The sequence below is a fragment of the Chelatococcus sp. KU-N122 genome, assembly GCF_055391085.1.
The window spans coordinates 5735369-5849739 of the sequence record NZ_AP043981.1 but is presented as its reverse complement, the minus strand read 5'-3'; the positions used below and the strand labels follow the sequence as shown (position 1 = coordinate 5849739).

The following is a 114371-nucleotide window of genomic DNA, read 5'->3' as shown; positions in this document are numbered from 1 at the left end:
CCGACCCGGGTGACCCAGGTCATGCAGCAAGCCGTGCAGAAGCAGGTCATCAGCCGCGTGCTCGGCAGCAACGGACCGCTCAAGCCGCCGTTCGCGATGACGCTGTTCAACCGCTTTCCAATGCTGCGACAGCTGCCCGCCCGGCTCATCGGCGTCGGCGTGCGCCCGGAGCACGTGCGCACCCCGGACGCTTTCCTGCTGCCGCAGCTCGACGCCGGCATCTGAGGCCGGGGGGGCGACACGGCCGCGCTCCCGCCTGGATCCACCGCGCTCGGGCCGATCAGTGCGGCGGCCTCAGAATGACCATCCGCGGCGTGCCCCGACAGTTCGAGCGGGGCTTGGTCGTCGCATCGTCCGCGCCGCCGCTCACGGCCGTCATCCCTTGGCGTACGATGGCGAACCAAACGAATAGCCGGCGAATATATGGCGCCCGACCCGTGATGATCGCATCGGCCAGGCTCCCCCATTCGTGACCGAGCGCGCAATCGCGGTCATCGCCCGAAAAAGCTCGATATTCCGCCCCGCAATCATTAAGATTGACGACGCCAGCCTGGGGTGGCGTTTGTAGCCAGGGATCGCTACCGAACGCAACGGAAGGTCGACGACGCTGACGAACGGAATCTCGATTCAGCACGCGGGTGCAGAAGCATCACCACACCGTACTTTGCCCGGCGGCAGGCCATCCTTGGAGATGCCAGCGGTGAGGCTAAGCTCGGTCGTGGTTTTCGCCGCCGCAGCGGCGGGCGTTCTGGCCGGCTTGGCGCTTAGCGACAACTCGGCGAGCTTTGGAACCGTGAGACCGGCCGAGACGGCGATCGCATCGGCTCCGGTCGAGTCGAGGCTCGCCAACCAGCTGGCGGCGCTGCACTGGACCTTGAGCATCCGGCCAGACCAGGAGACCGCGTGGCATCGGTTCAGCCTCGAAATGTTGGAGTTCGAGCAGGCCACGCGCGACTACGAGCGGCGGCTGGCCGCCGGCGACAAGCTCGACGAGACCGCCGAGCGGACCCGGCACACCTTGATCTTCGGAGCGGCCATGGCCGACATCGGCCACGTGCTCAGCCCGGAGCAGTTTGCCAGCATGCAGCGGATCACCGACGCATTGGCCAACAAGGTGGTGTGCCGAGGCCTCGCCGGTAACTAGAGCGGGATGATTTATCTTCGAATCATCACCCCGCTCTCAATCTTTGTTTTGAGCATGATCTTCCCCAAAAAGCCGGTGTCCACTTTTGGGGATCATGCTCTAGAGCATTTCGTCATTGGATGGGATCATCCAATGACAGAGAAATGCTCATAACCTTTTGAATCTGGAGCGCTTCTTTTGCGATTGGGTGATTCCACCCAATCGCAAGGCGCTCTCTAGCATCGGCCTCAAGAAGGCGGCGGCCGTTCGGCCTACGCCCGCGGGTTGGCGCGCTGACGGAACGACCGGCGACCGCTGCGCGCGAAGGCGTGATCACGTCCCGCCGTCCACGATCGCGAACGACTTGAAGCTCAGCGCGAGCGTCCGGCAATCGTTGCTCGCCCCGATCTTGCAGGGTGCCACGGCGTCCGGCAGCACGAGCTCGATGGCTGCAATCTCTCCGCGCTTGAGAAGGCCAGGCGGAATCTCGATCACGCGCGTCGCGGAGCTCGTCGTCCGGAAGGCCCACGTGCCGAGCTCGGAGCCGTTCACCTTGACGATCGCGCGTTGCAAGGGATGGCTTTCGTTCACCAGGGCGTGACCGACGTCGACCTCGAGACGCAGCCGGCCCGCCGCAGTGAGGTCCGGCCGCATGTAGATGCGGACCTGGCCGCTGGTGGACCACCGGACGGGAGACGTCCCCGCCTCCAGACCGGACAGGATGGCATCCGTCACTGCCCCGGCGACGGCGACGCTCGTTCCGACCGCGTATCTGGGGACCATGGATTTCAGATCCTCGCGAGCGCGGGCGGCAGGACCGGGATCGAATGTGCACAGATTGAAGCCGTCGACCTTGCGGCAATGATGCCGGTTGCCGGCCCGCAGTGCGATCATCAGGGTGTTGGCGTCGTCAGCCACGACCGCGCTGTCGTTGGAGGGGCCCTCGACGCTCAGCGCCTCCGGCATCGCTCGACAATATTGCCAAGCCGCGTCGGGCGACATCCGGGCGGAGTAGAAGCTGTTGACGGTCATGTCGCCGCGGGCCGCCAGGAGAGCGAACCAGTACCAGGCCTCCGATCCGCCCGGCGCCCCCTGCGGGCCGCATTGCCAGGCGGGCAGGACCACGAGGTGCCGATGCGTCTGGGGCAGCCGCGCCCAATCCGCCGATTGAAGCGGGCTCCTCCGGCTGATGTTTGTCGCGGCGGATACCTCGCGCCGCAGGGGCATGATGTCGACGATCTGAAGCGCGAGCGCGGCCACGAGCACGGCACGCATGCCCCACCTGTTCGTGATCGCCAGACAGACGCCCACGATGGCGAGCAGGACGATGAGGTAGTGCGCGATCCAGAACAGCCGTCCCGATGCGCGGAAGATCGCGAGCGCCGCGACGATCTTGCCGGGCAGCGGAAGCTCGGCCAGCACCTGCTGCCCGGCCGTGATCTTCGTCGACAGCGCAAGCGCCGTGAACACGCAGCAAACCAGCACCAAGGGCAGGATGGACGGCTTCACGAGGCCTGCGGCGGCGGCGCGCGGCTTCAGCACGAGCGCGGCCATCAGAAGGGCGATGATGCCGGGCCCGAGATAGTTGTAGCCCTCATACTGAAACGGAAAGGTCGGCGCCGGAGGGAGGCCGATGGCGGAGAAGCGGTCCGGATTGAGCGGGGCGAGCAGGTTCATCGAAAAGTCGCCGTACCCGCCGCCGACGAGCTCGCCCGCCCCGTCGACAGACAGAAAGCCGACGACGTAGAAAGCAAGCAGCGCGGCGCCGGACACGACGGCGGCGCCGCCGATCGTGGCGACGAGCGAGATCTTACGTTCGAGAAAACAACGCAGGATCGCGGCCCCCGCGATGGCGATCGCGAACAGGGCGATATAGGGGTGGATCGCACCGGCGACGACGCACAGCACGACCAGCGGCCGCATATAGGCCGTGTATCCCGAGCCGACGGCCGGGCTGAAATAATAGAACAGACCGGCCAGGATCAGCCACTGGCTGCACAGGGAGTAATGCCCGAGCAGCCGCCATGTCAGGACCGGCGCCACCAGGAAGAAGAGGCTGCCCACGACGGCGACCAGGCGATCGTCGGTGAAGCGGGCAACCAGCTTGAAGCCGAAGAAGGCCTGCAGCGCGTGGCACGCGACGGCGTACAGGCCAAGGTATTGGAACCCCGTCGGCAGCCACGTCGACACGAGGCGCAGGGGAACGGCGACGATCGGAATGACGTCCAGATAGGCCGCGGCCTCGCCCAGCGGATAGCCGAGATCGCTCACCCACGTCAGCGGCAGGGTCCAGGACCGGTCGCGGCGCAGGAACTCCCAGGAATCTGATATTGTGCCGGGTCTCCTTGCAGCCACGTCAGGTTGAGGGGATCGATCCTGTCAATGCCGATGATCAACGTCACATTGGCGAAGCCTGCGGCGCAGGCGAACAAAGCGATCAAGATATTTGATTGGAGTTCACCTAAATTCGACCTGAATGTACCGACATGCGAATAACTCAAATCACTCATTTACAGCACCTCGAGCTGCAAATCGCCAACGTTGTTATGCTATTGGCCATTTCAGTGGAGCGGCCGACCGCAACTCGCCGCTCGAACAACCAACAGAAGTCGTTCGATCAACGGGCTTAAGCTCGCTCCTCGAGAGCGAGCCGATTGCGCTTGTCGCGATTGCCGGATTGCGGGACGCCATGGCGGATCGGGTTGCTCTATCCGCTTGTCCACGCGCGAGTAGAGCAACCATCGCTCGTTATCAGCTTAACGAGCTTCGCAGAGGATTACCGGAGCGTCATCTGTTACCTTGCTAAATTTAGAATCGTTCCGAAGTTACCTTCAGGCCTTTCCTGCTATGCCAAATAATATGATTGTATTACAGCATTAAGATCTGATGCTATTAATGATTTTAGCTATATTTCGATAAATCGATCACCTTCTGGTAAGCAGCAGCGGATTGCTTCAGCAATCACTCAACCCAAGCGACGAGCGGCGCGGCCGCTGTTCTCCGGCAGCGGCCGCGTTCTATCAGGTTCCACGGCGCATGCCCTCGCTGCTCGCCCGGGGGCTGGCGCATCGGGCGAAAGCAGGTTCAGGCGAGGTGACGCGGTGGACTCGCTCGCCGTCGATGCCATCGTCGACACCGCATCAGCGATAGCAACATCGGCAAGACGCTCTTTGCCGTCTCGGAGTTCGGGCGTCAGCCGGCGGCCTCCGGGCGCCGGCGCTCGCCGCAACCGCCGAAGCGTCGCGCCCACCCCCACGCCTTTGCCGCGCCAACGCTTCGCGTGCTACGGTCGCGGAAAGACGCGGAGCCAAGCCGGCCATGGCCCAGCAAATGGGAGTCAGGGGGGTCCCAATGCTCGGGGAGATCGCCCAAATCATCTGGATTGCCGGCTGGCAGGGCAGCGCCCGTCTGCTGCGCAACTCCAGGCAGCTGAGGACCCATGCGAGGGGCTTCGCCTTGATGCACGCCTTGTTGGCCTTGGAGACATGCAACTTGAATGGATTGCTATTGTCGGAAGCCGGCCTCGACATAGCGGACCGTCAGGATCTCGATACGACGACTCTTGAAACAATTTGCGAGTATATGTACGAGCTCAACATTTTGGCGCGGCCGTCCAAGACTGTTTACAGAGCCAAAAATCGCAAGCAGTTCGAATCACTGCTTGCAGCCATGTACGCCTGCGGCGCCTACCAGGCCCCCGCCGAGAACCTGCACAAATTGCTGCGCCGGCAGTCCGTCTATGGCCGGGAACTGGCCAGAGACGACCGATATGATGCCATCGCGAGCGCCGAGCTCACCTCGACCTTCTCATACGGACTGTCCCATCGGGTGCTGCAGCGGGCCGGCGCGCACGACCTCATCGACGTCGGCTGCGGAACGGGCGAGTACCTGTTCTTTCTCGCCAAGCATGGCTTCCCCGGCAAATTGTATGGCATGGACCATTCAGTGGCCGCCATCGAAGAGGGAAGAGCGCGGGGCTTCGAGCGCGACGAGGTGGCGCTGGTCGTCGGAGATATCTTTGATCTGGCCAGTGTCGACCAAAGGCTTGATAGGCGTTCCATCGACGTTGTTTCGTTCATGTTCGTGCTTCACGAATTCGACAAGGCACAGATCAAAAGCATCCTCGAAAATGTGCGACAGGCGTTTCCCCGCGCACGAATTATGCTGACCGACCTGATGGGAAAATCCAGCGACGAGGTCCGGCGCCAGCGGCATACGCCGATTCCGGAATTGAAGTTTGTCCATGGGCTGTCGCTTCAGACCATCCGTACGCCGGCGGAGTGGAAGGGATTGTTTGCGGGGGAAGGCTTTATCGTGGCGGAAGAAGCCACCAACGCGCTCGCAAACCAAATGTGCTTCCTCTTCGCGCCGGCCTGACGACAACGCATGGTCGTCATCAAACGGAGCATCGAGATCGACGGCAGCCGCGAACGTGTGTGGAATCGGGCGGTCGATTTCGGACGGATGCCGGAATGGTTCTACGGAGAGAAACGTGTTGCCGTCCAAGCCCAGCGGCCGGGCGTGGGCACGGAGCAGATCGTCACCATCCTCACCGGCCAGTCCTATCGCGAGAGGTTCGTGGAATGGATCGACAACGAGAGGTATTCGCTCTACGTCCTCGACCCTCCCTGGTTCATCAAGGCCTGGAACGCCACCGTCACGGTCCGCCCCGCCTCCGGCGACCGGGTGTGGCTCGACTGGGACATCCGGATAGCGGTCCGCTACGGGATAGCGGGAAAGATCTTCGGCGCCTGTCTCCTCAGGCCGTTCATCACGGCGGTTCTCTCGTTGAGCTTGCGACGGCTGAAAGCCAAGATCGAGCGCTCGTGAAGGGCCGGCTCATCGCACGAGCCCAGCCGGCGGCAGGTTAGTCTTCGTCGGACGTCAGGTTGAGGCCGCCATCGGGCGTGACCAGGCAGGTGTCCTCGTAGGCGATGGCGTGGCTGGCGATCGGCCACTGGTACTCGCAACAGGCGATCATGCCCTCGCGCAGTTGCTCGTCTGAGCGGCTCGTGAAGGTGAGGTGTGCCAGGTTGTTCTTGCCGAGCAGATGGCCGACATCGCGGTCATAGGCGCCGACCGGATCCGCCAGATCGACGAAGAGCGGGTTGCCGACGGGCTTGCCTTCGCCCCAGAGCGCCGAAACGCCGGCCGCGTGGATCTCGGCGCCGGTCCGGCGAGCCGCGCAGGCAGGCACCATGACCTCGCGCACCCCCCGCTCGAAGCGGTCGTAAAGCTCCCGCCCCCCGTCTGAGAAGGCCAGCGTGCGGGCAATATCGGAGCAGCCCAGCAGCACGCCGCCCGGATCGAACAGCAGGCAGCCGGCATCGATCTTCAGGGTATTGGCGGCGGCCGTCACGGGGAACGCGGCCGGCATCGCCGGAAAGATGGTGCGCGCGCCGCTATGGAAATTGGTCAGGGTCCGCGCGACCCGCAGCTCCGGCAGCAGCGCGGCCACGGTCGCGTGCAGCGTGTCGAGATAGACTTGGTAGGCGTCCATCTCGGTGATGGCGCGGCCGGCGGTCACCGCTTCGTCGGCGAAGGCGAGCGCCCGCTCGATGGCGCGCGCCGAGGCGCGGGTGGCGATGACGTAGAAGGCGAGATCCGGTTGCGTGCCGTGATCGCGCCAGCGCCGCAGCAAGGTGTCGGCGGCCACCGTTTCGCGCGTGTCGAGGGCAAGCGCGGTGAACAGGCCAAGCCCGATGTCGTCCATTTCGCAGGCGAAGCGCCCGCCGCCTGCGACCGCGTCGAGCGCGGCACGTGCGCTCGGGAAGCTGCGCCCGTCCGCCGCCGTGCCGGCCTCGACCACCCGGATGTGGCCGCCCGGCCGATAGAACGCCGCGAGCGGCCGTGACTTGGCGCGCATCGGCACGCCGGCGACTTCCTGGATGTTCAGGGCCGTGGTCAGGACCAGGGTGTCGATGCCCGCCACCTGCAAGGTGGCGTCGAGGCGGACGAACCGATCATCCGGGTGCGGATCAAGGTAGGGAGCCAGCCGCTCGCGCACCGGCGAGCGCTCGAGCAACTGCCGGGCGGCACCGGCCGCCGCCGGCCGCCACGCCGCCAGGGCGGCCGTCACCTCGCCGGGCGCCACCTCGCGTACCGTGACCGGGCCGGGCTCGGCGAAGGCCTCGTGGCAGACGTCGAATGAGCGGGCCAACTCGGCACCGACGGCCACCGGCAGCTCGGCGTCGAGCTTCAGGGCGCGTCGCCCCTGGGCCAGGTCCTTCAGCGCATCGGTCAAGGTGGCGTAGACCGCCGGAGGACCCTCGCCGTCGACGAAGCTGAAGTAGGGACGGTAGAAGGCGCGGCCGATGGCCGGCGACAGCATCGCCGCCTCGGCGTTGCCCTTCTCGACGTGCACGAACAGCGCCGTGCGGCGAAGGCCGTCCTCGAGCAGGAACGGCGCCACCGCCTTGGCGTTGTCGAACGAGCGCACCGGCATCAGAAAGCGATCGCGCAGGCCGCAGCCGAGCTCCTGCTCGAGATAGCGCCAGTCCGCGTGCAGGGTCATCATGCAGGCGGCTCCGTCAGTTCCGGAGGATGTGGATCTGATTCAACGCCGGTCTCCATCGTATTGTGGAACCTGGTCTTTCCGGCAGTTGCCAGCCACATCCTCGTCGTCGTCGAAGCTGAAGCGGGCGTCGCGCGCCATGCTGAGATCGATCACCGTGTCCGAAACGAGCAGGTCACGGCGAACCGGTTCGATCACCATGCCGTCGGCGACCGGGACGACGCAGGCCGTCTCGATGCGGCCGTTGACCCGCACGACGCAGCAGGCGCACATGCCGCGCCGGCACGAGAGATAGTAGCCGACGCTCGCATCCATGTGCCGAGCGACGTATTGCAGCGCGCTGCTGATGCTGGTCGGCCCCAGGTCCGGCAGGTCGAAGCTGTCGCGGCGTGCTTCGGCCGCCTCCGGCCGGTGGCGCACGATTGTGATCCTCATCGGCCGGCTCCGGCGGATTGGCGCGCCGCGGCGCCGGGCACGGGCTGCAGCGCATAGGCCGGCGCGCCGTCGGCGAGCGACAGCACGCCGTTGCCGACGAACCGCTCGTCCCGGCCCGGATGATCGGCGCGGAAGTGGGCGCCGCGGCTCTCGCGCCGCTCGTGGGCGGACAGCGCGATGGCTTCGGCGGTGAGCACCGCGCTGCGGGCTTCCAATGCGTCGATCCAGCCCCGGTTGTAGCGCCGATCGTCGTCCGGGCAGCTGAGCTCCGGCAGTTCCTGCGTGCGGATCGCGCGGATGTCGGTCAAGGCCTGCTCCAGGTCCTCGCCGGTGCGGACCACGTTGAGGGCCTGGCGGGCGATCGCCTGCACCCGCTCCATCACCTCATGGGCGGGGAGGCCCTGATGCTTGTGCAGCGGTTGCTCGATGCGCGCCACGGCATCTTGCCAGCGCTCGCCGGGAACCCTGCCCTCCCGCTCGCGGGCACCGAGCGCCGCGGCCCGGCCGGTGCGGCGGCCCTGCACCAGGAACTGGCTGCACGCGTTGCCGGACAGACGGTTGGCCCCATGGACGCCGCCGGCCACCTCGCCACAGGCATAGAGGCCGGCGACCCGCGTCGCGCCGACCGGATCGATGCGGATGCCGCCCATGTGGAAATGGCTGGCAGGGGCGACCTCGACCGCATAGCCCTGGCGAATGCGCTCGACCAGCGGGCCGAAATCGAAGCCCTCCCAGTGCCAGTCGGCGCGCAGCAGCGGCTTGCCGTACCATTGCGGCAGGAAGTCCAGGATGTCGCGCGGCAGGTGGGCCCACGACATGAACACGCCCCCGCCCGGCCCGCCCCGCCCCTCGTTGGCCTCGCGCACGCAGGCGATGGAGATGATGTCACGCGTCGACATCTCCATCCGCTCCGGGTCGTAGCGGGCCATGAAGCGCTCGCCGTAGCGGTTGAGCAGCCACGCGCGCGTGCCGCTCTGCGGGCCGATGATCCAGGGAAACTGGATGCCGCGCCACAGCGGCGGATCGACAAGGCAGCACGGCAGGAACTGCACCATCTCCATGTCGATCAGCTCGGCGCCGGCCTCGATCGCCATGCGGTAGCCGTCGCCGACCAGCTCCTCCGGCGCCGTGCGGATTGGATAGGCCATGGCGCCGCCGCCGGTGGCGATGACGACGGACGCGGCCGCGACGCCGGCGCAGCGGCCGGTGCGCAGGTCGACCCCGGCGACGCCGGCGGCCGCCCCGGCTTCGTCGAGCAGGATGTCGCTGGCGTAGAATTCGTCTCGGAACAGCACGCCGGCCTTGATCGCCTGCCGGGTCATGATCTGCAGCATCTGCATGCCCGACACCAGGACGCCGCGCGGGTGACGGTGGCCCGGCGCGTGGCCGATGCCGACCACCTTGAGCCCGGCCTGCATCAGGAGGGCGACCTCGGCGCCCACCTCCTCGACCATGGCCCTGGCAAGTGCCGGATCGTTGAGCTCCGCACCACCGGCGATGGTGTCGTCGTAGAAGGCCTCGACGCTGTCCGTCGCATCGCCCGCCAAGCCCAGGCGCTTGATGGTGGCGCCGTCCACCGAGATGTCGCCGGTGATCGTCGCGGTCGCTCCCGAGCGGCCGACCTGGCCCTTGCTCAGCACCACGACGCGCGCACCGTTGAGCGCCGCTTCGGTGGCGGCGAGCAATCCGGCCGCGCCGCTGCCGATCACGGCGACGTCGACGCTCTTGAGGGCGCTGGTGGCGCTCATGGGACAGCTCCCGCGAACAGATCGCGCACCTGCGACACGCGCTCGAGATCACGCAGGCGCTCGAGCAGCCCGATCCCGTCGTCGCAGCCGAGCGCTTCGTCGGCGCAGGCGATGAACTTGCGGTCGAGATCGGCGTCGCTGATCGGCGCATCCGGCATGCCGCGGGCCGCCCCGACAAAACGGCGCAGCGTCCGTCCGTCGGCGAGCGTCATCATGACCTCGGCCGCCTCAGGCCAACGCTCGCGATCGGCCGAGCCGACGAGACCATCGTCGCGGAGCATCTCGACCTTGGCCATCTGGGCCGCGAGGCCAGCGTCGTCGAGGACGCCGTCGGCGAGCTCGCGCGGCCCGAAGGCGCCGAAGCGCAGCTGGCAGCCGATGGCGAACGGCAGGCTGAACTGGGCCTCGGTCAGCGACGCCGGCCGCGGATAGCGCAGGTTTTCCGCGACCAGCGGCGTGACGCGGCAGTGCACGCGCGCCACGGCGGCGGCGGACAGGCCATGCTCGGCGATCAGCTCGCCCACCGCCTGCACCGCTGCCTGCGTGCCCGAACAGGCCGGATAGGCCTTGAAGGCGATGGCGTCGCGGGCGAGCGCATAGTCATGACCCAGCGTATCGAAGGCCGCCGCATCGACCGCCCCGCGGTTGAACATCCGCGCGATGCCGAGATCCCCTTCGAACGTCGCCACTGGCCCCCGCAGCCCCTTGGCCGCGAACAGCGCCGCGCGCGCGCCGGCCTCGGCCGCATAGCCGGCCCCGACGGCCGTCGCGTCGGTGCCGAGCAGCGTCCTCAGGCCGAAGGTGAAGCAGGAGGCGATGGCCATGGCGTGCGTCGTCCGCTCCGCATCGAGCCCGAGCGTGCGCGCCGCGCCGGCCGCCGCGCCGACGGCGCCGAGCAGCGAGGTGGTCCACCAGCCCTGCCAGAAGATGCCCGGCAGTGCCCGGCCCAGGACGTAGGTGATCTCGGATCCGGCCACGAAGCCGGCCAGCAGGTCGCCGCCCGTGGCGTCCTGCTCCTCGGCGCAGGCGAGCACGGCGGGCAGGATCACGCAGGAGGCGTGGACGATGCCGTCATAACAGGTGTCGTCGAAGTCGAGGGCGTGGCAGGCGGTGCCGTTGATCAGCGCCGCCCCCAGCGGACGCAGCCTGAGCGACGTGCCGAGCACCGTCGACCGCCCCAGTGCCGCCTCCGCAGCAATCGTCTCGATCACCGCGCGCGTGACCGGTCGGCTCGCGCCGGCAAGCCCGACGCCCACCGTGTCGAGGATCGACCGCGTCGCCGCGTGGACCACCACCTCCGGCAGGTCGGCCGCCGCAAGGCCCGCAGCCCAGGCGCCGAGCCGCGCCAGCACCGGTCCGGCGGTCATCGGCTGTCCCCCGCGCGGGCGCCGGCAGCATAGGCGGCGATGCGATCGCGCAGCCCGGGCAACGCCGCCGAGCGGACCAGCGCCGCGAGATCCGCATCGCGGCCGTCGGTGCGGCTGGCGGCGTGGAGGGCGTCGACGACCCGGGGCACGATGCGCGGCGGCGTCAGGCGCTCCGCGATCCAGGCCGCGCAGGCGTCCGCCGCGACGATGTCGGTGACCAGCCCCGCGTCCCGCGCCTCGGGCGCCACGACCTCCGCCGACGCGAGCAGCCAGCGCCGGGCGGTGTCCTCGCCGACGCGGGCCGCGAGCCGCCGCGTGCCGAGGACGATGCCGAAGCCGGCGCCGGGAAAGCGGAAGCGGGTCTCGGCAGCGGCGATGCGCACGTCGCACGCGGCGAAGAGGTCGGCGCCTGCCCCCCAAGTGCGCCCTGCCGCGACCGCCGCCGTGCGCACCGGCGCGTGCCAGACCGCCTGCAGCAGTTGCTCGACGCGCACGAAGCGCAGCAGCAGGTCGCCGTCGCTCGCCCGGTCGAGGTCGCCCAGATCGAAGCCGGTGCAGAAGTGACGCCCCTCGCCGCGCAGCAGCACGGTGTGGACGGCCGCGTCGCTCCAGGCACGCGGCAGCGTCTCCAGCATCTGCTCCACCAGCTCGGCCGACAGCGCATTGCCGCGCGCCGCGCGCTTCAGCGTGATGGTGGCCAGTCCGTCGGCGATCTCGAGATCCAGCATGGCCGCCTCACCCCCTGCCCGGCAGGACGGCGGCCGCCGCGTCCAGGTCGGCGATCAGGTCGGCCACGTCCTCCAGGCCCGCATGAAAACGCACGACGGGCCCGGCGGGCGCCGGCGAGACGCTGCGCAGGGAGGCGGCATGCTCCAGGCGCGCCAGACTCTCGAAGCCACCCCAGGACGAGCCGAGCCCGAAAAGCGTCAGCCGGTCGAGGAAGCCCGCGACCGCGGCTTCGTCGACACCGCCGAACTCCACGGACAGCAGGCCGCAGGCACCGGAGAAGTCGCGCCGCCACAGAGCGTGGCCGGCATGGTCGGTGTCCGGCGGAAAGAACACGCGGCTGACCCAGGGCTTGCCTGCGAACCAGCCGGCCAGGACGCGGGCACTGCGCTCGTGCTCGGCCATGCGGACGGCGAGCGTGCGCAGCCCGCGCAGCACCAGGTAGGCATCCTCGGGCGAGGCGGCGGCACCGGTGAGATCGGCCATGGCGTCGAGCGCCGGCCAGGCTGCAGCATTGGCGACGACGGCGCCCAGGTGCACGTCCGAGTGGCCTGCCAGATACTTGGTCGCCGACAGGATCGAGACGTCGGCGCCAAGCGCGAGCGGATGATAGGTCCAGCCCGAGCCCCAGGTGCTGTCGACGGCAACGATGGCGCCGTGGCCGTGGGCCAGCTCGGCGAGGCGCGGCAGGTCGAGCACCTCGAACAGCACCGAGCCCGGACATTCGGCGTAGACGAGACGCGTCTGCGGCCTGAGCACGTCGGCGGCGTCGGAGCCATCCGCGGCGAAATAGTCGTAGGCGACGCCGAGCCCCGGCAGGACGCGGTCGACGAAGCGCCGCACCGGCCCGTAGACTCCGTCCGACACGGCGACATGATCGCCCGCCTTGAGGAAGGCCGTGAACACCAGCACGTTGGCGGCAAGACCGGAGGCGGTCAGCCGCGCACCCTCGCCTCCTTCGAGCGCGATCAGCGCGTCCTCCAGGGCGTAGCCGGTGTCCGTGCCCCGCCGCCCGTAGGTCTGCACCCGCTGCCCGGCGGCCCGTGCCGCCTCGGCCTGGCGCACCTCCTCGACCGAGCCGTGCAGGATGGTGCTGGCCCGGACGATCGGCGGATTGACCGGCCCGCCCGATTGCGGCCGGCCACTGTGGATCAGGCGGGACTTCGGCCGCAGCGGGGTGGGTCGGTCGGACACGACGGGATCGCCTCAGCGTGCCGCCACGGCGCCCCGGCGGGCGCCGTCGAGCTCGGCCAGCACCTCGTCCGTGTGCTCGCCCAGGGCCGGGGGCCGGCGATAGACGCCAAAGCCCTCGCCGTCGATGCTGACCGGCAGCGTGAAGGCCCGCGTCGCCGCGCCGCCCGGCAGCGTCATCGGCTGGATCCAGCCGTAGTGGGCCACCTGGGGATCGGCGAGCGCCTGCGAATAGGTGTTGATCGGTGCGCAGGGCACGCCGGAGGCATTCATGCGCTCGAGGCACACCTCGGCCGTCATGGTCGCGAAGGTGGTCTCCAGCAGGTCCTTGAGCTCGACCTGATGCTTGGCCCGCAGCGTCGGGGTCGCAAAGCGCGGGTCGTCGATCAGCTCGGTGCGGCCGATGGCCTCGCACGCCCGCCGGTACAGGTCGTTGTTGCCGGCGGCCATGACGAAATAGCCGTCGGCGCAGCGGAAGGCCTGGTAGGGCGCGTTGCGCGGGTGCGCCGAGCCGAGCTTTTTCGGGTCGGTGCCGTTGCCGAAATACTCGCTCACCTGCAGCGCCGCGATGCCGAGCGTGGTGCCGAGCATGGGCACGTCGATGTGGCACCCGCCCTCCCCGCCGGCGACGCGCCGCAGCGCGCAGACGATGGCATAGGCGGCATAGAGGCCGGCGGCGAAATCGCTGACCGGCACGCCGCACTTCACCGGCTCGCCGTCGGGGACGCCGGTGACGCTCATGACCCCGCCGATCGCCTGGATGGTGACGTCGAAGCCGCCCTCCTGGGCGCGCGGGCCGCTCTGGCCGAAAGCGGAGATCGAGCAATAGACGAGCCCGGGCGCTGCGGCCTTCAGTTGCTCGAATCCAAGGCCCAGGCGTTTCATCACGCCGGGCCGGAAGTTCTCGATCACCACGTCGGCGCCGAGGCAGAGGGCGCGGGCGCGGGCCAGTTGCTCGGGATCCTTGAGGTCGAGGACGACGGAGCGCTTGTTGCGGTTGAGCGAGGCGAAATTCTCGGAGTAGCCGCCGCTCTGCGGCGGCCATTGGCGCATGCCGTCGCCGTCGCGCGCTTCGACCTTGACGACGTCGGCGCCCATGTCGGCCAGCAGCATGCCGGCGAACGGGCCGGCGGCGATCTGGCAGAACTCGACGACGCGGATATCTGAGAGTGCTTGCATCGACACAACTGTCACCGGTTGGAGAACAAGGCGAGAGACGGGGCCGCTGGTCAGCCCTGCTGCTCCATGGTGAGGTGGGAGACCTCGGGCACGCCGGCAGTGCGGCCGCCGTCGACGGGAAGGGCGACGCCGGTGATGTACTTCGCCTCGTCCGAGGCCAGGAACAGCGTCGCATAGGCGATGTCGTCGGCGGCACCGATTCGCCCGAGCGGGATCACCATCGCCGTCCGCCGCCAGTTCTGGTCGAAGTTGCCGGACGAGGCGAGCGCCCCGCGCAGCATCGGGGTGTCGATGGAGCCCGGGCAGATGCAGTTGACTCGGATGTTGTCGCGGGCGTGCGCCAGCGCCATCGACTTGGTCAACGAGACGATGCCGGCCTTGGTCGCGCCGTAGAACGGCTGCCAGGGACGGCCGACGATGCCGGCATTGGAGGCGTCGTGGACGATGGCCCCGCCTCCCGCCGCCGCCATGTGCGGGATCACCGCCTGGCTGGCCAGCACGAGCCCCTTCAGGTTGACGCCGACGAGGAAGTCGACGTCGGCCATGGTGGTCTCCATGAACGGCCGCGTCAGCGTCACCCCGGCGTTGTTGACGAGCACCGTCACCGGGCCGAAGCGCGCTACGGTCTCGTCGACGACCTGCTTGATGGCCGCAGCATCGGTGACATCGCCGGCCAGGCCGTGCACCTTGGCGCCTGTGGCAGCGAGCCGATCGGCCAGCTTGGCCAGCCCTTCGGCGTCCTTGTCGATGAGGCCGAGGGCGGCGCCCTCCCCGGCGAAAAGCTCGGCGGTGGCGGCACCGATGCCGTTGGCCGCGCCGGTGATCAGGGCGACCTTGCCGCTCAGGCGTGCGGAGTGACTCATGGGCGTTCCCATCGGGATTGGGCGGCCGGGCGCAGGCGGCGAGCCGCCCTGGCGCGGGGCCTTGGCTATGATCAGGTGTCGTAGATCTCGGCGGGGGCCGGACCCGCTGGCTCGAACTGGTCGAGCCGCGAGATGCCGAGCGCGATGGTCAGCGGCCACGCCTCGATCTGCAGGATGCGGGCCGGCTTGTGCCGGTCGCGGTTGATGTGCCGGTGCGGCACGTTGGGCGGCAGGTAGAAGGTGTCGCCCACATCCCAGTCGAAGGCCTCATCGCCGACGATCTCGCGGCCGCGGCCTTCCAGAACGTAGGCCGCCGCCTCGAACGTGTGCTGGTGCAGACCCGACTGACCGCCCGGCGCGATCTCGGTGATGATGGTGCCGAACGACCGCGCCTCCATGCCGGTCGAGGCATCGACGACGACGGCGTTACGCCCCTGCGGGCTGGTATGCCACTGCACGTCCTTGGCGCGGATGATCAGCTTGCCCTTGTAGGTGTAGGTCTCCGCCTGCCGGCGCATGAGGCCTTCGTAGAACGTCTCGTCGCTCATCGCCCGTCCTCCTCAATCGTCACAAAGCGCGATCGCCTCGATCTCCACGAGGAAGCCGCCGAGCAGGCCGGCCTGCATGGTGGTGCGCGCCGGATACGCGGGGCCGGGAAAGAACTCCTTGAAGGCCTCGTTGAAGCCGATGTAGTCGGTCGGAAAGTTCGGCAGGATGCAGGTGAGCTTCATGATCCGGTCGAGCGAGCTGCCCGAGGCCTCCAGCACGGCGATGAGGTTCTTCATCACCAGCCGGGTCTGCTCCTTGATGTCGCCGATCTGCGGCTTGCCGGCGACGCCGTCGTAGGCCACCTGGCCGGCCACGTAGACGATGCCGCCGTGCTTGACCGCCTGGGAGAAGGGCCCCGGCGGCATCGTCGGAATCTCGGTCTTGATGACCTGCATGGTCCGTTCTCCCATTCAATCGAAGCTGCTGTGATCGGCGCGACTTGGAGCGGGACGATCTCGTCGTGAGTCATCATTTCGCTCCAAGTCGTTGTTTTCGGGCATGATCTTATCCAAGGGGCCGCACCGCCCGCGGGCGATCATGCTCTAGAGCCCGGCGCCCAGTTCATGCCCGCGCTTGCGGTTGCGCCCTTTCATCAGCGCCCGCTCGGCGAACTCGACGGCGTAGTAGAAGGCGAAGCCCATGGCGATGAGCCAGAAGATGGCGGCGAACACCGTCACCATGGCGAGGTTGGCCCGGGCCTCCACGAGCACGTAGCCGAGGCCGGAATCGGAGGCGACGAACTCGGCGACGATGGCGCCGACGACGGCGAAGGTCATGCCCACCTTGAGGCCCGCGAACATGCTCGGCAGCGCCGTCGGCAGGCGCACCTTCCAGAACGACTGCCAGCGGTTGCCGCCCATGGAGCGGATCAGCATCAGGCTCTCCGGGCGCACCGCCATCAGCCCGGTCAGCGTGTCGATGACGATCGGGAAGAAGGCGATCAGGAAGGTCATGATCACCTTGGGCAGCAGGCCGAAGCCGAACCAGACGATGAACAGCGGCGCCAGCGCCACCTTCGGCAGCACCTGGGCGGTGATCACCACCGGCTGGATCGCCTCGCTGAAGGTCTTGGAATAGACCATCAGCGTCGCCATCGGCACGCCCACGATCACGGCCAGCGCAAAGCCCAGGATGATGGCCCACGCGGTGGCGATGGCGTGCTTGAGGAAGAAGGCGTGCTGGGCCACGACCTCGTGCAGGATGGCGCTCGGCGGCGGCAGCATGAACACGGGAATGCTGAACGCCCGCACCGCGCCCTCCCAGACGAGCAGCAGCGCCAACACCGTGGCGAGCGGTACGAGCCGGCGCAGCAGGCTTTTCCCGTCGCGCACCGCGGCCTCCGCCGGCTGGGCTCGGATGCTGGCGTCAGTCATTGCCGAAGACCCCGAGCTGCTTGAAGATGTGGCGGATCTGGCCGGTGTAGGCGTTGAATTCGGGGCTATCGCGGATCTCCAGCGGCCGCGGGCGCGGCAGATCGATGGTGATGTCCTCGGCGATGGTGCCGGGCCGGGCGCTCATCACGATGACGCGGTCCGACATGAACACCGCCTCGGCGATGCTGTGCGTCACCAGGATGGCGGTTTTCCGCCTCTCCAGCCACAGCCGCTGCAGGTCCGCGTTCATCTGATCGCGCGTCATGGCGTCGAGGGCGCCGAACGGCTCGTCCATCAGCAGGATGTCCGGATCGTGCACCAGGGCCCGGCACAGGGCGACGCGCTGCTTCATGCCGCCCGACAATTCGTCCGGATATTTCTGCTCAAAGTCCTTCAGCCCGACATTGGCCAGCAACTGCCGGGCCTGCGCCAGATAATCCCTGACCGGCAGCCTGCGGATCTCGATCTGCAGCAGGATGTTCTGCAGGGCGGTGCGCCAATCGAGCAGCTCAGCGTTCTGGAAGATGATGCCGAGATCGGTGAACGGGCCGTCGACGCGTCGGCCGCCGATGCGGACCTCGCCCTGGGATGGCGCGGCCAGGCCGGCGACGATCATCATCAGCGTGGTCTTGCCGCAGCCGCTGGGGCCGAGCAGCGAGACGAACTCCCCTTCCTCGATGCGCATCGACACGCTGGACAGCGCCTGGACGCCGCCGCCGTCGGCCGATCCGTACCGCTTGGTCACGGAGCGGATGTCGATGAAGGGCGCGGCAGCGTTCATCCATGGGCCTCGTTGCGACGGAGAGCCGTCCGACCCCTCACTTGGTGAGGTACTGGTTGGAAAAGATGGCGTCCGGCTTGACGGAATCCTTGGGCAGCCCCTGGTATTCGACCAGGAGATCGATGGTCTTCTGCCAATCGCCGGTGTCCATCACCCCGGTTGGCTTGCCCTTGGTGGCGTCCGTGGCGAGCAGCTTGACGGTTTCTTCCCACTGCTTGGTGATCACGGCGCGGCTGATCTGGGTGCCCTTGGCGTAGTCGAAGAAGGCGTCGATCGCCTTCTCCGGGCTCGCCTTGGCAGCGTCGATCGCCTCGGCGGTCGCCTGGGCGAAGCGCTTCACCACATCCGGGTTCTCGGACGCATACTTGGTGCTGACGATGATGCCGTTGCTGACCAGGTTCAGGCCGTACTTCGGATAAGCCAGGACGTTGAGCTTGCAGGCGCATTTCTCTTCCATCAGGGGAAGCTGCGTCACCGTGTAGCCGAAGCTGAAATCGGTCTGCTTCTGCAGGAACAGGCTGTCGCGGGTCGGGATGTCGACACCGACGCGCTGGATGCCGCTGCCGTCCACGCCCGTCACCTTCAGGAAGGCGGCGAACAGCTGCTCGGGCGCCGAGCCGTTGCCGAAGCCGCCCTTGCGGCCGGCCAGGTCCTTCGGCTCCTTGATGCCGCTGTCGGGCATGGCCAGGATCACCGCCGGGCTGGTCTGCAGCATGCCGACGATCTGCTTGGCCGCCAGCCCCTGGGCCGCGAACTTCACCAGCGTGCCGCCGTCGGCGAAGCCGAACTGGTCGGTGCCGGCGGCCACGGTCTGGATCGTCGTCGCCGAGCCGCGTCCGGTCTGGGCGGTCACGTCGAGGCCGTGCTTCTTATAGATGCCGTCGACGATGCCGTAGAGGATCGGCACGTGCGAGCCGTAGAAGAAGACGTCGACGCGGATCGTCACCGGCGTCGGCGCCTGGGCCGCCGCCGGCCCCAGGCCGAGCGCCGCAAGGGACAGCGCCAGCAGCGCGCGGCGCCCGAGAACGGCCGCGGGCTTGCGCGTCCATGCCGCTGCGGTTCGGACGACGACGTTGCTCATGGGACGGATCTCCGGGACGTGGGTTGGCTGAGGGGCAAGGTTGCGTGCGGCGGGCCAGGGCGGTCCCTAGCGTCGGGCGCCGCCGCGCGGGTGCTGCGCCGCAGGCGGGCCGCATGCCGGCGACGGCCCTGGCGCAGGGCGCGGGCGAGCTCTCCGTAGTAGCGGACACTGTCTTCCTGGAGGCTGTGGCGCATGCTCGGGCCGAACTCGTCAGCCACCCAGCGCCGCTTGGCCGCGATGTCGGCCCGCATCTCGTCCGCATCGGGCAGCGCGACGCCGCCCCGCTCGATCTCGGCGATCCATTGCGCCTGCCGTTCGCAGGCGTAGTTGATCGGCGTGTCCAGGGCGATCATGCCGACGAAATAAAGCCCCGGCCGGTCCGGCGGCACGATGCGCTTGTAGAGCTCGAGCCGATGGCCGGGCGTCGGGACCACGTCCTGGGGCAGGAACGGGAACTCGCTCACGAAGCCGGTCGCCGCGATCAGGCAGTCGTACGTCTCGCTGGTGCCGTCGACGAAGGTGACGCGCTGGCCGTCGATGCCGGCGATGCCCTGCTTCACCCCCACCCGCTCGAACAGGATGTCCTGGACGATGGTGGAGCTGATGGTCGGATGCACCCGGTGCATCGCCGGCTTGAACCCGTGCGACGTCATGCGGCCGTGCACGGCGCGCACCAGCCAGCCGAGCACCCGGCGGCCGAACGCCGCCGGCAGCAGGCGGTGCTGCAGGTAGCGCGCCTTGATGTCGCCGATGGACAGGCCGAACACCGTGTGCGGCATGATGAACACCGGCGACCGCGCCACCAGCACGGTGCGCGCCGCCGTGGCGCAGACGTCGCTGGCGATGTCGACGCCGCTGTTGCCCGCGCCAACGATGCAGATGCGCTTGCCGACGAACGGCTCCGGCGCCCGGTAGGCCGACGCGTGCAGGTAGGTGCCGGTGAAGCCGCCGCTCAGCTCCTCCGCGTGTGCGGGACGGGAGAACGGACCGGTGCAGACCACCGCGACATGGAAATTTTCTTCTCCGCCATCCCCGGTCGCAACCGTCCAGCCCGAGCCGCTCGCGCCGCCGGCGGCCGGCCGCAGCGCGGTGACCTCGGCGTGAAAGCGAACGAGCGCCCTTAAGCCGAAGTGATCGGCGTAGGCCGCCAGATAGCGCGCCATATCGCGATGGTCGGGGATGCGCTGGGTGGCATCGTCGAACGGCAGCCCCTGGAAGGCGGTCAGTGTCCGCGACGTATTGATGTGCAAGCTGCGGTAGAGATAGTTCCTGCCGTTATCGTTGTCGTAGACCCAGGTTCCGCCGACCGCAGAACCCTTCTCGAAGATCGTGACGGCGAAACCTTCGTCTTTCAGGATCTTTGCGGTGACCAGACCAGCCGGACCAGCGCCGATGACGGCGGCGCGTCGTTGGTTCAGCTGTCCGGCGCTCGACGACATCTTGGCGGGGGCCTCATCGCAATACCCCCTGATGCTAGCAACCCCTTGCAGTGCAGCAAGACAGTTTTACAACGAGAATGGTTCAACAAAATTTATGTGTCATGCCGATGCTAGACCTCGAAGCCCTGCGCACGTTCGTCACTGTCGTCGACCAGGGCTCGTTTGCGGCGGCGGCCGGGCGCGTCTATCGCAGCCAGCCCGCCATCACCCAGCGCATCCAGAGGCTGGAGGCGAGCATCGGCCGGCCGCTGTTCCGCAAGGAGGGTCGCGCCAAGAAGCTGACCGAGGACGGCATCAAACTGCTGGACTACGCCCGCCGCATCCTCGCCCTGCACGACGAGGCCTTCGCCTCGCTGGTGGCCACGGCGGTGACGGGTGAAATCCGCCTCGGCGCGCCGGACGATGCGACCGAGACCATCCTGCCCGGGCTGCTGCGCCGCTTCTCGACCATGTACCCCGGGGTGCGCGTCGTCATTCACATCGCGCGCAGCGCCTTCCTGATGCAGTCGATGCGCCAGGGCGAGATCGACATGGCGATCTCGACACGTGACGAAGCCGGCCACCCGCGCCTGCGGCTGCGCACCGCGCCGGCCGTCTGGCTCGCGGCTGCCGACTTCAAGCTGCTGCGGCACGAGCCCGTGCCGCTGGTGCTGCACGACGAGCCGAGCCTGTTCCGCAATATCGCGCTGGAGGCGCTGGAAGCGGCCGGCGTGCCGCTGCGCATCACCCACATCTCGGGCTCGCTCTCCGGCATCAAGGCGGCGGTGCGGGCCGGCGTCGGCGTCACCACCCGCTCCATCGAGACGCTCGAGCCGGCGTTCCGCGTGCTCGGCGGCGCCGACGGCCTGCCGCCGCTGCCGGACGTGAGCTTCTATCTCTACCTGGCGAGCCTGAACGCCCACCCGACGGCGCACCGGCTGTTCGACAGCCTGAAGGATTCCTACGGCGACAAGGCTTAGGGCGCACTGCAACGTGCGGGGCGGCTTGTTACCCTCCGTGCAACCGCCTAAGGCCGAGCTCGGACGCGGTGCGCCCGGCGCAGGCGCGAGCGACAACACGCCGCTCGCCTCGATCGGCGGATCGCGCCATAAAGGCGAGGTTGCGCTTCGCAAGCAGGACCTTGCCCGCCCTCCCCACAGGCCCGCCACGGATTTCTCAAGGTGACCGAACGACTACTGGCAGGCGACGAGCCGGCACCGGTGACGGTGCGCAATCCGGACGGCGCTTCGCCCCTGCTGCTCGTCGCGGATCATGCGGACAAGGCGTTTCCCAAGGCGCTCGGCCGCCTCGGCCTTCCGGAGCACGAATGGGAGCGTCACATCGGCTGGGACATCGGCATCGCCGGCGTCTGCCGCCACATGGCGGACGCGCTCGATGCCACGCTGATCCAGCAGAACTATTCGCGACTGATCGTCGACTGCAACCGCCCGCCGGACGCCGAGACGTCGATGCCGGCCGTCAGCGAGACGACGCCCGTCCCCGGCAATACCCGCATCGGCGCGAGCGAGCAGGCCGCTCGCGTGCGCGAGATCTTCCAGCCCTATCACGATCGGATTGCCGCCGAGCTCGACGCGCGACAGCAAGCAGACAGGCCGGTCGCGCTGATCGCCATGCACAGCTTCACCCCGGTGTTCAAGGGGATCACCCGGCCCTGGCACGCCGGCCTGCTCTATAATCGCGACCGGCGCTTCGCCGCCCCGCTGATGGCGCTGCTCGAGCGCGAGGACGGCCTGGTCGTGGGCGACAACGAGCCTTACAGCGTCAGCGACGCGTCCGACTACACCATCCCGGTCCACGGCGAGCGCCGCGGCCTGCATCACATCGCCATCGAGATTCGCCAGGACCTGATCGCCGACGACGACGGCCAGCGCGCCTGGGCGGCACGCTTCGTGCGCTTGTTGACTTTGGCGTACGGCGAGCTGGCGGCTGCCGTGCAGCCAAGCTAGCCGGCCGCGGCCCGGCCGACGGCTGAGCGGACGTCTATCGCGATATCCCCAATCTCGGGGCCGTCACGGGGCGGCGCCAGGTGGCGCCCGCCAAGGTGGCGGCGACGCAGATGGCGGCGGCGCCGACGGCCGCCGCAGCGATGACCAGGAACAGCGTCGCCAGCCCGGCGCCGAGCTGGGCGACCGCGTACCAGCCGACGCCGGCAGCGACCAGCAGGCGCAAGGTGCCACCGAGGAACGGCCAGATCGGCCGGCCGCCGCCTTGCGAGGCGAAGCCGAGCAGGAAGGTCGCGCCGATGGCGCCGTAGAACGGCCCGACCAGCCGCAGATAGAGCGCCCCCGGCTCCAGCACCGCCGCATCGTGACTGAACAGGCCGAGCCACGCGTTCGGAAACAGCGCCACCGCGATGCCGACCGCCTGGGTGAAGCCCACCGCGACGAAGGTACCGGCCCAGGCGATGCGGCTGGCGCGCTCGACGTTGCCGGCGCCGATATTGGTGCCGACCATGGTCAGCACCGCCGTGCCGAGGCCGAACAGCAGCGGGATGAGCAGATAATCGAGCCGCGACGCGAGGCCGTAGCCGGCCAGCGCATCGGTGCCGAAGCGGCCGACGGCGCCGGTGACGAGGATGACGGTCAGATTGAGCTGCACGGCGCTCAGCGCCGAAATGATGCCGACGCCCAGGATGTCGCGGAACAACCGCACTTCGAGGCGCCCGCGCCGGAGCGTCAGGCCCGACCTGCCGCGCCGCATGTAGGCGAGCAGCACGACGGCGGCGACGGTGTAATAGGCCGTCACCGCCAGACCGGCACCAGCGACGCCGAAGCCCGGCAGGGGCCCGAGGCCGAAGATCAGCACCGGCGACAAAGGGACCAGCGCCGCGGCGCCGAGCAGTACGACCAGGGCCGGGACGCGCACGTTGCCGGCGCCACGGAGCGCCGCGCACAGCAGATTGACGATCCACGCCGGCACCGAGCCGACGAAGACGTAAGCCGAATAGAGCAATGCGGCGTCGAGCGCCGCGCCGTGCCCACCGAGCGCGCGGTAGAGCGCCGGCCCGGCAAGCAGGATAGCGGCCGTGAAGGCGAGGCCGAAGACCACCGCCAGGACCAGGGTGTGCCACACCAGCGCGTCGGCATCGTGCTGCCGCCCGGCGCCGACGGCGCGCGCCACCGCGGAGGCGACGCCGCCGCCAATACCGCCGTTCGACATCATCGCCATGAGCATGGCGATGGGAAAGACCAGGGCGACGCCGACCAGCGCATCGGTGCCGAGGAAGCCGACATAGAAGGTCTCGGCGATGCCGACGAACGTCTGCGCCACCAGGACCACGATCGTCGGCAAGCCGAGCTTCAGCATGGTCGGCAGGATCGGTCCGGTCAGCATGGCCTGGCGCATGGCGGCCTTGGGATCGCCGCTCGGCGTCGCCGCCGGCTCGGCAAGGGGAGTGGGATCGGCCTGGACGTAGGCGCCTGCGGGCATTGTCATCGATGAGCGCAAGGCCAATGCGCCGCTGGCGTCCGGGCTGCTGGTCACGGTAGTCTCCTTGCAGGCGGTCGCATGTTCGGCTTCCGCCCGGACGGCCTCGCTTGCGCACATTAATGTACGAGCATATGCTTCTAAATCGGGAAGAGAGCATATGCTCCTAAATTTCGCAAGCTCTTTTCGGCGACGCACAATGGAGTGGGGTGACGTTTGAGGTGCCTACGGTGACCGAACGCCCACCAGGGATAAGCCAATGCTACGCTGGCGCGTTGCGGCGCGCCGCGCGGCGCATGTCCCAGTTCTACGACCGCAAGCTGGCGACGACCGGCTTACGGTCGACCCAATACTCGATCCTCGCCCTGCTGCGGCATCTCGACGAGATGCCGATCAACGAGCTGGCGCGGCGCATGGAGCTCGATCGGACGACCGCCGGCAAGAACTTGCGCCCTCTCGAACGAGCCGGCCTCGTCGTCGTCTCACCGTCCAGGACCGACGGGCGTAGTCGTACGATCATGCTGACGTCCGCAGGCGCCGCGGCGTTGGCCGCCGCCGTCCCCTTATGGCAGGAAGCCCAGCGTGAGTTCGAGGAGAGCAACGGCGCCGACGCGGCCGCGGCTCTGCGCAGCACGTTGACGGGGCTCCGGATCGGCACCGGAACGCCGTCGCGCGAACGCATGTCGCAACCGGAATGAGATCCGCCGACGGCAAAAACATGCTCCGCGCAGCGCGCTCAGTCCATCACGACATCGAACCGATCGGCGAATGCGCGGCGTCCTGAGGGCGTGAACAGGATCACCCTCCCCTCGCTGCGCCGCGCCCATCGCTGCTCGATCATACGTGCCAGCAACCTGGCACCGAGCAGGCCGCCGAGGTGGCTCCTCCGCTCGCTCCAATCCAGGCAGCGGCGGCAGAGGGGGCGCCGGGCCGAAACCTGGTTTTCGGCATCGATACCCAGGCCGGCGAAGAAGGTTCGGCCCTCGGGGGTGACCTCGGGCTCCGGGGCATCGGTCAGCCGGCCATGACGGATCAGGCTGTCCATGAGCGCCACCGCATGCTCCCCGGCCAGATGATCGTAGCAGACACGCGCCGTCCGCATGGCCGCATCGCGTGGGCCGGTCCGCACCCGCACCGCGCCGGTGCGCTGCGCCAGGCCCATCAGGCCCTCGAGCACCGCGGCGATGTCGGCACCGGACAGGCGGAAATAGCGATGCCGGCCCTGCCGCTCAGCCGACAGCAATCGCGCCGCATCGAGCTTGGCCAGATGGCCGCTCGCCGTCTGGATGGTGACACCGGCGGCCTGGGCGAGCTCGGACACGGTGAGCGCGCGCCCATCCATCAGCGCAGCGAGCATGTTCGCACGCGCGGGATCGCCGATCAGCGCGGCGACGGTGGCGATCGACGGCCCATCCTTCATTCTCGGCGCCTCCACTGACACTTCGAGCTTAGCCGAACTGTTGGCGCCGCTCAATCGACTATGTTTGAGCCGTGACGAGGACGCTCACGATCAACAGGAGGCCCCGATGATCACCTGCTTCATCCGCTACGAGATCGACCCCTTCCGGGTCGACGCCTTCGAGCATTACGCCCGCGCCTGGGGCCAGGCGATCCCGCGCTGCGGCGCCGATCTGATCGGCTACTTCGCCCCGCACGAGGGCTCTGCAACCACCGCCTACGGCGTCTACAGCATCGAGAGCCTGGCCGCGTACGAGGCCTACCGGGCGCGCCTGCGGGATGACGCGCAAGGGCGCGAGAACTACGCCTTTGCCAAGCGCGAGAGCTTCATTCGCCGCGAGGACCGTGTCTTTCTGCGGCTTGCTTCGGCCCCGCACGCCCCGATCGTCCGGCCATGATCGCGGTGATCTTCGAGATGGTGCCGCGCGACGGCGAGCGCGCCCACGATCTCGATCTGGCCGCGGCGCTGCGACCGGAGCTAGAGCGCTTTGCGATTGGGTGGCCTCACCCAATCGCGAGAAAGCGCTCCAGATTCAAAAGACTATGAGCATTTCTCTGCCATTGGATGGGTCCATCCAATGGCGAAATGCTCTAGCCAACGAGGCTCATGCCTCGGGCAGCCCCAGCTTGCGCAGCCGCGCCAGCATGTCCTCGGCCATGGCATCGAAGGCCGGCGAGCCGCCCGTCGCCTCCTTCTGCTTGGCGATGGTCCAATCGGGACGGACCTGGGCGTGGCGCTTCATCATCTGCATGGCCTCCGCCGTGCGGCCCATGCGGTCGAGCGCGACCGCCGCGTAAAGGTAGGGCGGCGGATGGTTGGGGTTAAGCGCGATGGCGCGCTCGGCCGCCTCGAGCGCCGCCTTGTCGTCGCCGGTCAGGCTCGCGGCGAGCGCGCTCACCGACAGCCAGATCGGCGCCAGCGGATCACGCGGGCTGATCGCCCTTGCCTTGTCGATCCAGGCCTGTGCTTCCTCCGGACGGCCGGCGAGTACCAGGGCGAAGCCGTAGTTGGCGAACGCCGGCGCGTGGTTTGGATTGAGCTCCTGGGCGCGCTTGTAGAGGTACAGGCTGCGATCGAGATTGCCCTGGATGGCGCTGGCGAAGGCGAGCACGAAGAACGCGTCGGCGTCTCGCGGATCGAGCGCAATGGCCCGCTCGCCGGCAGCGATGGCCGCGGCGGCCAGGGCCTGCGTCTCCCCGGGCAGCCAGCCGTAGCGCGCAGCGCGGGCGAGCGCGTAGCACTTGGAGGCGAGCGCGTCGGCATTGTCGGGATCGAGGGCCAGCGCCTTGTCGACGAAGCCGAGCGCGGCATCGTTGGTGGCCTTGCTCTGCGGCTTGGTCCACAGCTCCGCCCAGGCGCGCAGCGCGTAATCCTGTGCGTCGAGGTCGGACGGCTTGCCGCGCAGCACGCGCCGGCTCGCCGCGTCCTTCAGCTCCAGGTTGAGCGTGCGCGCGATCTGGCCGGTGAGCTGCTGCTGGAGGGCATAGACGTCGGCGCGGGTGCGATCGTAGCGCTCCGACCACAGGACGCCGCCGGTCCGCGCATCGATCAGGCTCGCTGCGACGCGGACGGCATCGCCTTCGCGCCGCACCGTGCCCGAGAGGGCGTAGGCCACGCCGAGCTGGCGCGCCACCTCCTCGGCCGACCCCGGCTTGCCCTTGAATGTCAGGCTCGTCGACGGCGAGATCACGAAGGCGTCGGAGATGCGGGACAGATCGGAGATCAGGTCCTCGGTCAGGGCGTCGGCGAAGACGTCCTCGTCGGCGTTGCCGGACACGTTGACGAAGGGCAGCACCACGATCGACAGGCGCGACACGGCTGCCGCCCGGCTTGGCGCCGGTGACGACGACAGCCCGCCGCGATAGGCCCACAGCCCAGCCCCCGACGTCGCGAGCATCAGCGCAACGGCTGCAACCCACGCCGCGCGGGCGCGCAGCGGGCGCGGCCCGGTGGGACCCGGGCGCAGCAGCCAAAGGTGCAGCGGCTCCACGATATTCTTGAGCCGCTGCTGGCCCAGGTCCTCGAACGAACCTTCGATCTTGCCGAGGAGATGCTGGCGGGTGGCCTCGTCGAGGCACACCGCTCCGGGCGTCGCACGCTGCTCCAGGCGCGCGGCAATGTTGACGCCGTCGCCGAACACGTCGGCGCCGCCGCCTTCACCGCCGACGATGACGTCGCCCAGGTGCAGGCCGACGCGCACGCCGATGCGCCGCGCCGGCTCGACGGAAGTCTCTGCGGCATCGATCTCGGCGAGCCAGGCCAAAGCGGCGCGCCCCGCTGCCACGACGCTTGGAAACGCGGCGACGAAGCCGTCGCCGGTGGTCTTGACCAGCTGGCCGCCCTGCTCTGCGATCAGCACCAGCGCCCGCTGAAGATATGGCTGCCAGCGCCGGTGCGTGCCCTCCTCGTCGAGCTGCATCAGGCGGCTGTAGCCGGCCACGTCGGCAATCAGCACGGCGGCGAGCCGACGTTGAAGCTGGCTGGCAGTTTGTTGCATCGATGCCTTGCACCCGAGATCCGCGAGCGGCGCCGGTCCGACCATCCCCCTGCTGGTGGTGCGACCATATCCGCAAGGCCGGTTGCGAGGAAGCAGACGCGGCATCGGCAGTCGCGGCGCCCATCGCCGGCTGCGACGTGTCCGCATGCCTCGCCTGCGCCAACAGCGGCAACTTACTCCTATGACATAACGTATCTTATGTTACGATCCCGGCAGGGAGGAGGCCGGCCGACCATACGCCGGTTCTCGACGCGCGAGGGCACGATGCAAGGTACGACTTTGACAGCGCTTCTGGGCAGCCGCTACCCGATCGTGCAGGCGCCCATGGGACTCATCGCTACGGCCGATTTCGCCTCCCGCGTGTCCAACGCCGGCGGCTTCGGGCTGGTCGGCGTCGGCCTCGGCACCGCCGCCCAGATCGAGGCGGAGCTGATCAAGATGCGCACGCTCACCGACAAGCCGTTCGGCGTCAATGTCGCGCTGGCGTTCCTGCGCGATCCGGACGCGATCCGCGTCATCCGCGAATACGGGGTCAAGTTCGTCACCACGTCGGCCGGCGACCCGGCGAAGCTGACGCCGCTGTTCAAGGAAGCCGGCATCACCGTCTTCCACGTGGTGCCGAACCTCAAGGCCGCCCAGAAGGCGCTCGAGGCAGGCGTCGACGGCCTCGTCGTCGAAGGCGGCGAAGGCGGTGGCTTCAAGAATCCGGACCTGGTGTCGACCATGGTGCTGGTGCCCTTGATCCGCGACCATACCGATCGGCCTATTGTCGCGGCCGGCGGCATCTGCGACGGCCGCGGCATGGCCGCCGCCTTCGCGCTCGGTGCCGACGGCATCCAGATGGGCACGCGCTTCGTCTGCTCGCTGGAGGCCCCCGTGCACGACAACTGGAAGCAGGCTATCGTTACGTCGACCGATACCGACACGGTGGTGCTCAAGCCCAACGCCCGCCAGGCGGTGCGCACCATGAAGACCGGCCGGACCCGGGCGCTCGTCGCCAAGGGCGAGTTCGACCTGGCGGACGAGCTCGGTCACGCCAAAGACCTGTATTTCGGCGGCGACATGGAAGCGGGCATCGCCCTCTCCGGCCAGGTGGGCGGCCGCATCGGCGACGTGAAGAGCATCGCCGCCATCATCGACGACATCGTGGCGGAGTACGCCGCCGCCATCGCGCGCCTTGCGCCCCTCGCGAGCCCCACGCCGAGCCGCTTCGCCTCCTGACGATTATTTTACCCGGGTTTAATCGACAGCTCGATTCCATCGGAATAAAACCTCCCGACGACTTGCGACGCGGGCAAGAGGAGGTTTGCCATGGACGACGTGACGGTGACGGCCTTTGCCGGCGAGCGTTGGCTGGCGGCGGGGACCCGCGCCGAGGTGGCCATCGCGGTCAAGCACGCGCTTGCGCTAGGTGCGGGCGGTCCAATCGCCGTCTTCGACGACGCGACGGGCGGTGCGGTCGATTTCGATTTGCGCGGCAGCGACGACGACGTTCGCGCCCGGCTCACGCCGCCGACCGCTCCGCGCCCGCCCGGCCGACCCAGGCTGGGCGTGGTCGCCCGCGAGGTCACGCTGCTGCCGCGCCACTGGGAATGGCTGGCGGCGCAGCCGGGCGGCATCTCCGTCACGCTGCGCAAGCTGGTCGACGGCGCCCGCGCCGTGGACGGCGATACGGCGCGGGTACGGCAGGCTCAGCAAGCGGCAGACCGTTTCATGAGCGCCATGCTGGGCAACCAGCCCGGTTACGAAGAGGCCTCGCGCGCCCTGTACGCCGGCGATGGCGAGCGCTTCAGCGCCCTGATGGCCGGCTGGCCCGAGGATCTGAGGGCCCACGCGGAACGCCTCGCCGCGCCCGCCTTCATACCGGCGGGGTGAGCGGACATGTGCGCAACGCGGCCGGCGCAGCGCATTTGAAGTTGCGGCGGGCCGATGCAATGGGAAGGATAGGACGTGCGAGTCCGTGCCGTTAGGCTGGTCGCGTTTGCGGCCAGCCCTGTCCCCGAGTCGATCCGTTCATGCCCCATTCCGCCCTCGTCTCGACCGAGCAGCTCTTCGAGCAGCTGACTGCGCCCGACCTCGTCGTGGTCGACGGCTCCTGGTACCTGCCGGCCCAGAACCGCGATCCCCAGGCCGAATATCTCGCCGCCCACATCCCCGGTGCAGTGCGCTTCGATATCGAGCTCATCAAGGATCCGACCTCTCCCCTGCCGCACATGATGCCGCGGCCGGACGCCTTCGCCGCGACCGTGGGTCAGCTCGGCATCGGCGACGGCAAGCGCATCGTCGTCTATGACGGCATGGGCCTGTTCTCAGCGCCGCGGGTCTGGTGGATGCTGCGCGCGATGGGCGCGGAGGACGTGGCGATCCTCGACGGCGGGCTGCCGAAATGGACGGCCGAGGGTCGCCCGGTCGAAGATGGCCCGGTGTACCGGGCGCCGCGCACCTTCACCGCGCGCTTCGACCACGGCGCCGTGGCCAAGATCGGCGACGTCGGGCGCGCCCTGGAGACGGGCGAGGTCCAGGTCGTCGACGCCCGCGCCGCCGACCGCTTCACCGGCGCGGCTCCCGAGCCCCGGGTCGGCCTGTCGTCGGGCCATATGCCCGGCGCGCTCAATGTCCCGTCGAGCACGCTGATCGACAACGGCCGCCTGCGCTCGCGCGAGGCGATCACAGTGATCTTCCAGGAAGCCGGCGTCGACCTGGCCCGCCCGATCCTGACCACCTGCGGCTCCGGCGTCTCGGCCGCCATTCTCACATTAGGCCTGCACGAGATCGGCCGGCGCGGGCTGCCGCTCTACGACGGCTCATGGACCGAATGGGCGGGCACGCCGGGCGCGCCGATCGCGACCGGCCCGGCGCAACCGAAGCGGTAGCGCCGGCGGAACCGCGTCCCGGGCGGCCGTCCGCCGAAAAGCACGTCGACCCCGGCGAGCTGGAGTTCGTTCGCGCCGATGGATGGCGCTCACGCCAGGATCTGGCCGAGGAACAGCTTCGTGCGCTCATGCTGGGGGTGGGTGAAGAACGCCTCGGGTGCGTTCTCCTCGACGATCTGCCCCCCGTCCATGAAGATGACGCGGTCGGCGATCTGGCGGGCGAAGCCCATCTCGTGGGTCACGCACAGCATGGTCATGCCCTCCTTGGCCAGGCTGACCATGGTGTCCAGCACCTCCTTGACCATCTCCGGGTCGAGCGCCGACGTCGGCTCGTCGAACAGCATGATCTTGGGGCTCATGCACAGCGAGCGGGCGATGGCCACGCGCTGCTGCTGGCCGCCCGACAGCTGGCCTGGATATTTGTGCGCCTGCTCGGGAATGCGCACCCGCGCGAGCAGGCGCAGCGCCAGCTCCTCGGCCTGGCGGCGCGGCATCTTACGCACCCAGATCGGCGCGAGCGTGCAGTTCTCCAGCACCGTCAGATGCGGGAACAGGTTGAACTGCTGGAACACCATGCCGACCTCGCGGCGGATCTGCTCGATCCGCTTGAGATCCTTGGTGAGCTCGATGCCGTCGACGACGATGCGCCCCCGCTGATGCTCCTCGAGGCGGTTGATGCAGCGGATCAGCGTCGACTTGCCCGATCCCGAGGGCCCGCAGATGACGATGCGCTCGCCGCGCCTCACGGTGAGGTTGATGTCCTGCAGGACGTGGAAGGCGCCGTACCACTTGTGCACGCCGCTCATCACCACGGCCTCGTCGGCGACCGCAGCGGTGGCGCCTGGACTGGCAGTGTCGCTCATCAGCGGGTCCCCGTGGCCAGCCGCCGCTCCATGGCCAGCGAGTAGCGGGACATGGCGAAGCAGCAGGCGAAATAGAAGATGGCAGCGAAGGCGTAGCCGGTCACCGAGGTCACCGGCGAGGACCATTGCGGCACGTTGGCGCTGACCTCCACGGCGGTGAGGAAATCGAAGATGCCGACGATGGTGACCAGCGTCGTGTCCTTGAACAGGCTGATGAAGGTGTTGACGATGCCGGGGATCACCAGCTTCAGCGCCTGGGGCAGGATGATCAGCAGCATCATCGGCCAATAGCCGAGGCCGAGGGACTGCGCCGCCTCGTACTGGCCCTTGGGCAGCGCCTGCAGCCCGCCGCGGATCACCTCGGCCATGGAGGCCGAGGCGAACAGGCAGACCCCGACGATGACGCGCAGCAGCGAATCCGGCTGCATGCCCTGGGACAGGAACAACGGCAGCATGCGGTTGGCCATGAACAACAGGGCGATCAGCGGCACGCCGCGGATGACCTCGATCAGCACGACGCAGACCACGCGCACGATCGGCATCGACGAGCGCCGCCCCAGCGCCAGCACCGTGCCCAGCGGTAACGACACCACCATGCCGAGCAGCGAGATGGTCATGGTGACGAGGACGCCGCCCCACAGGTGCGTCGGCACCGGCGCCAGGCCGAGCGCGGTCGAGCCAGTCAGCAGCAGGAAGGCGATGATCGGGAACGGCACGAAGAACAGGAGCACGGCAAGGCCCCGCCGGGGCAGCGACGGCGCCAGCGCCCAGGCGATCAGCACCACGGCCATCACGGCCGTGACGTTGACGCGCCAGCGCTCCTCGATCGGATACTGGCCGTAGATGAAAAAGCCGATGCGATTGAAGACGAAGGGCCAGCATGCGCCGACCGGGCGTCCCACGGTCTGGGCAAGGCAGGCCTCGCGGTCCGATCCGGCCCAGACCGCGTCGATCACCAGGAACCTCACCGCCGGCGCGAACAAGGCATAGATGATCGCTAGGCCGACGAGCGTCAGCAGGACGTTCGTGGGCGACGAGACCAGCGACGCGAGCTGCGCCGCCACGCGCGAACGTTCGAGCGGTGGCGGCTTCAGCTCCGCGGCCTCGCCCGCGTGGGTACCGGCAGCGTGGCTCATGGCGTCAGCGCTCCACCAGGGCAATGTGCCGGTTGTAGAGGTTCATGGCGAGCGACGTGACCAGGCTGATGATGAGATAGACCAGCATGATGAGCGAGATCACCTCGAGCGCCTGGCCGGTATTCTGCAGCACGGGCCCGGCGCCGACCTGCACCAGCTCGGGATAGCCGATGGCCACCGCCAGCGACGAGTTCTTGGTGAGGTTGAGGTATTGGCCGGTGAGCGGCGGGATGATCAGCCTGAGCGCCTGCGGCACGATCACCAGCCGGGTGACGAGCCCGCGGCGCAGGCCGAGCGCCTCGGCCGCCTCGGTCTGCCCCTTCGACACCGAGGCGATGCCGGCGCGGACGATCTCGGCGATGAAGGCCGCCGTATAGAGCACCAGGCCCAGGAGCAGCGCCACGAACTCCGGCAGCAGCGTCACGCCGCCGGCGACGTTGAAGCCCTTGAGCACGGGATAATTGATGGAGACGGGGCCGCCGAAGAGGGCGAGCGCCAACGCCGGCCCGGCGACGAGCAGGGCAACGGCGACGGGCAGGACGGGCACGGAGCGCCCGGTCGCGTCGACGCGGCGCCGGTTCCAGAGCGCCAGGACGACGCAGGCGAGGACGGCGACGCCAAAGCCCGCGAGCACCGCGGTGCCACCCGCCGGCGCATTGATGGTCGGTAGGAACAGGCCGCGGTTGTTGAGCAGCGCACCGGCGCCGAGCTCCAGCGATTGGCGCGGGCCGGGCAGCGGCTTGAGCACGGCGTTGTACCAGAACAGCAATTGCAGCAGCAGCGGCACGTTGCGCAGCAGCTCCACGTAGACCTGCGCCAGCCTGGCGACCAAGGCGTTCTTCGACAGCCGGGCGATGCCGACGACGAAGCCGAGCAAGGTCGCCAGCACGATGCCGATGGCGGAGACCAGCAGGGTATTGAGCAGGCCGACCAGCAGCGCACGGCCGTAGCTCATGCTGGCGTTGTAGGAGATCAGGCTCTGGGTGATGTCGAAATTGGCCGGATCCCAGAGGAAGCCGAAGCCCGTCGCGATGTTGGCGGCGCGGAGGTTGTCGGCGACGTTGCGAGCCGCCCACCACCCGAGCGCGACGATCGCGACGACGAGCAGGGTCTGGAAAAAGGCGGAGCGGACCGCGGGGTTGCCGGTGAGCGACCCCTTGGGTGGTCCGGCGCCATCGCCGGTCACGGGAGCGTCCCGTCCAGCGGCCTCTTCGCTCAGCGAATCGGCGGTGCGTACTGCACGCCGCCCTTCGACCACAGTGAGTTGAGCCCGCGCTTGATCTTGAGCCGCGAGCCGTCGCCGAGATTGCGGTCGAAGATCTCACCGTAATTGCCGCCGGCCTTGATGATGCGGACCACCCAATCGTTGGTCAGCCCGATGCCCTCGCCGAACTTGCTCTCGACGCCCAGCAGGCGGCGGATCTCGGGGCTCTCCGATTTCGTCATCTCGTCGACGTTGGCCTGGGTGATGCCGAGTTCCTCGGCGCCCACCAGCGCAAAGCCGACCCAGCGGACCAGATCGAACCATTGCTCGTCGCCCTTGCGCACCGCCGGGGCGAACGGCTCCTTCGAGATGATCTCCGGCAGGATGACGTGCTCGTCGGGATTGGTGAGGCGCAGGCGCTCGGCATACAGCGCCGAAGTATCTGTGGTGAACGCGTCGCAGCGGCCGGAATCGTAGGCGCGCACCGTTTCCGCGTTGGTGGCGAACGAGACGATCTCGTACTTCATCTTGTTGCTGCGGAAGAAATCGGCCAGGTTGAGCTCGGTGGTCGTGCCCTGCTGCACACAGACCGTCGCCCCGTTCAGCTCGAGCGCGGACGACACGCCGAGCTTCTTGCGCACCATGAAGGCTTGGCCGTCGTAGAAGTTGGTGGCGGTGAAGGACACGCCGAGCGCCGTGTCGCGCGACATCGTCCAGGTCGAGTTGCGGACCAGGACGTCGATCTCGCCGGTCTGCAGCGCCGTGAAGCGGTCCTTGGCGGACAGCGGCACGAATTTCACCTTGGTCGGATCATTGAAGATCGCCGCTGCGACGGCACGACAATAGTCGACGTCGAAGCCGACCCATTGCCCCTTGTCGTCGGGCACGCCGAAGCCCGCCAGACCCGGATTGGAGCCGCAGGCCAGCTGACCGCGCTGCTTCACCTGATCGAGGGTGCCCGCCATTGGCGCGCCGGCGGCCAGGAGGGTGGTGGTCAGCGCAAGCGAAGCGAAAAGCCATTTCATAATCGATATCCCCTTGCCGATTGCCTCGGTCTCGGTGCCCCCGGACGGATCCCAGCGCCCCTCCGAGAATTCGTAACGGCTCCAGATCAGCACGCATGTCCGACCTGCGCCCCGGGGGGCGCATGCGCACGTTGGCGAAGCGCGTCCATGGCCATGGCCCGCCTCTCGCGCCGCACCAACACAAGCCGTATAAGGCCGGCCGGTCAAGCCTCCGGAGCAGGCCCAGAACGCACCCCGCGCTTGACGGCCAGCCGCGCGCGGATGGAAAGCTGGGCGGACGAAGGATGGAATGCATGCGCAAGCTCTCGGCTGCCGATCGATCGACGCTCTCCACACGCACCAAGCTGGTTCTGGGCGGACGAACGCCGGAAGAGCAGTTCGGCTTCGTCAACACGCCGATCTATCGCGGCTCGACGGTGCTCTCCCCGGACGTGGCGACGCTGCAGAGCCGCAGCGCGCGCTTCACCTACGGCACCAAGGGCACGCCGACCACCGAGGCGCTGGAGCAGGCCTGGAGCGAACTGGCGGGCGCCGCCGGAACGGTGCTGGCGCCGTCGGGGCTGGCCGCCGTCACGCTGGCCCTGCTCTCGTGCGTCAAGGCGGGCGACCATATCCTGGTCACCGATTCCGCCTATCGACCGACCCGCAACTTCTGCAACACCATGCTGGCCAGGCTCGGCGTCGAGACCACCTACTACGACCCCTTGATCGGCGCCGACATCGCCCGCCTGATGCGCCCGAACACCGCCGCCGTGCTCACCGAAGCGCCGGGGTCGCAGAGCTTCGAGATGCAGGACATCCCGGCCATCGCCGAGGTGGTCCACGCGGCCGGTGCCCTCGTCCTGATGGACAACACCTGGGCGACGCCGATCTTCTTCCCGCCGCACGAGCGTGGCGTCGACCTCGCCATCGAGGCCGGCACCAAGTACCTGGGCGGCCATTCCGACCTGCTCCTCGGCCTCGTGTCGGCCAACGAGCGGGCGCTGCCGGCGCTGCGCCAGACCTCGGACCTCATCGCCATGTGCCCGGGCGCCGAGGACGTGTACCTGGCGCTGCGCGGACTGCGCACCATGGAGCTGCGCCTGAAGGAGGCCGAGCGGCAGGGACTGGCCCTCGCCCGCTGGCTCGAGCGGCGTCGCGAGGTGCACCAGGTGCTGCATCCGGCGCTCGAATCGTGCCCCGGACATCACCTGTGGGCGCGCGACTTCAGCGGCTCTTCGGGCCTGTTCTCGGTGATCCTGAAGCCGGTGCCGCACGAGGCGGTGGCGGCCCTGCTCGATTCGCTCGCCCTGTTCGGCCTCGGCTATTCCTGGGGCGGCTACGAGAGCCTCGTTATCCCCTTCGACTGCGCTCCCTATCGCAGCGCGACGACATGGAACCCGATCGGGCCGGCGCTGCGTTTCCAGGTGGGGCTCGAAAGCATCGACGACCTCAAGGCCGACCTGGAGCAGGGTTTCGACAAGATGCGCCACGCCGCCGAAGGGGCATGAGCATGATCGCGCGCCGCTCCCCGCCACGGTGGCGGACGGCGACGCCGGCCGCCGTCGCCATGCTGGCCGCGCTGCCGACCGCGCGCGCCAACGATTCGTCGGCGGAGCTCGCCATCGGCGGGCTGATCTTCACCGTCTCGCCCGACGTCGCGATGCGGGAGGAGAGCCTGTTCATCAGCCCGACCGACGTGCGGCTGAGGTACGTCTTCCTGAACAGATCGCAGCGGCAGGTGGCGACCCTTGTCGCCTTTCCCCTGCCCGACCTCGACGCCCGGGCCGAGAATTTCGACTATTCCGTCATTCCTGTCGACGACGAGGCCAACTTCGTCGGCTTCACGGCGAAGGTCGACGGCCGGCCGGTGGCCGCCCAGCTCGAGCAGACCATCTTCGGGGTGGGCCTGGAGCGGACCTCGATGCTGAAGGACGCCGGCGTCCCGCTCAATCCCGCCTTGCAGGCGACCTGGACGGCGCTCAAGTCCCTCGGCCCCGACGCCCGCAACAGCCTGCGCACCGCCGGCCTGATCGATCTGCAGGAGGCTTTCCCCGGCGACGGCCGCCCCGATCAGCTGGAGCCCAAGGCCCGCTGGCTGCTCAAGACGACCTTCTTCTGGCATCAGATTTTTCCGCCGGGCCGCGAGGTCGTGATCGAGCACGCCTACAAGCCGTCGGTCGGCATTTCCGCCGGCTCGCCCCTGGGGGACGGCGCCAAGGGCGTGGAGCTGGCGCACTACCAGCAGCGCTTCTGCGTCGACGAAGCCTTCGTCAAGGCCGCCGTCGCCCTGAAGAAGAAGCTCGGCCCCGACGCCTGGCTGATGGAGAAGCGCATCGACTACACGCTGACGACCGGCGCCAATTGGGCGGCACCGATCGGCGCGTTCACGGCGGTGATCGACAAGGGCAGCCCGGACGCTCTGGTGAGCTTCTGCGCCGAGGACGTGAAGAAGATCACGCCCACCCAGCTCGAGGTGCGCAAGCTCAACTACACCCCGAGCGGCAATCTCTCGATTCTCATTCTGGACAAGCCGGACGGGACCTCCAACACGGCCGTCCCGGCCGACGAACCGCCGCCCCCCGCGAGCCCGCAGGAACGCCTTCCGCGCCACTGACGGCGCGGCCGTCTGCCTCCCCCCACGAACGGCATGCGGAGGGCTCTCAGCCGGTCTCCGCGACGTCGGTGGCCTGCCGGTTGCGGCGGATCAGCGCCAGATTGCGCAGATAGATGAACAGGCTCAGACCCTGGCCGAGGATGATCACCGGCTCGCGCCGATAGAGGCCGTAGACCAGCGTGATCAGGCCGCCGCCGATGGAGAAGAACCAGAAGGCGACCGGAACGACGCTGCGGCCGGCCCGCTCGCTGGCGATCCATTGAACGAGGAAGCGCATCCCGAACAGGAGCTGGCCGATGATGCCCAGCAGCAGCCATAGGTCGAAGCGGGCGATGAACACGTCATAGAGGTAGCCGCCGACGTCGTGGGACAAGCGGATCAGCATCAGTCGAGTTCCCGGACTTGCGGCGGCTTGCGGCGCCGATTGATGAGCCACCACACGCCAGCCAGATCGACGATGCCGACCCACAGCCGGTCGAAGAAGCCGTACTTTGACTGGCCGGCGAGCCGCGGCCGGTCAATCACGTCGACCAGGACGACGCCGTAGCCCTCGCGCCGCACCAGCGCCGGCACGAAACGATGCAGGGCATCGAAGTAAGGCAGCCGCAGGTACACCTCGCGACGGATCGCCTTGAGGCCGCAGCCGGTATCGCGGGTGCCGTCCTTCAGCACGGTCTTGCGCACCGCGTTGGCGACGCGTGATTGAAAGCGCTTGAAGCCCGTGTCCTTGCGGCCGACGCGCTGGCCCGCCGCCAGCGCGATGGACGGGCCGCCGGCGTCCAGGGCCCGGACGAGATCGGGGATGAAGGCGGGGTCGTTCTGCCCGTCGCCGTCGATGCTCACGACAATGGCCGCGCGCGCCGCCAGCGCGCCGCTGCGGATGGCAGCGCTCTGCCCACATGAATAGTCGTGGCTGAGCCGCCGCAGCCACGGCTTCACCGCCGCCTGCTCACTCAGCACGGCCGCCGTCGCATCGGTCGAGCCGTCGTCGACGTAGATCACCTCGAAGGGGCCCAGCGCCGCGCACGCGGCCTCGATCTCCACCATCAAGGGAGCGACGTTATCCGCTTCGTTCTTGACGGGCACCACGACGCTCAGGCGCGGGACGATATCGACGGGCTGGCTCGCCACTGATCACCTTGCTCGAAACGGCGCGCACCCTGCGTCAGACGGCCCATCGGCGCAAGGAAACCGGCATCCACGTTTTGGGATCATGCTCTAAGGCCTGCGATAGACGCCCACGTCAAGCCGCTTGCCGCTGTTGATGTTGAAGCCCACCACGCGCGTCACCAGCGCCGGCGTCAGGCCGAGCGCCCGCAGCCGGGCGGTGAAGGCAGGCTCCTCCCGGGCGGCAACGAGCGCCACCCGGCACCCCTCCTGGGCCAGGAAATTGGCCGCCCCCGCGCCGTCCGCCATGACCAGCCCCGTGCCCACCAGGAACACCAGGCTGGGCTCGCGGTAGCCCGCCGTCACCGTCTGCGGCGATCCGCACGGCACCCCGTTCACCGCGGCGGCCAGCCGCGGCGACAGCTTGAGCCCGGTCAGCAGTGCCTGCGCCGATCCGAACAGGCCGACGGCGAAGATGGCCGCCGCGGCGATCGACAACAGCGCCGTGCGCCATACCTGGTCGGCGCGGAACGCCAGCCAGGCGACCGCTGCCAGCGCCGTCGACAAGGCGAAGACGGGCACTGCCGCATAGGGCACCGTGCCATCCAATTGGAGACCGACGACCGGCAGGGCGACGAGCGCCGCCAGCGGGATCAGCACCAGCAGGGCTGCGCCTGCCAGCGCTCCCCAGCGCCGGGGCGTGACGTCGCCGGCGGCGATGCCACGCACCGCCAGCAGGGCCAGGGCCGGATAGAGCGGCAGCACGTAGTGCGGCAGCTTGGTCGGCACGGCCTCGAATACGAGCCACGCCGGGATGACCCAGGCCAGGGCGAAGGCCACGACGTCGTCGCGGCGCTCCCGCCACCAGCTCTGGCTGGCGATGGCGACGAAAGGCGCCAGCGGCCAGGCGGTGCCGAAGAAGACGAGCAGATAGGTGCCCGGGGGCGCCCAGTGCCGCTCCTGGCCGGCGCCGACCTTGCCCAGCAGGTCCTTGCCGAGGGCCTCGGCAAAGAAATCGCCCCCCGTCTCGATGGTGATGGCGATGAACCAGGGCAGCACCAGCAGCAGCACGGCGACGAGGCCGAGCAGCGGCTTCAGCGCCAGCAACCACCGGCCCGACCGCTCTCGCAGGGCCAGCGCGAGCGCGGGCAGCCCGACGATCATCGGGCCGACCGGCCCCTTGACCAGGATCGACAGGGCGAGACCGCCCCAGAACAGCACGAGCGTGCCGCGTGACAGGGGTGTCTGGCGCAGATGGGCGCGCAACAGCCCCCCCATCATGGCCACACAGCAGGCGGTCAGCACCGCATCGGTCTTGGCAAAACGGGCCTCGACGCCCAGCAGCACGGTCGCCGCCATGAAGGCGGCCGCCAGCAGCGCTTCGCGACGGCCCACGGCCGCCAGCAGAGCCCAATAGGTCAGCAGCACCGCGGCGATGGCGCCGAGGAGCGAGGGCAGACGATAAACCGCGATCGTGGTGCGGGCGTCCGGGAGGCCGAGCGCCTCCGCCGCGGCGACCGATGCCGCCTGCAGCCAGTAGATGCCGACGGGCTTCTTGTTGCGGGCCTCGTCCTGGAAGCGAATGGCGACATAGTCGCCGGTCTCCAGCATCTGCTTGGTGGCCTGGGCGAAGCGCGGCTCGTCGCGGTCCATCGGCTGCAAGGATACGAAGCCCGGTAGAAAGCAGACGAGCGACAGCAGCACGAGCGCCGCCACGGCGCGCAGGTGTGAGGCGCTGAGCGTGGCCAGCGTCGCCTCCGCCCACGACCGGACGCGGCCGGCGGGCGCAATCGCGACCTTCGCAATGGCGTCAGATGGACCGGATATCATGCGGTCAATGGCTCCTGCACAACCGCGCCATTTTCGTGATCGGCGCCGGCACCGTGCCCTCAGCAGGATTTCCGAACCCGTCCAACCGGGGGGCTCGGAGAATCCTGCCGCGTTTGAAAAGTCTTAGCTGAAATTTGCGAACCGTCTTCCGGTCCGCAAATGTCTGTCTAGGGCATGTGATCGATCCAAGGTGGGATCTCGATGCCGATGCACCCTCACCCCCCGACCGACCACGGCCGCGGCGCCGCAGGCGTACGGCCTGCCGGGTTGCCGGGCCTCTTAGCGTGGGCGGCGCCCCAACTCAACGGGCGCGATTCGTTCCCGGCCGGACCGCGAATGGCGGAATACAGCCGTCCAGAGTTGTGCAAGGCCGCTCGACTTGATTTCCTGTCGGCGTCAGTCACACCTGATTCTCCGCCGTCGCGTCGATGCTCGAGCCGACAATCATCGCCCTCCTCACGGCCCTCTTCGCGGGCGGTGCCGGCGTCGGCGTGTGGCTCAATCGCCGCAGGGCGCTCCCGTCGGCGGCGCGCCCGACGGTTCCCAGCCGCGAGGAGCGGCGCTCGTCGGCCGAGGCCCTGGTGCTACGGGCCGGTCTGGAAGACACGCTGTGTTATCTGGTGGAGATCTACGGCATCGACTACCTCGACTCCTTCCTGGAGCGGCGCATTCGCCGCAACGTGCAGCCCTTCCGCCAGAGGAGCGGCCGTAGGACAATTTCGCCACACTCCGGCAATCTATGGATGCAGCACGCCCAGGACGCCGAGAACATCCTGACCCAGACCATCGACGCCGTCCGGCGCGATCCATCTCCCCCCGCCTAGAATTCGGGCGGCCGGGGTGGCGCGCTCCGGGCATCGACGATACACACCGAACTGCGAACAAGTGGGGGCCGAACATGCTCAAGTTGCTTAGCGCGTGCGCCGTTTTGACACTTTTGACCGCCTGCCAGTCCGCGTCCACCGGCGGACGTCAGCTGGCAGGGCTCACGCCGGCCCAGATCAAGGCTGCGCAGGCGCAGGACGCTGCCACCGCCAAGGCCGAGTTCGCCCGCTGCGACGCGAGCAGCACCTCGGTCCTCGAGGTGACCAAGTGCAAGGCAGCGGTGCGCGAGCAGTACATTATTCCCTACGCCAGTCCGCAGGAGCAGCGAATCTCGCGCATCCTGGTCGCGCAGAACATTGCGCTGGCCGAGAAAATCGCCCGCGGCGAGATCAGCGAGGAGCAGGCCCGCAGCCAATATGCCGCGATCGTCCGTACGGTCATGGCCCAGGAGGGGCAGCGCTAGGCCTCCGGCCATTCCCCCCTGGCTCGGAACGGTCTAGAGCGCTTCGCAATTGGGTGATCTCATCCAATGGCGAAATGGTCCAGGAGCAGCAGGGTCCGGCGTGCGCGCCGCGATCGACGGGAGTTCATGATGCGTAGCCAGTTGATCGCCATCTCCATGATCGCCTTTACCGCCGCCATCGGGCCGGCCGCTGCGGAACCGCGGGCTGTCACGGCCAAGGTCGAGGCCGGCCGGCTCACACGCATCGCCATGCATGCGGACGTGGGGCCTGGCTGCACGCTGGGGCCTGCACCTGAGATCAGGATCACCCGGAAGCCCCGGTACGGCGCGCTGCGGATCCAGAAGGCGCGCGTCGTCTCCAAGACCGGCGCCTGCGCCGGCAAGGAGATCCCGGTCCAGGACATCCTGTACAAGGCCCGGCCCGGCAGCCGGACCGACGCCGTCGGCTACGACGTGGTCGACGGCAAGAGCGACCGCAGCGTCGAGGTGCGGATCAGCATCGCGCCGACCGGGGCCGGCACGGTCCGCTGACGGCACGTGCCGGGCTCGCGGGGGATCGGGCGGGGTTGCATCGGGCCTGCGAAAGCCCTAGGACCATCGTTCTTCGAATGTCGGGGCATAGCGCAGCCCGGTAGCGCATCTGCTTTGGGAGCAGAGGGTCGCAGGTTCGAATCCTGCTGCCCCGACCAAACAATCCATTGAAATTATTCACTATTTTTTCAACCCGTTTGGACGTCGCCGCGGGAGCGGGTGCCCGCGAGCCTCCAGAGCCGGATTTTCGGAGACTCAGATGCAGCGACTTCTCCTGCTCCTTTGTTTGGCGGTCGCGCCCGTATCCAGCCTGCATGCCGACGAATGCGCCAATGCGACGAGCCAGGGAGCAATGGACGAATGCGCCGGCAAGTCGTTCAAGGCGTCGGATACCGAGCTGAATGCGCTGTACAAGCATATCGAGCACCGTTTGAAGGACGATGCCGAAACGACCAAGCTGCTGGTCACCGCGCAGCGTGCGTGGGTGGCGTTCCGTGATGCCGAGTGCACGTTCTCGTCATCGGGCTCGGCCGGCGGCTCCGTATATCCGATGATCCATGCGATGTGCCTGGACAAGCTGACGAAAGCACGGACGAGCGACCTGAAGGGCTATCTGAAATGCGAGGAAGGGGACATGAGCTGTCCCGTTCCCGCTGGCAAGTAAGCGTCCCGGGCGAGACGCGCTTCAGATGAAAGGGCTTGGAGCACGTCTACCCCACCAGACGAGGCCATCTGATCGAGACTTGCTCTAGCGAAGCTCGGCCTCGGCGGTCGTCGCCGCGAGCCGCGGCGGTGCGTCGGCCTCCTCCCCATCGATCGGCGGCCCTTCCCTCCGTGCCGGCCGCGGACCGCCCACGTTACGCGGGCGGTCCGTGAGCTTGCGGCCGAGGCTCACCAGCGGCCGCTCGACAACCATGTGGCTCGCCAGCCCGACGACGATACTGACGGCCACCACCGCGGGACGACCGCGATCTGGGGTATGGTTCCGACGAAGGTGGACTTGAGGAGCCACCCGTACGCGATCATCACGAAAGCGTGGGTGAGGTAGAGGGAGTAGGAGGCGTCGCCCCAGAACACCGCCGTGCGGGCCACGGCCGATCGAGGGGCCGCGACGGAAATGAAGGCCGCGACGATCAGCACGGCCGGCAGTCCCCAGGCGAGGACGCGGGCGGCGTCCGACAGGCCGTTGGTGCTGGAATGGGGAACGAAGGCCGGAGCTGCGGCCAGCACCACGAATCCGACGACGCTGAGGCGTAGCGGCACGCGGAGGCCTCCGCGCATCACGAGGAGCGCGAGAACCAGCCCGAAGCAGAATTCCAGGGCGATCGGGTTGCCGATGAAATCACTGAAGGTCGACGCCGGCAGGAAACGGCCGAGAACCATCCCTGCCACGATGGCGGCGATGACCGCCAGCGAAGATGCATAGACATCCGCCAGCAGAAGGCAGACGGAAAATACGATATAGAAATACATTTCGCACGACAGCGTCCATGCCATCGAACTAATCTTCCGCCCTGGCAATAATATTACAGAATTAATGACCGCCGTCAGATCATACATTTGGTTCTTCAGGAACCCGGCGGCAACAATTAGCAAGACCAATGCCGTGCAGAGCCAATACAACGGGTAGATCCGCACGACCCGCTTGACCAGGAAGGCTCGCGGCAGCTCCGGCCGGCGATCGGGCGGAAAGCTCACGTACACCATGATGAAGCCGCTGATGACGAAGAAGATGTCGACGCCAGCGGCGCCGCATGTCGTCAGCCAATCCGGAGTGAAAGGCCCTCGCGCAGCCCCCTGCGACATCTCGAGGCTATGGTGCACGACCACGGCCAACGCCGCGACGGCGCGGAGAATCTGAAGCCCGTACAGCTCGCCGCTGCGTCCACTCATGGCCGGTTCCAGCTTCGACGGTGCAAGCTAACGTAAGGTCAACAGAGCCTACGCCCAGCTACCGCGTTGGGCGGTGCGCATCCGTCTTGTGGAGAGACCCATAGAGCATGATCCCCAAAAGTGGACCCCGGTTTTTGGATGAGATCATGCTCAAAACAAAGATTGAGAGCAGGATGATGATTCGAAGATAAATCATCCCGCCCTAGCCGAACGTCCGATGGGGCGGGGCCTGGAACGGATCGGGCGCAAGCGCCGGACAGGCGTGGCTCAGCTTGCGCCGTCGCCCGCCGGCCCCTTATGCGCGCCTTATGTCTTCGGCCTCGACCGCGTCTCGATCCTTGATGCGCCCCACCGCATCTTGTCGCTGCGGCCCCCATTCCGGCCGCGATATCGAGTGAGCAAGACGATGACGATCCAGCTTCACCGCCGCAACGACGCCGAGCCTCCCTCGCGCGGCATCTCCTTCGTCGTGGGACGAGACCACGACGGACATTGGATCGCCGCCGAGACCCATGGCCGGGCCGGCGGCCTGTTCAGCGACCGGGAGGCGGCGTTGCGTTATGCCGCCTTCGAGACCGACCACCGCAACGGCGCGGTGGCCCTCGTCAGCGAGCCCGTCAAGCTGCGGCTATAGCCTGCCGGATGACGGCGCCATCGCCCGCAATTGCGCAATGGCGAGCACGACGGCAGCCGCCGACAGCGCGGTGCAGAGGCCGAACAGCGGCCCATAGCCCAAGGCGTCGGCAATGCGGCCGGACAGCATCGATCCGATCAGATAGACCACCAACTGGGCACAGGCGAGGATGGTGAAATCCGTCCCCGGCTGATCGCTGGAGGTCACCGTCATGAACAGGCTGTAGAGCGCCACGATCTCCATGTAGCGGATGAGCGTCTGGAAGAACGCGGCGCCGAAGAGCGGCCAATGGCCGGTGAGCGCGCCATAGGCGTGCAGGGCGAACAAGGCGAAGCACAGCGTCCGGAGCCCGCCGAGCAGGCCGAGCACCGTGGGTACGCCCGAGCGGCGGATGAGCCAGGCCGCGAGCGCTGCGCCGACCAGCCCGACGGTGGTGGCCGCCAGGCCCGAGATGAGGCCGATCACGTCGAGAGGCACCCCGGCATCGACGAGGTAGGGCCCCTCCATGGCCTTCACCAGCCCCTCGCTCGCCCGATAGGTGAGCGCAATCCACAGGATCTGGCGCGCCTCCGGGCGCGCCAGAAAGGCGCGAAGCGATGGCCGCGCCGCGGCCGGTGAAGCAGCGTCGCCCTCCCGCATCGCCAGCGCCGCAATGAGCGGCACGACGGAAAAGCCGGCGACGGTCAGGATCATCAAGGTCCAGCCGACATGATGGTAGAGCACAAGGCCCAGGGTGCCGCCGATGATCACGCCGAAGGCAACCGCCGCGCCCTGGATGGCATTGCCGATCGCCCGGTCCTCGGGCGGCAGGTACTTCGCCGCATAACCGTCGGTCGCGATGTCCTGGGTCGAGATCAGCAGGGAGGCGCAGGAGCCGACGGCGATGATGGCCAGCACATTGGTGGGTTCGACCGCGAGCAAGGCGAGGATGGCCAGGATGACGCCGGCCTGGGTGATGCACACCCAGCTCGCCCGGTGCGCGCGCGCCACCGGGCGCACCCGGTCGACCATAGGCGCCCACAGGAACTTGAGCACCAGCGGCAGCATGAGGATGCTGAGATAGCCGATCGCCGTGCGCGATACCCCCTGCTCGCGCATGATCGGCGGAATGGCGGCGACGAAGAGATAGGACGGGATCGACTGGGCCATGTAGAGCCCGCCGAGGACGCCGAAGAGCCGCAGCCGCCCGCGGCCGCCCGCGGCCTGGCCGACGGCACCCGTCCCTCCCCTCTCGTGACTGACCAGCGGCGCGGACATCGGCAACGTCAGAACGTGGTGCGGAAGCCGACCGTCACGGTCCGGCCCCAGGAATAGACCGGCAGGTTGCGCACCGACGTCGCGGTCGGGTTCTGGTAGGTCGCGTCCAGCAGGTTGTTGGCGGAGATGTAGAGCTCGCCCTTCTCGATCGGGTAGGTCACCAGCGCGTTGGCAGTCACCCCGGGCTTGATCTCGTAGCGGGTGCCGGAGAGGTCGATGCGCTCGTTGCGGCCGGAGAAGGCCTCGCCCTCGAGGCGGATCATCAGCCCGTTGTCGAAGCGATAGGCGCCGAACAGCGTGCCGCGGTAGGGGCTGGCGATGCGGTTGTTGGGCAGGGCGCTATCGAGGCGGCCGTCCTTGTTGCTGTCGTAGCGGCCATCGCGGTAGGTGGCGTTGGTGCCGAGCGTGAGGTTGTCGTTGACTGCCCACTCGCCGATGAACTCCAGGCCCCAGATCCGCTCCTTCTGCTGGGAGATCTGGTTGGTCAGTGGATCGAAGGTGACGCCCTCGTTCGACGTGCTGATGTAGCCGGCGAGGCTCGCCTTGACCGGCCCAACGCTGCCGCGGACGCCGATCTCGTAGTTGTTGACGATCTGCGCCTCCGGGCCGATCGAGGCATAGCTGATGCTGGTCCCCGGGCGCAGGCAGTTCGGCCGCGCCACCGTGCAGGCGTAGGCGGTGGAGAGGCCCGCCCGGCGCGTGAAGGCGCCCACGTCCGGCAGGGCGTAGCCCTGCGAGAAGCCGCCGTAGATCTCCGACCGCTCGGTCAGCTTGAAGGTGGCGCCGGCGTTGAAGGTGGGCGCCGAATAGTCGAAGTTGCCGCCGGTCACGTTGAGGGCGGGCAGCACGTAGGTCTGGTAGCCCAGCGGGGTGCGCGCCGCGATGCCGGTATAGGCGGCCGGGCGGACGAAATTGTCGACGTTGAGGTCGAAGTACTCGTAGCGGACGCCGCCGCGCAGCACCAGCCGCTCGCCGACGGGCACCTGCAGGAGGCCGAAGCCGGCATAGGTGGTCTGGCCCAGCGGCGTGAACACGTCCTGACCGTTGGTCAGCGTCTGGTGGGTGTTCTCGCGGATGAGGTCGGCGCCCCAGGTGAGCTTGGCGCCGGGCCAGATCGTGTCGAGCGGCGTATCGATGGTGAGGTTCAGGCCGCCGCGTTGGGAGTACAGGGTGGTCTGATTGTAGGGGCTGGTGGGGCTGCTCGGCAGGAAGGAGTAGTAGACCAGGCTGTTGTACGGGTACGAGAACGTCGAGAAATTGAAGCGCTTCTCGATGTTGTTGTAGTAGCCGAGGATGCTCAGGCTTCCGAGCGCAAAGTCCTTGTCGGTGTAGCGGGCCGAGAGGCTTTGCGTATTTTCGAGGACGTTCTCGCCGGTGTAGGGATTGCCGAAGTCAGGCCGGGCGAAGGGTGGCGAATAGAGCGTCATCCACTGCGGGCTTTGATCGAAATAGACCAGATTGCCGGATACCTCGAAACGCTTGCTGGCGTCGAAGTCATAGCCGAGCTTGGCGAGCAGGTTGCCTTGCTGGAAGCGGTCGCCGCCCCCCTGCCCCAGCATGGCGTCGGACGGCAGCTCGCGGCCGGAGCCGTCGTAGGTGCGGCCCGCGGCGCGTCCGCTGCCGATGACCAGATAGTCGAAGCCGCCGACCTTGCCGCTCAGCGAGCCGGAGAGCTCCGGCGCCAGCGAAGGCCCGACGTTGGCGGTGAAGGCTCGGACGGCGGCGTTGACGCCAACAGTCGGGGCACCGTCGGTGGCCTTGCGCGTGATGAAGTTCACCGTGCCGCCCGTCGCGCCGGCGCCATAGAGGCTGGAGGCGCCGGCCACCACCTCGATGCGCTCGACACTGTTGAGGTCGATCAGGCCGAGGATGCGCGACACGTCGCGCAGGGGCGAGTTCATCGGCACGCCGTCGACCATCACCAGGAGATCACGGCCGCGGAACGTTTCCGACGCGCTCGACACCGTCTGGGTCGACGCCGAATAGCCGGGCACCAGGCGCGACAGGGCGCCGGCGGCACTGGGGCTCAACGCCAGCTGCTTCTCGATCTCCGTGCGGTCGATCACCTGGACCGTCTGCGGAATGTCCTCGACGGGCCGAGCCGCGCGCGCCGCGGTGACGGTGATCTCGTCGAGCGTGACGTTATTGGCGGCCGGCGCGGCCGCGTCCTGCGCATGCACCGGGCCGGTCAGCGTGCCTGCCAGCAGGATGCAACCGGCACCGGCGGCATAGTTGGCAATCACCTTGCGACGGCCGGCCAGCTTAGTCGTGATCATCTTGTCCCCCACGGTTCTACGTGGGAGTAACGCTCATCAGTGCAGGGTCAACATGGCCGGGACTTGCGCTTCGACTAGAAGCAATACAAACAAACGCTCAATCGTCTGATTTAGAATGTCGTTTATAAAGACTTTAGAATGGATCTTATTTTTGCGGCGGCATACGTTGGAGCGCGCCAGTTGCGAGAAAATCACACATCTATTCGCGTGAGTCCAACACTTATTCGCGCCAGTCCGATTTTTCGCCGCGAAGGCCGGGAGCCGTCCACCGCCAGGGTCCCGAGCCGCGGTGGACCCGATTCAGCGCAGAAGGTGGTCGCGCTCCGGTGAAACGGATCAGCGCCCGCGCTGGTGTTTGTCACGAACCCGCGGCGGTGCTAGGTGGATTGGAACGGCTACAAGGTTCCCGCCGGGCCGCCCAGCGGGGCCGAGCCGCCCGATCGACGGCCAATCGAGGTTGACGACCATGACCGCGCGCATTCTGAGGCCGGCCCGCACGGCGATGCAATCCGGCACCGCCAAGACCAAGCGCTGGATGCTGATCTTCGATCCGGAGACGCCGCGCGAGGTGGAGCCCCTGATGGGCTGGACCAGCTCGGCCGACACGCGCCAGCAGCTCCGCCTCAGCTTCGACACCAAGGAGGAAGCGATCGCCTATGCGGAGCGCAACGGCATCGCCTACCGGGTGGAGGAGCCCAAGGAGGTGCACCACCGGACGATGTCCTACTCCGACAATTTCAAGTTCAACCGCATCGGCCAATGGACCCACTGAGCGGTCCGGTATAGGTGAAGGGCGCGCGGGGTGGACAGCTCCACCTCGCACCGCGAACGCCAGGCCCCGTAGCTCAGCTGGATAGAGCGTCGGCCTTCTAAGCCGAATGTCGCAGGTTCGAGCCCTGCCGGGGTCGCCACTTCGCGGCCGCGACTGCCCGACTGAAAGGCTGGGACAGGCGGCAGCCAACAGCCGCCCTGACCATGAAGACTTGCGACACGGCTACGCGGCGGCAAGCTTGCGCCCGATCGCATGCCGAGCTTCCGCGAACGGGGGGCGCTCAGCTCGCGATGGCGGTCGGCGGCAGCACACCACGATCACCCTGTCATCCCTGGTGGAGCTGGGCGTCCACGGCGACCTCATTCTGCAGCCGCATCTGAAGGCCGGTGTCTGCTTCCTCACCAACGACACTCGGTCGGCGGCGATGCGCTTGGAGGGCGCTCCGCTGGCGGCCGGCGACGTCGCGGACGCTCAACTGCGCTCCAAATTCAAAGACTTGGAACATTTCTAACCGATCAGATGATTCCATCTGATCGACGCTCCTAGTGTCCTGGCTCGGCCGATCCGAGCGCCGGCCGGAATAGCAGGGGCAGCGGGACGGCGTACCGGTCAATCTCCTCCCGGCTGAGTGTTCTCGCGATCCGTTGTTCGGCTTCGGCGAGCAGATCGCCTGTCTCGACGGTGAACTGCCGCACCGTGCCGTCGGACGATGAGGTCAGCAGTCGCTTGCCATTGCCGCTGAACTGCAAACTGTTGATTTCGCTCGAATGCCCCCTCAACGTCGTCAGCAGCCGTCCACCGTCGTCCAAGCTCCACACCTGGATATCGGTTCCGTAAGAACCGATGGCGACCTTCGTCCCCGTGGGGTCGAACGCAAACACGCGGATCGACTTGTCGAGCGCCGTTGCCAGGCGCGCGACGGGTTTCCCGTCAAGATCGACAACGTGGAGCGTGCGATCGTTCGGGTAGGCGAAGACAGGCGCCGCCGGGGCAAACACGAGGCGGTCGGCATCCACCGCCCCCTCGGTCGGAACAGCTGCTATGAACCGTCCACTCGAGTCCCACAGCCGCAGGTCCGGATAGGCAGCCTCTCCGATGGTGAGCAGGCGGCCGCCGTCGGGGCTGAAGAGACCGCGCCTGACCTTGTTCGTTCGACAGCGCAGCGTCGCGACATGCTCGAGCGTCGAATCCCACAGATCGGCCTGGCCCCTGATGGTCGTGAGCAGTGGCCATCCTCGTGGGGACAGGTCGATGCTGAACAGATTGTCGCGCGCGGAACTGCCGTCGATCAGGCGCGCACGGACCAGCTCGCCGGTCCGACGCCAGAGCCAGAGCGAGCCGTTGATCGATGCCGTGACGACGTGCACGCGATCGCTGCTGAAAGCAGCGAAATCGACGCTCGGTGCCTCGCGCGCATTGCAGTTCGGGCCATCCAGCATCGTCGCGCCTGCGTCGCCGACGGTGTACAGCCGCGCGGTGCGTCTCCGCAGGACCAAGGCGCCCTCCCCGTCAGGCGAAGGAAGCAGCGCGCGCAGGCTGTCGTCTGCATCCGCCGCTTCGTCCACAAACGTCGCCTGCGAGACGAAATCGCCGTCGTCGTGGGCGATGCACCGGACGTGAACACGGTTCTCGTCGTGATCTTGTTCAACGGTCCATAACCGGTTTGCCGCGATCGTGACGCGGTCTGCACCGACCCACCAGGCGGACCGTCCCGGCAGCGTCGCGGCCGTCATGCCGTCGCCGGCTCGCGAGACGATCGTCGCTCGTTCGGCCATGGACGTAACGACCAGCGTGTCGCTCAGCCAATAGGCTGCTGCGTAAACGATGCCGTCATCCTTCACCAGGAGGTTCGGGCTTGCCGTGGCCAGCCGCCACAATCGCGCCTCGCCGTCCCGCGCCAAGCTCAGCACGCGCGTGCCGGTCGGATCCAATGAGACTGACTCGATCGGCTCGACATGCCCGTGCAAGAGCGCCAGGCAGGTCCCGTCCAATGTCCAGACTCTGATCGTGCAGTCCCGTGAGCCCGATACGAGGAGCCGGCCATCCAGGCTGAACGTCAGCGCACTGATGTAGTCGGTATGGCCCGTCAGCGCGTGCAGAAAGTGCCCATCCCGGTCCCAGACGCGGATGGCGCCATCGTGGATCCCGCCGCCATCGACGGCCGTCGCCAGCACGTTTCCGTCCGGACTGAAGACAACGCGAGCGACGTCGGCGCCGTGACCCTCCAGTTGTGCGATGAGCCCACCGTCTCGGTGCCAAAGCCAAGCGGCCTTGTCCATGCTGCCCGCCGCCAGCCGAGCGCCGTCCGGTGGTGAGAAGGCAACCGATATCAGCCCTGTTCCTTTAGCATCAGCGAATGTCTTGATGTGGCGTCCCACACGATCCCACAACTGGACGGTGCCGTCCTCGGACGCCGTTGCGATCACCTGGCCATCGGGGCTGAGCGCCGCATCGAAGACGCGCCTGATATGGCCCTCGTCGTGCAGCCGATCCATCTGTTCACGGAATGCTGCAACCTGCTCGTCGGTGTGCTCTTTGTTCGCGTCGAATTGCGATAGCAGCGCGTTAAAGGACTCGCGATTGCTCCAGGGAGCGGTGACGTCGTGTGTCCCGAGCGTCCAAAACCAGGCGCCGCTGCTATCCGCACAAAGGGCATGGCGCCCATCGGAACTCCATTCGACGGTCGGTCGGCTGTAGCGATCGACCTCTTTCCACGCTGGCAGCGCGGCAACCTTCTCGCCCGTTGTCCTGTAGAGCTGTGCCGTGCCATCGGCGGCAACGGCTAGATACGCTCGCCCGTCCGGGCTGAGTGAGCCGCAGACGATGGAGCTGTGTTCGATCTGAAAGTCGAAGGACAGGCGGCCGTGGACATCAAATTGGCGCACGCGACCGGCGCGAGAGAGGGTGAAGATCCGCCCCTCGGCGTCGAAGCAGGCCGCAATGACGGGCTGCTCGCGTGTGCTCAAGCTCGCGACCTGAGCCTGGGTCAATTCCAGGGTTTCGCGGAGGACTTCGTCACTGACGGGGTTCCAGTCGTGGCGCATCGCTTCGCCTGCCAGCAACAGCGCCGTCTCGGGCGCCGTGCCGATCACCGTTCGCGCGGCAATGGCAAGGCGCAGGGATTGCGAAACGGCGAGATGTCGCTCCCGCTCGATCTCCGTTTGTCGCCTCGCCTCGTGTTCGGCGTCCACGCGCCGTTGAAGGTCCGCGCTCGCCTGGAGGAAGGCGACCTCGTCGGCGCTGCAGTCGCCCTGTCGGCTCTCGAGCCATCCAAGGGCGTGGGCGAGCATGCGACCGCGAAGGAGCGGTGCATCGTCGTTGCGATCCGCCGACCAGAGCCGAACGGCCGGCCCGACCTGACGCAGCCAGGACTGGAAATCCCTGTCGTCCTCGATCCACTTCACCAGCCTCGGCCAATGGCGGACCAAGGCCTCGTGGGCCAGTTCGACGGTCTCCTCCTCGGCCTGGGACGAGTTGGTCACGACGAGGCGGTTTTCCTCTCCGGCCAGGTCTTGAGCCAGCTTCCAGGCCCGATCGCCGAGCTCGTGGCGGCGCGCGACACGGCGCGTGTCCTGTTGACCCTCGCCGGCGTTCACCAGGCGCGTGAACAGCCGCCGAAACGTTTCGATCGCCGCCTGATCGGTCTGATTATCCGTCTTGAGGTCGAAGATCTGCTCGGCGCGTTTCGTCAGGGCGCCTCTCACGCCTTCGATCGACCAATGGGCGGCGTAGGTGATCTGGCGATTGACCTGAAGGCTCCATATTTCGCGGAGCGCGAACTCGAGCAGCGGGAGCAGGCCCGCCTGGCTTTCCACCTCGGAGAGCAACGTGTCCGCGAGGCCGGGAGCCAACGATACGCCGCGCAATTGGGCCGGCTTCTCGATACAGGCGCGAAGCTCCTCGCGCGTCATCGGTCCCAAGTTCTCGACGCAGTCTTGCAGGACATCGGAGAGCGACGGCCCATCCGCCGATCCAGGCTGGTGGCGCAGCGCGGAGCCGTAAAAATCTGCGCGCAGCGTCAGCATCAAGGACACGGGCGGCCGCTCCGACGACGCTGGGAAGCCGGACAGGAGCACGTCGATGAACCGATTTCGCCGAGCCTCGTCGTCGACGAGCGTAAACACCTCTTCGAACTGATCGGCGATCAGCAGTATTCGTTTGCCGGGATTGGCCTTGCGGCAATCGGCGAGGACGTCGCGCAGCGCGCGCTCCCCGCCTTCCAGATTGCGGGCAAGCCCTTGCGGATCGGCGAACGGTTCGGCACCGAGGGCGGTCAGGGCGCGCGCCAGTGCCGCGAACGGATCCTTGCCGGGATCGGCGCCAATGCGAAAGCTGCTGAACTGCCAGCTTCCCTTGCCCCCTTGATGAAGTCGCGGCGCGAGCCCGGCCAGCACCACGGAGGACTTTCCGCTTCCCGACGGGCCGACGAGCGCTGTCAGACTGCGCCCGTTGACCGCGGCCACCAGCCTGTCGACGGCTCGCTCCCGGCCGAAGAACACGGGCGCATCATTCGACGTGAAGTGGGTGAGGCCCGGATAGGGGCACTCCGGGATACCGCCCTCCGGTGCCACGGGCGCCGGCCGATCGGCCACAGGCTTGGTCAAGCCTGACGCCGTCCAGAACGCCTCGAACTCGGACGGCTCCGCGATATCCGCCAGCAGGCTGACGCCCAGACCGCTATTTTGCGCCGATGGCTTGCTCGTCGACACGATGCCCAGCAGTCGGTGCCATTCGTCGAACAGCGCAGCACCCGACAACCCCTGCCACTCGTCGCCGGCCGGCGGGGTCGCACCATCAATCGTCAAGCCCTGAAGGGACTGGATTCGGCCCGCCGCCGGCTCAACCCGCCCTCTGACTGGCGCGATCTCGGTTAACGTGACCTCGTCTGAGATCTTGAGGCGGTTCCAGCTTGCAAAGCCGCAGCCGCGACAGCGGACCTCGTCAATCGGCCACGCGCACGGCATGGGCGATGCCCGCAGCGTCGCCAGAGCCTCCTCGCCAGCTGCTGCCTCAAGCACGGCGAATTCGAAGCGAGGGATCTCGGAGGCGGGCTCCGGCCACAGAAGCTTGGCCGGACGCCACAAATAATCGCCGTTGGCTTTGGCCTTGAGCCGCTCGAACCCTCGGTCGCGCAGCACGTCGCGGGTGTCGCCAAAGCGCCGCCGAAAGTCCCCCAGCGCACGCACCAGGATCTGCGGTGGCTGTGCGATCAAGGTATCCGCGCGCATCGCATCGCGCCCAACGACGACGTGCAACGCGGTCAGGATGCGGGTTGGCGCGACGACGAAGCCGGTTCCCAGCCGCTCCTTGCCACCCGCCAGCGGCACCTTGACCTCGACGACGCGGTCGTCGATCGGCGTCCACTTATGGTCGGCCACGGCGCTTGCGCCTAGCCTGCGGTCGCGTCGCCCTCCTCGCTGATGAAGAAGTCCGGCGCACGTTTGCCCTTGTAGACGGGAACCAGCGACAGCTTGAGCGTCTGCGTGTTCTTGGCTGCGACTTTGCCGTCCGCGCCGACGCTCGCGTCGAACACGAAGAAGCGAAACTTGGCTTCGCCCTTGCCGCCGGCGTTCTGTTCGACGGAAACCGCGACCTCGAGGTCGATTTTTTCCGTGACAAATCGTAGATCGCGGCCCTCGCCGCTCTCAATCGCGCGCTGAAATTCGTTGCGCAGGCCCTCGATGTAGTCGCTGAGCTCGATCGTGGCCATGTGGCCCCCCTTGCATCGGTGCGCCTTCCAAAACGATGGTGCCGCTCTTGAACTGGATTGTAAATCAGCTCCCCGCCGAGCACGGTGCGGCCGTCGTGCGGCGCGCGTGGGCTGCGTGAGGCCGTCGGCGCGTCGCCGCTGGGGCGCCCCGCCGTCGATCTGTGCGGCTGGTTCTACTTGAATGCGGGCATCACCTTCTCGGCGAAAAGGCGGATCGATTTTTCGAAGTCGGCCGTTGGAACGCCGGGCAGTTGCATGCGCAGGTTGATCTCGGTCGGCTTCAATTCGCTGATCAGTTTGGCAATACCGGCCTTGGCCACCTCGGGATCGCCGATGACGTAGCGCGAGGCGAAGGTGCGGAAGTCCACGTCCGCCGCGTCCGTGATCAGCTCTCCGCGGTCGTTGCGGAGCTCGCGCTGCCCCTCGGCCGACTTCTTGCCGTAGAGGCTGAACAGGTGCGTCACGGCAGGGCCGGCGATCCGCTCCGCTTCCTCGGTCGTTGCCGCGACGAAACATTCACGGATCACCGGGCGCTCTGCGGGGACATAGCCGTGCTCCGCAGCAACCGCCGTGTAGCGCTCGAACTGGCCCTTCAGCTCGTCGATGGTGTGACGTGGGGAGGCCGTGACCGGCACCTTGCGCTTGGCCGCTCGCACGAGGAGCTTCGGCCCGGATACGCCGTACCAGATGGGCAGAACCGGCTGCACCGGCCGGGGCATGATCGCGCCGCTCGGAACGGTGAAGAATTTGCCGGAGAAGCCGATGTCGTCCGGGTTGGCCCAGGCGTGCTGGAGAAAATCCATCGTCTCTTCGAAGAGCGCGAAGCGGCGGTCGTAGTCCACCTGGAAGGCGTCGAACTCTTCCTTGGCGTAGCCCGGCGAGACGCCGAGGGTCAGCCGCCCGTCACTGAGGTTGTCGAGCGTGACGAGGTCCGACAGCAAACGCAGCGGCTCGTAGAAGACCGGCAGCATGACATCGGTCACGAGCCGCATCCTCTTGGTGAGGCCTGCCGCCTTGGCCAGCACCATCAGCGGGCTCGGCGCCCAGCCGTTGAACTGAAAATGGTGTTCAGTCGTATGAAAGGCGTCGTAGCCGAGCTCTTCGATGAGAGGAAGCAAGCGATCGAGCTCGCGGAACGTGTCGAGATGTGTCGACGCGGCGTCCGGCGGGTTGACGAAGCTGAACATGATCGAGAACTTCATTCCGCATTCTCCTTGGTGCGTCCGGCGATCGTCCCTTCAGCGGCGATGTTCGAAGCACGATGTCGATTTCCGACAAGCTCATTCGTCATCATGTAGCGCCAGAACCGTCGGCTCAAGTTAGGAAAGGGACGCGATGATCCCCACCATTACTGCCTTTGAACGGTCACCCGATGGCGGCAAAGGGTTGGCACGTGATACGCGCGTTCGCTGGGCGCTCGAAGAAGTGGGCCAGCCTTACGACGTTCGCCTCGTCTCGCTCCAAGGAATGAAGGAATCCGAGCATCTGGCGCTGCATCCCTTCGGTCAAATTCCGACCTATGAGGAAAGTGGTCTCGTTGTGTTCGAAACAGGGGCGATCGTCTTTCACATCGCGCAGCAGCATGAGGGCCTGCTGCCGAAGGATGCAGGTGCCCGGGCGCGGGCGGTCACATGGATGTTTGCAGCACTCAACACGCTGGAGCCGCCAATCCTCGATCTCACAATCGCTAGGATGATCGAGGGCGATAGGCCGTGGGCGCAGAAACGCCTACCGCTGGTCATGGACCGCGCCCGCGTCCGGCTGGGGCAATTGTCCATCCGCCTGGGAGATGCCGAGTGGCTCGACGGAGCGTTCAGCGCAGGCGACCTCATGATGGTGTCGGTGCTGCTACGCTTCCGCATGCCGGGTCTCCTGGACGAGTACCCGAACCTGGCCGACTATGTCGCCCGCGGCGAGGCACGGCCAGCCTACCGGCGGGCATTCGCCGCGCAATTGGCGATCAACGCCCCGGCCAGCTAAATTCGCCCTCGCGAGCGCTTTGCGGCCGGTGCTCTGATCCTATCGCGAAGCAGCCCGGAGGCAAAGAGTTGGGGCATGGCCCCGTAGCTCAACTGGCTAAGGCGTCGGCCTTCTAAGCAGAATGCCGCAGGTTCGCGCCCTGCCGGGGGTCGCCAGCTTCGCTCCCCGCCCACGGCCGCCGAAAGGCGCCGCCTTCCAACGGTGCGGGGGCCAAGCGGGGCCGGCATCGTACCGGCTTCCGCCCCGGCCCGGGAAAAACGGTGCAACGCCGACCATTGTGCCGGATGCAGCTCGTCGGCCATACGAGACTATTGGCGTCGCCGCAGAACTAACAAATCCTGATGCAGTCCCATAAAAGGAACAATGTCCACGATATCTAGATATACTTTCCAATTATCATAGAGATATGCTCTCGAATGATACACATTTACATAATAATTTTCGACATCATCACCCAATCTAATCTGATCATTTTCGTCTGCTACAACAAAACCCTCGCGCCGAATGTTCTCTATAGCAGCAGCACTACCTCCGTGTAGAGCAACCAGCCCCTCGGACATGACGGTGACCATTGCGAAACCGCCGGGCTTTAACACGCGCGCCAACTCTTCGAGCCACGCAAACTGTGTTTGCTCGCGCAGATGAGTGAAAATTGAAACGCCAATTATCAATTCAAAATGAGCATCTGGAAAAGGTAACGGCGGCTGAAGATCAATTGCTTTAACAGCAACTCCGGTTAGATTTTCTGCGCACCACGCAGCATTTTTGTCATCGACATCCACACCGTGGAGATCCTGGCAACCAAGTTTCTTAAGGTACCGGCTAACACGGCCACATCCACAGCCCCAATCGAGTATCGGGCCCATATCAGCAAGGGCGCGGTCATGTACCTGTTTCAGATAATTCGCTATGCGGTTGGCGGTGGTAGCCCCTCCTAATCTAAAAATAAGTGTGTCCCGACTAGCGATAACCCGATAAATATTGTCGCCTCCGGGCAAGGGATCGTCTTCTCGCGCCGGGTTCAAAAGATACCAAGCGCTCACATCGACGGCGCGATCATCCATTTTCCCCGATGGCAAAAACTTAAGTGACAGAAAAAGTTGATCGTCGGACACAGGATGATCAACCTGAAATCGAAAGGCCACATCCCGCGGCAATTCAGGTATCAAGACCCGAAGAGCCTCTTCACCGGGAAAAAAGGAACTCGCTGCGACTATATCCCGATCATTGACAAGAAATCTGGCGGCTTCTGCCGGATAGAAAGGGGATAAAAACCATCCCCTTACTGTCATGTGCCCATCTGCAACAACAAATTCATCCACCATCCAACGAAGCGATTGCGCCATGGCGAGCTGAGCTGAGAAGGCTGGTTTTCGCCAATCGGCTTCCTTGAGCTGCATCACGTCATGCAGCTCTCCTTGTTCCGTTGTCATGTTGTCCGACCCGACCACGCCGCCCTGCTAGCGACGGCGCCGACCTACTCTGGCTCGACCGCGAGCAGCAACCGAAAATGGCGATCCGCCTGCTGCACTCGTCCCGACCAAGCTGCCGACGGCGGCCACCGTGGCCGGTCCGGCCGATCACGGCCGGAAGCCGAGCGGGCGCGGGGCGAGACGTTCCGGCGATGCCGCCTGGCGGGCGGCGTCCGCCACCCATTCGCAGATCCAGGCGCGGGTGTCGCGCGGGTCGATCATCTCCTCCATCTGGAAGCGGTTGAGCGGGCCGATGGGGCCGCGCACGCTCTCGATACGCGCCTCGATCTCGGCCCGCAGCGCCACGGGATCGGCGGCTTCCGCCAGCTGGCGCTTGTAGGCCGCCTCGATGCCGCCTTCCGGCGGGATGCCGCCGACATCGGCCGACGGCCACACCACGCGGGCCGAGGCGCTGCTGCGCGGCGTCGCATAGTTGTTGCCGGCGACGCCGAAGCTGCGGCGCATGATCACCGTGAAGATCGGCACCGCAACTTGAGCGAAGGCGATCATCCATTCGCCGCCCTTGCGGATGGTGCCGGCGATCTCATGCTCGCGGCCGACGGCGAAGCCCGGGTTGTCCACCAGGTTGACGATCGGCAGGTGGAACAGGTCGCACAGATCGTGATGCCGCCTGAGCTTGTCGCAGCCGTCCGCGGTCAGCGCGCCGCCGTTCTCGTGGCGGCTGTCCGAGGCGATGACGCCAACCGGATAGCCAGCGAAACGTGCGAACCCGGTGACCTGGTCCGGGCCCCAGTGCGGACCGATCTCGAAGAACGAGCCCTGGTCCGCCATCAGGCGGATGGCGCGGCGGACGTCGAAGGTGGCGTTGCGCTTGCGCGGCACCAGGCTGAACAGCTGCTCCTCGCGCCGCGAGGCCGGGTCGCCAATTGCCACCACCGGCGGCGCCTCGAAGACGCTGGGCGGCAAGTAGGACAGGAAGCGCCTGGCCATGTCCACGGCCTCGGCCTCGGTCTCGGCCAGGTTGTCGACGGAGCCGTTACGGCAGTGGATGCGCCAGTCGCCCAGGTCCTCCTTGGTGATCTCATAGCCCATGGCGTGGGCCACCACCGGCGGCCCCGCGACGAAGAGCTGCGCGATGTCGCGCACCATCACCGAGAAGTGCCCGAGCACGGCCTTGGCGGCGCCGATGCCCACGACGCTGCCCAGCAGCAGGTTGACGACTGGAACCGTCTTGAGCTGTTCGGCGTAGAGCGAGCTGCCGAGATGGCCCGGGAGGAAGGAGCCGCCGCCGCCCTCGACGCGCGGCCGGCCAGCGGTGATGGCGCCCGAGCTCTCGCGCGCGCCGCTCTCGCCTTCGCTGGCCTGCTTCGGCACCATGGCAGCGACGCTGCCGCCACCGGACGAGCCGTCGAGCATGCGCACGGAGGGGCAGCGCAGCTCCAGCGCGAGCTCGTCGAGATAGCGGCTCTTCTGGCCGATGGCGCCATCCGCATGGCCGCCGCGCGAGGTGAAGTCGTCCGCGCAGACGACGGTGCGGCGGCCTTCGACCCGGCCCCAGCCGCCCACGTGGTTGGCCGGCGTGAAGCCTGCGACCCTCCCGGCCTCGTCGTAGCTGGCGAAGCCCGCGAGGCTTCCCACCTCACGGAACGAGCCGTCGTCGAGCAGCAGGTCGATGCGCTCGCGGCAGGTCAGCTTGCCGCGGCTGCGCTGGCGCACCACCCCCGGATCGGTGGATCCGCCCGCGAGCCGTCCGTGGGCGATGGCATGCAGGGCGGCGACGTCGGCCAGCATCGGCGCCCAGCCTTCGGTCGCGGTGGCGGCGTGGGCCGCCCGGGTCGCGGCGTCCTCGGACGGGGCGATCAGCGCCACCACCTCGCCTGCCGAAACCGCCGCCCCCATGGACGGCGCCAGCGCCGTAACGACGCCGGCGCAGGGCGCCGCCACGGTGGTCTCCATCTTCATGGCGCTCACGACCATCAGGGTCTGGCCGGCCTCGACGATGGCGCCCACCGCCGCCGACACATCGACGACGGTGCCGGCCATGGGAGCCTCGACCCCTTCTTCGCCGTCGGGCACCGGCAGGCCGGGCGAGGCCAGCCCGGCCGTATCGACGCGGCCGCGGCTGTCGCCGCCGCGCTCCTTGAGCAGAGCCAGCGCCGCCGTCGGCTTGGCGCCGCGCCCCTGCGGCGCCAAGAGGTCCGGCTGCTCCGCCAGCAGCGTCGTCCGCGCATCGCCGGCGCGCACATCAGGCGTGGCGAGGATCGCCTGCAGCTGGCCCAGGTTGGTGGGCAGGCCGGCGATGTAGAACTCGCCCAGCGCCTGCGCCGTGCGCTCGACGGCCGACACCAGGGTGCCGGTGGAATTCGAGCGTCCGATCACCTTGGCGAACATCGGGTCGAACTGAGGCGGCGGAGCGAGCCCGAGGTAGCCGCACGAATCGACGCGCACGCCGGGGCCGCCGGGCTCGCGGTAGCCGCTCAGCACGCCGGCGCCGGCCGCGGTCACCCGCGCCTGGATCGCGTAGCCGCGCAGCGCCAGCGGCTCGCTCAGCCCCAGATCCGCCAGCGTCTCGCCGGCCGCGATGCGGAACTGCGCCTCCACCAGATCGACGCCCGTCACCTCCTCGGTGACGGTGTGCTCCACCTGGATGCGCGGATTGCATTCGATGAAATAGTGCTCCTGCCGGTCCGGATCGACGAGGAATTCCACCGTGCCGGCGTTCGCATAGCTGCCGGCGCGTGCGAGCTTCACGGCATCGTCGAGGATGCGGCCGCGCAACGCCGGATCAAGACCGGGCGCCGGCGCGATCTCCACGACCTTCTGGTTGCGCAGTTGCACGGAGCAGTCCCGCTCCCACAGATGCGTGGTGTGGCCGGCGGTGTCGGCCAGCACCTGCACCTCGATGTGGCGCGGACGCTCGACCAGCTTCTCGAGGAACACCGAGCCGTCGCCGAACGCTGCCTCGGCTTCGCTGCGGCAGCGGGCGAAGGCGTCGGGCAGGTCGTCCGGCCGGTCGACCCGGCGCATGCCGCGGCCGCCGCCGCCGGCGGAGGCTTTCAGCATGACAGGGAAGCCGACGGTGGCCGCCGCATCCTGAGCCGCCCCCACCGTCTCCAGCGCCTTGGTGCTGCCGGGCACGGTCGGCAGCCCGAGCGAGCGCGCCAGCGTGCGCGCCTGCACCTTGTCGCCGAACAGGCTCAGCGCCTCGGGCGAGGGGCCGACGAACACTAGTCCAGCGTCACCGCACCGGCGGGCAAAGGCTGCATTCTCGGAGAGGAAGCCATAGCCGGGGTGAACGCAGTCGCAGTCGCTCGCACGCGCCGCGTCGATCAGGGCATCGATGTCGAGGTACGCCTGCACCGGATCGGCGTATTGCGCGCCGATCGCCATGGTACGGCTACTGACCCGCGTGTGCAGGCCGAGCGCGTCCGCAGGCGCATGAACACTTACCGTGTCGATGCCCAACGCCGACGCCGCCCGGGCGATGCGGATCGCGATCTCGCCACGGTTGGCGATCAGCACACGCTTCAACATTCGTCTTCCTCCCGCGTTTGCCGAGGCCGGCACGATCCTGCCCGGCTGTTGTTGTCGAACACTGTTTGACTGGTCGCTGCACAATGAGGTGGTGCCGGCCGATTCAACTCGCCAGGTGCCACGCGCGTCGGTTGAGTGTAGTGTCGCATCAAGCGCATGGCCCTGGGCCCCGCGCGACGCAACGACCGTGGTTGAGCTCGTTGGCCCCTCGCTTTTCTGGTGGATGACCCATGTTCAAATCACTGAAGGGCTTGATTGGAAAACCGTCCGCTCCGGATGCCGGCGCCCCGTCCGACGGAAGCCCTCCGGCCGATGTCCTGGCGCGAGCGGAGGCTGGCGATGCCGAGGCCGCGAACGAAGTGGGTCTCTGGTACGCGAGCAACCGGCCCGACGCGCCGGAGCTCGGAGTGTGGTTCAGGCGCGCTGCGGACGCGGGACTGGCCCGAGCGCAGCACAACATGGGCGTGCTCGCGATGCGATCCGGTGACCGCGCTCAATCGATCGCATGGTTGAGGCGCGCGGTGGCCGGTGGTTGGCGCCCGTCGGCCTTCGCGCTGGGCGCGGTGCTCGAAGAGCAGGGGGACAAGGCTGGCGCGAGCGAAGCCTTCGAGACCGGCGCGCAGCAGGACTGCCCGCTGTGCCAGGACGCGCTCGGACGGTTGGCGTTCGACGAAGAGACCGACGCCGGCTTCAAGATTGCCCGCTACTGGTCCGAAAAATCGGCTCAACAGGGCCATGTACCCGCACAGGCGCGCCTTGGAGGCATCTACCACGAGGGGCTGGGCATCGCGCGAGATCCGCGGCAGGCCGCATGGTGGTGGTGGCAAGCCGCCCAGGCCGGGCACCCGGGCGCGCAAATGCTGATCGGCATCGCCTGCCACATGGGCATCGGGGTCGAAGCCGACCGGGTGAGTGCGGCGTGCTGGCTCGCCGCAAGCGCCGCCCAAGGCAACGAGATTGCCGCGGCCTACCTGCCAAGGGTCGAGACCGAGCTCACCCCTCACGAGCGGTCCCAGGTCGAACGCGAGAAGATGAGGTTGGCTGCGGGCTGAGCACCGCAGCCCTTCTTCCGGTGACGATCACCCCGCCGCATGGGTGAGCTCCAGCCCGGGCAGGCTGCCGTCGCGCCGCCAGCGGTCGAGGATGCGGATGAAGGCCACCGGCCCGCGCCAGTACTGGTTGTTCTTGGCGATGCGCAGGTCGAGCTCCCCACCCTCGTTGTTGTAATAGCCCGGCGTGCACTCCTGAAGGTACGGCTGGCGGGCGACCGCCTGCTTGACCACGGTTGCGACCCATTCGCCCTCGGCGGCGGCCGTCGGCTCGAGCGTCCTGATACCCCGCGCCCTCACCTCGCCGAGGATATGGGCGATGTGCTGGGTCTGCTCGTCCAGCATGTGCTGGAAGTTGGCGCTCTGGCCCGATTGCAGCGGCGCGACGATGAAGCAGTTGGGAAAGCCGCGGCTGAACAGGCCGTGCAGGGTTTCGGCGCCGTTCTTCCACTTCTCGGTAAGGGTTTGGCCGTTGCGGCCATGCACCTCGAAGCCGATCCTGCGCGTATAGTCCGTGCCCACCTCGAAGCCGGTGGCGAAGATCAGGCAGTCGAGCGCGTATTCGCGCCCGTCCACGACCACGCCGCGCTCGGTGATGCGCTCGACGCCCTGGCCCCTGGTGTCGACCAGCCGGACGTTCGGCCGGTTGAAGGTCTGAAGGTATTCGTCGTGGAAGCACGGCCGCTTGCAGAACTGGTTGTACCAGGGCTTGAGCGCCGCGGCGGTGGCCTCGTCCTCGACCACGGCATCCACCCGCGCCCGCACGCGCTCCATCTTCTGGTAGTCGGCGAGCTGGACGAGCGCTGTGGCATCCTCCACCGGCTCGCCGGCCTGCGCCTTGCGGCGAGCGGCCAGGAGGATGTTGCCGATCAGGTCGGTCCAGCCGTCGTTGACCAGGTCCACGTCGAAATCGCCGCCGGAGATGACGGTGGTAAAATTGTCCATGCGCTCGCGCTGCCAGCCCGGCACCAGCCCGCCCACCCAGTCCGGATCGGTCGGCCGGTCGGCGCGCACGTCGACCGACGACGGCGTCCGCTGGAAGACGGTGAGCTCCTTCGCCCATGCGCCGAGGTACGGCACGCACTGCACCGCCGTCGCGCCGGTGCCGATGATGCCGACGCGCTTGTCCGCAAGCCTGGTGAGGCCGCCGCTCGAATCGCCGCCGGTATACGCATAGTCCCAGCGGCTGGTGTGGAAGGTGTGGCCCTTGAACGTGTCCACGCCCGGGATGCCGGGGAGCTTCGGCCGGTGCAGCGGGCCGCCGGCGAGAATCACAAAGCGCGCCCGGATGTCGTCACCGCGGTCAGTGCTCACCCGCCAGCGCGCCTCGCCCTCGTCCCAGCGCATCTCGGTGACGACGGTCTGGAACAGGGCGCGCTCGTAGAGGTCGAAATGCCGGCCGATGCGCTCGCAATGGGCCATGATCTCCGGCGCGCGCGCATATTTGCGTACCGGCATGTAGCCGGTCTCCTCCAGGAGCGGCAGGTAGATGTAGCTCTCGGTGTCGCAAGCCGCGCCCGGATAACGGTTCCAGTACCAGGTGCCGCCGAAGCCGGAGCCCTTCTCGACGATGCGGAAATCGTCGATGCCGGCCTCCCGCAGGCGGGCGCCGGCGAGCAGGCCGCCGAAGCCGCCGCCGACGATGAACACCTCGACGCTCTCGCTCAGCGCCGGCCGGGTGAAGCCGGGGTCGCCATAGGGATCATCGAGGTAGTGGGCGAAGGCGCCCTTCATCTCGACGTACTGGTCGTTGCCGTCGGCCCGCAGCCGCCGATCCCGCTCGATGCGGTACCGTTCGCGCAGGGCCTCGGCGTCGAAGCCCGCGTCGTCGGTCGCAAGGGCGCTGCTGGGGTCTGACACGGCGATCCTCCATATCGATTGTTATGGTGGCATCCTGCCATCAAACTTTCGCGGCTGCGAGGGCCGGCGCCGCAGGGCTCGGCATCCCTCTTGCACGCTGAGCGCAGAGCAGCTTGGCGAGGACAGCATCTGAGGAGGACCTGGCAATGAACGGACTTGGCGGTCTCAACAAGGCACCCAACGGCGTCGTCATCGGCCTCGTGCAGCTCCAGCTGCCCGTCGTGGCCACCAAGGCCGACCTGACACGGCAGACCGCCCGGGTGGTGGAGCTGGTGGCCAAGGCCAGGGCCAACATGGCCGGCATGGATCTCGTGGTCTTCCCCGAATACGCGTTGCACGGGCTCTCCATGGACACGAACCCGGAGATCATGTGCACGCTCGACGGCCCCGAGGTCGCCGCCCTGAAGCAGGCCTGCATCGACAACGGGATCTGGGGCTGCTTCTCCATCATGGAGGCCAATCCGGGCGGCAACCCGTTCAACTCCGGGCTGATCATCGACGATAAGGGCGACGTGAAGCTCTACTATCGTAAGATGCACCCCTGGGTCCCGGTGGAGCCCTGGGAGCCGGGCGACATCGGCATCCCCGTCATCGACGGGCCGAAGGGCGCCAGGATCGCCCTCATCATCTGCCACGACGGCATGTTCCCGGAGATGGCCCGCGAGTGCGCCTACAAGGGCGCCGAGATCATGATCCGCACCGCCGGCTACACCGCGCCGATCCGCTCCGCCTGGCGCTTCACCAACCAGGCGAACGCCTTCTGCAACCTGATGGTCACGGCCAATGTCTGCATGTGCGGTTCGGACGGCACCTTCGACTCCATGGGCGAAGGCATGATCGTGAACTTCGACGGCGAGATCATCGCCCACGGCACCACCGGCCGCCCCGACGAGATCATCACCGCGGAGGTGCGCCCGGATCTGGTGCGCGAGGCCCGCGTCCACTGGGGCGTCGAGAACAACATCTACCAACTCGGCCACCGCGGCTTCACCGCCGTCAAGGGCGGCGCCGGCGATTGCCCTTATACCTACATGCAGGATCTCATGGCCGGCCGCTACCGCCTGCCGTGGGAGGACGAGGTGAAGGTCACGGACGGCACCTCCTGCGGCTTTCCGGCGCCGACCCGGCCGTACGGCGGCCAGCAGCGATCGAAACGGGAGGCGGCGGAGTGAGGGCGGCAAACGAGGGCCGCCCGGCTCTTGCGCAGCCCGCAGAAGGCGTCCCTTCGATCACCACTCCACAGGTCATTGTCCGGCTGAGCCAGCTTTCCCATGTAATTTCGCTCACCGTCTCGTGCGCGGCGGCGCGCGGCGCAGCACTGATGATTGCAGGAGCCGCAAGACGGCGACGCGCCAGCGCCAGCATGCGAGGGCCCGACAGCGAACGGCCGGATTTGTCGGAGACGACCAATCGTGGTCATCAAAATTTGGCATAGGCTATGTAGCCTTGCAATATGAGCGCAATAAACAGAATGGTCTATACGTGACAACCTCCCACCTCGGTGACGCATCCGCCGGACAAGCTGTTTACACGGAGCGCGTTCTATATTCATACAATTTTATTGTTCTTGGCATATCGAATCATCTGATCTGGAAATGTCCCACGCGACGCATTTTGGATCATTACAACAGGTATGTAACAGACAATCATTTGGATATCGGAGTTGGGACAGGATACTTCCTCGATCGTTGCCGCTTTCCATCGCAGGAACCGCGCGTGGCCCTGATGGATCTCAACAAGAATTCACTCGGCTTCGCCGCGCGACGAATCCTGCGCTACACACCGGAACGTTATGTCCGCAACGTACTGGAGCCGATCTCCCTCGAGGCGCCACGCTTCGACTCGATCGGCATCAACTATCTATTGCATTGCCTGCCCGGTCAGATGGATTCGAAATCCGTCGCCTTCGACAACCTGAAAGCACTCATGGCTCCTGGTGCCGTGATCTTTGGATCGACACTGCTACGCGGCGGCGCCACCAGCAGCTGGACCGCTCGACGCCTGATGAGAATATATAACAGCAAGGGCATCTTCTCGAACGAAGGCGACAACGCCGACAATTTGAAGCGGGCCCTTGAAGCGCGCTTTCGAGCCGTGTCCGTCGAAGTCGTAGGCTGCGCAGCCCTCTTTTCGGCACAGATATAAGTACGGCGGCGCGGACGATGCTGGGCCAACCGGGGCGCCTACGGCAGGCGTCCGCGGTCGTCCTCATCCAGAGCTTGCGGGACTTCCGCCATGGTCGACGACGCAACCGCTGGCGCTGAAACCCGCTCCGAAGCCAAGGATCAGGCCCTTGCCTGCCAATCCCGCCTGCACGCGCTCGGCTATCATCAGCGGAATCGAGCAGCTCGATGTATTGGCATAATTCTGCATGACCGAGAGGGTTCCTGTCAAACCCGGGCTGGTCAGCGGCAGACCGAGGTGCCGCGCCACGGCATCGAGTATTTTATGGCTCCCGGTGTGGACAAAGCAGAATTCCAGCTCGGCCGCCCGGATCGCCGGCTCCGCATCGGAGCGGCGCCGGAGCTTCTGCATGACGTCCGCGACGTAGGCAAGGCCGCGCCTCAACACCGCCGGGGTCATGGTATAGACCGTCGCTCCTTCCGGATGCGGATCGATCGCGCCGCCGCCGTTGTAGGTTAGCATGTCCTTATCTGCTGAGCTGAGATTTGTGGCATGTGCGGCACGGCCGAACCGAAACCCCTCTCCCGCCGCGCCGTCCACCAGCAACGCAACGCCGGCATCTCCGAACAGCACCGAGCCGAGCAGACGCTGCATATCGTCTTCGGCCCGCCGACGCTCCGACGGATCGCTGAGCGCCTCGCACTCCTTGAAGCTCCTGTAGAGTGAAGCGCACAGCGCCGGCAAGAACGCCGTATGGGCCTCGGCGCAGACAATCAAGGCGCGCTTGTCGGGTTGGGCTGCCAGGAAGTTGCGTGCGATCTCGACACCCTTGATGATCGCCGAGCAGCCCATGTTTTCGAGATTGACAACGTCGATCTCGGAGGAGAGCGCCGGCCGCAGCTGGTCAAGCAGCTCGTAGGCGAAGCACGGAAGACGCCGATCCGCGGTGTTGGTGATTGCGATCAGCAGCCCTACGTCGCGCGCCTCGGCGGTGTCCAGCCCTTCAAGGCACGAGGTCGCGGCAGCAGCACCGAGCGCAGTCGTCGTATGCTCGACGCGGCGCGGCGCGCGGCCGGCGAGGAAGCCCGGAAAGTCCGACAGAACCGAGTAGCGCTGGACCGTCCCAAGATTGGCCAGCAGATTTCCGACCGCATCTGTCGTTCTGCCTTCGAACTCCGATATAATTTGACTCGTTGATATCGGACAACCGGGCTTCGCTATGCCGACGGATCGAACGGAAATGGAGACATCAGATTCAAGTGCAGAATAATTACTCTGATTTCTGTGAATAAATTCGACACCCATGACAACCCCCATTAAATATAATATAAACATATATACTGGTTCAATGTCTTGAATATGAATATATCGTCGATCTAAATCACAAATAATAAACAACTATACGTTGAATAAACTCAGAAATACAAGGGGAATCTATATATTACGTCAATGAAAATTACAGCATCAATACAGCCAAGCTGACCGCGCCCAACACACTAGCTTCGCAATATCGTTCGCGCTTGCATTTTGTTAACATGACAAGATTTAGACAAGGCGGCCGCCGAGGCCGGCGCCAGTGGGCAGCCCGAACTTCAGGATTCCATCAGAAAGAAAAACCGCCCCAAGCCAGCGGCGATCGAGGCAGGAGGCGGCGGAGCGAGGGCGACGAGCTGAGCCGCCGCTCCCAATACCGAGGCGGCTCCGGTGATCGCTAACCACAGCGGTCGCGGCAGGCGCCGGGCGCTCGGCAAGCACGACATGCGACAGAGCGAGGATTCTGGTAAGCTGGCACGGCAATTCCGCTGCGGGAGGCGGAGGAATGGCAAGCAGTCGCCTGCACGCAACCATCACAAGGTTCTTGGCCGCAGCCATCGTTGCAGCCCTGGCGTTGGCGTTCACCGGGCCGGGCGCCGAGTTGGCCAGACTGTATGCGGACCCTCTTGTCCTGCAGGCCTCGGTCCCAAACGTGCGGGCCTCCGCGTCCGGCGCGATGGGCGTCAACAGACAGTTCGAGGCCGGGCAGCGGCCGAAGCTGTTCGTCGAGGACCAGCGCGGGGCTGCAACGCTGATCCAGCAGGGATCGGTGACGCACAGGACGGACCTCGTGCAGGAAGGCTGGAAGGCCCTCGGCTGGGGCTTCGCGCATCAAAAGCCGGACTGTTCATTCGACAGCGGCGACGAGATCCATAGCGCCGCCATGTTTCTGGAGGCTGCCGGACGGGCCGAGCTCATCAACCTGAACCTGCCGCCGGCCAAGCAATTCCCGAACAGCCTCAAGGACGGCATCGTCTGCGGGGCCCGCCAGCTGGCCACGCTGGACCCGGATCGGAACCCCGAGCTGCTGAGACAGGCCCCCTACTCTCACCGGTTCTTCATCAGGGCCGCGGCCATGGGATTTGCCGCGGCGCTCGAGCCGGACGCCCGCTTGCAGCGCGCCGCCGCAGACAGCGCCATGCGCGGCATCCGCGCTCAGGACGCCGATGGCATGAGCCCGGAGAGGGGTGGACCGGACGTCGGCTATCAGGCCACCGGATTGGTGTATGCCGCGCGCTATTGGAGCGTCTGCCCGGACCCGCGGCTCAAGCAGGAGCTCGCAGCCTTCGTCGCCAAGGGCGCCAGTTGGCTGGCGCTCAAGGTCCGCCCTGACGGCAGCGTCGACGCCGGTGGCAGCACGCGCATCCTGGTCGAGGCGAACCGAGCCGGCAAGGTCAAGACGGTCCCCTATGGCGTGGTGGCGGAGGCGTTTGCGCTCGCAGCACTGGTCACCGGGGACGAGCGCTTCGACGCAATCGCGGCTCGGATTCTGGCGTCGACCGCGTTCCGCGATCACTTCAGGATGCATTAGTTCGCTTGCGGCGGAGATGAACACTTGGCCGGGATTACCGCGAAGCAGGCGGCGGCCCGATGGGGCCCTGCAGGCCACGAAGCACGTCCGGCCTCCGCTCGCGCACCTCGTCGCCGATGGTTGCAAATACAACCAATAGTATCTGCCAGGACACAGCCTGGGGCCAATCGATTGCCGTCGACACGACTATGGCGGTCGCCGCTTGATCGCAAGGGCACTTGCATCACACTCATGGCGAAGCTTGAGCCTCGCGAAACTTGAGCGCGAGCACCAAGGTCACGGAGCCCCGCGCGCCCCGGGCCGGGCGTCATCTCGGATATCTGCACCTTTGTCTTAGCCCGCCAAAGGCGTCGATAGAGAAAATCTCAACTATAAATTGCCAAACGCCTATGCTAGGGCACGCCGCCCCGCCGTGAAGAGTCCGCTGAGAGCGGAGACGGGGCAGCAGGCGAGAGAGGCGATGGCGGCGAAAGAGTGGGTCGGCGGCAACGGGGACTGGAACGTGGCGGACAATTGGGATCCGCCGGGCGTTCCGACGATGGGCGATACGGTCGCCATCAACAGCGGCACCCCTCACCTCTCGGCGGGCACGAACGCACGCGGAACCGTCACGGTCGGCGCTTCAGGGGGCATGACCATCGAAGCCGGAGCCAATCTCGGCACGTCGGACCTCGTCAACCACGGTCACGTCCAGATCGAGAATGGTGGACGACTCTCGCTGAGCGGCGACCCTTTGGGACCTGGCTTCACCAACACCGGGACGATCGAGATCGCCGAGGGCGGCTTGCTCTCACTATCCATCATGACGGTCACGCCATCCGATCTCACCGACGGCATCACCAATGCGGGCACAATCGAGCTCTATGCGGGAGCCCGGCTCGACCTGGGCAGCGGAGAACTTGCGCTAGCCGACGCCGGAACGCTCGCGTTCGGTAGTGGCGCCTCGGTCGTGAACGGGACGATCGTCGACGACGGCTCGACTGCACCCACTTTTGGGTCCGCGGTATTCAACGGCGTTACGTATCAAGGTCAGCTCGATATAGTTGGCATTCCCGGATCACTGACGATCTATAACGGCCTAAAGGTCGTAAACACCGATGGAACGCTGCCCGGCACGATCAACATAAGCAGCGGATGCTCGCTCTCTCTGTATGGCACGAACACTATCGATAACGTCGTCATCAACCTGGTCGCCGGAAGCCTACATGCCTTTCCGGGAACACTTACGTTGGGCAAAGATGCTGTGATTAATATCCCATCGAGCCCGTACGGCAGCACGATCCAGGGTAACACCATCAACGAAGGCGCCCTCAACGTAAGCGCTGATTTCATCTTCGGTGGCGATCTGGAGAATCGCGGCCATATAACGGTCTACTCTGGAGGTGAGTTCGACGATTTTGGACTCATCAACAACGGCGACGTTAGTGTGAGAAATGGCGGAACATTGATTCTGCGCGGAAGCTTGGAAAATTCTGGCGAAATTGACATTTCGACTGGAGGAATTCTAAAATTCAACAACATCCAGCTCGACGCGGCGCAGATGACCAGGGGCATCATCAATGCCGGGACCATCGTGTTGGAACAGGGTGCAAAGCTCGATCTCGACGGCGGAGAGCTGGCGCTGGCCGACGTCGGGCCAATGAAACTTGACTGGAATGCCACGATCACCAACGGCACCATTGTCGATGATGGGAGTGTCGCGCTTGCGCTCAACGGGGGAACGTTCGACGGCGTAACCTATAGGGGCATCCTCGACGTCTCATCCGGCGGCCCCTTCTTCGGCGGCAGCCTTGCTGTAGTCAACAGCTTATCAGTTGTATCGGCCGATGGCTTTTCGCCGGGCATTATCAATTTGGCCGGTACATTACGCTTCCTTGATGAAGAAACCATCGACAAAGTGACGATAAACTTCTCGTCATTCTCGTCGATATACTCGACTTCTGGCACAACCAATTTTGCCAAAGAGACGATTGTAAACGTTGAATTTCCTTATAACGGCTTTCTACAAGGAACCTTCGTGAACGAAGGTCGCTTCAACGTCGGCGGCACCATCACGGTCACCGGTGCCTTCGACAATGAAGGTGAGATCGTCATCTCCGAGCGGGGCACGTTCAGCGATACGGACTTTACCAATGGCGGCAGTGTGACCGTCGAGGGCGTGCTCGCTCTGCAAGGAAGCTTCACCAATACGGGCAGCGTGGACCTGCAAGGTGGTCGGTTGACGCTGCAGGGCGCGCTCACGGGAAGCGGCACCGTCTCGCTCATCGACGGCGCCACGGTCACCCTCGGCGCCGGCACCGATGCGGAGCAGACGGTCGCACTCGTCGACGGCGAGCTGAGGCTGGTCACGCCCAGCGCATTCGCCGGCACCATCGATGATTTCGTCGACGCGAGCGACGTCGTCGAGCTCGTCGGTATCGGCTACGACGTCGGAGACAGCGTGAGCCTGCTGAACGGCAACGTGCTCCAGATCGTGCAATCGGACGGCAGCGGCACCATCCTGCTGCGACTCGACCCGTCCCAGGACTATTCCGCCTTCAGCTTCCACCTCTCCGACGACGGCGCCGGCGGCACCGACATTACCGTGACGTGCTTCTGCCCGGGCACCCTGATCGCCACGCCGGGCGGCCAGCGCCTCGTCGAAGACCTCGCCATCGGTGACGTCGTCCTGACGGCGACCGACGAGGCCCGGCCGGTCAAATGGATCGGCCGGCAAACCGTGACGCCGGCTTTTGCGGATCCGTTGCGCCACTATCCCATTTGCGTCGGCGCCGGCGCCCTGGCCGTCGGCATTCCGGCGCGCGATCTGCACGTTTCCCCCGATCACGCATTGCTGGTCGATGGCGTGCTGGTCCAGGCCAGCGCCTTGCTCAACGGCACCAGCGTGCAGCGGGCACAGCCGGTCGCAGCCTTCACCTACTACCACATCGAGCTCGACGACCACGCGCTCGTGCTGGCCGAAGGCGCGCCGGCGGAAACCTTCGTCGACAATGTCACCCGCCGCCACTTCGACAACTACGCGGAATACCAGGCATTGTTCGGCAACCGCGCAGCTCGGATCAGGGAGATGGGGCTCCCACGCGCGAAATCGGTGCGCCAGTTGCCGCTCCTCACCCGTGAGCGACTGGCGGCCCGCGCCGACGCGTTCGGCCCGATGGCGGAGCGGCCGGCGGCCTGAGCCGCCGGCGCCTCGGCCTCAAAGGAGGCCCGTGCATCGACGCCCCCGACCAGGATCTCGATTTGCGCGTGCGTCGGCCCGAAGACAGCGCCCGCAGATTGACCTATGACAGGCGCGGACATGGAGGGCTTGCGGGGCCGTGGGCGCAGGAGCGGAGCCAGAACGCCGGGATGACGATCCCCAGCGGGCGCTCGCCTCCGTCCTCGCCCGGCTCATGGACACGCCCCGGGACCGCGGCCTTCATCAGCAGGCACGGGCGCTCGTCAGGGAGCTCGGGCGCACGGTCGGATCGGCCGCCGCCATGCGGGCCTTGCTCGATCGCCACCCGACGCGGCCTGACGTGGTGCAGCTGTTCTGCCTCCATGCCCGCACGCGCAACGATCGGATCGCCCTCGACGACGGCCTGACGGAGGCGCTAGCCGCCGCCCCCAGCACGAGGCGCTGCGCCTGCAGTGCGCGCAGGAATGGCACCGTGCCAAGCGGCACGAGGCGGCATGGCAGGCGCTCGAGCCGCTGCTCACTGCAAGGTCGGATGACCCGACCGTGCTGCTGACCGCCGGCGACATCGCGTCCGCGCTCAAAGACTACGCGGCCGTCGCGAAATATCTGCCCAAGGCGTTCGATCTCGACGCCACGGCCTCCGCCGACGCGCCACGCCGCATCAAGTTGGCGACGGCGCTCAAGCACCTGGACCGGATCGAGGCGGCCGAGGCGGCCCTCGCCCCGGTCCTGGCTGCGCCCGATGCGCCGGCGGCGGCGCATGAGCAGGCCGGCTACCTCGCCCGCCTGCGCGGCGACGTGCCGGCCATGCTGCGACACTTCGAGGCCGCCGTCCTGGCCGAGCCGTCATCGGTGCAGTTGCGCATGCTGCTCGCCCGAGCCCTTCGCGACGCCGGCTTCGGCGAGGACGCCGAGGCGCTGGTCGACACCATTCTCGCGGACAAGCCCGATGCGACCGAAGCCCACCTGCAGCGCGGCGAGTTCGCGTTGGCGGCTTGGGACCTCGCCCGGGCCAGAGCCGCCTTCGAGCAGGCTTGCCGCTCGGCGCCGTCGAATCCACGGCCGTGGCAACGATTGGCCCATGCCGTGCAGCTCACCGGCAACGTCAACGCCGCGCTCCGGGTGCTGGAGGAAGGCCGGGCCCGTACGGCCGGACCTGACCTCGCGCTGGCCCAATCGGATCTGCTGTTCCGGCGCGGGCTCGACGCCGCCGCAGAGACCGCCCTTCGAGGTGCGGAGCAGGATTTCGCCGACGACGAGGCAGTCCGCCTGATGCGCATCCGGCGCCAGATCGCGACCGGCATCCACGCCACGGCGCGAAACGCCATCGCGGCGCTGCCCGCGACCACGAACCAGACGCGCGCAATGCGCCACGCCCTCATGGGCGAGCTCGCCGAGGCCAACTGGGCCTTCGGTGCCGCGGCTGCCGCCTATGCGGAGGCGGCGGCGAGCGATCCGCGTTCGGTCGCCGTGCAGGAGGGCCTGGGACGCTGCGCCCTTCTCGGGCTCGACCCGGAGCGGGCACGGCCGCATTTCGCCAGCGCCAGGGAGCTCGGTCGTGTCGCCATCCTGGCCAAGGGAGGCTCGCTCAATCCCTCCCAGAGCCGCTACGGCGCCCTGCTCAACGATGCCTGGTGCGACGGCGAGGCGCTGGCGGCGACGCGCCAGGCGGCGGCTGCGCGCGATATCGAGGCGCGGCTCGAGCCGGTACGCCAGTTCCCGAGCTACACGCTCGCCGCTCTGGCGCTGCTGGTCGGGCTGCGCCGGGCCGGCCGCCTCACGCCGCGCCCGGCCGCCGCCGGCGCGCCGGCGGCGCGCCGCATCCCTCGGCGTATCCACCAATACTGGGATGCGCCGCGCGTGCCGGCCGACGTGGGCGAGCTGATGCGATCGTGGCCGGCGCTGAACCCGCGGTGGGCCTATCGGCGCTATCAGCAGCGGGACGCCTATTTCTACCTCCGCCGTCACTGCACCGCCGATGTGGTCGAGGCCTTCGCGCGGGCCAGGCTGCCGGCCCAGCAGGCCGACCTGTTCCGCCTCGCCGTGCTGCTGCGCGAAGGCGGCGTCTGGGCCGACGCCGACGACCGCTGCCTGGCGGCGATCGAGCCGCTCACCGCCCGGGCCGCCCTGGTGCTGCGCCAGGAGCACCTGGGCAGCCTCGCCAACAACTTCATCGCGGTGGCACCCGGCCATCCGATCATCGCCGTGGCGCTCGGACTGGCGACCACGGCGATCGGCCGCGGCGATTCCGATTCGATCTGGCTCGCCACCGGGCCGGGCCTGCTGTCGCGCGTGGTGGCGACCTATGTGGCCGCCGATCCGGCACGCCTGGCGCAACTGGGCAGCGACATCCTGGTCCTGACCAATTGGCAGATGCGGCTGTTCACGGCCGCCGCCTGCCAGGCCGGCTACAAGGCGACGCCGCGGAGCTGGCTCAACCAGGAGTTCAACATGGCCGGCACCGCCGCGCCCGGCCCGCGGGAGGATGAGCAGCCGGCGCAAGCGCAACGATGACGGGGTGCGGTGCCCCCTGAGCATGCGGGCGCGTCACCGCCATTCATCCAGCCCATCCACCGCGTTGATCATAACATAAGATACGTTATATCGAGCTCGATCGACGAGCCCCGCCGCAACCGAAGGATAGGCGACATGGTGGACACGCCAGCTCCCGCGCGCCGCGGCGACACGTTTCGTCTGTCGCAGGCCCTGGAACGGTCAGCGCGCCTGCGCGGACGCGAGGAGGCCATCGTCGACGGCGAGCGCCGCTTCACCTGGGCCGCGTTCAAGGAGCGGGTCGAGCGCCTGGCCGGCGGCCTCCACGGCCTGGGCCTGAAGCACGGCGATCGGGTCGCCATGCTGGCGCACAACAGCCATCGCTATCTCGAGTTCTATTTCGGCGTGCCCTGGGCCGGCGGCATCTTCACGCCGCTTAACACGCGCCTGGCGATGCCGGAGCTGGCCGCCATCCTGCGCGATGCGGCGGCGGAAATCCTCATCGTCGACGAGGCCCATGCGCCGCTGGTGCCCGAGCTGGCACGCCTGGCGCCCCTGCGGCGGATCGTGCTGGCCGCCGACGGGCCGGCGCCGGACGGCGTCGTCGGCTACGAGCCCATGCTGGCGGGGGCCGCCGCCCTCCCCGACGCCGGGCGCGCCGGCGACGACGTGGCAGCCCTGTTCTACACCAGCGGCAGCACCGGCGCCCCCAAGGGGGTCATGCACACACACGCCAACATCATGTTCTGCGCGGTGATGTGCGCGGCGGCGGTCAAGCTCGACGAGGAGGCGACGAGCCTCATCTCCGGACCGCTGTTCCATGTCGGCGCCGCCGGCGCCTGCATCCCGGCGATGGTGACGGCCGGCCGCGTCGTCCTGCTGCCGCGCTTCGAGCCCAGCGCAGTGCTTCGCGCCATCGACGAGCACCGCGTCACGGTGATGAACCTCGTCCCCACCATGCTGCGGATGATGCTCGATCATCCGACCGCCGGCGACTGCGACCTCACCAGCCTGAGAGCACTGCTGTACGGCGCGGCGCCCATGCCGGAGCCGCTGCTCAACGAGGCGCTCACGCGCATGCCGGAGGCGCAGTTCGTGCATTGCTACGGCATGACCGAGCTCACGGCGAGCTGCACGGCCCTGCCGCCGCGCTACGTCACCTCGCACCGCCACCTGGGCAAGGCGAAGTCTGTCGGCCGCGCCCTGCTGGGGCTCGATGTCGCCGTGGTCGATGCCGAGGACAACCTGCTCGGCCCGGGCGAAACCGGGGAGATCGTGGTCCGCGGGCCGACGGTGATGAAGGGTTATTGGGGCCGGCCGGAGCTCACCGCGCAGACGCTGCGCAACGGCTGGCTGCACACCGGCGACCTCGGCACCATGGACGAGGACGGCTTCGTCTTTCTGGTCGACCGGCTGAAGGACATGATCATCACCGGCGGCGAGAACGTCTATTCCACCGAGGTGGAGGAGGCGCTCTATGCCTGTCCGGGCGTCGCGCAATGCGCCGTCATCGGCATCCCCCATCCCAAGTGGGGCGAAAGCGTGCACGCCATCGTCGCCGCCGCGCCCGGTGCCGAGCTCACGGAAGCGGCGATCATGGCCCACTGCCGCAGCCGCATCGCCGGCTACAAATGCCCCCGCTCCATCGAGATCCGCAGCGCGCCGCTACCGCTCAGCGGCGCCAACAAGATCGACAAGGCCGCCCTGCGGGCACCGTTCTGGCAGGACCGCGGCAGCCGGCTGGTCTAGGCGGCCCTCCCCGCCGCAAGGCCCGTGACGCCACGCAGCTGGAGTTCGGCCGCCGCTCTCATATATCCTAGCGAATGTCGTTGCGGGACAGGATCAGCAGGATGCCCATGAGAAACCAGGCGGATTGGATGCTGGCGGAGGCGATCGCCGCGCTGGCCCAGGCGGAGCGCATGCAGCGGCAGCTGTTCCGGCTGCGCGCGCCGCAGGAGGCGCCCGAGCCGTGCTGGGAGCCACTGACCGACGTGATCGAGACCGACGCGGGCGTGCTGGTGACCGTGGCCCTGCCGGGAGTCGACCCCGACGCCGTGGTGGCGACAGTCGACGACGGCATGCTCGTCGTCGCCGGCCGCCGTGCCCTGCCGCCCGAGCTGCGCCACGCGGTGATCCACCGCCTCGAGCTGCCACAAGGGCGCTTCGAGCGCCGCATCCCCCTGCCCCCGGGCCGCTACACCATCCGCCGGTCGGCCCAGAACGGCTGCCTGGTGTTCAGCCTGTCCAGAGTCGCGTGAGGGCACTGCCATGACCGGACCTACCGACGGACTCGCCGCCGCGCCGGCCGACGGCGGCCCTGCCGAGCCGCAGCGCCTCCCCGACGACGTGCTGATCATCGTGCCGGTGCGCCGCACCGTGCTGTTTCCCGGCACCGTGGTGCCGATCACCGTCGATTCGCCGAAGGCCATGGCCGCGGCCCAGCAGGCGGTGCGGGAAGAGCGCAAGGTCGGCATCCTCTTGCAGCGCAACGCCGAGCTCGACGACCCCAAGCCCGACGACCTGTACCGGATCGGCACCATCGCCAACATCGTCCGCTACATGACGGCGCCCGACAACACGCACCACATCATCTGCCAGGCGCAGCAGCGGGTCCGCATCCTCGATTTCTTGCCGGGCACTCCGTTCCTGGCGGCGCGCGCCCTGCCCATCACCGAGCCCGAGACCCGCTCGCCGGAGATCGAGGCCCGCTTCCTGCAGCTCCAGAGCCTCGCCGTCGAAGCCATCCAGCTGATGCCGCAGGCGCCGCCGGAGCTCGCCGCGGCGCTCCAGTCCGTCACCTCGCCGGCCACGCTCGCGGATCTCGCCAGCACCTACATGGACCTGCCGCCGGAGCAGAAGCAGGACATCCTGGAGACGATCGAGTTGACGTCGCGCCTGGACAAGGTGCTGCGCCTGCTGGGTGAGCGCATCGAGATCCTGCGCCTCAGCCACGAGATCGGCCGCCAGACCAAGGCCACCTTCGACGCCCGGCAGCGCGAGGCGATCCTGCGCGAGCAGATGGCCACCATCCAGCGCCAGCTGGGCGACAGCGACGGCAAGGCGGAGGAGGTCGGCGAGCTGACCAAGGCCATCGACGCGGCAGGCATGCCGGCTGAGGCCGAGCAGCAGGCGCGGCGCGAGCTGCGCCGCTACGAGCGCATGCCGGAGGGCGCAGCCGAGGCTGGCATGGTCCGCACCTACCTGGACTGGCTGATCGAGTTGCCCTGGACCCTGCCCCCGGAGCCGCCGATCGACATCGACAATGCCCGGCGCGTCCTCGATGCCGACCATTTCGGGCTCGAGAAGATCAAGCGCCGCATCATCGAATACCTCGCCGTGCGCAAGCTGGCGCCGGAGGGCCGCGCGCCCATCCTGTGCTTCGTCGGGCCGCCCGGCGTCGGCAAGACCTCGCTCGGCCAGTCCATCGCGCGCGCCATGGGACGGCCCTTCGTGCGCGTCAGCCTGGGCGGCGTCCATGACGAGGCGGAGATCCGCGGCCACCGGCGCACCTATATCGGCGCGCTGCCGGGCAACATCATCCAGGCGATAAAGAAGGCCGGCGCCCGCAATTGCGTGATGATGCTCGACGAGATCGACAAGATGGGTCGCGGCATCCAGGGCGATCCGTCGGCGGCAATGCTGGAGGTGCTCGATCCGGAGCAGAACGGCACCTTCCGCGACAACTTCCTGGCCGTTCCGTTCGATCTCTCCCGTATCGTGTTCATCGCCACGGCGAACATGATGGACCAGATTCCGGGCCCGCTGCTCGACCGCATGGAGGTCATCAGCCTCCCCGGCTACACCGAAAGCGAGAAGCTCGAGATCGCCGAGCGCTATCTCGTCCCGCGCCAGCGCACCGCAAACGGCCTGACGCCCCAACAGAGCGAGATCAGTGCAGCGGCGCTGGGCGCCATCATCCGCGGCTACACGCGCGAAGCCGGGGTCCGCAACTTGGAGCGGGAGATCGGCCGCGCGCTGCGCCACGCCGCCGTGCAGATCGCCGACGGGAGCGCGAGCCACGTCTCCATCGGCGTGGACGACTTGCCGGCGATCCTGGGTGGCCCTCGCTTCGAGGGCGAGGTGGCGATGCGCACGAGCCTGCCGGGCGTCGCCACCGGCCTCGCCTGGACGCCGGTGGGCGGCGACATCCTGTTCATCGAGGCCTCGCGCATGCCGGGCCGCGGCGCGCTCATCCTCACCGGACAACTCGGTGAGGTCATGCGCGAGAGCGCCCAGGCGGCCCTGACCCTGGTCAAGAGCCGGGCTGCGTCGCTGGGCCTCGATGCGGCGCTGTTCGAGAAGAGCGACATCCACATTCACGTGCCGGCGGGCGCGACGCCCAAGGACGGGCCGAGCGCCGGTGTCGCCATGTTCATGGCGCTGGCCTCCCTGCTCACCGGCCGCACCATCCGCAGCGACACCGCCATGACCGGCGAGATCTCACTCCGGGGCCTCGTGCTGCCGGTGGGCGGCATCAAGGAGAAGGTCGTGGCCGCGGCTTCGGCGGGTCTCAAGCGAGTGATGCTCCCGGCGCGCAACCGGCGGGACTACGACGACATCCCCGCCGATGCCCGCGATCGCCTCGAATTCATCTGGCTGGAGCACGTCGACGATGCCGTCGCCGCCGGCCTCAATCCGCCCATATCCGTCGACAAGCCCGCGGCAGCCTGAACTGTTTGAATCTGGCGCGTTTCTCTTGCGATTGGGTGAGTCCACCCAATCGTGAAGCGCTCGAGCCGCCGGCCCCGGGGCTGGCGGTTCCGCGTTCGATGCTGCCAGGCGCTCGTCAAGCACCGGATTGGCCGAGGCCCGTTCGGCCGGGCATTGCGTGGGCCTCTCCGTCGCGGCGCCGCCGTTCGCCGTTGCCCGGACACCAGCCGCACGTTTCGTCTTCGGCCGAGAGGCGCCGGCCGCGTTGTTTACATGAATTCTAAACTATTGAGTTTGCAGTGTTTTTCCGAATGCATTAAGTCTTGCTCCCACAACGACGCAGTTCGCCCCCCGGGTCGGCCGGCGCCAAACGGATGCCGCGCGTCACAGTGGACAATCGACCCGCAAACTTGCCATGAGCGAAACCTCGTTCGATCTGACGGCGCTGTACACCACGGAGCGGCGGCGCCTCGAAACGCGCATCAGCCGCATGATCGGCTGCCGCGCCGCAGCGGCAGATCTGGTTCACGATCTCTTCCTACGGCTGTGGGACCGTCCGCCGCGTCAGGGCGGCGACCCGACCGGATACCTGGTGCGCAGTGCGCGGAATGCGGCCATCGATCACCTGCGGGCCGAGCGCGTTCGGCTGGCCTTCATCGAAGGAACCGTCCGCGAGCAGCACGGCGCGCCGGTGCCCTCGCCGCACGACGTGCTCGAGGCACGCCAGGAGCTGTCGGAAGTGGACGCGATCATCCGGGCGCTGCCGGAACGAACCCGCCATGTCTTCCTCCTGAACCGCATCCACGGCCGCAGCTACCGCGACATCGCCGGCGCGCTCGGCGTATCGGCCAGCGCGGTGGAAAAGCATATGTCACGGGCGCTTGCCGCGATCCGCGACGGCATCGCGGCACTCTGAAGCGCCCTGCGCGGGTTTTTTCCCTGTTTCGTGGGATGTGCTACGGGGCGATTCGCAGATTCGCAGTCGAATCCGAATGCCTGGTTGCGACGGAGCATCGGCCTTGATGGGCAGCGAACCCGACAAACGCCCGCGCAGCCGTGTCGACGAAGTTGCGCTGGAGTGGTTCGCACGCCTGAACGGCGAGGTTTCGGCGGCCGAGCGCGCCGAATTTCAGAACTGGCTGCAAGCCAGTCCTAGCCACGACGCCGCCTACCGCAGAATTGAGAGCCTGTGGCGAGCGACGTCGGCGCCGGGCGAACGCGTGGCCGAAGAAGAGGCCGCCGTCCTGGCCAAGTATCTGGCCTCGATGGAGCGAGCCGGGCGCCGCCGCAAGCGCGCCAAACGGACGGCAGGTGCCATTGCGCTCTGCCTGCTGCTGGCGGGATCAGGGGCATGGCTGCTGGACCCGGCTTTCATTCAGAACATCCGCGCGGACCATGTCTCGTCGCGCGGGCAACGGCGGCTCGTCGATCTGCCGGACGGATCGAACGTACTTCTGGATGCCGACAGCGCCATCGACGAAAGCTTTGCTGACGGCAGACGCCGGGTCGTCCTGTTGCGCGGTGCCGGCTTCTTTTCGGTGCGCCCCTCGTCGGCCCCCTTCGTCGTGGAAACGACCAGCGGCACGGTTCAGGTGGTCGGCACGCGGTTCGAGGTCCGCCTGTCGGGAGCCGCTTCCGTGGTCACCGTCGAGCAGGGCCGGGTCGACGTCAAACCCGCCCGCGTCACCACCGACGCGACGCTGGCGCCGGGCCAGCAGATCAGGTTTGACCGCAGCGGCGCCTCGCCGATCCAGGCCGTCGACGTCGACGACGCATTGGCCTGGCGCAGCGGCCGCCTGACCTTCTACCAGGCACGCTTTGCGGATGTGGTGGCTGAGATCCAGCGATATCGGCGCGGGCGGATCATGATCCTGAGCGACGCTCTCGCCAGGCGCCGCGTGAGTGGCAGCCTATCGCTCGACGAACCCGACGCGGCGCTGGAGTCGCTGCAATCCACCGTCGGATTCCAGCTCCATTCAATTCTGCCCGGCCTGACGATCCTGCGTTAGCCCATCCAGCATTTTGATGGCGATGCCATGCCTTTGGCGCGACAGCGTTTCTTCGGCCGCCGAGCGTCGCCGATCGTCGCTGCCGCAAAAAAGTTGCCGGCCGGGGATGAGGCATTGGCGGCCCCAACCGTGAATCCAGTGAGTGACTTGCGACGAGCGGCTGCGTGCCGCCGCGCAAGCTGGACTGGGCAAGGGGCGATCTATGACATCGAATCGGACGAGGACGCTGGTCTCTGTTCTGCTGGCGACGACGTGCTTGGTCGCCGTCCACGGCGCCGCGCTTTCCACAGCCGCAGCACAGCCGCAGTCGACCGGAGCCCACGCCGCCGAACGGGTCTATACGTTCAACATATCGGCAAAGCCCGTGCCGCAGGCGCTGAACGAGATCGGGCGCGTTACCGGCCTGTCGATCGTTCTGACGGAGCAGACCGCTCTCTCGGTCACGGCGCGTTCCGTCGTCGGCGCGTTCACGGCCCACCAGGCGCTGGCGTCGGCGCTCGCCGGCACGGGCGTGACCTATCGCTTCACCAACGCGCGCACCGTAACGATCAAGCCCGCCAGCGCGGCCAACAGCGGCGCGCCCCTGACAACCGGCAGCGTCGGCGCCGCCGACGAATCATCAGGCGTGGTCGCCTTGGATACGATCGAAATCCAGGGCAATGGGGGATCGGGCGGGGTCGTCGGCTATCTGGCGACCCGCACCTCGACGGCGACGAAAACCAACACCCCGCTGATCGACATCCCGCAATCGATTTCCGTCGTGACCAAGGAGCTCATTCGCGATCAGGCGATGCAAAGCATCGCCGATACCGTGCGCTATACGCCCGGCGTCAACATCGCGCAGGGCGAGGGCAACCGCGATCAGCTCGTCATCCGCGGCCAGGCGACCACCGCCGACTTCTACGTGGACGGCATGCGCGACGACGTCCAGTACTATCGCGATCTCTACAACGTCGATCGCGTCGAGGCCCTCAAGGGCCCCAATGCGATGATCTTCGGCCGCGGCGGCGGTGGCGGCGTCATCAACCGCGTGATGAAGGCGGCGGAGTTCACCCCGATCCACGAGATCCTGCTGCAAGGCGGATCGTTTGGCGACAAGCGGGTGCAGTTCGACATGGGCCAACCGCTCACCAGCGATGTGGCCGTCCGGCTCAACGGCATGTACGAGGAGTCGGGCAGCTTCCGCGACTTCGTCGACCTGCGCCGCTACGGCATCAACCCGACGGCGGCCTTCCGGCTCGGCGACAAGACGACGGTCAAGCTCGGCTACGAGTATTTCCACGACGACCGCACCGCCGATCGCGGCATTCCGTCGTATCTCGGACGGCCGTTCCCGACCAACCCATCGACCTTCTTCGGCAACCCCTGGGCCAGCCAGTCGAAAGCCGACGTTCAGGCGGCGACAGCCGAGGTCAAGCACGAAACGGATTCCGGAGTGACGATCCGTAACTTCTCGCGCTTCGCCAGCTACGAGAAGTTCTACCAGAACGTGTTTCCCGGCGCGGTGAGCCCGAACGGCACCCAGGTGTCCATATCGGCATACAACAACGCCACCGACCGCGACAACCTGTTCAACCAGACCGACATCACCTACACCCTCGACACCGGGCCGATCCGGCACGAGCTGCTGGCCGGCGCCGAGTTCGGCCTCCAGAAGACCACCAACTTCCGCGAGACCGGCTTCTTCAACGACCGCAGCACGTCGGTCAGCGTCTCGACCTTCGCGCCCATCCCCCTGGCTCCGATCACCTTCCGACAGAACGCCACAGACAACAACAACCGGACCACGACGACCGTGGCCGCCGGCTACATCCAGGACCAGATCTACTTCTCGCGCTTCTTCCAGATCATCGGCGGTGTGCGCTTCGACCGCTATAACGTCGAGTTCCACAACAACCGGAACGGCCAGAACCTGTCACGCGAGGACAACCTGCTGTCTCCGAGGGTCGGCGTCGTCGTCAAGCCCCTCGATAACCTGTCGCTCTACGCCAGCTATACGGTGTCGTACCTGCCCAGCTCGGGCGACCAATTCGGCTCGCTGACCGTGACACAAGCAGCGCTGAAGCCCGAAAAATTCACCAACTACGAGGTCGGCGCCAAGTGGAACATCCTGCCGAACCTGATGCTCACGGCTGCGATCTATCAGCTCGACCGAACCAACACGACCGCGACCGATCCCAATAATCCGGCGGTCGTCGTGCTCACTGGCAGCCAGCGGACCAATGGCGTCGAGATCGGGCTGAACGGCTACATCACGGATGCCTGGCAGGTGGCCGGTGCCTATGCGTATCAGGACGCGCGCATCACCAGCACGACAACGGCTGCGCAGGCCGGTGCGATCGTGCCGCTGGTGCCGCGCAATACCTTCTCGCTGTGGAACAAATACCAGTTCAACGAGATGTGGGGCGCGGGGCTCGGCTTGATCCACCAGACCAAGATCTACGCCGCGATCGATGACACCGTCACCTTGCCCGGGTTCACACGCGTCGACGCAGCGGTGTTCTTCAAGTTCAACGACAACATCCGCGCCCAGCTCAATATCGAGAACCTGTTCAACGCGGGTTACTATCCGACGGCGCATTCGAACAACAACATTTCCCCCGGCTCGCCGCGTGCCGCCAAATTCGTGCTCACGGGAACCTTCTGAGCGGCATTTTCGGTCGCGCGAGCGGAGCGGCCGGCGGGGCATACTCGCTCCTCCGGCCCGGCAGCGCCGTCGGCGCGAAGCTCGATACGCATTCTCATGCCCGCAACGGCGCCGGGGCATGAGGACATTCGCGTGAGGAAATTCTTAGCCCGCGTGCGGCAGCATGGCGCGCGGCTGAGCCCGATCGCGGGCCTGGCCGGCGCAAGCGCAATGTCGTCGCGAGGCACGTCTTGGAAACAGCCCTGTATCTGCCGGTGAAGCGGTTCCTCGAAGGCCTGGGCTATGCGGTCAAGGGCGAGATCGGGGGCTGCGACATCGTCGCGCTGAAGGGCGACGAGCCGCCGCTCGTCGTCATCGGCGAGCTGAAGCTCAGCTTCAATCTGGAGCTCGTCCTGCAGGGTGTCGACCGCATGGCCGTCGGCGACGAGATCTGGCTTGCGGCGCGGCTGTCGGCGCGCGGGAAGGGCCGCGAGGGCGATCCTCGCTTCCGCAACCTGTGCCGGCGCCTGGGCTTCGGCCTGCTCGGCGTCTCCGACGCCGGCCGCGTCGACATTCTCGTCGGCCCGTCGGCGCCGGCGCCGCGCAAGAACCCGCGCCGGCGCTCGCGGCTCGTGGACGAACATCGCCGCCGCCGCGGCGACCCGGTCGCCGGCGGTGCGACGCGCTCGCCGATCATGACCGCCTACCGCCAGCAGGCGCTGGCCTGTGCGGCGGCGCTGGCCGCCGGCCCACGACGGCCCCGGGACCTGAAGCCCGCGTCTCCCGACGCCTCCAAGATCCTGCTGCGCAACGTCTACGGTTGGTTCGCGCGCGCCGAGCGGGGCGTCTACGATCTGACCGACGCCGGCCGCGCCGCGCTGGCGCGATGGCCGCAGGCCGATGGCGCCTCCGCCTGACCGTCAGCGGAGCCTTCGGTCGCCGAATGCCTTCGCCGGGCGGAACGCGTTCCGACGCCGGCCGCCTGCCACCGATCAGAAATCGGAGGCGGATAGCCGGACGTAGCTCTTACGCCCACGCGAGTAGACCCGGCTCGCCACGTGCTGGATCTTCGCGAGGTTGCCGTCGAAGGCCTTGAGCAGGGAGGCCTCGTCGCTGGCCGCGGGGCTGAGACGGCGCAGGGCATCCGTCTCGACCTGGAAGGCTACTTCGAACGAAGCTTCATGACCCCAGAAGGAGACGCAGCCTCGGCCCTCGTCGTAGCTCCGGCATGGATTGGGGAAATGGAGTGTCATTGCCGTCCCCTTGCAACATGACGATGATGCTCGAACGAAATGATTCAAGAATAAGGCGTGGTCGATCTCATGGGCTTCGGCGCGACATGCCGGTGGCCGTTCGCACCTGCGAAATATCTCCCTCGCCTTATGCTTTCCTCACACCCGCATTTTAGCACTCGCTTGCACCGAGTGCCAGCAAATGCCATGTAGAAGATCGGGCCGAGACTGTCTCGATCCGCCGTGGACTTGGCCGGAACGAGCCGACCCCTCCCCTGGCCCGCAACGGTATCACGAAAAGCCGTGTGATTGGTCCCGATTCGATCGAGGAGAAGCCGCAGGACGGCGAGATCGTCGCGGAGTTTGTGATAACGCCGACAAAGTCGTAGCGCTCGACGTCAAAGTCGGCGATCGTATCCCCTTCGGCAAATGGTGCAGCGCCGAAGTAAAGACGGATGGATGGTCAGGACCTGCTGATCCTGAAGCAACCCGGATCATGGGCATGATCGCGGGCACGGCGGTCGCCGCCAGAGCCCCTCGTGACGGGGCGGGCTCATTCGATCTCAAGAGAAGCGCCCGAGTTTCAAAGGGTTGGCGCATTTCTCAGGTGGACGATGTTCATCCGGTTGCGAAATGCGCCAGGGCCGCCTGAAGCACTCGCCTCCCTCCCGAGATTCATTGGAGCTTACGTCATGTCCGCAAAAGACGTCAGATTCTCAACGGATGCCCGCGATCGGCTGGTGCGCGGCATCGACACCCTGAACAAGGCCGTGAAGGTGACGCTGGGCCCCAAGGGCCGCAACGTCATCATCGACAAGGCTTACGGCGCTCCGCGCATCACCAAGGACGGCGTCACGGTCGCCAAGGAAATCGAGCTCGAGGACAAGTTCGAGAATATGGGCGCACAGATGGTGCGCGAAATCACCTCGAAGACCAACGACCTCGCCGGCGACGGTACCACCACGGCAACGGTCCTGGCCGCGGCGATCATGAGGGAAGGCATCAAGCTCGTCGCCGCCGGCATGAACCCGATGGATCTCAAGCGCGGCATCGACATCGCCGTCAAGGCGGTGGTCAAGGACGTCGAGAGCCGCGCCAGGAAGGTCCAGTCATCGGCCGAGATCGCCCAGATCGGGACGGTTGCCGCCAACGGCGATCTCGCCATCGGCGAGATGATCGCCGAGGCGATGGACAAGGTCGGCACCGAAGGCGTCATCACCGTCGAGGAAGCCAAGACCGCCGACACCGAGCTCGATGTCGTCGAGGGCATGCAGTTCGACCGCGGCTATCTCTCGCCCTACTTCGTCACCAACGCGGAAAAGATGATCGCGGAGCTCGAGGATCCCTACATCCTGACCCACGAGAAGAAGCTGTCGTCGATGCAGGCGCTGCTTCCCATCCTCGAAGCGGTGGCGCAGACCGGGAAGCCGCTCCTGATCATTGCCGAAGACATCGAAGGCGAAGCGCTGGCGACGCTCGTGGTCAACAAGCTGCGCGGCGGCCTCAAGGTCGCTGCCGTCAAGGCACCCGGTTTCGGCGATCGGCGCAAGGCCATGCTTGCCGACGTCGCGGTGCTGACGGCGGGCGAGGCGATTTCGGAGGACCTGGGCATCAAGCTCGAGAATGTCACGCTCGCCATGCTCGGCCGCGCCAAGCTGGTGCGGATCGACAAGGAGACCACCACGATCATCGACGGCGCCGGCGCCAAGGCCGACATTCAGGCCCGCATCGCTCAGATCAAGGCGGAGATCGAGGAGAGCAGATCCGACTACGATCGCGAGAAGCTGCAGGAGCGGCTGGCGAAGCTCGCCGGTGGCGTGGCGGTCATCCGTGTCGGCGGCGCCACCGAGACCGAAGTCAAGGAGAAGAAGGACCGCGTGGACGACGCGATGCACGCCACCAAGGCTGCCGTCGAGGAAGGCATCGTGCCCGGCGGCGGCGTGGCGCTGCTGCGCGCCAAGGCCGCCATCGGCGCGCTCACGAACGACAACGCCGACGTCCAGGCCGGCATCAACATCGTGCTGCGGGCGCTCGAAGCGCCGATCCGGCAGATTGCCGAGAACTCGGGCGTGGAAGGATCGATCGTCGTCGGCGAGGTGCTGGCGAACGCATCGCCGACATATGGCTTCGATGCCCAGACCGAGGAATATGTGGACATGCTGAGCGCCGGCATCGTCGACCCCGCCAAGGTCGTCCGCATCGCGTTGCAGGACGCCGCATCGGTCGCCGGCCTGCTCGTCACCACCGAGGCCATGATCGCCGAGGTGCCCAGCAAGAGTGCCTCCACCCCGCCGCCGGGCGGTGGGGGAATGGGTGGAATGGATTTTTGACGCGGCGATCGTCCGGGCCTCATCCACACGAGGAAAGATTGCAGACGGCCAAACGAACGTAGCCGTGGCCGACGGGTGCCGGAGGCATCAAAGGCGACCTCGTGCCGCTGCCCGGACGGCCGCCGTATCGGCAAGGGCGGGGGCGGCCACGCTTCAGGCCGCCGTCCTCCGCGGCGACGCCCCACCGTCGGCGCGACGGCTTCCGGCCCCTCCGACGAGACCGGCGCGAACGCCCGGAACGGGGCGTCCGCCAGCCGTCGTCCCCGCTGTTCACAAGATCGGCCGACGCCCGCGTTTTGCCCTTTTCAGCGCCGCCCGGGAGGTTCAACATCGCGCCGGGCACGGGTGAGTCCCGCTTGCGCCCAGCACTTAACCTCGTGGTAATGACCGGCCTGCATAACTACATGTTGTGTGTTAAGGGCGGTGGAGCGTTGCGGCGGCGCCAGACTCAGGCTAGCTTCCCGGTCATAGCGCAGTTGGCCATCCGGCCCGGGGCGCTATCAGCCAAGCAGGCGTCAGTTCCCTCGCAACGTCCCTCCCTCGGGGGCCGAACGCGAGGTCGCGCGTCGCGTTGACAAGACGATGATCAAGAGGCGCTGGGGCGCGCGGACGGAGAGAGTGGATGCGGATCGAGCGGCGATACACCGTTGCGGGCAAGTCGGCCTATGAGGCGATCGCCTTCCAGAGCCTGACGAGCGAGATCCGCAACCCCGACGGCTCGGTGGTGTTCAAGCTCGATGGCATCGAGGTGCCGTCAGGCTGGAGCCAGGTCGCCGCCGACGTGCTGGCCCAGAAGTACTTCCGCAAGGCCGGCGTCCCGGCGCGGCTGAAGCGCGTCGAGGAGAACGGCATCCCCTCCTGGCTGTGGCGCTCGGTGCCGGACGAAGCGGCGCTGGCGGCGCTGCCCGAGGCCGAGCGCACCCGCTCCGAGATGTCGGCCAAGGAGGTGTTCGATCGGCTGGCCGGCTGCTGGACCTATTGGGGCTGGAAGGGCGGCTATTTCACCGCCGAGGAGGACGCCAACGCCTTCTTTGACGAGTTGCGCTACATGCTGGCCCGCCAGATGGTGGCGCCGAACTCGCCGCAATGGTTCAACACCGGCCTCAACTGGGCCTACGGCATCGACGGCCCCGGCCAGGGCCACTTCTACGTGGACTTCGAGTCAGGCGAGCTCGTGGCCTCCGCTTCCGCCTACGAGCACCCGCAGCCGCACGCCTGCTTCATCCAGTCCGTCGCCGACGATCTGGTCAACGAAGGCGGCATCATGGACCTGTGGGTGCGCGAGGCGCGCCTGTTCAAGTACGGCTCCGGCACCGGCTCCAACTTTTCGGCCCTGCGCGGCGACGGCGAGAAGCTGTCGGGCGGCGGCCGCTCGTCCGGCCTGATGTCGTTCCTCAAGATCGGCGACCGCGCCGCCGGCGCCATCAAGTCCGGCGGCACGACGCGCCGGGCGGCCAAGATGGTGGTCGTCGACGCCGACCATCCGGATATCGAGACCTACATCGACTGGAAGGTGAAGGAGGAGCAGAAGGTCGCGGCGCTCGTCACCGGCTCCAAGACGGTGCGCAAGCACCTCAAGGGACTGATGAAGGCCTGCGTCAACTGCGAGGCGGAAGGCGACGGCTGCTTCGATCCGGAGCGCAACCCGGTGCTCAAGCGCGAGATCCGCCTGGCGCGGCGCGCCTTCGTGCCGGACAACTACATCAAGCGTGTGATCCAGTACGCGCGGCAAGGCATCCGCGACATCGACTTCGACGCCTACGACACCGACTGGGATTCGGAGGCCTACCTCACGGTCTCCGGCCAGAACTCCAACAATTCCGTGTCGCTGACGGACGACTTCCTGCGCGCGGTCGAGGTCGACGGGCCGTGGAGCCTGGTCTACCGCGACGGCCGGATCAAGAAGCAGCTGCCCGCCCGCGAGCTGTGGGAGAAGATCGGCCATGCGGCCTGGGCCTCCGCCGATCCGGGCCTGCATTTCAACTCGACGATGAACGACTGGCACACCTGCCCGGAGGATGGCCGCATCCGCGCCTCCAATCCGTGCTCGGAGTACATGTTCCTCGACGACACCGCCTGCAACCTGGCCTCCGCCAACCTGCTGCAGTTCTACGACCGCGGCGCCGGGCGCATGGATGTGGACAGCTTCGTCCATGCCTGCCGGCTGTGGACGATCGTGCTCGAGATCTCCGTCACCATGGCGCAGTTCCCGTCCCGCGAGATCGCCCGCCTCTCCTACGAGTTCCGCACGCTCGGCCTCGGCTACGCCAACGTCGGCGGCCTGCTGATGACCATGGGCCTGCCCTACGATTCCAAGGAAGGCCGCGCCATCGCCGGGTCGCTCACCGCCATCATGACCGGCACCGCCTACGCCACCTCGGCGGAGATGGCGGCCGAGCTCGGACCGTTCCCGGGCTACGCCCGCAACGCCGAGCACATGCTGCGCGTCATCCGCAACCACATGCGCGCCGCCTATGGCGCCCGCTCCGGTTATGAGGGCCTGTCGGTCGCGCCGGTGCCGCTGGAGGAGGCCGCCTGCCCCGATCCGATCCTGATCGAGCGGGCCCGCGCCGCCTGGGACGGGGCGCTGGCGCTCGGCCAGCAGCACGGCTACCGCAACGCCCAAGCCACCGTCATCGCGCCGACCGGCACCATCGGCCTGGTCATGGATTGCGACACCACCGGCATCGAGCCCGACTTCGCCCTGGTGAAGTTCAAGAAGCTGGCCGGCGGCGGCTACTTCAAGATCATCAACCGCGCCGTGCCGGACGCCCTGCGCCGGCTCGGCTACGGCGACGCCCAGATCGGCGAGATCGAGGTCTACGCGCTGGGCCACGGCTCGCTCGGCCAGGCGCCCGGCATCAACCACACCAGCCTGCGCGCCCGTGGCTTCACCGACGCGGCCATCACCGCGGTGGAGAAGGCGCTGCCCAGCGCCTTCGACATCAAGTTCGTGTTCAACAAGTGGACGCTGGGCGAGGAGTTGCTCCTCGGCGCCCTCAAGGTGCCGGCCGACAAGCTCGACGACCCGGGCTTCGAGCTGCTCCAGCACCTGGGCTTCTCGCGGCAGGAGATCGAGGCCGCCAACGTCCACGTCTGCGGAGCGATGACACTGGAGGGCGCGCCGCACCTGAAGCGCGAGCACTACCCCGTGTTCGACTGCGCCAATCCGTGCGGGCGCATCGGCAAGCGCTACCTCTCGGTGGAGAGCCACATCCAGATGATGGCGGCGGCCCAGCCGTTCATCTCCGGCGCCATCTCCAAGACCATCAACATGCCCAACGAGGCGACGGTCGAGGACTGCAAGAGCGCCTACATGCTGTCCTGGCGCCTCGGCCTCAAGGCCAACGCCCTCTACCGCGACGGCTCCAAGCTCTCCCAGCCGCTGAACGCCGCCCTCATCGCCGACGATGACGACGAGGTGGAGGACGTGGTCGAGGCGCTGCTCGCCCAGCCGACCGCGGCGCGCACGGCCCAGGTGGCCGAGCGCATCGTCGAGAAGGTGGTGGAGCGGGTCGAGCGCGTGCGCGAGCGCGAGAAGCTGCCCGACCGGCGCAAGGGCTATACCCAGAAGGCCATCGTCGGCGGCCACAAGGTCTATCTGCGTACCGGCGAGTACGAGGACGGCCGGCTCGGCGAGATCTTCATCGACATGCACAAGGAGGGCGCGGCCTTCCGGGCGATGATGAACAACTTCGCCATCGCCATCTCGCTCGGCCTCCAGTACGGCGTGCCGCTCGACGAATACGTTGAGGCCTTCACCTTCACCCGCTTCGAGCCGGCCGGCTTCGTGCAAGGCAACCAGTCGATCAAGAACGCCACCTCGATCCTCGACTACGTCTTCCGCGAGCTGGCGATCTCCTACCTCAGCCGCTACGAGCTCGCCCACGTCGACCCCTCGGAGATCGGCTTCGACGTGATCGGCAAGGGCGAGGACCAGGGCAAGGCCCCGGGCTCGAGCACCCCGCCCGCCCCGCGCCCGCTGGTGTCCAAGGGCTTCGTGCGCGGCCGCCAGCCGGCCAACCTGCTGGCCATCGCCGGTGGCCTGGCCGAGACGGCGCTCGCCGTGGACTGCGCCACCGCGCTCAAGGAGCCGGAGTTCGAAGAGGGTGAGGTCGACGACGACGAGGATGGCGCCGGCATCTCCCCTGCCCTGCACTTCTCCGCTCCCGCCGCGGCGCGCGGCGCGGAGGGAGCCGCCAACCGTCGCAAGGAAGCACTGATGAAAGGCTACCAGGGCGACGCCTGCGGCGAATGCGGCAACTTCACCCTGCTCCGCAACGGCACCTGCCTGAAGTGCGACACCTGCGGCGCCACGACGGGGTGCTCGTAATGGCGAACCCACCGCGCCCGCGCCGCGGGACCGATCCGTTCGCGGCCGCCGAAGCGGTGTTCAAGCCGGCCGCGCCGAAGGCGCCGCCGGCCGCGGAGAAGCCCGCAGTCCCCGAAGGCCGGGAGACCGTGTCGCTGCGCATCGACCGGGCCGTGCTGGAGCACTTCCAGGCCGACGGCCCAGGGTGGCAGGACCGCATCAACGAGGCGCTGCGCGAGTTGGTGGCGCGGGCTGGTAAGGGCTAAGCCGGACGCGCGAACCCGTGTCTGAGGCTCACGCAGACTGCGAGGCCGGGTCCCGTTGACCGGACATCGGGTCTGCTGAGCCGCATACGCCCCGCGCCGACGAACGTACTGACCATTCAACAAGCCCGGGTCGCGGCCCTGCGGCCGCTCTGGCCGCGGCCACCGCACGCGCCGCCCTCGCCTTGCCGAAGGGAGGAAACGCGGGAGACCATCCTCGCGTCGTCCCCCTGCGATCACCTGCGCTCATAGACTCCGACCAGGACCGCCTCGGCAAGGAGGTGCTTACGCGCCTCCCGCTCGGCCTCCTGGCATGACGGGGCGTGTCCGAAGGACAGATGATCGACCGAGAGCGCAAGCAGCCGGAAATGATAGCGGTGCGGGCCGTGGCGAGGCGGCGGACAGGGCCCGCCGTAACCCGGCCGGCGAAAATCATTGATCGCCTGCTTGAAGCCGCCGGTGCCGGAGCGGCTGGCGGCGCCCTCCTCCAGCGCGGTGCGATCGGCCGCGATGTCATACATCGCCCAGTGATGCCAGGTTCCCGCAGGCGCGTCGGGATCATCGCAGAGCAGCGCGAAGCTGCGGGTTCCTGCCGGAGCGCCGCTCCAGTCGAGCGGCGGCGAAGCTGCTTGAACCAAGTTGCATGGGGCACCTCCCTGACGCTGCTGCCGACAGCCCCTCCTTTTCCCGGACGCCCGCCGCGACACGATTAACCTAGAGCGGGATGGCTCTTCTTCGAATCGTCATTCCGCTTCAAATCCAGCGCCAGAGCCTCCTCAAACCGCCTTGCGAGATGCCCATGGGCAATGGCGGCAAGAGCGTGATATTCTTGTTAGATCTACTTCGCCGTCGAGCGCGGCCCACGGCCCGCTGGAGAGATCGGCGCGGATCATGGAACTCGCGCTCGCCCTTGGCCTGATCGTCTTCAAGATCGCGTTGCTGATCGCGATCCTGCTGCTGCTGCCGCTGCCCGTGACCTGGCTGGAGCGCAAGATCGCCGGGCATATCCAGCAGCGGATGGGGCCGATGCGTGTCGGCTGGCACGGACTGCTGCAGCCGGTGGCGGACGGGATCAAGCTCCTGACCAAGGAGGACCATATCCCGGCCGAGGCCGACCGCTTCCTGTTCAAGCTCGCCCCGCTGCTGGCGCTCGCCCCGCCCTTCCTGGTTCTCGCCGCGATCCCCTTCGGAGAAACCATCTCGGTGCGCGGCACCGAGATCACGCTCTACGCCTCGAACCTGAACGTGGGCCTGCTCTTCGTCTTCGCGGTGATCGGGATCGAGGTCTATGGCGTGATTTTCGGCGGCTGGGCCGCGAACAGCAAATATGCGGTGCTGGGCAGCCTGAGAACCTGCGCGCAGATGATCAGCTACGAGATCCCGATGGGGTTTGCCGTCATCGGCGTGGTCATGCTGGCTCAATCGATGAGCCTCGTCGACATCGTGCGGGCGCAGGCGGGCGTCTGGAACATCGTCTACCAGCCGATCGGCTTCTTCGTGTTCTTCGTCGCGGGGCTGGCGGAGGCGCAGCGCATCCCCTTCGATCTGGCGGAGGCCGAAGGCGATCTGGGAGCCGGATTCCACACCGAGTACAGCGGCATCCGCTTTGCCTTCTTCATGGTCGGCGAATACGCCATCATGCTGCTGGTGTCGGTGCTTTCCGTGATCCTGTTCTTCGGCGGCTGGAACGGCGTGCTGATCCCACTGCCGCCGCTGCTCTGGTTTGCACTGAAGGTCGCGGTCTTTGTTTATCTGTTCATATGGTTCCGCTTCACCTTCCCGCGCTACCGCTATGACCAGCTGATGGCGATCGGGTGGAAAGTCTTGCTTCCCTTGTCCTTGGCGAACATAATCGTCACTGGGACCGCTTTCCTTTGACGGACAGCTCCCCCAGCGAGGCGGCGATGTCGCACGCTATGGGCCGCAGGTTTGGATCATGGATCGGCTGGGCGCTCTTCGCCGATCTCGCGAACGCCCTCGCGCTGACCTTCGGCTACATGGTCTCCAGGCCCGTGACCATGGAATATCCCGACAAGGAAAAATGGCTGCCCTATTCGCGCTATCGCGGGCATCATTTCCTGAAGCGCGACGACGCGGGCGAGATCAAATGCGTGGCTTGCGAGCTCTGCGCGCGGATCTGCCCCTGCGACTGCATCGAGGTCGTCCCCTATGAGGACGACAAGGGCAACAGGCGCCCGGCCAAGTTCGAGATCGATACGGCCCGCTGCCTGTTCTGCGGCCTGTGCGAGGACGCCTGCCCGGCTGACGCGATCGCGCTGGGCCAGGAATACGAATTCTCGAGCTTTTCCTCGGGCGACCTGGTGGTTGGACGCGACGACCTGCTCGCCAAGCCCGGCAAGGCTGCGACCGGCGGGGGCGTCGTCGCCGCCCGGCTGAACACCGAGCGGGACGTGGTGGTCGAGACGAGCGAGCCGCAAGGATACGACTGGTGGCGCAACATCCGGCGAAGATAAAGCTCATCCAAGCGCCAGGCCTGAGCATGCACGGAGGAGGCTCAGATGTTTGTCGGCGAAATCTTGACGGGCAAACCGCTCGAGATCGTCTCGATCTCCCCAGATCACACGATGGTGGATGTCCTGCGCCTGTTTCAGGAGCATAACATCGGCTTCGTCCTCGTCAGTCGTGCGCCGGGGGACTATCTCGGCACGCTGTCCGAGCGCGACTGCTGCAACGCGGTGGCGGAATACGGAAGCGAAGCGCCGATGATGCTGGTTGCCGAGATCATGAACCGCAAAGTGGCGACCTGCTCGATCGATGACGGATTGCCCCTGGTGATGGCGATCATGACCAACCGGCGCACGCGCCACATCGTGGTGATGGATGGCGACACCCCAGTCGGCGTGATCAGCATCGGCGACGTCGTCAAGCATCGGCTCGAGGAATCGCTGCACACCGAGCAGGTGCTGCATGATTACATCTGCGGGACCGGGTATCACTGAGAAACCGCCGGAGACTTCCCTTCAGCGGTGGCGGCAGCGACTTCGAACGCCGGTGGCCCTTTTTGAACCTCGACGGGGCACGGGTATTCCCCCGCCGCATCAGGCTGTTGAGATGTAGAGCCCTGTAGTTTTCAGGAACGAACACGAGTCCGCGGGAAAAATGCTTGTTGAGCTTGAGCTGTGCCGTCAGCTCGCCGCGAGCGGAGCGCACCAACACCTGATCACCGTCGGCAAGGCCAAGCTGCGCGGCATCCTGTTCGCTCATCTCGACATAGGGGTCGTCGGCGACCGTGTTGAGGATCTCCGAGCGCTCGGACAGATAGCCGTTGTGGAACAGGCCGTTGCCCGTGACCAGCATGAGCCGGTCGGCCGGCTTCGGGGCCGGTGGCGCGGCCAAGACCTTCGCGGCCAAGACCTCCGCAGCGAAGGTCTCGCCGGCGGGCGGCGTCGGCGGCGCCCTGGCGAAAGCGCCGTCCAGGCCGAGAGCGTCTTGCGTCAGGCCTTGATAGGCCGGAACCAGACGGGCGATCTCGTCGAAGACGTCGCCCTGCGCTGACGGCGTCCAGGCTTCGCTGCGAAGCGCCGCGACGAAGTCGAAGATCGCCAGATTGCCGCGCGCCTCGACGGGGGCGTCGCGGAATGTGCGAACCCTCTGAGTTCGGCCCTCATTGTTGGTGAAGCTGCCGTTCTCCTCCCCGTAGCCTGCCGCGGGGAGGACGATCTCGGCGAGACCTGCGGTCTCGGTGAGGAACGCATCCTGCACGATCAGGAGGTCGGCAGCACTGAGCGCCTGCCTCACGAACTCCCGATCGGGATAAGCCAGCAGCGGGTCGCTTCCGACGATATAGAGCGCCCCCATCCGACCGCCACGACAGAGCTCCAGCATGGCCGCCAGATCCAGGCCTGGCTCGGAGGGGATTTCGGCGGCCCAGGCCAGTTCGAGCGCCGCGCGCGCCGCGCCGTCGTCGAGCGGATGAAGCCCCGGCAGCAGCGCCGGCAACACGCCCATATCCCAGGCGCCCAGCTGATTGGCGCGGTCGAAGAGGAACTGCATGGCCGGGTCCTTGCCGAGGGCACGGAGCCGCCGCAGCAGCGTGCCGAGCTGCCGCAGCGTGGAGCCCGCCTCGGGCGATCTCAGGATATCGACGCTGACGAGCACGGTGACGCTCCGTCCCGCCAGCAGCGCGGCCGCCAGGCGCTCCGGCCCGTCGCCATCGGCCGCCTTGGCCACTCCGGAGGCCGCATTGTCCTTCTGGACCGCCATCATCGCCGCCACCACCGCAGCAAGATCTGACGCCTCGCCGCCAGGTGGTACGCGGGCGACCACGCGGGCATCCGCGTCGAGGCGGCTCGGGCGCGTCGACAGCATCAGCAGCCCGGCCTGGCGCCGGCGCGCCGCATCGCGCAGCATGTAATCGGTCACCGGGTTCTCCTCGGTGACATTGCCGCCGATGATCAGCACGCAGTCGCGGCCGATCAGTTCCTCCACCGGCGCGCGGCTGTAGAATGCCGACACGAGCGGGCCGAGCACCTCACAGGGCGTGGCCCAACGCGAGGCGCAGTCGAGATTGTTGCTGCGGAACACGGTCCGCATCAATTTTTGGAATTGATAGAGCACCTCGTTCGGCAGGCGCGGCGAGATGAGCCCTCCCGCCGCCTTGCCCGCGACCGCCGCCAGGCGCCGGCGCAGATGCTCACCCGCCTCGTCCCAGGACACTGCGACCAGAACGCCGTCGCGGCGGATCATCGGCCGCTTGATCCTGTCTTTGCTATCCACGAAGTCGAGGCCGAAGCGCCCCCGCACGCAGAGCGTCTCGCGGTTGAGCCCGTGCTCCCACTTCGAGCGCACCCGCATGAACTCGCTCTTGCGCGTGCCGACGGTGAGCTGGCAGCCGGTGCCGCAATGCGGGCAGACCGTGTCGGTCTCGACCAGATCCCAGGGCCGCGCCTTGTAGCGATAGGGAAAGCTCATCAGCGCGCCGACCGGGCAGACCTCGACGCAATTGCCGCATTGGTCGCAGCTCGCCAGACTGCCCTCGAAGCCGGTGACGGCGGTGTCCATGCCCTTGTCGACGGTGCCCAGGGCGACCGCGCCGACGACCTCCTCGCACATCCTGACGCAGCGCTGGCACTGGATGCAGCGGTTGACGTTCATGATGATGACCGGGCTGAGACGGATGTCCTCGGAGTGGAACACGCGCTTCGCGTCCCGGAAGCCGCTCTCGCGAGGCCCGTAGGCCATCACCAGGTTCTGAAGCTCGCATTCGCCGCCCTTGTCGCAGATCGGGCAGTCGAGCGGGTGGTTGGCGAGCAGCATGTCGAGCATGGAGGACCGCGTGTCCGCGATCAGCTGCGTGTTGGTGTGCACCACCATGCCGTCGCCGACGGCGGTGGCGCAGGCGGGCTGCAGGCGCCGCTGCCCCTCGATCTCGACCAGGCACATGCGGCAGGAGGCCAGCGGCGGCAGCCGCTTGAGGTAACAAAAGGTCGGGATCTCGATGCCCAGGCGCTCTGCAGCCTGCAGCACTGTCGAGCCGGGCTCCACCTCCAGCATCCGCTCATCGATCGTGACACGAACCATGGCTCGCTGCCCGTCACTGCGCCTCAGTGGAACGGGCACCTCCTCTCCTCGATATGGTCGGCGAACTCATCCTTGAAATGCGACAGAGCCGCCCTCAGTCCCATGGCCGCGCCGTCGCCGAGCGCGCAAAACGTGTTGCCGAAAATGCCCTTGCAGAGCGCCTCCAGCTGCTCGAGGTCGCCCGGAGCGCCCTCCCCGCCTTCGATCCGCCGCAGCACTTTCACGACCCAGTTCAACCCTTCGCGGCAGGGCGTGCACTTGCCGCAGGACTCGTGATGGAAGAACTCGATGATCCGGGTGGCGACCTTGACCATGCAGGTCGAGTCGTCGATCACGATCACCCCGGCCGAGCCGAGCATCGAGCCGACGGCGGACAGCGAGTCGAAATCCATCGCGACATCCAGCCCGCGCTCGGGGATCAGCGGCGCCGAGACCCCGCCGGGGATCACCGCCTTGATCCTGCGTCCCGGCAGCGGCCCACCGGCATGCTCCTCGACCAATTCGCGCAGCGAGATGCCCATCGGCAGCTCGTAGAGGCCTGGCTGGCGCACATGCCCGCTCAGGCAATAAAGCTTCGGGCCGGGGCTCTTGTCCGGACCGATGCCGCGGAACCAGGGCGCGCCCCGCATGACGATGTGCGGGACACAGGCCAGGGTCTCGACATTGTTGATCACGGTCGGGCTGGCATAGAGCCCTTCGACGGCAGGGAACGGCGGCTTCAACCGCGGCTGCGCCCGCTTGCCCTCCAGCGAGTCGAGCATCGCCGTCTCCTCGCCACAGATATAGGCGCCGGCGCCGCAATGGATGTGGACGGCGAAATTGAAATCCGAGCCGAGAATCCGCTGTCCCAGATAGCCCTTCGCCTCAGCCTCCGCGATCGCCTGCTCCAGCCGCCGGATCGCCAGCACATATTCGCCGCGGATATAGACATAGGCGGTCTCGGCCCCGATCGCGTAGGCGCTGATCGCCAGCCCCTCGATCAGCTGGTGCGGATCGCGCTCCATGATGATCCGGTCCTTGAAGGTGCCCGGCTCGCCTTCATCGGCGTTGCAGCAGAGATATTTGGGCTTGTTGGTCCGCTTCGGCACGAAGCTCCATTTCAGCCCGGTCGGGAAGCCGGCGCCGCCGCGGCCGCGCAGGTTGGATTGCTTGACGAGGTCGATGAGCGCGTCCGGGGTGTGCTCGCACAGCGCCTTGGCCAGCGCCCGGTAGCCGCCGCCAGCCTCGTAAGCCGAGAGCCGGTGTCCGTCGGGCAGGTCCACGTTTCTGAGAAGCACCGGCTCGAACATGGCGCTACTCTCCCGGCGCTCCGACGGCGGCCGGCTCGGCGCCTGTCGCTTGCCCCGCCGCCTTGCTCAGCCTGTCGAGGAGCGCGTCGAGCCGCGCAATGTCGAGATCGCCATGGTAATCGTCGCCGACCTGCATCACCGGGGCCATCTCGCAGGCACCGAGGCATTCGACCGTCGACAGCGTGAACAGCCCGTCCGAGGTGGTGCCGCCCTTGCCGATCCCCAGCACGGTCTCGAGATGCCGCAGCAAATCCTCGGCACCGCGCAGCATGCAGGAAACGTTGTCGCAGAGCTGCAGGTGGAACCGCCCCACCGGCTCGGTATGGAACAGGGTGTAGAAGGTCGCGAGCTCATAGACCCAGATGCGCTCGACGCCGAGGATCTCGGCGACCTCTTCCTGCACCGGGCCAGGCAGATAGCCATGCTCCTTCTGCGCGATCAGCAGGGCGGGCATGATCGCCGAGCGCTGGTCGGGATACCGCGCCGCCGCCGCCAGGATCTGTTCGCGCATGCTCATCGCGTCAAAAACCCTCGCTACTTGTCCACCTCCGCCATCACGGGATCGAGGCTGCCCAGCACCGCGATCATGTCGGCCAGGTAGCGCGCATTGCTGACCCCGAACAAAGCCTGGAGATTCACGAAGGACGGCGCCCGCACCTTCATGCGAAAGGGTTTGGGCGAGCCGTCGCTGACGATGTAGAAGCCCAGTTCGCCCTTCGGCGCCTCAATCGCGGAATAGACCTCACCCTTCGGCACCTTGAAGCCGTAGGCCGAGAGGTCGAAATGCTGGATCAGCGCCTCCATCGAGCAATGCACCCTGTCCTTGTTGACCGGAAAAGCGATGGTCGGCATGTCGATCTGGAACGGCCCCTCCGGCATCTGCTCGACGCACTGCTCGATGATCCGCACGCTCTCGCGCATCTCGTCGACCCGGCAGCGCCAGCGGGCATAGCAGTCGCCCTCCTCGCGGGTGATGACGTTGAACCTCAGCCGGTCGTAGATCTCATAGGGCTCGTCACGGCGCAGGTCCCAGTCGACGCCGGATGCCCGCAGGTTCGGGCCGCTCAGGCCAAGGTCGATGCCGTCCTCGGCGGAGATCACGCCGATCCCCTGGGTGCGCTTCAGGAACACCCGGTTGTCCTCCAGCAGCCGGTCGTAATCGCGGATGCGGTTCGGAAAAATCTCACAGAACTCCCTGATCTTGGGGAAGAAGCCGTCGGGCAAATCCTCCCGCACCCCGCCGACCCGGCAGAAGGAGGTGTGCATCCGCGCCCCGCTGATCATCTCCAGGAGATCCATGATCATTTCACGCTCGCGCATGGCGTAGAGCAGCGCGGTCATGGCGCCGAGATCCATCGGCAGCGCGCCGGTGATCAGGAGGTGGCCGGAGATCCGCGCCAGCTCGGCCATCAGCACCCGGATGTATTGCGCCCGGATCGGCGCCTCGATGCCGAGCAGTTTTTCGACTGCCAGCGCAAAGGCCAGGTTGTTCGAAGGCGGGCAGAGATAGTCGAGCCGGTCGGTCAGCGGAAAGATCTGGGTATAGGTGAAGCTCTCGGCGAGCTTCTCGGTACCGCGGTGGAGATAGCCGATATGCGGATCGACGCGAGCGACATATTCGCCCTCCAGCTCCAGGACGAGCCGCAGCACGCCATGGGTGCTCGGATGCTGCGGGCCGAGGTTGAGAAGCACCTCCCTGGTGTCGAGGGCTCCGCCTTCCGGCCTGCTGAGTTCCGTGACCTCCGTCATCTCAACTCCTCGGCGTGGAGCGGCCTCCTTCTGGAATGTCCCTCGTGGCGAGATCGGGCTGCGTCGGCGGCGGGCCCTCGGCCCCGAACGGGTTCAGCGCATCCTTGTAGCCTCGGAGCGGAAAATCCTTGCGCTGAGGAAAACCCTCGAACCCCTCCCACATATAGATCCGGCGCAGATCGGGGTGGCCTTCGAAGCGGATGCCGTACATGTCCCAGGCCTCGCGCTCATGCCAGTTGGCGGTGCGCCAGACGCCCGTCACCGAGGGCACGACAGGCGGCTCGCCGAGGCGACACTTGATCCGGACCCGCCATTTGTTCGGCAGCGAATAGAGATGGTACACCGCCTCATAGCGCGGCAGCTCGGGATAGTGATCGACCCCGCAGATGTCGGACAGGAAGTTGAAGCGCAGCCTCGGATCGTCCTTCAGGAACCGGCAGAGCGCGACGATCAGTTCGGGCGGAGCGGCGAAAGCGTGAACGCCGTGCGCGAAGCCGCGATCCTCGACCGCGCCCCCGAAACGCTCCATGATCAGGGCGCTGTTGAAGGGCGTCTGCGGGCTCATGGCGCCAGCACCCGTTCCAGCCGCGTCCCGGCCAGCGCGCAGGATTTCTTGATCTTCTCCTGAAGCAGCAGGAAGCCGTGCATCAGCGCTTCCGGCCGCGGCGGGCAGCCGGGCACATGCACGTCCACCGGCACGAAGGTCTCCGCGCCCTGCACCACGGCATAGGTGTTGTAGACGCCGCCCGAGATCGCGCAGGTGCCCATCGCGATCACCCAGCGCGGCTCCGGCATCTGGTCGTAAAGTCGGCGCACGACGGGCGCGAATTTCCGCGTCACCGTGCCGGCGATGATCATCACGTCGGACTGGCGCGGCGAGGGCCGGAAGACGACGCCGAAGCGGTCGAGATCGTAGCGGGCGCAGCCCGCCGAGATCATCTCGATGGCGCAGCAGGCGATGCCAAACGTCTCGGGCCACAGCGCCGACTGCCGGCTCCAGCCGATCACGCTGTCGGCCGTGGTGAACAGCACGCTGTCGCTGATCGTGTGGCCTAGGCTTCCCATTCCAGCGCTCCTTTCAGCCAGGCATAGGCAAAGCCCACCAGAAGCAGCAGCATGAAGACGAGCATCTCGACATAACCGACGAGCCCGATCTCCTTCAGGACGACGGCCCAGGGAAACAGGAACATCGTCTCGACATCGAAGACGACCAGCAGGATCGCGAGGACGAAGAACTGCACCCTGAAGCGGCCGCCCGCGGCTTCGCCTGCCGGGTCCACGCCGCATTCATAGGGCATGTTCTTCACCGGATAGGGATTGCTCGGGCGCAGCAGCGAGGACACATAGAGCGTCGCGGCCGCCACCAGACTAATTCCGGCAGCCATCACAAGAACCGGCAGGAATTCCGTGGCGGTCATGTCGCGTTGCCCCGGTCACCCGCCGAGGGCTTTGCTCAGACTGTGCCGGCCCCCGTCCGGGGCCGACGGTACAGGCCCTCGAAAAGCGACTTGGATCGTCCTTTCTCGCCTGCCTCAGGATATTCCCCCGCCCGGGTCGTTGCAAACCTAATCGGTCAGCCGCCCCACACGGACTGCTGCGCAAGGCTCAGAAACCACGCCGGAAACAAGCCGATGCCGATGGTACCTGCGGCAGTGACGGCGAGCGTGGCCCGGGCCGCGGGCGTCAGCGCCGGGGCGACGCTGCCCTTCGGCTCGCGCATGTAGAGCAGCATGACGATGCGGATGTAGAAATAGGCGGCGACGGCGCTGAGCAGCACCGCAATCACCGCCAGCGCCACGAAGCCACGCTCCACCAGCGCGAGCAGCACGTAGAACTTGGCGAAGAACCCGGCCGTCGGCGGAATCCCGGCCAGCGAGAACAGGAAGAGCAGCATCAGAAGCGCCAGCCCACGATGCGTCCTGGCGAGCCCGGCATACGCCTCGATCATCTCGCCGGAGGCGGCGCCGCTGCGCATGACGATGACGCCGGCGAAGATGCCAAGGTTCATGAAGGCGTAGATCAGCAGATAGAGCATCACGCTGGCGCTGCCATCGACGCCGCCGGCCGCGACGCCGAACAGGGCGAAACCGGCGTGCGCGATGCTGGAATAGGCCAGGAGGCGCTTGAAATTGTCCTGCACCAGGGCGACGAAGCTGCCGAGCGCCATCGTCGCCACCGCAATCGCCGCAACGATGATCCAGACGTCGGAGGCCGCGACCAGCGGGTTGAGGAACACCCGCAGGATCACCGCGAAACCGGCCGCCTTGGGCCCCACCGACATGAACGCGGTGACCGTCGTCGGTGCGCCCTCATAGACGTCGGGCACCCACATATGGAACGGCACGGCGCCGACCTTGAAGACCAGCCCCGCGACGACGAAAACGACCGCGAGCAGCAAGCCGGGGTCGAGCGGCCCAGCCGTCAGCGCCGCGGCCATCCCGTCCAGCCGCGTCGTGCCGGTGAGCCCGTAGACCAGCGAGACGCCGTAGAGGAAGATCCCGGTCGAGACCGCGCCGAGGATCACATATTTCAGCGCCGCTTCGTTCGAGCGCCGCTGCCGTCGCAGGAAGCCAGTCAGCACATAGGTGCAGAGCACCATCAGCTCGAGGCCGACATAGATCGACAGAAGGTCGACCGCCGAAGCCATGATCATCATGCCCGACAGCGCGAGCAGGAGCAGAACATAGTATTCGCTGCTCTCGATCCCCTCGATCTCGGCGTATTTTTGCGACAGCAGGAATGTCAGCACGGTGGTCAGATAGAACACCGCCTTGAAGAAGACGGCGAAGCGGTCGGCGACGAACATGCCGGCATAGGCCGGCCGCGCATCACCCGCCAGCATGAGCGTCGCCAGAGCGGCGATCAGCACGATCGCGACGGACGCCCAGAGCAGGAAGGCCCGCCGTCCCCTCCGCACCACCTCTCCGAGGATCAGCAGGATGCAGGCGCCGGCGATCACGATGATCTCGGGCAAGCTCGCAAGGGCCGATTGGGCGAGCGCGGTGGCCGTCATCGTCCGCCTCCCTTGCCTTGCATCTGGGCCAGCAGATGCGTCACCGAGGCGTCGATGATGCCGAGAAAGGGCTTTGGATAAAGGCCGACCCAGAGCACCAGCACGGCCAGCGGCAGGATCGCCGTCAGCTCGCGCGTATTCAGATCGTGGATCTTCTGGCGCGCGCTGACCCGGTCGGGCCCGAGCGCGACCTTTCGATACATGCCGAGCAGATAGGCCGCGCCCAAGAGCGCCCCGAGGACGGCGGCCGCGCCGGCGGCCAGACTGGCGGCAAAGCCGCCCGAGAGCACCAGCAGTTCGCCGACGAACGCGTTCGTTCCGGGCAGCGCCATCGAGGACAGGGTGAACAGCGCAAGGGACGTCGTGTAGACCGGCGCCGCCTTCATCAGCCCGCCATACGCGGCGATGCTGCGGGTATGGGTCCGCTCATAGATCAGGCCGACGAACAGGAACAACGCCCCCGTCGTGACGCCGTGATTGAACATCTGCAGGATGCCGCCTTCGAGCCCGCGCGTGTTCAGCGCGAAAATCCCGAGCGTCACGAAGCCCATATGGCTGATGCTGGAATAGGCCACCAGCTTCTTGAGGTCGTCCTGCGCCAGGGCAAGCAGCCCGCCATAGACGATTGCCAGCGCCGAAAGGGCGAGCATCAAGGGCGCGTAATGCACCGAGGCCTGCGGCAGCATCGGCAGCGAGAAGCGCAGGAAACCATAGGCGCCCATCTTCAGGAGCACGGCAGCGAGGATGATGCTGCCCGCTGTCGGCGCCTGCACATGAGCGTCCGGCAGCCAGGTGTGCACCGGCACCATCGGCACCTTGACCGCGAAGGCGACCAGGAACGCGAAGAACACCCAGGACTGGACCCGGAACGGACGGTCCTGCGCCGTGAGCGCCAGGATGTCGAAGGTCCGCCCGTGGACATAGAGGACGATGACGCCGACCAGGAACAGCAGGCTGCCGGCCAGCGTGTAGAGGAAGAACTTGAACGCCGCGTAGACCCGGTCGTCGCCGCCCCAGACGCCGATGATCAGATACATCGGGATCAGCATCGCCTCCCAGAAGACGTAGAACAGGAACAGGTCGAGCGCGCAGAACACCCCCAGCATCAGCGCCTGCATGACGAGCAGGCTGATCATGAACTCCTTCACCTTGCGCTCGATCGCGACCCAGGAGGCGAGCACTGAGATCCAGCCCAGCAGCGCTGTCAGAAAGACGAAGAGCGCGCTGATCCCGTCGACGCCGAGCGCATAGCTGATCCCCAGCGCCGGGACCCATGGACGCGCCTCGGTGAACTGCATCTGATGCGTCGCGGTGTCGAAGCCGGCCAGCATCGCGAGGCTGAGGACGAAATCGAGGATGGTGACGCTCAGCGCCGTCCAGCGCACCGCATCGTCGTTACGCAGCAGCATCAGAACCGCCGCCCCGAGAGCGGGGGTGAAGATGATCAGGCTGAGCAGCGGGACGCCCATCGCAGCCCCTACCGCCATGCCACGGCGAAGACGAGGGTCGCCGCGGTCACGCCGACGATCATCGCCAGCGCATAATGGGTGACGACGCCGGTCTGCAGCCGCCGCAGCACGCCCCCGCCCCTCAGGATCGAGCGGGCGACGCCGTTCACCACCGCATCGACGCCGCCGAGATCGATCCGCAGCCCGGCCCGCGCCATCCTGCGCAGGCCGGGCAGCGCCACCGTCTCCGACAGATCACTCATCGCCATCTCGAGGCGCGCCAGCGGCCCCTCGGCGAGCCGCATGAACAGCCGCGCCCCCTTGCGGTAGAACCAGTCGGTGTCGAGGCTGATGGTGTTCTCGGGATCGAGCGCTTTCAGGAACAGGACGAAGCCCAGGGCGGTGAACAGCAGCAGGCCGAGGCTCTCGGTGACATGGGCGCCGGTATAGGGCTCGAAATCGACCGGATAAGGCAGAAGCGCATAGAGCGGCTGCGGATGGACGCCGATCGCGATGCAGAGCACCGCCGCCATGCCCATCGCAACCAGCATGTTGCGCGGCGGCTCCCGCGCCTCCAGCCCCCGGTCGGTGCCGTAGAACATGTAGTAGGGCAGCTTGAGCCCGGTGTGCAGGAAGGTCCCGGACGACGCCATCGTCAGCGCCAGCACCACCAGGGCGCGATGATCCTCCCCGGCGGCGGCGACCACCATCGACTTGGTGACGAAGCCGGAGAAGAACGGAAAGGCCGAGATCGCGAAGGCGCCGATCATGTAAAGCGCGACCGTGATCGGCATGGTGCGGTAGAGCCCGCCGAGCTCGGTGAGCTTGCGACGCCCGGTGACGTAGATCACCGCCCCGGCCCCCATGAAGAGCAGCGCCTTGTAGAGGATATGCGCAAAAGCGTGGCTGGTCGCCCCGTTCACCGCCATCTCGGTGCCGATGCCGACGCCCGCCACCATGTAGCCCACCTGGCTGACGATGTGATAGGCGAGCAGCCGCCGGCAGTCGTTTTCCAGCACCGCATAGACGACACCGTAGAGCGCCATCACGGTGCCGAACCAGACCAGCAGCTCGGTCCCCGGAAACGCCCGCGCCAGCACATAGACAGCGGTCTTGGTGGTGAAGGCGCTCATGAACACCGCCCCGGTGACGGTCGCCTCCGGATAGGCGTCGGTCAGCCAGGCATTGAGCGGCGGCACCGCAGCGTTGAGCATGAATCCGGCCAGGATCAGCCAGGCGCCGCCGCCCATCCCGCCTTCGATCGGGCCGAAGAGCAGCGAGCCAGTGGACAGCCCATGGAGAATGATGCCGCCGAGCAGGACGACGCCGCCGGTGATATGAACCATGAGATAGCGAAAACCAGCTCTGATCGCCGGCCCGCCGCCCTGGGCGAAGACCAGATAGGCGGAGGCAAACGCCATGGCTTCCCAGAACAGGAACAGCGTCAGGTAGTCGCCGGCGAACACCACGCCGAGCGCGCTGCCGACATAGACGAACGCCGCCACATGCTGGCCGGCCCGCGTCAGGTGCAGCGCATAGACCATGCCGATCAGCGCCATGATGGTGAAAACGAGGGCGAAGACGACGCTCAGCTTATCGACCCGCGCGATCAAGATGTCCTGCCCGATGAACCGCGCCACGCCGTAGCTGCCCGGCTGCATCGTGAGCACGGCCAGGATCGCCAGCGCCGGGATCAGCAGCAGATAGGCCCTGCGGACCCATCCCTTCAGGAACGGGATCGCCAGGGCGCCAGGAATGAACAGCAGGGCGGGATGGGCAAAGTCAGTCATAATAGTCCTCGCGCCGCATCAGCCCGCCCCGATGGCCGAGGAACTTGGACACGAAGATCAGCAGCACGCAGGAGCTGAAACCGTAGACGGCCGACCAGACCGGCAGGCGGTCCCACAGATATTCGGCGTGTTGGCGCGCAACCAGGACGTCGGCGAGGACGATCAGAACAAGCGCCAGATAGAACAGTCGGCGACGCGGCTTCGCATAGTTCGCGTCTCCGAAGGCATCGACGATGCGATTGATCATCTGACCACTCTTTCCGCCAGAACGAGGAAGTAATCGGGAAAGATGCCCATCAGCACCGACAGGATGGCGGTCGCGACCAGCGGAATCGTCACCGTCGGAATTTCACGGATCGTCGCAGGGCTCTCGGGCGCCTCCGCCCGGAAAAAGGCGATATAGCTGACCGGCAGGAAATAGGCGGCGTTCAGGATCGAGCTCACCAGGAGCACGATCGTGAACGCGATCTCGCCGGCCTGCACCGAGCCCAGCGCCAGATACCACTTGCTGACGAAGCCGCCGGTCGGCGGCGTCCCGATCATGCTGAGCGAGGCGATAAAGAACGCCCCCATCGTCCAGGGCATCCTGCGGCCGATGCCGGCCATGTCGCTGATGTTGCGCTTGCCCGAAGCGCAGAAGATCGATCCGGCGCAGAAAAAGAGCGTGATCTTGGAGAAGGCATGCGCCGCAATGTGGATGATGCCGCCGACCATCGCGAAGGGCGACGACAGAACCGCACCCAGCACCACGTAGGAGAGCTGGCTGACGGTCGAATAGGCGAGCCGCGCCTTCAGGTCGTTGCGCGTCAGGGCGTAGATGGACGCCGTCACGATCGTGAACGAGACCAGATAGGCCGTGGCGATGCCGAGCCCCAGCCCGCCGACCAGTCCTGCGCCGAAGATGTGGAACACCACCCGCAGCACGCAGAACACGCCCATCTTGACCACCGCCACCGCATGCAGCAGCGCGCTGACCGGTGTCGGCGCCACCATCGCGGCCGGCAGCCAAGCATGCATCGGCATCACCGCGGCCTTGGCGAAGCCGAAGAGGTAGCAGAAATAGATGCCGGTCAGCAGCGCCGCCGGGGCATTGGTGTTCGACAAGAGCCCGCCCTGCACGAAGTCGAGCGAACCCGCGATCTGGTAGGTCAGCGCCAGCGCGGCGAGCAGCAGGCTCTTCGAGGCGCCCATCAGATAGACGAGGTATTTGCGGCTTCCCGCCCAGGCCTCCTCGTCCTCATGGTGATAGACGAGCGGATAGGTCACGAGGCTGAGCGCCTCGTAAAAGATCACCAGCGTAAACAGATTGGCGGCGAAGGCGCCGCCGACGGCCGCCGCGAGGCTGGTGGCGAAGCAGGCGAAGAACCTTGTCTGCGCATGCTCGTGCAGGTGTCGCATGTAACCGATCGAATAGACGGACGCCACGATCCACAGCAGCGACGAGACGGTGGCGAACACCATGCCGAGCGCATCGGCCCGGAAGGCGAAGTCGATCCCCGGCAGGATCTCGAACAGGCTGAGCTCGACCGTGCCTCCGGCCAGCGCCGTCGGCGCCATCGAGACGACGATGGCAAACAGCGCCAACGCCGCCAGCGGCGAGACCATATCGCGCAGCCTCTCGCGGTCGTGCAGGAGGAGAACCGCAAGCGCCGCCAGCCCCGCCAGCGCGATCGCAAGCAGCGGCCGGATCGACATCACCGGTTCCAAGCCTCTATCCTTTCATCATGGTCACATCGTCGACCCTGAGGGTGGACTTGTTCCGCACCAGGGCGACGAGGATGCCCAGCGCGATGGCGACTTCCGCCGCGGTGATCGCGATGACGAAGATCGCGAAGATCTGGCCGCGGACATCGTCGTGGTAGCGCCCGAACGCGATGAAGTTGATATTGACCGAGTTGAGCAGCAGCTCCAGCGACATCAGCACGACGAGGATGTTGCGCCTGAGCAGCACGCCCGCTGCCCCGATCACGAACAGTGCGACGCCAAGCGCGATATGCCACCAGAGCGGCGCCATCACGAAGGCTCCTTCCGCGCCAGCGCTATGGCACCGACAAGAGCCGCCAGCAGGATGACGGACGCGACCTCGAACGGCAGCAGATAATCGGCGAAAAGCGTCACGCTGAGCGCGCGGACCGCGCCGACGCTGCGCTGCGCGACGGGCTCGGCGAGCGCAAAGCGCCCGCTCCACAACACCAGAGCCAGCATCTCGATGCCGAGCAGGACGAGCAGTGCCAGGGCCGGCAGGTTGCTGCCCGGCATGAACCGCTGCAGCATCGCCTCGCGCACGTCGATCATCATGATCACGAACAGGAACAGGACCATGATCGCGCCGACATAGACGAAGATCTGGATGACTGCGAGCAGCGGCGCTTCGAGCAGGACGAAGATGGCCGAGACCTGGAGGAAGCATGCCATCAGCGCCAAGGCGCTGTGAACCGGGTTTCGCGCCACAACCATGATCAGGGCCGCAACCACGGACGCCGAAGCGAACAGCAGAAAGAATGCCTGATCCATCGTGGCCGACCCTCCGACACAAACCGTCGCACAGCGGCGACAGGGCCGGACTGGAGATAAGTCAAGCAATTCAACTTGAATAGTGTGCCCTAGTCGCGAATTTTTCTCAAGACTATTGTTGTTTCGCGCCAGATTTAACTTCTCTAATTACGACGGATACGTATGGATAGGCATCGTGACTTCGCCCAACGCCGGCAACGGGCAAGCGCCCCGCGGCAAGCAGGATGAAAAACTGCGGCTGCCGGCATGCCCTGACGCGCGCTTAGAGCGGGATGGCTTTCCTCCGAGCCATCATCCCGCTCCAAGCCTTTGTTTTGAGCATGATCTTTGGGATCATGCTCTCGCGGCGCGAGCCCGGCGCTCGCCTGGCTGCCCCGCCAGGGTGTCAGCAGAACCTAGTGCGCCGCTGACGCGTGGCGCGACGCATCGCGCGCGACAAGGCGCGAAACATCCGCAAGCATCTCCTTCGGTGCTTTCAGCGCCAGATCCGACAGCGAAAGGATGCCGGTCAAGCGCTTGTCGCGGTTCATCACCGGCACGTGATGGATCCCCTTCTCTCCCATGCGGCGCGTCGCATCCTTGATGTCATCATCGTCGAAGCACCAGGTGATGCCCGCTGTCATGATGTCTCTTGCCTTCGTCGTGTTCGGATCGGCCCCGTCGGCGCAGGCCCGGCAAGCAAGGTCCCGATCCGTGATCATGCCGATGAGACGATCGTTTTCCCCGACCGGCAGACACCCGATGTCCTCGTCGCGCATCTTGCGCGCGACCTCCGTCAGCGTAATGTCCGGTGAGATCCATTCGGCATGCGCGGTCATAGCGTCACGAACAAGCATGGCGACCTCCAGCTCTGCGCGGCTTCAAGGCATGTCGTTCGCTGAGAGAAGCGCATGGCAATCTCCATGCTGCACCGGGGCTCTCGCCCCTCCCGCGATCCACGAGGATGCACTGCACCCCGCACGTGTGATCCAGGGTCCCGGAGGCTTGGCGGAGATCGGCCCGCCCCAGAGAGCGGCATGCGGCGTAATCATAGCGGATCAGAGTGCCGCGGGCCAACACAACTTTGCCGCTCGCCCGCTCCCTCAACCTTGGCCGCGGCAATTATCCTTCCCCGTCATTGGGCGCCGTCTCCTCGCATGCGGCCAGGACGCTCGCGTCGGATCGACGACGGAGCTCAGCCGGCGCCCACGTTATCCCTTTGCGTCCACGTCAGTAATATTAGCTCCGCCTCGGCTAAGTCATACGACCGAGCGCATCCCGTCAACATATGTCTTTATGCAAATCCCACGACAAAATTTTAAGTCATTCTGATCAGACCACAAACAATCGCAAGCTCGTTTCGGTCTTTTTTTCATTTCCAAGGAACAACGAAGAGCCGCCCACGTTTGCCTGCCCAGCGGAAGCATAGGGAGAGAGGCAACTTCGGCTTGATGAGATGCGGCATTGCCATGCGTGGTGGTGGTTGAGACGGCGCATTGACGATTTGCACCGCGAGATGAGCCCGTTTCGACGGCCGCCTTCGAGGAGGGCTGCGAAATGTCGGACACCGCCAAATTCGGCACGCCGCTTCCGGGCCGTGCGGACCGGGAGCTTCAGCCGTTGCGTCTCAGATGGGGCTGGATCGTCGCCCTCGGCGCCGTATTCCTGATCGCCGGCATCATCGCCCTCGGCAGCGTCGTCACGGCGACCGTCGTGTCGGTCGCGGTCGTCGGCATCATGATGGTGATCAGCGGGATCGCCGAGATCGTCAACGCGTTCGGCGTCAAGGGCTGGGGCAAGTTTCTCCTGTGGGCCCTGCTCGGCGCACTCTATGTCGTGGCCGGGATCGTGACATTCCGAAACCCGATCCTGGCAGCGAGCATCCTGACGCTGATGCTCGGCGTCGCGCTGATCGTATCGGGCGTCCTGCGGATCTTTCTCGCCACGCAAATGACGGAAGGCGCGCCCTGGATCTGGGTCGCCTTGTCAGGCGTCATCACGGTTCTCGTCGGCGGCGTGATCCTCGCTCATTGGCCGTCGCAAGCCTTTACGTGCTCGGACTCTTTCTCGGCATCGACCTGATCTTTGCCGGGGCCGGCTGGATCGGCATGGGCCTCGCCCTGAAGCCGCGGACTTGAGCCCCCGGCACGAGCGCCCGAAACGCGGCTGGCAGGTGACTCCACGGGGCCGGGGGGCTTCGCAGGAGGAGTCCACATGACAGGCATCAACAAATCTGCCGGGCCGCCGAGGCCGGGCCGCAAGCCTGGCACTCACGGCCCGACAACACCCCACGCGGGCCGCCCGGATCGGTTCGCCTTCACGATGGATGCGAATACCGGCGAGGTCCTCCAAATCGAAGGCATCGACGCGGCTGGTGCGCGCCACGAGCTATCCGGGGACGAGAAGGCCGAGCTGGCGAAGGATAACGGCCTTCCCATGCTGGAAGAGCTTCTCGAACAGGCCTTCGAGGCCGGCATCGCCTGCGTCCTCGGAGGCCGTGACGAGCCGGCAGAGACGGTGGAGGCCGAGGAGGATGCCGATCTGCGCCGCATCCTGCTGCTGCCTCTGATCGAGACGAGCCCGGCCGCACGCCTGATGCGGGCCGATGTCCTGGACCGGGCCATCATCGACACGTTGATCCGACACAGCCTCAAGGCCCGTCCCGAGGGTCCGCAGGAGGGCCCCCCGGCCGGACCGAACCCGAGCCGCGCCGCCACCCCAGGCAACCTGAGGAAGCATTGATCAAGCAGAGGAGAGTGTCATGGCCTTAAGTGCTCGTGATGAGGACGTTGCGCGCGTCCTGATTGGCAGTCGTGTGATGAAGCGCCAGCGCATGCGCCGCTTGCTGCTCGCCCACCTCCTGCGCGAGTCGCGTGAGGGCGAGGACGAGGATTTGGGCGAGACCGGCTGGAGCGAAGGCGGGTTGGGCGAGGAAGGAGGAGAGCAAGGAGGCGACGAGGAGCGCCGCATCCTGCGGCTCCCGCTCGCAGGCCGCGCCTTGAGGCGCCGACGCATGCGCCGGCTGCTGCTCGCTCACCTGATGCGGGAGAGGCGCGGCAGCGAGGAGGAGGAGGGCTTCGGCGACGAGCATGAAGCCGGGGAGAGCGGGGAAGGCGAGGAAGAACGCCGCATCGTGCGCCTTCTGATCGCGAGCCGTCTGCTGCAACGCCGGCGCATGCGGCGCGTGATCCTCGCCCATCTCATGCGCGAAGGACGGGAGGAAGAGGACGAGGATGCCGGCGAGGAGGAGGAAGGCCACGAGGGGGGCGACAGGGAGCGCCGCATCCTGCGCCTTCTGATCGGCAGCGAAATCCTCAGGCGCCGCCGCATCCGCCGCATGCTCCTGGCCCACATCCTGCGCGAGCGGCGCGGGGAGGAAGACGAAGAGGAGGACTTCGGCCGTGGGGAGACCGAGGACTTCGGGGAAGATGAGGAAGGCGAGACCGGCGGCGACGAGGAGCGCCGGCTCATGCGCCTTCTGATCGGCAGCCAGCTACTGCGCCGCCGGCGCGTACGCCGCATGCTTCTCGCCCACCTCCTGCGCGAGAGGCGCGAAGCGGCCTGAGCCGCACGTCCGACGACCGATGCGGCGCGGTGGATGGGCCGGAGGGCGAGGTCTCCGGCCCATTCCGCACTGGCGGGTTCCGGTCTCTGAACCACGGTGACGCCCGATGACCGATACTGCGCCTCTCACCCGCAAGGAACGGGCCCTCGGCGGCCTCAAGCGCTTCGGAGTCATCTTCCTCTATTTCTGGGGCCTGCTCGCGATCACCGCGCTGCACAAGTCGGTGATCCTCTCAGAGAGCGGCATCCCGTACCGGCAAAGCTTCGCCTTCGTGAACGCGCTCGTATTGGCGAAGGTGGTGTTCGTCGCGGAGGAGCTCAAAGTCGGCGAGCACTACAAGAACGAGCCGTTGATCTACGCGATGGCTTTCAAGGCGGCGGCATATGCGGTGTTGCTGGTCGCGTTCGAGATCCTGGAATCCATCGTCGTGGGCTACTTCCGCGGCAAGAACTTCGCCGAGAGCCTTGTCGAGATCGGCGGCGGCACCCCGCTCGGCGTATTCACGACGACATTGCTCTTGTTCGTGGCCCTGCTTCCCTTCTTCGGCTTCCGCGAGTTGTGCGACGTCGTTGGCGAGCCGGTCCTTCATCGCCTCTTGTTCATCAAGCGCACGAAGCTGAGAATCGCCGACGACGGTTGACCGATACGGGACGATTTGGAACGTTCCGACCCAGGCGGGCCGCGCTCAGCTGCGGCGGATCTCGTGCGGCATGACCAGGGGCGCGGAGAAGCGGATGCCGACGGCGTGGACCGTGCGCAGCGGCAGCTCGACACCACGCTCGCCGGCCTTCTGCCGCAAGCGCCGCAGGACGGCGTCAA

96 protein-coding genes, 2 tRNA genes and 3 pseudogenes (2 of these 101 running past the window's edge) are annotated in these 114371 nt (G+C 67.0%); 47 read left to right on the top strand and 54 right to left on the bottom strand.

Features of this window, described 5'->3' with window-relative positions; genetic code table 11:
- Both ACZ5PO_RS26320 and ACZ5PO_RS26315 read left to right on the top strand, forming a co-directional pair.
- Nucleotides 1-225 carry the end of an FAD-dependent oxidoreductase gene (locus ACZ5PO_RS26320; protein WP_464185009.1) on the top strand. It extends 1020 nt beyond the left edge of the window, so only the last 225 of its 1245 coding nucleotides appear in the window; its start codon lies beyond the left edge, outside the window; its stop codon occupies nt 223-225.
- A gap of 475 nt (nt 226-700) precedes the next feature.
- Nucleotides 701-1144: a hypothetical protein gene (locus ACZ5PO_RS26315; RefSeq protein WP_464185008.1), complete on the top strand. Its 444-nt coding sequence runs from the start codon at nt 701-703 to the stop codon at nt 1142-1144.
- 312 nt (nt 1145-1456) lie between these two features.
- Here ACZ5PO_RS26315 and ACZ5PO_RS26310 read toward each other — a convergent pair whose 3' ends face one another.
- A complete protein-coding gene (locus tag ACZ5PO_RS26310; protein WP_464185006.1) occupies nt 1457-3394 on the bottom strand; it encodes a DUF6311 domain-containing protein in 1938 nt (645 codons plus the stop codon).
- 5 nt (nt 3395-3399) lie between these two features.
- Nucleotides 3400-3633, bottom strand: coding sequence for a hypothetical protein (locus tag ACZ5PO_RS26305; protein ID WP_464185005.1), 234 nt, complete (start codon nt 3631-3633; stop codon nt 3400-3402).
- Between the two features lie 841 nt (nt 3634-4474).
- On the opposite strand from ACZ5PO_RS26305, the gene ACZ5PO_RS26300 reads away from it, so the two are divergent.
- Nucleotides 4475-5500, top strand: a complete 1026-nt coding sequence (locus ACZ5PO_RS26300; RefSeq protein ID WP_464185004.1) for a class I SAM-dependent methyltransferase — start codon at nt 4475-4477, stop codon at nt 5498-5500.
- 9 nt (nt 5501-5509) lie between these two features.
- Entirely contained in the window at nt 5510-5953 is a 444-nt protein-coding gene (locus ACZ5PO_RS26295) for an SRPBCC family protein (RefSeq protein WP_464185003.1), read from the top strand.
- Between the two features lie 37 nt (nt 5954-5990).
- On the opposite strand, the gene ACZ5PO_RS26290 is transcribed toward ACZ5PO_RS26295, so the two are convergent.
- From ACZ5PO_RS26290 to ACZ5PO_RS26225, 14 genes are all read right to left on the bottom strand, one after another.
- Entirely contained in the window at nt 5991-7640 is a 1650-nt protein-coding gene (locus ACZ5PO_RS26290) for a hypothetical protein (protein WP_464185002.1), read from the bottom strand.
- Between the two features lie 39 nt (nt 7641-7679).
- Complete coding sequence (locus tag ACZ5PO_RS26285; RefSeq protein WP_464185001.1) at nt 7680-8072, bottom strand: 2Fe-2S iron-sulfur cluster-binding protein; 393 nt, start codon at nt 8070-8072, stop codon at nt 7680-7682.
- A complete protein-coding gene (locus ACZ5PO_RS26280) occupies nt 8069-9820 on the bottom strand; it encodes an FAD-binding protein (RefSeq protein WP_464184999.1) in 1752 nt (583 codons plus the stop codon). Before ACZ5PO_RS26280 ends, ACZ5PO_RS26285 begins: the two co-directional genes overlap by 4 nt.
- Nucleotides 9817-11187: an MmgE/PrpD family protein gene (locus ACZ5PO_RS26275; RefSeq protein WP_464184998.1), complete on the bottom strand. Its 1371-nt coding sequence runs from the start codon at nt 11185-11187 to the stop codon at nt 9817-9819. The genes ACZ5PO_RS26280 and ACZ5PO_RS26275 overlap by 4 nt, the downstream gene beginning before the upstream one ends.
- A complete protein-coding gene (locus ACZ5PO_RS26270; RefSeq protein ID WP_464184997.1) occupies nt 11184-11915 on the bottom strand; it encodes an enoyl-CoA hydratase/isomerase family protein in 732 nt (243 codons plus the stop codon). Before ACZ5PO_RS26270 ends, ACZ5PO_RS26275 begins: the two co-directional genes overlap by 4 nt.
- A gap of 7 nt (nt 11916-11922) precedes the next feature.
- Nucleotides 11923-13107: a trans-sulfuration enzyme family protein gene (locus tag ACZ5PO_RS26265; protein WP_464184995.1), complete on the bottom strand. Its 1185-nt coding sequence runs from the start codon at nt 13105-13107 to the stop codon at nt 11923-11925.
- 12 nt (nt 13108-13119) lie between these two features.
- Nucleotides 13120-14283: a CaiB/BaiF CoA transferase family protein gene (locus tag ACZ5PO_RS26260; RefSeq protein WP_464184994.1), complete on the bottom strand. Its 1164-nt coding sequence runs from the start codon at nt 14281-14283 to the stop codon at nt 13120-13122.
- A 50-nt stretch (nt 14284-14333) separates the two neighbouring features.
- The gene (locus ACZ5PO_RS26255; RefSeq protein ID WP_464184993.1) at nt 14334-15146 is read right to left on the bottom strand and encodes an SDR family NAD(P)-dependent oxidoreductase; all 813 of its coding nucleotides are present in this window, start codon (nt 15144-15146) and stop codon (nt 14334-14336) included.
- 71 nt (nt 15147-15217) lie between these two features.
- A complete protein-coding gene (locus ACZ5PO_RS26250) occupies nt 15218-15694 on the bottom strand; it encodes a cupin domain-containing protein (protein WP_464184992.1) in 477 nt (158 codons plus the stop codon).
- A gap of 12 nt (nt 15695-15706) precedes the next feature.
- Nucleotides 15707-16090 carry a RidA family protein gene (locus tag ACZ5PO_RS26245; RefSeq protein ID WP_464184990.1) on the bottom strand — a complete coding sequence of 128 codons (384 nt, stop codon included), beginning with the start codon at nt 16088-16090 and terminating at the stop codon, nt 15707-15709.
- 147 nt (nt 16091-16237) lie between these two features.
- Nucleotides 16238-17068, bottom strand: a complete 831-nt coding sequence (locus ACZ5PO_RS26240) for an ABC transporter permease (protein ID WP_464184989.1) — start codon at nt 17066-17068, stop codon at nt 16238-16240.
- Nucleotides 17061-17849, bottom strand: coding sequence for an ABC transporter ATP-binding protein (locus ACZ5PO_RS26235; protein WP_464184987.1), 789 nt, complete (start codon nt 17847-17849; stop codon nt 17061-17063). Before ACZ5PO_RS26235 ends, ACZ5PO_RS26240 begins: the two co-directional genes overlap by 8 nt.
- Before the next feature lie 37 nt (nt 17850-17886).
- Nucleotides 17887-18930 carry an ABC transporter substrate-binding protein gene (locus tag ACZ5PO_RS26230; RefSeq protein ID WP_464184986.1) on the bottom strand — a complete coding sequence of 348 codons (1044 nt, stop codon included), beginning with the start codon at nt 18928-18930 and terminating at the stop codon, nt 17887-17889.
- Nucleotides 18927-20369, bottom strand: coding sequence for a flavin-containing monooxygenase (locus ACZ5PO_RS26225; RefSeq protein ID WP_464184985.1), 1443 nt, complete (start codon nt 20367-20369; stop codon nt 18927-18929). The genes ACZ5PO_RS26230 and ACZ5PO_RS26225 overlap by 4 nt, the downstream gene beginning before the upstream one ends.
- 107 nt (nt 20370-20476) lie before the next feature.
- On the opposite strand from ACZ5PO_RS26225, the gene ACZ5PO_RS26220 reads away from it, so the two are divergent.
- The gene (locus tag ACZ5PO_RS26220) at nt 20477-21328 is read left to right on the top strand and encodes a LysR substrate-binding domain-containing protein (RefSeq protein ID WP_464184984.1); all 852 of its coding nucleotides are present in this window, start codon (nt 20477-20479) and stop codon (nt 21326-21328) included.
- 201 nt (nt 21329-21529) lie between these two features.
- Entirely contained in the window at nt 21530-22315 is a 786-nt protein-coding gene (locus ACZ5PO_RS26215) for an N-formylglutamate amidohydrolase (protein ID WP_464184983.1), read from the top strand.
- A 34-nt stretch (nt 22316-22349) separates the two neighbouring features.
- On the opposite strand, the gene ACZ5PO_RS26210 is transcribed toward ACZ5PO_RS26215, so the two are convergent.
- A complete protein-coding gene (locus tag ACZ5PO_RS26210; RefSeq protein ID WP_464184982.1) occupies nt 22350-23852 on the bottom strand; it encodes an MATE family efflux transporter in 1503 nt (500 codons plus the stop codon).
- 239 nt (nt 23853-24091) lie between these two features.
- On the opposite strand from ACZ5PO_RS26210, the gene ACZ5PO_RS26205 reads away from it, so the two are divergent.
- Nucleotides 24092-24493 (top strand): MarR family winged helix-turn-helix transcriptional regulator, encoded by a 402-nt coding sequence (locus ACZ5PO_RS26205; protein ID WP_464184981.1) that lies wholly within the window; start codon nt 24092-24094, stop codon nt 24491-24493.
- A 38-nt stretch (nt 24494-24531) separates the two neighbouring features.
- On the opposite strand, the gene ACZ5PO_RS26200 is transcribed toward ACZ5PO_RS26205, so the two are convergent.
- Nucleotides 24532-25215 carry an ArsR/SmtB family transcription factor gene (locus ACZ5PO_RS26200; RefSeq protein WP_464197051.1) on the bottom strand — a complete coding sequence of 228 codons (684 nt, stop codon included), beginning with the start codon at nt 25213-25215 and terminating at the stop codon, nt 24532-24534.
- A gap of 106 nt (nt 25216-25321) precedes the next feature.
- Between ACZ5PO_RS26200 and ACZ5PO_RS26195 the strand changes: the two genes are divergently transcribed.
- Together ACZ5PO_RS26195 and ACZ5PO_RS26190 are read left to right on the top strand one after the other, a co-directional pair.
- Nucleotides 25322-25651, top strand: coding sequence for an NIPSNAP family protein (locus ACZ5PO_RS26195; RefSeq protein ID WP_464184980.1), 330 nt, complete (start codon nt 25322-25324; stop codon nt 25649-25651).
- On the top strand, nt 25648-25800 hold the full coding sequence (locus ACZ5PO_RS26190; RefSeq protein ID WP_464184979.1) for a hypothetical protein: 153 nt from the start codon (nt 25648-25650) through the stop codon (nt 25798-25800). The genes ACZ5PO_RS26195 and ACZ5PO_RS26190 overlap by 4 nt, the downstream gene beginning before the upstream one ends.
- Before the next feature lie 58 nt (nt 25801-25858).
- Here the strand turns inward: ACZ5PO_RS26190 and ACZ5PO_RS26185 are convergent, their stop codons facing one another.
- Nucleotides 25859-27751 (bottom strand): adenylate/guanylate cyclase domain-containing protein, encoded by a 1893-nt coding sequence (locus ACZ5PO_RS26185; RefSeq protein ID WP_464184977.1) that lies wholly within the window; start codon nt 27749-27751, stop codon nt 25859-25861.
- 264 nt (nt 27752-28015) lie between these two features.
- Here ACZ5PO_RS26185 and ACZ5PO_RS26180 point away from each other — a divergent pair, with 264 nt between their 5' ends.
- From ACZ5PO_RS26180 to sseA, 3 genes are all read left to right on the top strand, one after another.
- On the top strand, nt 28016-28972 hold the full coding sequence (locus ACZ5PO_RS26180; protein ID WP_464184976.1) for an NAD(P)H-dependent flavin oxidoreductase: 957 nt from the start codon (nt 28016-28018) through the stop codon (nt 28970-28972).
- A 90-nt stretch (nt 28973-29062) separates the two neighbouring features.
- Nucleotides 29063-29626, top strand: a complete 564-nt coding sequence (locus ACZ5PO_RS26175; protein WP_464184975.1) for a DUF2239 family protein — start codon at nt 29063-29065, stop codon at nt 29624-29626.
- A gap of 140 nt (nt 29627-29766) precedes the next feature.
- The gene (gene sseA / locus ACZ5PO_RS26170; protein WP_464184974.1) at nt 29767-30624 is read left to right on the top strand and encodes a 3-mercaptopyruvate sulfurtransferase; all 858 of its coding nucleotides are present in this window, start codon (nt 29767-29769) and stop codon (nt 30622-30624) included.
- Between the two features lie 89 nt (nt 30625-30713).
- On the opposite strand, the gene ACZ5PO_RS26165 is transcribed toward sseA, so the two are convergent.
- Genes ACZ5PO_RS26165 through ACZ5PO_RS26150 form a run of 4 tightly spaced genes read right to left on the bottom strand, consistent with a single transcriptional unit; the run spans nt 30714 to nt 34852 of the window.
- Nucleotides 30714-31430 (bottom strand): amino acid ABC transporter ATP-binding protein, encoded by a 717-nt coding sequence (locus tag ACZ5PO_RS26165; protein WP_464197049.1) that lies wholly within the window; start codon nt 31428-31430, stop codon nt 30714-30716.
- A gap of 56 nt (nt 31431-31486) precedes the next feature.
- On the bottom strand, nt 31487-32623 hold the full coding sequence (locus tag ACZ5PO_RS26160; RefSeq protein WP_464184973.1) for an amino acid ABC transporter permease: 1137 nt from the start codon (nt 32621-32623) through the stop codon (nt 31487-31489).
- Between the two features lie 4 nt (nt 32624-32627).
- Nucleotides 32628-33809 carry an amino acid ABC transporter permease gene (locus ACZ5PO_RS26155; RefSeq protein ID WP_464184972.1) on the bottom strand — a complete coding sequence of 394 codons (1182 nt, stop codon included), beginning with the start codon at nt 33807-33809 and terminating at the stop codon, nt 32628-32630.
- 29 nt (nt 33810-33838) lie between these two features.
- A complete protein-coding gene (locus ACZ5PO_RS26150; protein WP_464184970.1) occupies nt 33839-34852 on the bottom strand; it encodes an amino acid ABC transporter substrate-binding protein in 1014 nt (337 codons plus the stop codon).
- Nucleotides 34853-35145: 293 nt separating this feature from the next.
- Here ACZ5PO_RS26150 and metC point away from each other — a divergent pair, with 293 nt between their 5' ends.
- Both metC and ACZ5PO_RS26140 read left to right on the top strand, forming a co-directional pair.
- A complete protein-coding gene (gene metC / locus ACZ5PO_RS26145) occupies nt 35146-36342 on the top strand; it encodes a cystathionine beta-lyase (protein ID WP_464184969.1) in 1197 nt (398 codons plus the stop codon).
- Nucleotides 36339-37448: a DUF4424 family protein gene (locus ACZ5PO_RS26140; RefSeq protein ID WP_464184968.1), complete on the top strand. Its 1110-nt coding sequence runs from the start codon at nt 36339-36341 to the stop codon at nt 37446-37448. Before metC ends, ACZ5PO_RS26140 begins: the two co-directional genes overlap by 4 nt.
- A gap of 46 nt (nt 37449-37494) precedes the next feature.
- Here ACZ5PO_RS26140 and ACZ5PO_RS26135 read toward each other — a convergent pair whose 3' ends face one another.
- From ACZ5PO_RS26135 to ACZ5PO_RS26125, 3 genes are all read right to left on the bottom strand, one after another.
- Complete coding sequence (locus ACZ5PO_RS26135; RefSeq protein WP_464184967.1) at nt 37495-37833, bottom strand: lipid-A-disaccharide synthase N-terminal domain-containing protein; 339 nt, start codon at nt 37831-37833, stop codon at nt 37495-37497.
- Complete coding sequence (locus ACZ5PO_RS26130) at nt 37833-38579, bottom strand: glycosyltransferase family 2 protein (protein WP_464184966.1); 747 nt, start codon at nt 38577-38579, stop codon at nt 37833-37835. The genes ACZ5PO_RS26135 and ACZ5PO_RS26130 overlap by 1 nt, the downstream gene beginning before the upstream one ends.
- Nucleotides 38580-38666: 87 nt before the next feature.
- Nucleotides 38667-40385, bottom strand: a complete 1719-nt coding sequence (locus ACZ5PO_RS26125; protein WP_464184965.1) for an ArnT family glycosyltransferase — start codon at nt 40383-40385, stop codon at nt 38667-38669.
- Nucleotides 40386-40813: 428 nt separating this feature from the next.
- Here ACZ5PO_RS26125 and ACZ5PO_RS26120 point away from each other — a divergent pair, with 428 nt between their 5' ends.
- From ACZ5PO_RS26120 to ACZ5PO_RS26100, 5 genes are all read left to right on the top strand, one after another.
- A complete protein-coding gene (locus tag ACZ5PO_RS26120) occupies nt 40814-41209 on the top strand; it encodes a hypothetical protein (RefSeq protein ID WP_464184963.1) in 396 nt (131 codons plus the stop codon).
- Between the two features lie 104 nt (nt 41210-41313).
- Nucleotides 41314-41673, top strand: coding sequence for a hypothetical protein (locus ACZ5PO_RS26115; protein ID WP_464184962.1), 360 nt, complete (start codon nt 41314-41316; stop codon nt 41671-41673).
- A 129-nt stretch (nt 41674-41802) separates the two neighbouring features.
- A complete protein-coding gene (locus ACZ5PO_RS26110; protein WP_464184960.1) occupies nt 41803-42204 on the top strand; it encodes a hypothetical protein in 402 nt (133 codons plus the stop codon).
- A gap of 81 nt (nt 42205-42285) precedes the next feature.
- Nucleotides 42286-42362: transfer RNA gene (locus ACZ5PO_RS26105), tRNA-Pro, on the top strand.
- A 101-nt stretch (nt 42363-42463) separates the two neighbouring features.
- Nucleotides 42464-42868, top strand: coding sequence for a lysozyme inhibitor LprI family protein (locus ACZ5PO_RS26100; RefSeq protein WP_464184959.1), 405 nt, complete (start codon nt 42464-42466; stop codon nt 42866-42868).
- A gap of 227 nt (nt 42869-43095) precedes the next feature.
- On the opposite strand, the gene ACZ5PO_RS26095 is transcribed toward ACZ5PO_RS26100, so the two are convergent.
- Nucleotides 43096-44097: an acyltransferase family protein gene (locus tag ACZ5PO_RS26095; protein WP_464184958.1), complete on the bottom strand. Its 1002-nt coding sequence runs from the start codon at nt 44095-44097 to the stop codon at nt 43096-43098.
- A gap of 406 nt (nt 44098-44503) precedes the next feature.
- Here ACZ5PO_RS26095 and ACZ5PO_RS26090 point away from each other — a divergent pair, with 406 nt between their 5' ends.
- Complete coding sequence (locus ACZ5PO_RS26090) at nt 44504-44731, top strand: hypothetical protein (RefSeq protein ID WP_464184957.1); 228 nt, start codon at nt 44504-44506, stop codon at nt 44729-44731.
- On the opposite strand, the gene ACZ5PO_RS26085 is transcribed toward ACZ5PO_RS26090, so the two are convergent.
- The gene (locus tag ACZ5PO_RS26085) at nt 44726-45988 is read right to left on the bottom strand and encodes an MFS transporter (protein WP_464184955.1); all 1263 of its coding nucleotides are present in this window, start codon (nt 45986-45988) and stop codon (nt 44726-44728) included. The two genes, ACZ5PO_RS26090 and ACZ5PO_RS26085, sit on opposite strands and share 6 nt — an antisense overlap.
- A gap of 8 nt (nt 45989-45996) precedes the next feature.
- A complete protein-coding gene (locus ACZ5PO_RS26080) occupies nt 45997-48264 on the bottom strand; it encodes a TonB-dependent receptor (protein ID WP_464184954.1) in 2268 nt (755 codons plus the stop codon).
- A 466-nt stretch (nt 48265-48730) separates the two neighbouring features.
- On the opposite strand from ACZ5PO_RS26080, the gene ACZ5PO_RS26075 reads away from it, so the two are divergent.
- Complete coding sequence (locus ACZ5PO_RS26075; protein WP_464184953.1) at nt 48731-49036, top strand: ETC complex I subunit; 306 nt, start codon at nt 48731-48733, stop codon at nt 49034-49036.
- A 62-nt stretch (nt 49037-49098) separates the two neighbouring features.
- Nucleotides 49099-49175, top strand: a tRNA-Arg gene (locus ACZ5PO_RS26070).
- Nucleotides 49176-49578: 403 nt separating this feature from the next.
- Here the strand turns inward: ACZ5PO_RS26070 and ACZ5PO_RS26065 are convergent.
- The 3 genes from ACZ5PO_RS26065 to ACZ5PO_RS26055 form a co-directional block, all read right to left on the bottom strand.
- The gene (locus tag ACZ5PO_RS26065) at nt 49579-54414 is read right to left on the bottom strand and encodes an nSTAND1 domain-containing NTPase (RefSeq protein ID WP_464184952.1); all 4836 of its coding nucleotides are present in this window, start codon (nt 54412-54414) and stop codon (nt 49579-49581) included.
- 11 nt (nt 54415-54425) lie between these two features.
- Complete coding sequence (locus ACZ5PO_RS26060; RefSeq protein ID WP_464184951.1) at nt 54426-54746, bottom strand: trypco2 family protein; 321 nt, start codon at nt 54744-54746, stop codon at nt 54426-54428.
- A gap of 173 nt (nt 54747-54919) precedes the next feature.
- On the bottom strand, nt 54920-55948 hold the full coding sequence (locus tag ACZ5PO_RS26055; protein ID WP_464184950.1) for an LLM class flavin-dependent oxidoreductase: 1029 nt from the start codon (nt 55946-55948) through the stop codon (nt 54920-54922).
- A 133-nt stretch (nt 55949-56081) separates the two neighbouring features.
- Here ACZ5PO_RS26055 and ACZ5PO_RS26050 point away from each other — a divergent pair, with 133 nt between their 5' ends.
- Nucleotides 56082-56726, top strand: coding sequence for a glutathione S-transferase family protein (locus ACZ5PO_RS26050; protein WP_464184949.1), 645 nt, complete (start codon nt 56082-56084; stop codon nt 56724-56726).
- A gap of 308 nt (nt 56727-57034) precedes the next feature.
- Here the strand turns inward: ACZ5PO_RS26050 and ACZ5PO_RS26045 are convergent, their stop codons facing one another.
- Together ACZ5PO_RS26045 and ACZ5PO_RS26040 are read right to left on the bottom strand one after the other, a co-directional pair.
- Nucleotides 57035-58126 carry a class I SAM-dependent methyltransferase gene (locus ACZ5PO_RS26045; RefSeq protein ID WP_464197047.1) on the bottom strand — a complete coding sequence of 364 codons (1092 nt, stop codon included), beginning with the start codon at nt 58124-58126 and terminating at the stop codon, nt 57035-57037.
- Nucleotides 58127-58306: 180 nt separating this feature from the next.
- Complete coding sequence (locus ACZ5PO_RS26040) at nt 58307-61693, bottom strand: carboxyl transferase domain-containing protein (RefSeq protein ID WP_464184948.1); 3387 nt, start codon at nt 61691-61693, stop codon at nt 58307-58309.
- Nucleotides 61694-61923: 230 nt separating this feature from the next.
- On the opposite strand from ACZ5PO_RS26040, the gene ACZ5PO_RS26035 reads away from it, so the two are divergent.
- Nucleotides 61924-62745: a tetratricopeptide repeat protein gene (locus ACZ5PO_RS26035; RefSeq protein ID WP_464184947.1), complete on the top strand. Its 822-nt coding sequence runs from the start codon at nt 61924-61926 to the stop codon at nt 62743-62745.
- A gap of 27 nt (nt 62746-62772) precedes the next feature.
- On the opposite strand, the gene ACZ5PO_RS26030 is transcribed toward ACZ5PO_RS26035, so the two are convergent.
- Nucleotides 62773-64602, bottom strand: coding sequence for a flavin-containing monooxygenase (locus tag ACZ5PO_RS26030; protein ID WP_464184946.1), 1830 nt, complete (start codon nt 64600-64602; stop codon nt 62773-62775).
- A 146-nt stretch (nt 64603-64748) separates the two neighbouring features.
- Here ACZ5PO_RS26030 and ACZ5PO_RS26025 point away from each other — a divergent pair, with 146 nt between their 5' ends.
- Both ACZ5PO_RS26025 and ACZ5PO_RS26020 read left to right on the top strand, forming a co-directional pair.
- Nucleotides 64749-65774, top strand: coding sequence for a formamidase (locus ACZ5PO_RS26025; protein WP_464184945.1), 1026 nt, complete (start codon nt 64749-64751; stop codon nt 65772-65774).
- A 121-nt stretch (nt 65775-65895) separates the two neighbouring features.
- On the top strand, nt 65896-66747 hold the full coding sequence (locus tag ACZ5PO_RS26020; protein ID WP_464184944.1) for a class I SAM-dependent methyltransferase: 852 nt from the start codon (nt 65896-65898) through the stop codon (nt 66745-66747).
- Nucleotides 66748-66810: 63 nt separating this feature from the next.
- On the opposite strand, the gene ACZ5PO_RS26015 is transcribed toward ACZ5PO_RS26020, so the two are convergent.
- On the bottom strand, nt 66811-68031 hold the full coding sequence (locus ACZ5PO_RS26015; protein WP_464184943.1) for a 3-oxoacyl-[acyl-carrier-protein] synthase III C-terminal domain-containing protein: 1221 nt from the start codon (nt 68029-68031) through the stop codon (nt 66811-66813).
- Between the two features lie 514 nt (nt 68032-68545).
- On the opposite strand from ACZ5PO_RS26015, the gene ACZ5PO_RS26010 reads away from it, so the two are divergent.
- From ACZ5PO_RS26010 to ACZ5PO_RS25965, 10 genes are all read left to right on the top strand, one after another.
- Nucleotides 68546-69571, top strand: a complete 1026-nt coding sequence (locus ACZ5PO_RS26010; protein WP_464184941.1) for a hypothetical protein — start codon at nt 68546-68548, stop codon at nt 69569-69571.
- A 460-nt stretch (nt 69572-70031) separates the two neighbouring features.
- Nucleotides 70032-72749 (top strand): Hint domain-containing protein, encoded by a 2718-nt coding sequence (locus ACZ5PO_RS26005; protein ID WP_464184939.1) that lies wholly within the window; start codon nt 70032-70034, stop codon nt 72747-72749.
- A gap of 543 nt (nt 72750-73292) precedes the next feature.
- The gene (locus ACZ5PO_RS26000; RefSeq protein ID WP_464184938.1) at nt 73293-75263 is read left to right on the top strand and encodes a tetratricopeptide repeat protein; all 1971 of its coding nucleotides are present in this window, start codon (nt 73293-73295) and stop codon (nt 75261-75263) included.
- Between the two features lie 135 nt (nt 75264-75398).
- Nucleotides 75399-76991: a long-chain-fatty-acid--CoA ligase gene (locus ACZ5PO_RS25995; protein ID WP_464184937.1), complete on the top strand. Its 1593-nt coding sequence runs from the start codon at nt 75399-75401 to the stop codon at nt 76989-76991.
- A 101-nt stretch (nt 76992-77092) separates the two neighbouring features.
- Nucleotides 77093-77500 carry an Hsp20/alpha crystallin family protein gene (locus tag ACZ5PO_RS25990; protein WP_464184936.1) on the top strand — a complete coding sequence of 136 codons (408 nt, stop codon included), beginning with the start codon at nt 77093-77095 and terminating at the stop codon, nt 77498-77500.
- A gap of 10 nt (nt 77501-77510) precedes the next feature.
- Nucleotides 77511-79913, top strand: a complete 2403-nt coding sequence (lon, locus tag ACZ5PO_RS25985) for an endopeptidase La (protein ID WP_464184935.1) — start codon at nt 77511-77513, stop codon at nt 79911-79913.
- A gap of 394 nt (nt 79914-80307) precedes the next feature.
- Nucleotides 80308-80808 (top strand): RNA polymerase sigma factor, encoded by a 501-nt coding sequence (locus tag ACZ5PO_RS25980; protein ID WP_464184934.1) that lies wholly within the window; start codon nt 80308-80310, stop codon nt 80806-80808.
- Nucleotides 80809-80914: 106 nt separating this feature from the next.
- Nucleotides 80915-81901, top strand: a complete 987-nt coding sequence (locus tag ACZ5PO_RS25975) for a FecR family protein (protein WP_464184933.1) — start codon at nt 80915-80917, stop codon at nt 81899-81901.
- A gap of 202 nt (nt 81902-82103) precedes the next feature.
- Nucleotides 82104-84548 carry a TonB-dependent siderophore receptor gene (locus ACZ5PO_RS25970; RefSeq protein ID WP_464184932.1) on the top strand — a complete coding sequence of 815 codons (2445 nt, stop codon included), beginning with the start codon at nt 82104-82106 and terminating at the stop codon, nt 84546-84548.
- 230 nt (nt 84549-84778) lie between these two features.
- The gene (locus ACZ5PO_RS25965; RefSeq protein WP_464184931.1) at nt 84779-85444 is read left to right on the top strand and encodes a DUF2161 domain-containing phosphodiesterase; all 666 of its coding nucleotides are present in this window, start codon (nt 84779-84781) and stop codon (nt 85442-85444) included.
- A 75-nt stretch (nt 85445-85519) separates the two neighbouring features.
- On the opposite strand, the gene ACZ5PO_RS25960 is transcribed toward ACZ5PO_RS25965, so the two are convergent.
- Entirely contained in the window at nt 85520-85780 is a 261-nt protein-coding gene (locus ACZ5PO_RS25960; protein ID WP_464184930.1) for a DUF1488 family protein, read from the bottom strand.
- A gap of 254 nt (nt 85781-86034) precedes the next feature.
- On the opposite strand from ACZ5PO_RS25960, the pseudogene ACZ5PO_RS25955 reads away from it, so the two are divergent.
- The 4 genes and pseudogenes from ACZ5PO_RS25955 to ACZ5PO_RS25940 all read left to right on the top strand — a co-directional run.
- Nucleotides 86035-86270, top strand: a pseudogene (locus ACZ5PO_RS25955) (co-chaperone GroES); the annotation flags it as partial.
- Between the two features lie 181 nt (nt 86271-86451).
- A complete protein-coding gene (gene groL, locus ACZ5PO_RS25950; protein WP_464184929.1) occupies nt 86452-88089 on the top strand; it encodes a chaperonin GroEL in 1638 nt (545 codons plus the stop codon).
- A 622-nt stretch (nt 88090-88711) separates the two neighbouring features.
- On the top strand, nt 88712-92422 hold the full coding sequence (locus ACZ5PO_RS25945) for a vitamin B12-dependent ribonucleotide reductase (RefSeq protein WP_464184927.1): 3711 nt from the start codon (nt 88712-88714) through the stop codon (nt 92420-92422).
- The gene (locus tag ACZ5PO_RS25940) at nt 92422-92667 is read left to right on the top strand and encodes a BrnA antitoxin family protein (protein WP_464184926.1); all 246 of its coding nucleotides are present in this window, start codon (nt 92422-92424) and stop codon (nt 92665-92667) included. The genes ACZ5PO_RS25945 and ACZ5PO_RS25940 overlap by 1 nt, the downstream gene beginning before the upstream one ends.
- A 233-nt stretch (nt 92668-92900) precedes the next feature.
- Here ACZ5PO_RS25940 and ACZ5PO_RS25935 read toward each other — a convergent pair whose 3' ends face one another.
- A complete protein-coding gene (locus ACZ5PO_RS25935; RefSeq protein WP_464184925.1) occupies nt 92901-93302 on the bottom strand; it encodes a YbhB/YbcL family Raf kinase inhibitor-like protein in 402 nt (133 codons plus the stop codon).
- A 253-nt stretch (nt 93303-93555) separates the two neighbouring features.
- Between ACZ5PO_RS25935 and nuoH the strand changes: the two genes are divergently transcribed.
- Genes nuoH through ACZ5PO_RS25920 form a run of 3 tightly spaced genes read left to right on the top strand, consistent with a single transcriptional unit; the run spans nt 93556 to nt 95624 of the window.
- A complete protein-coding gene (nuoH, locus tag ACZ5PO_RS25930; protein WP_464197045.1) occupies nt 93556-94542 on the top strand; it encodes an NADH-quinone oxidoreductase subunit NuoH in 987 nt (328 codons plus the stop codon).
- Nucleotides 94543-94568: 26 nt separating this feature from the next.
- A complete protein-coding gene (locus ACZ5PO_RS25925) occupies nt 94569-95138 on the top strand; it encodes an NADH-quinone oxidoreductase subunit I (RefSeq protein ID WP_464184924.1) in 570 nt (189 codons plus the stop codon).
- Nucleotides 95139-95183: 45 nt separating this feature from the next.
- Nucleotides 95184-95624, top strand: a complete 441-nt coding sequence (locus tag ACZ5PO_RS25920) for a CBS domain-containing protein (protein ID WP_464184922.1) — start codon at nt 95184-95186, stop codon at nt 95622-95624.
- On the opposite strand, the pseudogene ACZ5PO_RS25915 reads toward ACZ5PO_RS25920, so the two are convergent.
- The 15 genes and pseudogenes from ACZ5PO_RS25915 to ACZ5PO_RS25845 form a co-directional block, all read right to left on the bottom strand.
- Nucleotides 95618-98205: pseudogene (locus ACZ5PO_RS25915) on the bottom strand (molybdopterin-dependent oxidoreductase). The gene ACZ5PO_RS25920 and the pseudogene ACZ5PO_RS25915 overlap by 7 nt on opposite strands.
- Nucleotides 98206-98228: 23 nt before the next feature.
- Nucleotides 98229-99494 (bottom strand): NADH-quinone oxidoreductase subunit NuoF, encoded by a 1266-nt coding sequence (gene nuoF / locus ACZ5PO_RS25910; RefSeq protein ID WP_464184920.1) that lies wholly within the window; start codon nt 99492-99494, stop codon nt 98229-98231.
- A 4-nt stretch (nt 99495-99498) separates the two neighbouring features.
- Nucleotides 99499-100011, bottom strand: a complete 513-nt coding sequence (gene nuoE / locus ACZ5PO_RS25905) for an NADH-quinone oxidoreductase subunit NuoE (protein ID WP_464184919.1) — start codon at nt 100009-100011, stop codon at nt 99499-99501.
- Nucleotides 100012-100028: 17 nt separating this feature from the next.
- Nucleotides 100029-101243, bottom strand: coding sequence for an NADH dehydrogenase (quinone) subunit D (nuoD, locus tag ACZ5PO_RS25900; RefSeq protein WP_464184918.1), 1215 nt, complete (start codon nt 101241-101243; stop codon nt 100029-100031).
- Between the two features lies 1 nt (nt 101244).
- A complete protein-coding gene (locus ACZ5PO_RS25895; protein WP_464184916.1) occupies nt 101245-101808 on the bottom strand; it encodes an NADH-quinone oxidoreductase subunit C in 564 nt (187 codons plus the stop codon).
- Nucleotides 101805-102308 (bottom strand): NADH-quinone oxidoreductase subunit NuoB, encoded by a 504-nt coding sequence (nuoB, locus tag ACZ5PO_RS25890; protein WP_464184915.1) that lies wholly within the window; start codon nt 102306-102308, stop codon nt 101805-101807. Before nuoB ends, ACZ5PO_RS25895 begins: the two co-directional genes overlap by 4 nt.
- Complete coding sequence (locus ACZ5PO_RS25885) at nt 102296-102661, bottom strand: NADH-quinone oxidoreductase subunit A (RefSeq protein WP_464184913.1); 366 nt, start codon at nt 102659-102661, stop codon at nt 102296-102298. Before ACZ5PO_RS25885 ends, nuoB begins: the two co-directional genes overlap by 13 nt.
- A gap of 155 nt (nt 102662-102816) precedes the next feature.
- Complete coding sequence (locus ACZ5PO_RS25880) at nt 102817-104256, bottom strand: NADH-quinone oxidoreductase subunit N (protein WP_464184912.1); 1440 nt, start codon at nt 104254-104256, stop codon at nt 102817-102819.
- Nucleotides 104253-105725 (bottom strand): NADH-quinone oxidoreductase subunit M, encoded by a 1473-nt coding sequence (locus ACZ5PO_RS25875; RefSeq protein ID WP_464184911.1) that lies wholly within the window; start codon nt 105723-105725, stop codon nt 104253-104255. The genes ACZ5PO_RS25880 and ACZ5PO_RS25875 overlap by 4 nt, the downstream gene beginning before the upstream one ends.
- Before the next feature lie 8 nt (nt 105726-105733).
- The gene (locus ACZ5PO_RS25870; RefSeq protein ID WP_464184910.1) at nt 105734-107494 is read right to left on the bottom strand and encodes a Na(+)/H(+) antiporter subunit D; all 1761 of its coding nucleotides are present in this window, start codon (nt 107492-107494) and stop codon (nt 105734-105736) included.
- The gene (locus ACZ5PO_RS25865; protein ID WP_464184909.1) at nt 107487-107741 is read right to left on the bottom strand and encodes a hypothetical protein; all 255 of its coding nucleotides are present in this window, start codon (nt 107739-107741) and stop codon (nt 107487-107489) included. The genes ACZ5PO_RS25870 and ACZ5PO_RS25865 overlap by 8 nt, the downstream gene beginning before the upstream one ends.
- Nucleotides 107738-109201, bottom strand: coding sequence for a monovalent cation/H+ antiporter subunit D family protein (locus ACZ5PO_RS25860; RefSeq protein ID WP_464184907.1), 1464 nt, complete (start codon nt 109199-109201; stop codon nt 107738-107740). Before ACZ5PO_RS25860 ends, ACZ5PO_RS25865 begins: the two co-directional genes overlap by 4 nt.
- Nucleotides 109202-109205: 4 nt before the next feature.
- Nucleotides 109206-109508: an NADH-quinone oxidoreductase subunit NuoK gene (nuoK, locus tag ACZ5PO_RS25855; RefSeq protein ID WP_464184906.1), complete on the bottom strand. Its 303-nt coding sequence runs from the start codon at nt 109506-109508 to the stop codon at nt 109206-109208.
- The gene (locus ACZ5PO_RS25850; protein ID WP_464184905.1) at nt 109508-110008 is read right to left on the bottom strand and encodes an NADH-quinone oxidoreductase subunit J family protein; all 501 of its coding nucleotides are present in this window, start codon (nt 110006-110008) and stop codon (nt 109508-109510) included. Before ACZ5PO_RS25850 ends, nuoK begins: the two co-directional genes overlap by 1 nt.
- A 395-nt stretch (nt 110009-110403) precedes the next feature.
- Nucleotides 110404-110844, bottom strand: coding sequence for a CBS domain-containing protein (locus ACZ5PO_RS25845; RefSeq protein ID WP_464184904.1), 441 nt, complete (start codon nt 110842-110844; stop codon nt 110404-110406).
- A 700-nt stretch (nt 110845-111544) separates the two neighbouring features.
- On the opposite strand from ACZ5PO_RS25845, the pseudogene ACZ5PO_RS25840 reads away from it, so the two are divergent.
- From ACZ5PO_RS25840 to ACZ5PO_RS25825, 4 genes and pseudogenes are all read left to right on the top strand, one after another.
- Nucleotides 111545-112125 (top strand): annotated as a pseudogene (locus ACZ5PO_RS25840) (HdeD family acid-resistance protein).
- Nucleotides 112126-112201: 76 nt separating this feature from the next.
- The gene (locus ACZ5PO_RS25835; protein ID WP_464184903.1) at nt 112202-112729 is read left to right on the top strand and encodes a hypothetical protein; all 528 of its coding nucleotides are present in this window, start codon (nt 112202-112204) and stop codon (nt 112727-112729) included.
- A 19-nt stretch (nt 112730-112748) separates the two neighbouring features.
- Nucleotides 112749-113552 carry a hypothetical protein gene (locus tag ACZ5PO_RS25830; protein ID WP_464184901.1) on the top strand — a complete coding sequence of 268 codons (804 nt, stop codon included), beginning with the start codon at nt 112749-112751 and terminating at the stop codon, nt 113550-113552.
- A gap of 106 nt (nt 113553-113658) precedes the next feature.
- Entirely contained in the window at nt 113659-114192 is a 534-nt protein-coding gene (locus ACZ5PO_RS25825) for a hypothetical protein (RefSeq protein WP_464184900.1), read from the top strand.
- A 45-nt stretch (nt 114193-114237) separates the two neighbouring features.
- Here the strand turns inward: ACZ5PO_RS25825 and ACZ5PO_RS25820 are convergent, their stop codons facing one another.
- Nucleotides 114238-114371: the 3' end of a response regulator transcription factor gene (locus ACZ5PO_RS25820; protein ID WP_464184899.1), read on the bottom strand. It continues 655 nt past the right edge of the window; 134 of the gene's 789 nt are visible here — the last part of the coding sequence; the start codon falls outside the window, past its right edge — the gene reads right to left on this strand; it ends in the stop codon at nt 114238-114240.

What these genes read in the sequence shown, in the direction of transcription:
- ACZ5PO_RS26305 (WP_464185005.1), bottom strand. Translation starts at nt 3,633, where the DNA reads ATGAGTGATTTGAGTTATTCGCATGTCGGTACATTCAGGTCGAATTTA.
- ACZ5PO_RS26300 (WP_464185004.1), top strand. Translation starts at nt 4,475, where the DNA reads ATGCTCGGGGAGATCGCCCAAATCATCTGGATTGCCGGCTGGCAGGGC.
- ACZ5PO_RS26295 (WP_464185003.1), top strand. Translation starts at nt 5,510, where the DNA reads ATGGTCGTCATCAAACGGAGCATCGAGATCGACGGCAGCCGCGAACGT.
- ACZ5PO_RS26290 (WP_464185002.1), bottom strand. Translation starts at nt 7,640, where the DNA reads ATGATGACCCTGCACGCGGACTGGCGCTATCTCGAGCAGGAGCTCGGC.
- ACZ5PO_RS26285 (WP_464185001.1), bottom strand. Translation starts at nt 8,072, where the DNA reads ATGAGGATCACAATCGTGCGCCACCGGCCGGAGGCGGCCGAAGCACGC.
- ACZ5PO_RS26280 (WP_464184999.1), bottom strand. Translation starts at nt 9,820, where the DNA reads ATGAGCGCCACCAGCGCCCTCAAGAGCGTCGACGTCGCCGTGATCGGC.
- ACZ5PO_RS26275 (WP_464184998.1), bottom strand. Translation starts at nt 11,187, where the DNA reads ATGACCGCCGGACCGGTGCTGGCGCGGCTCGGCGCCTGGGCTGCGGGC.
- ACZ5PO_RS26270 (WP_464184997.1), bottom strand. Translation starts at nt 11,915, where the DNA reads ATGCTGGATCTCGAGATCGCCGACGGACTGGCCACCATCACGCTGAAG.
- ACZ5PO_RS26260 (WP_464184994.1), bottom strand. Translation starts at nt 14,283, where the DNA reads ATGCAAGCACTCTCAGATATCCGCGTCGTCGAGTTCTGCCAGATCGCC.
- ACZ5PO_RS26255 (WP_464184993.1), bottom strand. Translation starts at nt 15,146, where the DNA reads ATGAGTCACTCCGCACGCCTGAGCGGCAAGGTCGCCCTGATCACCGGC.
- ACZ5PO_RS26250 (WP_464184992.1), bottom strand. Translation starts at nt 15,694, where the DNA reads ATGAGCGACGAGACGTTCTACGAAGGCCTCATGCGCCGGCAGGCGGAG.
- ACZ5PO_RS26245 (WP_464184990.1), bottom strand. Translation starts at nt 16,090, where the DNA reads ATGCAGGTCATCAAGACCGAGATTCCGACGATGCCGCCGGGGCCCTTC.
- ACZ5PO_RS26240 (WP_464184989.1), bottom strand. Translation starts at nt 17,068, where the DNA reads ATGACTGACGCCAGCATCCGAGCCCAGCCGGCGGAGGCCGCGGTGCGC.
- ACZ5PO_RS26235 (WP_464184987.1), bottom strand. Translation starts at nt 17,849, where the DNA reads ATGAACGCTGCCGCGCCCTTCATCGACATCCGCTCCGTGACCAAGCGG.
- ACZ5PO_RS26230 (WP_464184986.1), bottom strand. Translation starts at nt 18,930, where the DNA reads ATGAGCAACGTCGTCGTCCGAACCGCAGCGGCATGGACGCGCAAGCCC.
- ACZ5PO_RS26225 (WP_464184985.1), bottom strand. Translation starts at nt 20,369, where the DNA reads ATGTCGTCGAGCGCCGGACAGCTGAACCAACGACGCGCCGCCGTCATC.
- ACZ5PO_RS26220 (WP_464184984.1), top strand. Translation starts at nt 20,477, where the DNA reads ATGCTAGACCTCGAAGCCCTGCGCACGTTCGTCACTGTCGTCGACCAG.
- ACZ5PO_RS26205 (WP_464184981.1), top strand. Translation starts at nt 24,092, where the DNA reads ATGTCCCAGTTCTACGACCGCAAGCTGGCGACGACCGGCTTACGGTCG.
- ACZ5PO_RS26200 (WP_464197051.1), bottom strand. Translation starts at nt 25,215, where the DNA reads ATGAAGGATGGGCCGTCGATCGCCACCGTCGCCGCGCTGATCGGCGAT.
- ACZ5PO_RS26195 (WP_464184980.1), top strand. Translation starts at nt 25,322, where the DNA reads ATGATCACCTGCTTCATCCGCTACGAGATCGACCCCTTCCGGGTCGAC.
- ACZ5PO_RS26190 (WP_464184979.1), top strand. Translation starts at nt 25,648, where the DNA reads ATGATCGCGGTGATCTTCGAGATGGTGCCGCGCGACGGCGAGCGCGCC.
- ACZ5PO_RS26185 (WP_464184977.1), bottom strand. Translation starts at nt 27,751, where the DNA reads ATGCAACAAACTGCCAGCCAGCTTCAACGTCGGCTCGCCGCCGTGCTG.
- ACZ5PO_RS26180 (WP_464184976.1), top strand. Translation starts at nt 28,016, where the DNA reads ATGCAAGGTACGACTTTGACAGCGCTTCTGGGCAGCCGCTACCCGATC.
- ACZ5PO_RS26175 (WP_464184975.1), top strand. Translation starts at nt 29,063, where the DNA reads ATGGACGACGTGACGGTGACGGCCTTTGCCGGCGAGCGTTGGCTGGCG.
- sseA (WP_464184974.1), top strand. Translation starts at nt 29,767, where the DNA reads ATGCCCCATTCCGCCCTCGTCTCGACCGAGCAGCTCTTCGAGCAGCTG.
- ACZ5PO_RS26165 (WP_464197049.1), bottom strand. Translation starts at nt 31,430, where the DNA reads ATGAGCGGCGTGCACAAGTGGTACGGCGCCTTCCACGTCCTGCAGGAC.
- ACZ5PO_RS26160 (WP_464184973.1), bottom strand. Translation starts at nt 32,623, where the DNA reads ATGAGCCACGCTGCCGGTACCCACGCGGGCGAGGCCGCGGAGCTGAAG.
- ACZ5PO_RS26150 (WP_464184970.1), bottom strand. Translation starts at nt 34,852, where the DNA reads ATGAAATGGCTTTTCGCTTCGCTTGCGCTGACCACCACCCTCCTGGCC.
- metC (WP_464184969.1), top strand. Translation starts at nt 35,146, where the DNA reads ATGCGCAAGCTCTCGGCTGCCGATCGATCGACGCTCTCCACACGCACC.
- ACZ5PO_RS26140 (WP_464184968.1), top strand. Translation starts at nt 36,339, where the DNA reads ATGAGCATGATCGCGCGCCGCTCCCCGCCACGGTGGCGGACGGCGACG.
- ACZ5PO_RS26135 (WP_464184967.1), bottom strand. Translation starts at nt 37,833, where the DNA reads ATGCTGATCCGCTTGTCCCACGACGTCGGCGGCTACCTCTATGACGTG.
- ACZ5PO_RS26125 (WP_464184965.1), bottom strand. Translation starts at nt 40,385, where the DNA reads ATGATATCCGGTCCATCTGACGCCATTGCGAAGGTCGCGATTGCGCCC.
- ACZ5PO_RS26120 (WP_464184963.1), top strand. Translation starts at nt 40,814, where the DNA reads ATGCTCGAGCCGACAATCATCGCCCTCCTCACGGCCCTCTTCGCGGGC.
- ACZ5PO_RS26110 (WP_464184960.1), top strand. Translation starts at nt 41,803, where the DNA reads ATGCGTAGCCAGTTGATCGCCATCTCCATGATCGCCTTTACCGCCGCC.
- ACZ5PO_RS26100 (WP_464184959.1), top strand. Translation starts at nt 42,464, where the DNA reads ATGCAGCGACTTCTCCTGCTCCTTTGTTTGGCGGTCGCGCCCGTATCC.
- ACZ5PO_RS26095 (WP_464184958.1), bottom strand. Translation starts at nt 44,097, where the DNA reads ATGAGTGGACGCAGCGGCGAGCTGTACGGGCTTCAGATTCTCCGCGCC.
- ACZ5PO_RS26090 (WP_464184957.1), top strand. Translation starts at nt 44,504, where the DNA reads ATGACGATCCAGCTTCACCGCCGCAACGACGCCGAGCCTCCCTCGCGC.
- ACZ5PO_RS26085 (WP_464184955.1), bottom strand. Translation starts at nt 45,988, where the DNA reads ATGTCCGCGCCGCTGGTCAGTCACGAGAGGGGAGGGACGGGTGCCGTC.
- ACZ5PO_RS26080 (WP_464184954.1), bottom strand. Translation starts at nt 48,264, where the DNA reads ATGATCACGACTAAGCTGGCCGGCCGTCGCAAGGTGATTGCCAACTAT.
- ACZ5PO_RS26075 (WP_464184953.1), top strand. Translation starts at nt 48,731, where the DNA reads ATGACCGCGCGCATTCTGAGGCCGGCCCGCACGGCGATGCAATCCGGC.
- ACZ5PO_RS26060 (WP_464184951.1), bottom strand. Translation starts at nt 54,746, where the DNA reads ATGGCCACGATCGAGCTCAGCGACTACATCGAGGGCCTGCGCAACGAA.
- ACZ5PO_RS26055 (WP_464184950.1), bottom strand. Translation starts at nt 55,948, where the DNA reads ATGAAGTTCTCGATCATGTTCAGCTTCGTCAACCCGCCGGACGCCGCG.
- ACZ5PO_RS26050 (WP_464184949.1), top strand. Translation starts at nt 56,082, where the DNA reads ATGATCCCCACCATTACTGCCTTTGAACGGTCACCCGATGGCGGCAAA.
- ACZ5PO_RS26045 (WP_464197047.1), bottom strand. Translation starts at nt 58,126, where the DNA reads ATGCAGCTCAAGGAAGCCGATTGGCGAAAACCAGCCTTCTCAGCTCAG.
- ACZ5PO_RS26040 (WP_464184948.1), bottom strand. Translation starts at nt 61,693, where the DNA reads ATGTTGAAGCGTGTGCTGATCGCCAACCGTGGCGAGATCGCGATCCGC.
- ACZ5PO_RS26035 (WP_464184947.1), top strand. Translation starts at nt 61,924, where the DNA reads ATGTTCAAATCACTGAAGGGCTTGATTGGAAAACCGTCCGCTCCGGAT.
- ACZ5PO_RS26025 (WP_464184945.1), top strand. Translation starts at nt 64,749, where the DNA reads ATGAACGGACTTGGCGGTCTCAACAAGGCACCCAACGGCGTCGTCATC.
- ACZ5PO_RS26015 (WP_464184943.1), bottom strand. Translation starts at nt 68,031, where the DNA reads ATGGGTGTCGAATTTATTCACAGAAATCAGAGTAATTATTCTGCACTT.
- ACZ5PO_RS26010 (WP_464184941.1), top strand. Translation starts at nt 68,546, where the DNA reads ATGGCAAGCAGTCGCCTGCACGCAACCATCACAAGGTTCTTGGCCGCA.
- ACZ5PO_RS26005 (WP_464184939.1), top strand. Translation starts at nt 70,032, where the DNA reads ATGGCGGCGAAAGAGTGGGTCGGCGGCAACGGGGACTGGAACGTGGCG.
- ACZ5PO_RS25995 (WP_464184937.1), top strand. Translation starts at nt 75,399, where the DNA reads ATGGTGGACACGCCAGCTCCCGCGCGCCGCGGCGACACGTTTCGTCTG.
- ACZ5PO_RS25990 (WP_464184936.1), top strand. Translation starts at nt 77,093, where the DNA reads ATGCCCATGAGAAACCAGGCGGATTGGATGCTGGCGGAGGCGATCGCC.
- lon (WP_464184935.1), top strand. Translation starts at nt 77,511, where the DNA reads ATGACCGGACCTACCGACGGACTCGCCGCCGCGCCGGCCGACGGCGGC.
- ACZ5PO_RS25980 (WP_464184934.1), top strand. Translation starts at nt 80,308, where the DNA reads ATGAGCGAAACCTCGTTCGATCTGACGGCGCTGTACACCACGGAGCGG.
- ACZ5PO_RS25975 (WP_464184933.1), top strand. Translation starts at nt 80,915, where the DNA reads ATGGGCAGCGAACCCGACAAACGCCCGCGCAGCCGTGTCGACGAAGTT.
- ACZ5PO_RS25970 (WP_464184932.1), top strand. Translation starts at nt 82,104, where the DNA reads ATGACATCGAATCGGACGAGGACGCTGGTCTCTGTTCTGCTGGCGACG.
- ACZ5PO_RS25960 (WP_464184930.1), bottom strand. Translation starts at nt 85,780, where the DNA reads ATGACACTCCATTTCCCCAATCCATGCCGGAGCTACGACGAGGGCCGA.
- groL (WP_464184929.1), top strand. Translation starts at nt 86,452, where the DNA reads ATGTCCGCAAAAGACGTCAGATTCTCAACGGATGCCCGCGATCGGCTG.
- ACZ5PO_RS25945 (WP_464184927.1), top strand. Translation starts at nt 88,712, where the DNA reads ATGCGGATCGAGCGGCGATACACCGTTGCGGGCAAGTCGGCCTATGAG.
- ACZ5PO_RS25940 (WP_464184926.1), top strand. Translation starts at nt 92,422, where the DNA reads ATGGCGAACCCACCGCGCCCGCGCCGCGGGACCGATCCGTTCGCGGCC.
- nuoH (WP_464197045.1), top strand. Translation starts at nt 93,556, where the DNA reads ATGGAACTCGCGCTCGCCCTTGGCCTGATCGTCTTCAAGATCGCGTTG.
- ACZ5PO_RS25925 (WP_464184924.1), top strand. Translation starts at nt 94,569, where the DNA reads ATGTCGCACGCTATGGGCCGCAGGTTTGGATCATGGATCGGCTGGGCG.
- ACZ5PO_RS25920 (WP_464184922.1), top strand. Translation starts at nt 95,184, where the DNA reads ATGTTTGTCGGCGAAATCTTGACGGGCAAACCGCTCGAGATCGTCTCG.
- nuoF (WP_464184920.1), bottom strand. Translation starts at nt 99,494, where the DNA reads ATGTTCGAGCCGGTGCTTCTCAGAAACGTGGACCTGCCCGACGGACAC.
- nuoE (WP_464184919.1), bottom strand. Translation starts at nt 100,011, where the DNA reads ATGAGCATGCGCGAACAGATCCTGGCGGCGGCGGCGCGGTATCCCGAC.
- nuoD (WP_464184918.1), bottom strand. Translation starts at nt 101,243, where the DNA reads ATGACGGAGGTCACGGAACTCAGCAGGCCGGAAGGCGGAGCCCTCGAC.
- ACZ5PO_RS25895 (WP_464184916.1), bottom strand. Translation starts at nt 101,808, where the DNA reads ATGAGCCCGCAGACGCCCTTCAACAGCGCCCTGATCATGGAGCGTTTC.
- nuoB (WP_464184915.1), bottom strand. Translation starts at nt 102,308, where the DNA reads ATGGGAAGCCTAGGCCACACGATCAGCGACAGCGTGCTGTTCACCACG.
- ACZ5PO_RS25885 (WP_464184913.1), bottom strand. Translation starts at nt 102,661, where the DNA reads ATGACCGCCACGGAATTCCTGCCGGTTCTTGTGATGGCTGCCGGAATT.
- ACZ5PO_RS25880 (WP_464184912.1), bottom strand. Translation starts at nt 104,256, where the DNA reads ATGACGGCCACCGCGCTCGCCCAATCGGCCCTTGCGAGCTTGCCCGAG.
- ACZ5PO_RS25875 (WP_464184911.1), bottom strand. Translation starts at nt 105,725, where the DNA reads ATGGGCGTCCCGCTGCTCAGCCTGATCATCTTCACCCCCGCTCTCGGG.
- ACZ5PO_RS25870 (WP_464184910.1), bottom strand. Translation starts at nt 107,494, where the DNA reads ATGACTGACTTTGCCCATCCCGCCCTGCTGTTCATTCCTGGCGCCCTG.
- ACZ5PO_RS25865 (WP_464184909.1), bottom strand. Translation starts at nt 107,741, where the DNA reads ATGATCAATCGCATCGTCGATGCCTTCGGAGACGCGAACTATGCGAAG.
- nuoK (WP_464184906.1), bottom strand. Translation starts at nt 109,508, where the DNA reads ATGGCGCCGCTCTGGTGGCATATCGCGCTTGGCGTCGCACTGTTCGTG.
- ACZ5PO_RS25850 (WP_464184905.1), bottom strand. Translation starts at nt 110,008, where the DNA reads ATGGATCAGGCATTCTTTCTGCTGTTCGCTTCGGCGTCCGTGGTTGCG.
- ACZ5PO_RS25845 (WP_464184904.1), bottom strand. Translation starts at nt 110,844, where the DNA reads ATGCTTGTTCGTGACGCTATGACCGCGCATGCCGAATGGATCTCACCG.
- ACZ5PO_RS25835 (WP_464184903.1), top strand. Translation starts at nt 112,202, where the DNA reads ATGACAGGCATCAACAAATCTGCCGGGCCGCCGAGGCCGGGCCGCAAG.
- ACZ5PO_RS25830 (WP_464184901.1), top strand. Translation starts at nt 112,749, where the DNA reads ATGGCCTTAAGTGCTCGTGATGAGGACGTTGCGCGCGTCCTGATTGGC.
- ACZ5PO_RS25825 (WP_464184900.1), top strand. Translation starts at nt 113,659, where the DNA reads ATGACCGATACTGCGCCTCTCACCCGCAAGGAACGGGCCCTCGGCGGC.